Annotated in this window: 78 protein-coding genes, 4 pseudogenes and 2 riboswitches (1 of these 84 cut by a window edge); of the genes and pseudogenes, 36 read left to right on the forward strand and 46 right to left on the reverse strand. The window is 48.1% G+C overall.

Translation table 11 applies throughout. The features are described 5' to 3' along the window. On the forward strand, positions 1 to 924 hold the 3' portion of the coding sequence (locus tag AN477_RS10425) for a GerAB/ArcD/ProY family transporter (RefSeq protein WP_054969095.1). The gene continues 174 nt to the left of window position 1, outside the view; only the last 924 of its 1,098 coding nucleotides appear in the window; its start codon lies beyond the left edge, outside the window; its stop codon occupies positions 922 to 924. Between the two features lie 71 nt (positions 925 to 995). Here AN477_RS10425 and AN477_RS10430 read toward each other — a convergent pair whose 3' ends face one another. From AN477_RS10430 to AN477_RS10440, 3 genes are read right to left on the reverse strand one after another with little or no spacing between them, the layout of a single operon-like run. Continuing rightward, positions 996 to 2,618: an AMP-binding protein gene (locus tag AN477_RS10430; RefSeq protein ID WP_054969096.1), complete on the reverse strand. Its 1,623-nt coding sequence runs from the start codon at positions 2,616 to 2,618 to the stop codon at positions 996 to 998. A 17-nt stretch (positions 2,619 to 2,635) separates the two neighbouring features. Next, entirely contained in the window at positions 2,636 to 3,826 is a 1,191-nt protein-coding gene (locus AN477_RS10435) for an acyltransferase (RefSeq protein WP_054969097.1), read from the reverse strand. Between the two features lie 3 nt (positions 3,827 to 3,829). Continuing rightward, the gene (locus AN477_RS10440) at positions 3,830 to 5,275 is read right to left on the reverse strand and encodes an MFS transporter (RefSeq protein ID WP_054969098.1); all 1,446 of its coding nucleotides are present in this window, start codon (positions 5,273 to 5,275) and stop codon (positions 3,830 to 3,832) included. 401 nt (positions 5,276 to 5,676) lie between these two features. On the opposite strand from AN477_RS10440, the gene AN477_RS10445 reads away from it, so the two are divergent. From AN477_RS10445 to AN477_RS10455, 4 genes are all read left to right on the forward strand, one after another. Further along, positions 5,677 to 6,861, forward strand: coding sequence for a hypothetical protein (locus AN477_RS10445; protein WP_054969099.1), 1,185 nt, complete (start codon positions 5,677 to 5,679; stop codon positions 6,859 to 6,861). A 205-nt stretch (positions 6,862 to 7,066) separates the two neighbouring features. After that, positions 7,067 to 7,270, forward strand: coding sequence for a cold-shock protein (locus tag AN477_RS10450; protein WP_054969100.1), 204 nt, complete (start codon positions 7,067 to 7,069; stop codon positions 7,268 to 7,270). 59 nt (positions 7,271 to 7,329) lie between these two features. After that, positions 7,330 to 7,494, forward strand: a complete 165-nt coding sequence (locus AN477_RS23765) for a cold-inducible protein YdjO-related protein (RefSeq protein WP_083486158.1) — start codon at positions 7,330 to 7,332, stop codon at positions 7,492 to 7,494. A gap of 344 nt (positions 7,495 to 7,838) precedes the next feature. Next, positions 7,839 to 8,033, forward strand: a complete 195-nt coding sequence (locus AN477_RS10455) for a hypothetical protein (protein WP_054969101.1) — start codon at positions 7,839 to 7,841, stop codon at positions 8,031 to 8,033. Positions 8,034 to 8,409: 376 nt separating this feature from the next. On the opposite strand, the gene AN477_RS10460 is transcribed toward AN477_RS10455, so the two are convergent. Then, positions 8,410 to 9,303 carry a fumarylacetoacetate hydrolase family protein gene (locus AN477_RS10460; RefSeq protein WP_054969102.1) on the reverse strand — a complete coding sequence of 298 codons (894 nt, stop codon included), beginning with the start codon at positions 9,301 to 9,303 and terminating at the stop codon, positions 8,410 to 8,412. A gap of 132 nt (positions 9,304 to 9,435) precedes the next feature. Then, positions 9,436 to 10,758, reverse strand: a complete 1,323-nt coding sequence (locus AN477_RS10465) for an MFS transporter (RefSeq protein ID WP_054969103.1) — start codon at positions 10,756 to 10,758, stop codon at positions 9,436 to 9,438. A gap of 340 nt (positions 10,759 to 11,098) precedes the next feature. Between AN477_RS10465 and AN477_RS10470 the strand changes: the two genes are divergently transcribed. The 6 genes from AN477_RS10470 (at position 11,099) to AN477_RS10495 (ending at position 16,925) form a co-directional block, all read left to right on the forward strand. Beyond that, a complete protein-coding gene (locus AN477_RS10470; protein WP_054969104.1) occupies positions 11,099 to 11,809 on the forward strand; it encodes a FadR/GntR family transcriptional regulator in 711 nt (236 codons plus the stop codon). A gap of 20 nt (positions 11,810 to 11,829) precedes the next feature. Beyond that, complete coding sequence (locus AN477_RS10475; RefSeq protein WP_054969105.1) at positions 11,830 to 12,828, forward strand: dihydroxyacetone kinase subunit DhaK; 999 nt, start codon at positions 11,830 to 11,832, stop codon at positions 12,826 to 12,828. A gap of 37 nt (positions 12,829 to 12,865) precedes the next feature. Then, entirely contained in the window at positions 12,866 to 13,465 is a 600-nt protein-coding gene (locus tag AN477_RS10480; protein WP_054969106.1) for a dihydroxyacetone kinase subunit L, read from the forward strand. 26 nt (positions 13,466 to 13,491) lie between these two features. Further along, positions 13,492 to 14,400 carry a dihydrodipicolinate synthase family protein gene (locus AN477_RS10485; protein WP_054969107.1) on the forward strand — a complete coding sequence of 303 codons (909 nt, stop codon included), beginning with the start codon at positions 13,492 to 13,494 and terminating at the stop codon, positions 14,398 to 14,400. 89 nt (positions 14,401 to 14,489) lie between these two features. Continuing rightward, a complete protein-coding gene (locus AN477_RS10490; RefSeq protein WP_054969108.1) occupies positions 14,490 to 15,383 on the forward strand; it encodes a dihydrodipicolinate synthase family protein in 894 nt (297 codons plus the stop codon). Positions 15,384 to 15,488: 105 nt separating this feature from the next. Next, the gene (locus AN477_RS10495; protein ID WP_054969109.1) at positions 15,489 to 16,925 is read left to right on the forward strand and encodes an aldehyde dehydrogenase family protein; all 1,437 of its coding nucleotides are present in this window, start codon (positions 15,489 to 15,491) and stop codon (positions 16,923 to 16,925) included. A gap of 604 nt (positions 16,926 to 17,529) precedes the next feature. On the opposite strand, the gene AN477_RS10500 is transcribed toward AN477_RS10495, so the two are convergent. Next, positions 17,530 to 19,923, reverse strand: coding sequence for an EAL domain-containing protein (locus tag AN477_RS10500; RefSeq protein WP_054969110.1), 2,394 nt, complete (start codon positions 19,921 to 19,923; stop codon positions 17,530 to 17,532). A 139-nt stretch (positions 19,924 to 20,062) separates the two neighbouring features. Next, positions 20,063 to 20,147: riboswitch (cyclic di-GMP riboswitch) on the reverse strand. Between the two features lie 106 nt (positions 20,148 to 20,253). Between AN477_RS10500 and AN477_RS25875 the strand changes: the two are divergent. Beyond that, a pseudogene (locus AN477_RS25875) lies at positions 20,254 to 20,590 on the forward strand (IS3 family transposase); the annotation flags it as partial. 312 nt (positions 20,591 to 20,902) lie between these two features. Continuing rightward, positions 20,903 to 21,346 (forward strand): hypothetical protein, encoded by a 444-nt coding sequence (locus AN477_RS10505; protein ID WP_054969111.1) that lies wholly within the window; start codon positions 20,903 to 20,905, stop codon positions 21,344 to 21,346. 234 nt (positions 21,347 to 21,580) lie between these two features. On the opposite strand, the gene AN477_RS10510 is transcribed toward AN477_RS10505, so the two are convergent. Beyond that, positions 21,581 to 22,132: a DUF1003 domain-containing protein gene (locus AN477_RS10510; RefSeq protein ID WP_054969112.1), complete on the reverse strand. Its 552-nt coding sequence runs from the start codon at positions 22,130 to 22,132 to the stop codon at positions 21,581 to 21,583. A gap of 330 nt (positions 22,133 to 22,462) precedes the next feature. After that, positions 22,463 to 22,718, reverse strand: a pseudogene (locus tag AN477_RS25475) (transposase); the annotation flags it as partial. Between the two features lie 250 nt (positions 22,719 to 22,968). On the opposite strand from AN477_RS25475, the gene AN477_RS10520 reads away from it, so the two are divergent. The 5 genes and pseudogenes from AN477_RS10520 (at position 22,969) to cshA (ending at position 28,836) form a co-directional block, all read left to right on the forward strand. Further along, positions 22,969 to 24,732 (forward strand): putative bifunctional diguanylate cyclase/phosphodiesterase, encoded by a 1,764-nt coding sequence (locus tag AN477_RS10520; protein ID WP_054969114.1) that lies wholly within the window; start codon positions 22,969 to 22,971, stop codon positions 24,730 to 24,732. Positions 24,733 to 24,781: 49 nt separating this feature from the next. Then, positions 24,782 to 25,744, forward strand: coding sequence for a sensor domain-containing diguanylate cyclase (locus AN477_RS10525; RefSeq protein ID WP_054969115.1), 963 nt, complete (start codon positions 24,782 to 24,784; stop codon positions 25,742 to 25,744). A 57-nt stretch (positions 25,745 to 25,801) separates the two neighbouring features. Further along, positions 25,802 to 26,271: pseudogene (locus AN477_RS25880) on the forward strand (IS1634 family transposase); the annotation flags it as partial. 915 nt (positions 26,272 to 27,186) lie between these two features. Then, a pseudogene (locus AN477_RS23775) lies at positions 27,187 to 27,303 on the forward strand (cold shock domain-containing protein); the annotation flags it as partial. 123 nt (positions 27,304 to 27,426) lie between these two features. Next, the gene (gene cshA / locus AN477_RS10540; RefSeq protein WP_054969118.1) at positions 27,427 to 28,836 is read left to right on the forward strand and encodes a degradosome RNA helicase CshA; all 1,410 of its coding nucleotides are present in this window, start codon (positions 27,427 to 27,429) and stop codon (positions 28,834 to 28,836) included. 852 nt (positions 28,837 to 29,688) lie between these two features. Here the strand turns inward: cshA and AN477_RS10545 are convergent. From AN477_RS10545 to AN477_RS25885, 6 genes are all read right to left on the reverse strand, one after another. Beyond that, entirely contained in the window at positions 29,689 to 31,143 is a 1,455-nt protein-coding gene (locus AN477_RS10545) for a DEAD/DEAH box helicase (RefSeq protein WP_054969119.1), read from the reverse strand. A gap of 510 nt (positions 31,144 to 31,653) precedes the next feature. After that, positions 31,654 to 32,100, reverse strand: coding sequence for a hypothetical protein (locus AN477_RS10550; protein WP_054969120.1), 447 nt, complete (start codon positions 32,098 to 32,100; stop codon positions 31,654 to 31,656). Between the two features lie 1,327 nt (positions 32,101 to 33,427). Beyond that, positions 33,428 to 33,610, reverse strand: coding sequence for a cold-inducible protein YdjO-related protein (locus tag AN477_RS23780; RefSeq protein WP_083486164.1), 183 nt, complete (start codon positions 33,608 to 33,610; stop codon positions 33,428 to 33,430). Positions 33,611 to 33,735: 125 nt separating this feature from the next. Beyond that, entirely contained in the window at positions 33,736 to 33,930 is a 195-nt protein-coding gene (locus AN477_RS10555) for a cold-shock protein (protein WP_054969121.1), read from the reverse strand. 204 nt (positions 33,931 to 34,134) lie between these two features. Beyond that, entirely contained in the window at positions 34,135 to 34,689 is a 555-nt protein-coding gene (locus AN477_RS10560; protein ID WP_054969122.1) for a hypothetical protein, read from the reverse strand. 298 nt (positions 34,690 to 34,987) lie between these two features. After that, complete coding sequence (locus tag AN477_RS25885) at positions 34,988 to 35,494, reverse strand: CBO0543 family protein (RefSeq protein ID WP_054969123.1); 507 nt, start codon at positions 35,492 to 35,494, stop codon at positions 34,988 to 34,990. Between the two features lie 161 nt (positions 35,495 to 35,655). Between AN477_RS25885 and AN477_RS10570 the strand changes: the two genes are divergently transcribed. Then, positions 35,656 to 36,228: a CBO0543 family protein gene (locus AN477_RS10570; RefSeq protein WP_054969124.1), complete on the forward strand. Its 573-nt coding sequence runs from the start codon at positions 35,656 to 35,658 to the stop codon at positions 36,226 to 36,228. A 705-nt stretch (positions 36,229 to 36,933) separates the two neighbouring features. On the opposite strand, the gene arsC is transcribed toward AN477_RS10570, so the two are convergent. From arsC to AN477_RS10605, 7 genes are read right to left on the reverse strand one after another with little or no spacing between them, the layout of a single operon-like run. Next, positions 36,934 to 37,356 carry an arsenate reductase (thioredoxin) gene (arsC, locus tag AN477_RS10575; protein ID WP_054969125.1) on the reverse strand — a complete coding sequence of 141 codons (423 nt, stop codon included), beginning with the start codon at positions 37,354 to 37,356 and terminating at the stop codon, positions 36,934 to 36,936. Between the two features lie 27 nt (positions 37,357 to 37,383). Next, entirely contained in the window at positions 37,384 to 38,676 is a 1,293-nt protein-coding gene (locus AN477_RS10580; RefSeq protein WP_054969126.1) for an arsenic transporter, read from the reverse strand. Continuing rightward, entirely contained in the window at positions 38,673 to 39,017 is a 345-nt protein-coding gene (locus tag AN477_RS10585) for an ArsR/SmtB family transcription factor (protein WP_054969173.1), read from the reverse strand. The genes AN477_RS10580 and AN477_RS10585 overlap by 4 nt, the downstream gene beginning before the upstream one ends. Positions 39,018 to 39,032: 15 nt before the next feature. Beyond that, on the reverse strand, positions 39,033 to 39,962 hold the full coding sequence (locus tag AN477_RS10590; RefSeq protein ID WP_054969127.1) for an ArsA family ATPase: 930 nt from the start codon (positions 39,960 to 39,962) through the stop codon (positions 39,033 to 39,035). After that, positions 39,946 to 40,821: an ArsA family ATPase gene (locus tag AN477_RS10595; protein ID WP_054969128.1), complete on the reverse strand. Its 876-nt coding sequence runs from the start codon at positions 40,819 to 40,821 to the stop codon at positions 39,946 to 39,948. Before AN477_RS10595 ends, AN477_RS10590 begins: the two co-directional genes overlap by 17 nt. Positions 40,822 to 40,825: 4 nt before the next feature. Next, the gene (gene arsD / locus AN477_RS10600) at positions 40,826 to 41,122 is read right to left on the reverse strand and encodes an arsenite efflux transporter metallochaperone ArsD (protein WP_054969129.1); all 297 of its coding nucleotides are present in this window, start codon (positions 41,120 to 41,122) and stop codon (positions 40,826 to 40,828) included. Positions 41,123 to 41,137: 15 nt separating this feature from the next. Beyond that, positions 41,138 to 41,416, reverse strand: coding sequence for a carboxymuconolactone decarboxylase family protein (locus tag AN477_RS10605; RefSeq protein ID WP_054969130.1), 279 nt, complete (start codon positions 41,414 to 41,416; stop codon positions 41,138 to 41,140). Between the two features lie 282 nt (positions 41,417 to 41,698). Here AN477_RS10605 and AN477_RS10610 point away from each other — a divergent pair, with 282 nt between their 5' ends. The 3 genes from AN477_RS10610 (at position 41,699) to AN477_RS10620 (ending at position 43,550) form a co-directional block, all read left to right on the forward strand. Further along, a complete protein-coding gene (locus AN477_RS10610; RefSeq protein WP_054969131.1) occupies positions 41,699 to 42,070 on the forward strand; it encodes an ArsR/SmtB family transcription factor in 372 nt (123 codons plus the stop codon). A 76-nt stretch (positions 42,071 to 42,146) separates the two neighbouring features. After that, a complete protein-coding gene (locus AN477_RS10615; RefSeq protein WP_054969174.1) occupies positions 42,147 to 42,794 on the forward strand; it encodes an FmdE family protein in 648 nt (215 codons plus the stop codon). Between the two features lie 6 nt (positions 42,795 to 42,800). Then, positions 42,801 to 43,550, forward strand: a complete 750-nt coding sequence (locus tag AN477_RS10620; RefSeq protein WP_054969132.1) for a sulfite exporter TauE/SafE family protein — start codon at positions 42,801 to 42,803, stop codon at positions 43,548 to 43,550. Between the two features lie 60 nt (positions 43,551 to 43,610). On the opposite strand, the gene AN477_RS10625 is transcribed toward AN477_RS10620, so the two are convergent. From AN477_RS10625 to AN477_RS10675, 10 genes are all read right to left on the reverse strand, one after another. Further along, positions 43,611 to 43,943, reverse strand: a complete 333-nt coding sequence (locus AN477_RS10625) for an ArsR/SmtB family transcription factor (protein WP_054969133.1) — start codon at positions 43,941 to 43,943, stop codon at positions 43,611 to 43,613. A gap of 257 nt (positions 43,944 to 44,200) precedes the next feature. After that, on the reverse strand, positions 44,201 to 45,091 hold the full coding sequence (locus tag AN477_RS10630) for a permease (protein ID WP_054969134.1): 891 nt from the start codon (positions 45,089 to 45,091) through the stop codon (positions 44,201 to 44,203). A 477-nt stretch (positions 45,092 to 45,568) separates the two neighbouring features. Further along, positions 45,569 to 47,389 (reverse strand): DUF4209 domain-containing protein, encoded by a 1,821-nt coding sequence (locus AN477_RS10640; RefSeq protein ID WP_054969136.1) that lies wholly within the window; start codon positions 47,387 to 47,389, stop codon positions 45,569 to 45,571. A 381-nt stretch (positions 47,390 to 47,770) separates the two neighbouring features. Next, positions 47,771 to 48,715, reverse strand: coding sequence for a hypothetical protein (locus tag AN477_RS10645; RefSeq protein ID WP_054969137.1), 945 nt, complete (start codon positions 48,713 to 48,715; stop codon positions 47,771 to 47,773). Between the two features lie 133 nt (positions 48,716 to 48,848). Beyond that, on the reverse strand, positions 48,849 to 50,147 hold the full coding sequence (locus tag AN477_RS10650) for an ATP-dependent helicase (RefSeq protein WP_054969138.1): 1,299 nt from the start codon (positions 50,145 to 50,147) through the stop codon (positions 48,849 to 48,851). Then, positions 50,144 to 51,961 (reverse strand): ATP-dependent nuclease, encoded by a 1,818-nt coding sequence (locus tag AN477_RS10655; protein WP_054969139.1) that lies wholly within the window; start codon positions 51,959 to 51,961, stop codon positions 50,144 to 50,146. Before AN477_RS10655 ends, AN477_RS10650 begins: the two co-directional genes overlap by 4 nt. A gap of 266 nt (positions 51,962 to 52,227) precedes the next feature. Beyond that, positions 52,228 to 53,409 (reverse strand): TIGR02391 family protein, encoded by a 1,182-nt coding sequence (locus AN477_RS10660; protein ID WP_245631788.1) that lies wholly within the window; start codon positions 53,407 to 53,409, stop codon positions 52,228 to 52,230. 203 nt (positions 53,410 to 53,612) lie between these two features. Then, on the reverse strand, positions 53,613 to 56,654 hold the full coding sequence (locus AN477_RS10665) for a type I restriction endonuclease subunit R (RefSeq protein ID WP_054969141.1): 3,042 nt from the start codon (positions 56,652 to 56,654) through the stop codon (positions 53,613 to 53,615). Between the two features lie 14 nt (positions 56,655 to 56,668). Continuing rightward, entirely contained in the window at positions 56,669 to 57,895 is a 1,227-nt protein-coding gene (locus tag AN477_RS10670; RefSeq protein WP_054969142.1) for a restriction endonuclease subunit S, read from the reverse strand. Beyond that, positions 57,895 to 59,442, reverse strand: a complete 1,548-nt coding sequence (locus tag AN477_RS10675; protein WP_054969143.1) for a type I restriction-modification system subunit M — start codon at positions 59,440 to 59,442, stop codon at positions 57,895 to 57,897. Before AN477_RS10675 ends, AN477_RS10670 begins: the two co-directional genes overlap by 1 nt. Positions 59,443 to 59,949: 507 nt before the next feature. Between AN477_RS10675 and AN477_RS10680 the strand changes: the two genes are divergently transcribed. Further along, positions 59,950 to 61,716, forward strand: a complete 1,767-nt coding sequence (locus tag AN477_RS10680; RefSeq protein ID WP_054969144.1) for a TOTE conflict system archaeo-eukaryotic primase domain-containing protein — start codon at positions 59,950 to 59,952, stop codon at positions 61,714 to 61,716. 218 nt (positions 61,717 to 61,934) lie between these two features. Here AN477_RS10680 and AN477_RS10685 read toward each other — a convergent pair whose 3' ends face one another. The 4 genes from AN477_RS10685 to AN477_RS24465 are packed head-to-tail and all read right to left on the reverse strand — an operon-like array spanning position 61,935 to position 65,277. After that, positions 61,935 to 63,491, reverse strand: coding sequence for a recombinase family protein (locus AN477_RS10685; protein ID WP_054969145.1), 1,557 nt, complete (start codon positions 63,489 to 63,491; stop codon positions 61,935 to 61,937). Continuing rightward, a complete protein-coding gene (locus tag AN477_RS10690) occupies positions 63,475 to 64,881 on the reverse strand; it encodes a recombinase family protein (protein WP_054969146.1) in 1,407 nt (468 codons plus the stop codon). Before AN477_RS10690 ends, AN477_RS10685 begins: the two co-directional genes overlap by 17 nt. Positions 64,882 to 64,884: 3 nt before the next feature. Beyond that, positions 64,885 to 65,070: a hypothetical protein gene (locus AN477_RS10695; protein WP_054969147.1), complete on the reverse strand. Its 186-nt coding sequence runs from the start codon at positions 65,068 to 65,070 to the stop codon at positions 64,885 to 64,887. A 57-nt stretch (positions 65,071 to 65,127) separates the two neighbouring features. Next, positions 65,128 to 65,277: a hypothetical protein gene (locus AN477_RS24465; protein WP_157061905.1), complete on the reverse strand. Its 150-nt coding sequence runs from the start codon at positions 65,275 to 65,277 to the stop codon at positions 65,128 to 65,130. Between the two features lie 409 nt (positions 65,278 to 65,686). Here AN477_RS24465 and AN477_RS10700 point away from each other — a divergent pair, with 409 nt between their 5' ends. From AN477_RS10700 to AN477_RS10715, 5 genes are all read left to right on the forward strand, one after another. Next, positions 65,687 to 65,872: a hypothetical protein gene (locus tag AN477_RS10700; protein ID WP_054969148.1), complete on the forward strand. Its 186-nt coding sequence runs from the start codon at positions 65,687 to 65,689 to the stop codon at positions 65,870 to 65,872. Positions 65,873 to 65,950: 78 nt separating this feature from the next. Further along, positions 65,951 to 66,322 (forward strand): recombinase family protein, encoded by a 372-nt coding sequence (locus AN477_RS10705; RefSeq protein WP_054969149.1) that lies wholly within the window; start codon positions 65,951 to 65,953, stop codon positions 66,320 to 66,322. A gap of 73 nt (positions 66,323 to 66,395) precedes the next feature. After that, positions 66,396 to 66,647 carry a hypothetical protein gene (locus tag AN477_RS10710; protein WP_054969150.1) on the forward strand — a complete coding sequence of 84 codons (252 nt, stop codon included), beginning with the start codon at positions 66,396 to 66,398 and terminating at the stop codon, positions 66,645 to 66,647. Between the two features lie 175 nt (positions 66,648 to 66,822). Then, a complete protein-coding gene (locus tag AN477_RS24470) occupies positions 66,823 to 66,990 on the forward strand; it encodes a hypothetical protein (RefSeq protein WP_157061906.1) in 168 nt (55 codons plus the stop codon). Continuing rightward, positions 66,968 to 68,731: a recombinase family protein gene (locus tag AN477_RS10715; protein ID WP_054969151.1), complete on the forward strand. Its 1,764-nt coding sequence runs from the start codon at positions 66,968 to 66,970 to the stop codon at positions 68,729 to 68,731. Before AN477_RS24470 ends, AN477_RS10715 begins: the two co-directional genes overlap by 23 nt. Before the next feature lie 282 nt (positions 68,732 to 69,013). Here the strand turns inward: AN477_RS10715 and AN477_RS10720 are convergent, their stop codons facing one another. Further along, complete coding sequence (locus tag AN477_RS10720) at positions 69,014 to 69,454, reverse strand: hypothetical protein (protein WP_157061907.1); 441 nt, start codon at positions 69,452 to 69,454, stop codon at positions 69,014 to 69,016. Positions 69,455 to 69,640: 186 nt separating this feature from the next. On the opposite strand from AN477_RS10720, the gene AN477_RS10725 reads away from it, so the two are divergent. Genes AN477_RS10725 through AN477_RS10735 form a run of 3 tightly spaced genes read left to right on the forward strand, consistent with a single transcriptional unit; the run spans position 69,641 to position 73,375 of the window. Beyond that, on the forward strand, positions 69,641 to 71,089 hold the full coding sequence (locus AN477_RS10725; RefSeq protein ID WP_054969153.1) for a spore germination protein: 1,449 nt from the start codon (positions 69,641 to 69,643) through the stop codon (positions 71,087 to 71,089). 4 nt (positions 71,090 to 71,093) lie between these two features. Further along, positions 71,094 to 72,200 carry a GerAB/ArcD/ProY family transporter gene (locus AN477_RS10730; protein ID WP_054969154.1) on the forward strand — a complete coding sequence of 369 codons (1,107 nt, stop codon included), beginning with the start codon at positions 71,094 to 71,096 and terminating at the stop codon, positions 72,198 to 72,200. After that, on the forward strand, positions 72,197 to 73,375 hold the full coding sequence (locus AN477_RS10735; protein ID WP_054969155.1) for a Ger(x)C family spore germination protein: 1,179 nt from the start codon (positions 72,197 to 72,199) through the stop codon (positions 73,373 to 73,375). The genes AN477_RS10730 and AN477_RS10735 overlap by 4 nt, the downstream gene beginning before the upstream one ends. A gap of 366 nt (positions 73,376 to 73,741) precedes the next feature. On the opposite strand, the gene AN477_RS10740 is transcribed toward AN477_RS10735, so the two are convergent. The 8 genes from AN477_RS10740 to AN477_RS10775 form a co-directional block, all read right to left on the reverse strand. Then, on the reverse strand, positions 73,742 to 74,065 hold the full coding sequence (locus AN477_RS10740) for a hypothetical protein (protein WP_054969156.1): 324 nt from the start codon (positions 74,063 to 74,065) through the stop codon (positions 73,742 to 73,744). A 284-nt stretch (positions 74,066 to 74,349) separates the two neighbouring features. Continuing rightward, positions 74,350 to 75,387: a ribonucleotide-diphosphate reductase subunit beta gene (locus tag AN477_RS10745; protein WP_054969157.1), complete on the reverse strand. Its 1,038-nt coding sequence runs from the start codon at positions 75,385 to 75,387 to the stop codon at positions 74,350 to 74,352. Between the two features lie 45 nt (positions 75,388 to 75,432). Continuing rightward, positions 75,433 to 77,640, reverse strand: a complete 2,208-nt coding sequence (locus AN477_RS10750) for a ribonucleoside-diphosphate reductase subunit alpha (RefSeq protein WP_054969175.1) — start codon at positions 77,638 to 77,640, stop codon at positions 75,433 to 75,435. 208 nt (positions 77,641 to 77,848) lie between these two features. After that, positions 77,849 to 78,045, reverse strand: a riboswitch (cobalamin riboswitch). Between the two features lie 93 nt (positions 78,046 to 78,138). Continuing rightward, a complete protein-coding gene (merA, locus tag AN477_RS10755) occupies positions 78,139 to 79,806 on the reverse strand; it encodes a mercury(II) reductase (protein WP_054969158.1) in 1,668 nt (555 codons plus the stop codon). A gap of 14 nt (positions 79,807 to 79,820) precedes the next feature. Then, on the reverse strand, positions 79,821 to 80,492 hold the full coding sequence (locus tag AN477_RS10760; protein ID WP_054969159.1) for a cytochrome c biogenesis CcdA family protein: 672 nt from the start codon (positions 80,490 to 80,492) through the stop codon (positions 79,821 to 79,823). After that, a complete protein-coding gene (locus AN477_RS10765; RefSeq protein ID WP_054969160.1) occupies positions 80,489 to 81,028 on the reverse strand; it encodes a TlpA family protein disulfide reductase in 540 nt (179 codons plus the stop codon). Before AN477_RS10765 ends, AN477_RS10760 begins: the two co-directional genes overlap by 4 nt. A 28-nt stretch (positions 81,029 to 81,056) precedes the next feature. Next, entirely contained in the window at positions 81,057 to 81,395 is a 339-nt protein-coding gene (locus AN477_RS10770) for an ArsR/SmtB family transcription factor (protein ID WP_054969161.1), read from the reverse strand. Between the two features lie 5 nt (positions 81,396 to 81,400). Continuing rightward, positions 81,401 to 81,691, reverse strand: a complete 291-nt coding sequence (locus AN477_RS10775) for a hypothetical protein (RefSeq protein WP_054969162.1) — start codon at positions 81,689 to 81,691, stop codon at positions 81,401 to 81,403. A 378-nt stretch (positions 81,692 to 82,069) separates the two neighbouring features. Between AN477_RS10775 and AN477_RS25680 the strand changes: the two genes are divergently transcribed. Genes AN477_RS25680 through AN477_RS10795 form a run of 4 tightly spaced genes read left to right on the forward strand, consistent with a single transcriptional unit; the run spans position 82,070 to position 84,999 of the window. After that, positions 82,070 to 82,561, forward strand: a complete 492-nt coding sequence (locus AN477_RS25680) for a DUF6431 domain-containing protein (RefSeq protein ID WP_054969176.1) — start codon at positions 82,070 to 82,072, stop codon at positions 82,559 to 82,561. Positions 82,562 to 82,617: 56 nt separating this feature from the next. After that, positions 82,618 to 83,979, forward strand: coding sequence for a DDE-type integrase/transposase/recombinase (locus tag AN477_RS10785; protein WP_054969163.1), 1,362 nt, complete (start codon positions 82,618 to 82,620; stop codon positions 83,977 to 83,979). Next, positions 83,972 to 84,772 carry an ExeA family protein gene (locus tag AN477_RS10790; protein WP_054969164.1) on the forward strand — a complete coding sequence of 267 codons (801 nt, stop codon included), beginning with the start codon at positions 83,972 to 83,974 and terminating at the stop codon, positions 84,770 to 84,772. Before AN477_RS10785 ends, AN477_RS10790 begins: the two co-directional genes overlap by 8 nt. Then, a complete protein-coding gene (locus AN477_RS10795; protein ID WP_054969165.1) occupies positions 84,769 to 84,999 on the forward strand; it encodes a DUF5348 domain-containing protein in 231 nt (76 codons plus the stop codon). The genes AN477_RS10790 and AN477_RS10795 overlap by 4 nt, the downstream gene beginning before the upstream one ends. A gap of 94 nt (positions 85,000 to 85,093) precedes the next feature. Here AN477_RS10795 and AN477_RS10800 read toward each other — a convergent pair whose 3' ends face one another. Next, entirely contained in the window at positions 85,094 to 85,606 is a 513-nt protein-coding gene (locus AN477_RS10800; RefSeq protein WP_245631786.1) for a DUF1003 domain-containing protein, read from the reverse strand. Positions 85,607 to 86,047: 441 nt separating this feature from the next. Between AN477_RS10800 and AN477_RS10805 the strand changes: the two genes are divergently transcribed. Beyond that, positions 86,048 to 86,365, forward strand: coding sequence for a YnfA family protein (locus AN477_RS10805; protein ID WP_054969178.1), 318 nt, complete (start codon positions 86,048 to 86,050; stop codon positions 86,363 to 86,365). 194 nt (positions 86,366 to 86,559) lie between these two features. Here AN477_RS10805 and AN477_RS10810 read toward each other — a convergent pair whose 3' ends face one another. Further along, positions 86,560 to 88,182 (reverse strand): Nramp family divalent metal transporter, encoded by a 1,623-nt coding sequence (locus AN477_RS10810; RefSeq protein WP_054969179.1) that lies wholly within the window; start codon positions 88,180 to 88,182, stop codon positions 86,560 to 86,562. Between the last annotated feature and the right edge of the window lie 258 nt (positions 88,183 to 88,440).

The following is an 88,440-nucleotide window of genomic DNA, read 5'->3' on the forward strand; positions in this document are numbered from 1 at the left end:
ACACTCAACCTGAAAAAGGAAACCGGTGCCGAGATGCTCACAGTTGTGTTTGGAAAAGGCATCGGGAAAGGGATCGGACTTTTGTTTATCCCTGGATATCTGCTGTTCTTAGCGATCAGCTTATTCTCCTTTTCCATCACGATCAAAGGACTCTTGCCAAACACTCCCCGGCTCGCAACCGCGATCATCCTCGCAATGGTGGGGGTGATTGGTGCCATGTATGGTCTTGAAACGATATCCCGCGTGGCTTCGATCGCATTTCCTGTCGTAATGCTGATCCTTTTTTCATCTTTCTCTCTGGCTTTTTTCCAAGGTACCTGGACCGGTGTGATGGTTCACCCGGTCAGTATCTCACGCTCCATCTCCTCCGCTGCCGTCGTTTTTCCGATGTTTTTCGGGATCAACCTCTATTTGATGCTGAACCCCTATTTTGATCATCGAAAACGAAACCCGATTTGGCTGCCTCTGATTGCAACAGGACTGGGATGTCTCTATGTGATGTTTGTGTTTCTGGTCAGCATCCGTGTCGTCGGGTATGAAGGGCTTCGAGTGCTGGTGCATCCCGTCGATTTCATCTTACAGCTCATCCAGGTGCAGGGGTTTGTGATCCAGCGGTTTGGCGTTTCCCTGATTTTTGCCTCAACCATGTTTCAGGCTGTGTTTTATGCGAATCACTTGTGGGGGCTCTCTGAACTGACCAGGCGAACGTTTCAGCTCAAACAATCAAGCGACAAATGGCTCATCCTCTTTTATGCAGTTGCGGTCCTCATCGTTTTTACATTCATCCCAAACCAAGAAGCCTGGGATTTTGTCGTAGTCCATATTTTGGCGCCGCTCAGTTGGGTCTATCTCATCATCGAACCGACTTTGAAACTGATGGTTTTCTATCTGCGGAGAAAACATCTGCAGGCAGCCAGTGCATGAAACGATGGTTGACACCTTGTTCAGGAACGCGATGCCACGCCGCCCCCTCGTGCATCATAGGGACTACCGAATTACGAGATCATCGCTGACAGAACCTTCTTTTTCAAACTCGTACGCTGAATTTTACCAGTCGGCCCTACTGGAAGTTGTGAAACAACTTGAATCTTGGACGGCCACTTGTACCGCGATAGTGATTCTTGACAGAGCGTTAGAATTTCCACAGTCAATCCTTCCAGGGCCTGAGTCGATTCACGAACCACGACGTACGCCGCCACCTCTTCGCCGTACATCGGATCGGGCAATCCAATCACAGCGACTTGCTCGACGGCCGGGTGCTCCCGAATCACATCTTCAACCTCGTACGGGCTCACCTTTTCGCCGGCTCGGTTGATCAGTTCCTTTTTCCTTCCGGTTAAGTAAACGTAGCCGTCAGCGTCCACCCTGCCCATGTCCCCGGTATGGAACCAGCCACCTCGAAAGTCATTCTGGTTGTCCGCTTCCTCGTACCTTTCGATCACGCTTGAACCTCGAAGTAAAACCTCTCCTACGGTGCCAACTGACACATCGCAGTCGTCCTCATCGACAATCCGCAACTCGACCCCCATCGGCAAGCCGACAGAATCACTCCGGCGCTCCCCCGGGGGAAGTGGATTCACACAAATCTGGCTGGCAGCTTCCGTCATCCCGTACGATTGAATGATAGGGACACCAAAACGGCGCTCAAAACGACGGGCAACCAGTTGAGGAAGCTGGGCCGAAGCGGATCGAACAAAACGCAAGGACGCCGGCGTTTCCTCTGGACCATCCACGTTTTGCAATATGGCAATGACCGTCGGCACGGCTGACACCCAAGTCACCTGATGCTCGCAAATGGACGCCCAGAAGCGTGAAGCGCTGAACCTCGGGGCGATGACGATCCGTCCCCCAGACAAGAGCGTAGACAGTACTGCGACGACTTGCGCGTTGATGTGAAACAGTGGGAGAAAGCAATAACTCACGTCATCCGATGTGAGTTGATGAGACTCGATGATTTGCGAAGCGGTGGCCAAGAGATGGCGATGTCGAAGTACCACCGCTTTTGGACGCCCGGTCGTCCCCGAGGTATACATGAGTACCGCGGCATCCTCATCAGAAATCTGATCCGATGGAGTATGGTCATCGATTGCGAAAGTCTCGGCAGTAGAAGGGCTATCTCCACAATGGCCGTCCCCTACCGTAACCTGCGACAAAATGTCACTATGAGCCGTCCAAGCCATTTCTGGGACACCGAGTTCCAAGCGGTCGGTGATAAACGCCGACTCTAGTGTGATGCTGGTCGCTACATCGTTTGAAGATACACCACCTGTGCAAATTTCCCGAAGCATCACTTCCAGGTTCTTATGAAAAAAGCCGAAGCGAGCTTTGGTGCGGATGAGGAACATCGCCAGCTCATTCTTCTTTAAATCTGGGTTAAACGGGACCGCAATGGCCCCGGATTGCAAAATGGCAAAGTAAACGACAACAAATGCGTAGGAATTGGGGTAGCCAAGGAGCACTCTGTCACCGCGGCGAAGCCTGCTGTCGTCTAGCAGATGAACTACAGTTTCGATGTCCTTGCGAAGTGTACCCGATGAATACCACGCATCTCCATAGTGGATGCATGCTCTTGACGTTCTCGATAAAGACTCGGTCAAACGATTCAGCAGGTTCGACATGTGTCAAACACCTCTCTTTACGCTGTCCTCGTGGCGGATACTGGGTGCGGCTGACGCTTTGGGTAATTTACCTTTCTACCAACGATGTACGCGAGAATTGGGACTCTCCCAACGTAGTGAGCGACGACCATACCGGAAAAATAGACAAAGAGAATGCAAAACGGCAACAGACTGTAGTGAAGCCAAAGTGGAGCACCTAAGCTGTGTAACCATCCTATTGTTTCTTCCATATAATGAAGCGGAAAGGGCTGCAGGAGAAAGATTCCGAACGATGCGTTTGCCGCAAGTTGGACGAAGCGGCTGAAGGGAACCCACCCTTTCTGCTCCCGTCGCCTTGCCCATTGCACGCCTGCATACCACATATTCACCGTCGCAATCAGAGCATAAGGAATCATGATGGGTTGCAGGACAAGTTCGGATAGGACCTCCGATTCATGCAACACGAGTCTATCGAGAAGATAGTGGCCCCAAAGGACTGCCAGTCCGATGACGAGTGCCATTCGAAGAGCGCGAACGTGCTTATCCGCAAAGCTGAGGATCCGTTCATAATGAGCGGCCACGATGGCTCCCGCCACAAACCAGAACTGATACGTCAACACGAACGTGTCCCGGTACAGATCGAGCTGTTTGATGACAGGCGGCAGGTGAACCACGCTCACATGCATCAGGACAAACTTGTTGAAAGCCATAAGTGCCAACTGAAGCACAAAACTCCCGATAAAGATGTGTAGATGCCAGCGTTCGAACTTCCGCATTCCGCGCAACAACAATGGGAACACAAGGTACAGCTGCATGGAGACGAGGATGTAGTACAAGAAAAACTGGTCTCCCGTCACAAGTGATTGGACTAACTGGTGCCAGAGGTAATCTGGTGTCCAACTAAAGTTCCGTACATAGAAACCTTCAAATAAAATGTAGAGCATGTTGAATACGATGTACGGAATAACTATCAATAGGAACCTTTTCTTAAAAAAGCTTACGGTTCGAAATTCTTTACGGTAATACGTGACAAACAGAACTAAACCAGTCATGAACATGAACCCTTCACGCGTGTAGTGCAACGAAGTAATCAGTGCACCAAGGGTTAAGAACCCACCGGTCATGTCTGTATTCATGCTGTTAAAGAACGACGTCGTGTGGACGGATAACACGCTGAGCATAATAAACGCCCGCATCAAATCCACTTCATACAAATGCCTCTTTGCCATCACTCAGCCTCCTAAGCTCCTCTGCTCTGCTCGCAGTCCCAGCTCTTCAAGAGTCGCCCCCTTGGTTTCCAGTGAGAAGACAAGTTCTACGACCACTGCAACCAGGCCAAGGGTGCTGACAACGTAAAAGCCAACGGACATCCCGTACGCGGTTAACATCACGGGAATGGCGTAAGAACCGACAACGCCGCCAAAGAACCGCCCGATGGTCTCCACCGTGGCTGCACCAGTGGTCCGTATCGACGTCGGATACTGCTCAGCGTAGGACATCTTCAAGGCTGGAAAAGCCCCTGTACCGAACATGGACATCACGCAGGCATAAACAATCATGGAAAGTGGTGTGTTCGCCAACCCAAAGAACAATGCTGCGAGTCCTGCGATGCCCATAAACACCACGTACACCGCCTTGCGGCCAACGCGCTCCGCAAAAAACCCATTCAATAACTTGCCCGGAATCGCAGCTGCAGTGATGATCGCGGTAAACATCAGGGAATGGGCAAACGATAGACCCTTGGAACTGAAAATCATCGGCATGTACGTCATCACAATATAGAACATAAAGAACGTGGCGGTTGCAGCGACAGCGCGCGATACCGTCAGTCTCAAATAAGGCTGCGCCCATGGAGCCGCCATTGTATTACGCCGAGCAGCTATACCACTCTCGCGCACACTCGGATGCAAACCGTCTTTCTGCTTTGAAGCAAGCTCAGATTGCTTCGATGCTCCAGCAGACGAAGACGCCCATCTCGAAACCTGTGACTCGATCATCCTCATCACCGCGTCTGCTTCTTGCTGTCGGCCCTTGCCATCCAGCCAACGAGGCGACTCCGGTAACGCCATTTTGATAATGCCAGCGTATAAAATCGGTAAAGCAGAGACCGCAAAAAACACGCGCCAAGAGAGCGAAGCGGGTAAAGTTGGCAAGATCCACAGGCCGAGCAGAGGTGCAATGAAGTATCCAACCGAGAGAAATGCGTCCATCACTCCATTGAACAGCGTTCGCTGTCGACTCCGCACAAACTCACTCACAATCGCGTACGGAATCGGGAACACAGCACCCATGCCCAAGCCAGATAGAAAGCGAAATATCAGCAACACGAAATAGTTAGGTGCCATGGCACACAGCAAGGTGAACAGACTGTACTCAACAATGCCCAACACCAAGATCTGTTTACGACCAAAGCGATCGGCAAAAAATCCTGCCGGAATGAGCCCCAACACAATCCCAAACGTTGAAGCAGCCGTTAACACACCGACCTGTCCTGCTCCCAAGTGCATGAATTGCTTGAGTGGCCCAAGCGCGACACCAAGGGATCCGATGCTCAACGACTCGATAAACCACGCCAAACCAGCAAGGATCACAATCTTCCAGGTGAATCGCGTAACCGGTAACCTTTCGATGCGAGAGGGAATGCTTAACACACCGACTGAGGAAGCAGTTGACTCCATTTGTACAAGCCTCCTTGTCCCGTTCCACTGGGATGCTGATCTTGGTTAACTCTTCTTTATACAAACACCCGATGGTCGCAGCAGCCCCGGTTGGACTCATGTTTATGCACTATCAGGTTATCTCTCAGCCTTGTTCCTTTGGTTACCTTAGCTTGCTGTTTCGATGGCGCAGATGTGACGATCTTGTGGATGAGGTGCGAGGTGAATCTGCCGTAGCGATGACGCAATTGTTCATGTCTAGTACTATGTTTCTTTACTCAAAGCAAACTTCTGAAACGGTCATAGACAGAACCACTGAACGTTAAGTACACTCAAGCTTGTGACATTGAAAGAGTCATCAAGTGCACAATCCGAAAAACCAGACGTGAGAGGAATGCGAACAAACAGTGGAAGCCTCGTCAGTGATCGATAAATTGTCGGACGCAACGAACTCCGACCAACAAAACATGAAGGCAGCAAGACATCAAAGAGGCTCTAGCATCTACTTTCCCGCTCTGCTTTGGATAACACAGATTTTTCTAACCATAGCAGTCATCTTTCTGTTTTCGCACGTCGTATCTCCAGGAAAGTACATGTCACCCGATTGGCTCCATATGTTAGCGGGCTGGGATGGGAGTTGGTACACTCGTATCGCTCAGAACGGCTATACTTCGATCCAATCAACCGCTTTCTTTCCTGGCTTCCCCTTAGCCATTCACTTCGTTCACGCTTTCACCGGATTATCGTATAGAACCACGGCTGTGTGTTTAGCGAACGTGGCATATTTCTTGGCACTTATCGTGCTCTACAAACTATTCGTGGATTATTATGGGGTCAACATCGGTCGCAAAGCACTGTGGCTCATGCTTGTCTTTCCAGTTGGCTTCTTCTTTCAAGTGGCCTACACTGAGTCCTTCACTCTACTCGCATCAGCTCTATTTTTTTACTTCTTACACAAAAACCGCTGGTACAGTGCAATGGTTGTTGGCGCTTGCGCGGGAAGCATACATGACCTCGGTGTACTGTTGGTGCTTCCGGCCTTGATTCATTGGGGAAGAAAACGCAAGGGGATGCAAGCGTGGCGAGCCACAACTCGCCTGTTGTCGGTCGTTGTGATGCCATCAGGTCTCGTTGCCTATCTGGCGTTTTTATACGTGAAATTTGGCAATCCGTTAGAGTTTTTGAAGGGCGAGGCTTTTTGGCATAGACAACCCTCAATCCCGGTGTGGAACATTTTCGAGCAGTTCTATCGATTGGCAATCTCCCATGCGACGACTCAAAGTGAGTGGAACTTCACGGCCGTCATGCTGATGAATGGTCTCATTACGTTGCTTTTTTACGTTCTTGGGGTCCTCATGGTCATAGATAAGACGACGTCACTAGAGTGGAAAGTATTTTTTATTTTTACGCTCCTCACTTCTACCGTTTCAGTGGCCAATAACTCACTCGAGTCCTTTGCCCGCTTCACCATGGTCATCTTTCCTGGGTACGCGATATTCGGTAAAGTCTTAAAAAATGAGCACGCCTATCTTGTGACTCTAGTGATTTTGCTGATGCTGCGAGTATTCTTCACAGGACTCTTCGGAGATGGGTATGTTATCACCTGAAAACTAATGTGATGTGAGACCAGCCTTCTCCAAATCACGGTCCAATGTACGTTCGTCAGAACGACACAGGGCGTTACGCCGCGTTGGTGAACAGATAAAAATTAACTCGTAGGCGCATCTTCAGAGGATTTTCGAACTGAAATGTGTTAACATTAAGGTACGTAGCTAATGGCTGCCATAGTCGATGCAAAGGTGGAGTATGTTAATGACACAAGGAACAGTAAAATGGTTTAACAGCGACAAGGGTTTCGGATTCATCGAGGTTGAAGGTGGCAACGACGTATTTGTGCACTTCAGCGCAATTCAAAGCGACGGCTTCCGCACCTTGGAAGAAGGCCAACACGTAGAGTTTGAGGTCGTTGAAGGACAACGTGGTCCTCAAGCTGCAAACGTCGTCGTTGTTCGATAATCGTAAAGAATTCGGCCCATAATCATGGGCCGTTTTTTTAATTTGAGGAGGGTGCGAAAATGGCATGGAGTAAACCCGAGCCGGAATACGCTGACGAAGTTGTCTGGCAGTGTACAGAGTGTATCTGTTGGTCAAGACAAGAGTTTGTGTCTGAATTGAAGCCACACTGTTCTATTTGCGGTGCTAAGATGATTGAACAAACAAGGAACATCCGTATCAAATAGCGCGGTGCTGAGTGATTTTGTTCGCTTTTGTCCTTTACTGGGTTATTTTCCAATTTTTACAGCGAATGAACCTCTTCTCCCTTTCATCCAGAGCCGATGACGCATGATACCGTATCGGCGCCGCTACTCACAGGACATCCCTTCCAGCCCAACATCCAGAAAAGATTCCCCCGCAACTCATGCAATGTTCGTTCCGTCGGTATTCCATCGTTCTCTGTGACCTGTTTTCCTCTAGGACGCAACGCTAACACAAGTCGGCGAAGTTGCATTATCATGGGTTTGACAATGCGAGTCGTGAAAGTCATAGTTATCTAACAGTTATATTTGCCGAGGAGTCCTATAGAATGCCGAGAGCAGAGAACCGTAAACGTCCACCAAATTCACTTGGAAATGTACCAGGCAGCAGAAAACGCAATAGTTTTGAGGGCACCCACAATGGACCCGAACATCTCGCTGTAAAAGACAAAAAACAAGAATTACTCGAAAAGATGCGAAACATCCAAAGCAAGAAGACCGGTGACAACGAAGAAAAGCCATAAGTTTACATGTACAAAGCCTCCACCCGACAAGGAAGTGGGGGCTTTGTACTTGCGTCCGGTCCTGGTCTGCACTGTAGACAGACGCGATGTGCTGCTTGGACCTTCTCCATGAATTCCCCAGACTTCGAACTCTTTGATTGCCTGGACCATCATTGGCGTGGGTGAGCTTTGGACAGGTATATAATGTGATATAGGGCATATCATTCCCCCACCTGGCAAAGAGAGCCGGAGGAGGAGCGATGCTCTTCATCTCTGTGCCATGTTCAGGTTCCACGAGGCACACAACAACACATTCAAGATCAAGTGGATGTTGAGGAAGCCCAAAAACAGTGGCTTCCACGACAATCTGAGGGGACTCACAAGGGTCTCCTGCAAATTACACGCGTTTCATGCGGTTTACTAAACGTCCTAGCTTCTCGACTTCCACCACAACTTCATCCCCGTCGTGTAGCCATGGTCGTTGCCCCTTAGGATAGCCCATAGCTACGCCCTCCGGGGTACCGGTCAATATGATGTCACCGGGTTCCAATGTCATATAATGCGATGCAAAACTAATGATTTCGTCGCAGGGGAAGACGAGATCAGATGTGTTGGAATTCTGACGTAATTCCCCATTGACGTAACAGCGGATATACAAATTGTCGGGATTGGGGACTTCATCTTTCGTTACAAGGTAAGGACCGACTGGGCAAAACCCATCACAACTCTTGCCGAGCAGCCACTGACTGGTTCGGAATTGAAGATCTCGTGCGGATAGGTCATTGGCGTTGGTGTATCCGAGGACGTAATCCTTAGCGGATTCCTTGTCAATACACTTTGCCTGCTTGCCGATTACAATCGCAAGCTCTGCTTCGTAATCGCACTCAGACGAGTTTGTTGGCAACAATATCTCTTCATTATGCGCGGCAAGGCTATTCTGATATTTACTGAACAACAAGGGTACTTCGGGCAATGGGAGATTTGACTCAATTGCATGTCGGCGATAATTTAAACCAACGCAAATTATTTTGCCCGTCCTTGGCACGGACGGCCCCAATACGAGGGTAGATTCGTCCAAAAAGAGTGATTTGCCGGGAGCTTGCTTTGCCTTGTCGAGCAAATCTGTTAACACAGCCACACCATGTCCCATATCCGCACAGACGGTATCAAGTGTTGGGGTAGTTTCCGCATTGAACTCTTTTGAGGCACTCGCAACATCTAACACACCCAATTCCTCATCTACAACGCCCAGTTGCAGTCTATCAGCCGATTGGTACGTAATGAGTTTCATTCATCCTACACCTCTGCTTTCATTATGAACCATAGAACAGGATAAACAGAGTAAGAGTATCTACCCCATTTATCCTGTGCGAGTTGCTGAGATATAACAAACAATAAAATTTAATAGGAGGTTATGTTAGTTTTACACAGGGATAGTGCGTTTTAGGGCGAGGCCATACAATAGAGCGGAAACGAGTGCTAGCACAGCGGTCACGATGAGTGCCACGGTAAAACCACCCATTGAGGCGACCAAGATACCCGTAACGATAGGCGCGAACGCACCGCCTAAGAAGCCCCCAAAGTTTTGAATGCTCCCAATCGATGCCACGTAGGTCGGTGTTTCCACAACGTCGGTCGCCAGTGTCCAAATTGAGGCAGAACTCAGACTGTAAGTAAACATACCAAGTGTCAAGAGTGTAACAGCAACACCAGCGTTATGAACAAAAGCCAATATTAATAGCTCAATTCCCGTGAGGGCTGCTCCGAGAGCAATCGTGTACCGTCTAGCGTCAAGTCTGGAGAAACCACGTTTGATAAATTTATCGGAGATACCCCCGCCGATTAAAACACCGAGTGTACCTGCAATATATGGAAGCGCACCGTAAATTCCAGTTTTCGAAATTGAAAAATGTTGAGACTTTTCAAGGAATGTTGGTAACCATGAAATATAAAACCAGAACAAATATTGTAGAGCAAAATCGCCAATCACCATTGCCCATGTGGGGAAATAGCGGAATAGCTTCACCCATTGTGCGAACGTAACCTTCTGTTGCTTCCTTGCTTCCACTTGTTCAGTCACAGCAGAGCGAATATACTGAAATTCTTCTCGGCTCAACCATTTGTGCTTGGCCGGATCCTTATATAAAATCAGCCACCCAATTAGAACAATAAATCCAATGGAACCGATAATGACAAACATCGCAGGCCATCCGAAGGTTAACATGAGCGCTGTCGAGAGAGGTGCGGAAATTGCCAGTCCGACCTGCGTTCCTGCGATAAAGATACTGGTAGCAAATGCTTTTTCTCGTAAGGGGAACCACTCATTGGTTGCTTTAACCCCAGCCGGAAACATAGCCGATTCGCCAACCCCAAGGAACACACGCGCAGTAATAAATGTACCCATAGTCTTCATGAAACCAGTGGAAATGGAGACTATCGACCAAAATCCTACTGCGATGGACATCATGAGCTTCGTTCCGAATTTATCTATCGACCACCCAGCGGGTAAATTCATGATGGCATAGGGCCATGTGAATGATGATAGAATAACGCCCATTTCTGCAGGATTCATATGCAAGTCCTTCATAACAAGTGGAGCAGCGACAGACAAATTCCCTCGATCAAGATAATTAACAATAGAAAGCAGCGTCAGTACGGCAATAATAGCCCAACGTAAATTCTTTGCTTTGGGACGCGTTGCCAGTGCCATACCAGGCGCCTCAGCTTGCGTCGATAGGTTCTCCATTTTTTCCACTTCCTTTTTTGAGATAATAAGACTCGTAAATGTAATTGACGGGTGATTGGATTTTATCTACACGAGGAGTCACACCACCTCATTCCGTCGCTCGTCTGATTTCTTTGGTCTGACCATACTTCATTATGAAATCGTATTCACGGAACATGAAACCGGCGCAATGCGCCATATATTCTCGTTGTAGGCGTCTATGATGAATTATAACACCGTTGTTAACAAATTCGCACTATTTCTTTGATTATCGATGATTTTCATGAATTGACACAAAATCACAGCGGTTTATTATGGTCGTAGACCCTCGTTGGTCTGACCACGAATAGGGGAACGGAACATGAACACAGGAAAATCAGTGGTTGCAACGACAGTCAATCGCATTAAGGATCTCATTAAAAGCGGAGACATTGAGGCGGATGGAAAGCTGCCGAATGAACGCGAACTTGTACAAATGCTTCAGGTCAGTCGATCATCCGTTCGTGAAGCTCTGAGAATGCTTGCTGTCGAAGGCATCATCGAAATTCGCCCAACGAAAGGATCATATGTACTGTCACAGGAACAGTACGACGCATCGAACTTTGTTACGTGGTACCACCAGTACGAACCAGAAATTTTTCATTTGATTGAAACAAGGTTGGCCTTAGAACCAATGGCAGCCGAACTGGCTGCAGAGCGTGCCACGAAGGAACAAATTGATGCGCTTGAGGCATGCCATGAAGAGTTTATTGGTTACATCATGGAGAACAACGTACTAAAAATTGCCTTAGGGGATGAGCGATTTCATCAGTTGATTTTTGAGGCCGCCCAAAACCCACTACTCCAAAACCTATATCAAGTGATTCAGAAAATGCAAATTGATTATCGTAAAAAGGTGTTCTCTATTCCAAAGGAAGCCATGAAAGCAGTCAGCCAGCACGATGAGATTTTGCGCTTCATTCGAGAGCGTAACCCTGAGGCGGCACGACAGCACATGCTTGAACACCTGCTCATTTCAAAACGCGGTCTCCTAGACGCCGTGGAAAAAACACCCGCTCCCCAAGGCGACTAGACTGCAAGGAGACGATTCTTATGAAAAAAATTCTAAACCATCCAGATGACTTTGTGGATGAATCAATTTCTGGAATTCTACTTGCGCATTCCAATTTTCTGACGCCAGTTGAAGGAGAACCAAGAGCCATCATCCGTAAGGATGCTCCCGTTCAGGGAAAGGTGGCAATTGCGACTGGAGGCGGATATGGACATTTGCCCGTATTCCTGGGGTACGTCGGAGAGGGGATGGCGGATGGTGTTTCCGTAGGAAATGTATTTACTTCTCCAAGCGCCGACGCCATGTTCGAGGTAACAAAGGCCATCGACGGCGGCGCAGGTGTCTTGTATTTATATGGAAATTACTTCGGAGACAAAATGAATTTTGACTACGCCGCTGAACTTGCAGCAGATGAAGGCATTCGTGTGGAAACGGTTCGCGTATCCGATGACGTCGCCTCTGCCCCGTTTGAATCCAAGGATAAACGCCGTGGTGTGGCAGGACTCTTCTTTGTGTACAAAATTGCAGGGGCATGTGCCGAGGCCGGAGCATCGCTAGATGAGGTGAAACGAGTTGCTGAACAGGCGCTAGAAAGCGTTCGGACGATGGGAGTTGGTCTCGCACCCTGTATTATCCCGGCTTCGGGAAAGCCAACCTTCGAAATCGGTGCCGATGAAGTTGAGCTTGGGATTGGCATACACGGTGAACCTGGAATTCAAAAACAACAACTTGCCACAGCCAATGAGATTATCGCTCAACTGTTAGAACACCTGGTATCGGATCTAAATGTAAAAAGTGGCGATGAGGTATGCGTTCTTGTTAATGGCACGGGCAGTACACCGCTTGAGGAGCTATATATCGCATACAAAGAGGTTCATGAGTGGCTGGCGAAAAAGGGCATTCAAATCTACCGTCCTTTTGTTGGCGAATACGCAACATCGCTAGAAATGGCTGGACTCTCCCTCTCCTTGCTGAAGATGAATGATTCGCTGAAACCGTTTATGGATGCGCCAGCGAGAACACCGTTTATTAGACTATAGACGACATTGTCAAACAATATGTAAGGAGGTGATGCAATTGCTAGAGATTATCTCGGCGTTGCAGGAGATGTCTCAAACTCTCAAAGAGGAATTCAACCGACTGGACGGTACGCAGGGAGATGGAGATTTGGGAGTGACCGTCGAACTCGTCACCAAGGCGATACATGAAGCGGCTTCCGAGGCAAGCGATGTCCAGTCCTGGATGAAGCAGAGTGGCGTATTGGTTCGGAAGCAGGCTCCATCTACGATGGGGGTGCTCTTATCGTTTGCTTTATCTGCCGCGGCCAAGTCCCTCGTGGACAAAGATGTGACCTCCCTAAACACATGGATCGATGTGCAACTTGCAATGATTGAGGAGATAAAGAAACGAGGAGGCGCGAATCTAGGGGACCGAACGGTGTTAGACGCATTCATTCCTGCATCCGAGGCGTTTCGTGCGGCTGTCGGCGCCGGCAGTACGGTCCAAGCGGCTCTACAGAGAGCAACCAAGTCGGCTCTGAACGGAGCAGAAGCTACCAAGAATCTGGTGCCAAAAACGGGCCGGGCAAGCTGGGTTGGTGAACGCGCCATTGGTGAAATGGATGGCGGTGCGTGGCTTTGTTACAAAGTATACGACACCATTTATCGAATTTTCTAATACAACCTGACAGAGGAGGTATTACAATGGATCTTTCTTTTCTACGAGGAATCATCGCTACCACTGTCACACCGTTTAATGAACAAGAAGAGGTCGATGAAGTCGCTTTCGTAGACCAGGTCCGGTACATGCTCAGTGTTGGCGTGGACGGTATCAGCGTTGGAGGCTCGACCGGTGAGGGCGCAATATTGTCGGATGATGAGTTGACTCGCATGTGCGAGCTCGCTGTTCAGGAAGCACACGGAAAGGTTCCAGTGGTGGCGGGCATCATTCGCAACAGTACAAGAGATGCCGTTCGTGCTGCAAGGCGGGTTCGGGATACTGGCGTTCAAGCTCTTATGATAACACCGGTTCACTATCACGTTTTGGCTCCAGGTGAGGATGGGAATTTTGAATTTTACAAGCGCATTGCCGACGCAGTGGACCTTCCCATTATCGTATACAACGTTGTGCCCCACAACTTAGTAAATGCAAATCTCTTGAATCGCCTATCTGAAATACCGCAGGTTGCTGCAATCAAGCAGAGTGGTGGAGATATTCACCAACTGGCAGAGATGGTACAGAAATGCGGGGAGCGGATTGTCGTTATGAGTGCAGTTGACGACCTGCTGCTGTCAACGTATATCATCGGCGCCAAAGGTTCAATCGTTGCTCCATCTGCAATCATCCCGGAATTACTTGTCGCACAATGGCAGGCGTTTTTGAAGCAGGACTACGACACGTGCGCGGAACTTCACAACCGTATATTACCAGTTGTGCAAGCGATATCTGCTCCTAACTTCCCTGGGAAAATTAAGGAAGCGATTCGACAACTGGGGCGAAATCCTGGTATCACAAGAAGCCCGGGGCAGGTTCCTACCGATGGCGAGAAACAAGTGATTCGAGCCGCACTTCTTGCCGCCGGAGTATTAGATGAACAATCTCAGGCACTATAAAAATCCAGTTTCACCATGCCAGTAGGATAACACACAACTCCTAGTGCATGTATCATACAAAATTACTTTAATCTATGAGGTGGTTACGAATGAAACTCGACGTACATGGAATTATTCCGCCGATGGTTACAGCTTTTACAAAAGACACCGAAGAGTTAGACGTCAACGCGATTCGCGAAGAAACGGAGTATTTGATTCAAGCGGGTGTACACGGCATTTGTATCGGCGGCAGCACGGGGGAAGGAGCTGGATTCTCCGAGCAAGAGGTATACACTCTCTGCAAAACAGTGGTAGATCAAGTTCGCGACAGGGTGCCGGTTATCGGCGGCATCATTGCAGACACCACAGCGGAAGCTATTCGTAAGTCGAAAGCTGCCAAAGAGGGCGGCGTTACATCGCTTCAGGTCACTCCACCGCATTATTTGTGGACCCCGAATACCGCTGGACTTGTCCAGCACTTCCAGAGGATTGGTGAAGCAGCTAAACTCCCAATTCTGATATACAACGTCGTGCCCTGGGTTCCAATCGATGTTCATGCTATGAAAGAAATAATTGACAACGCTCCGTACGTTGCTGGTGTGAAGCAAAGTGGCGGCGACATGCACAAAATCGCAGATATGATGCACCAACTGCACGATAGAGTCACCATCGTGACCGGTATCGACGATCTCCTGTACCCCGCCTTTGCACTGGGTGTTGATGGTGCCATCACTTGTTTGTTGGCTGTTGTGCCAGAAATCACACTGGATCTTTGGAATAAAGTCCAAGCGGGCGACCACGAAGGTGCGAAAGCAATCCACAACCGACTCCTTCCGTTCTGGCGCGCGATTGAAGGACCTGATATGCCATATCTCGCGAAAACCGCCATTGAAATACTTGGTCGTAAGGTCGGTCCGGCACGCAGTCCGATTCTACCTCCGTCTGAGGCCAAGAAGGCCGAGATTCGTGACCGCCTGGTTGAAGCAGGTTTCGTAATGGCATAAAGCCTATATCGGTAACAACACTTTACCTACGAGACGGCGACTAGCTTCGAGAGTTGCCGTCTCGATTTCATCATTGAATCTTTAGGAATTGGAAGGAGACACCACATGAACACACAGAATCTGATTGGCGGAGAGTGGATAACACCAAACGGTGAACAGATGACGATTCAGAATCCATCAGATGTTACTCTGGATGTAGGCGTTGTCCATTTTTCCCGTGACACGGATGTTCTACAGGCCGGAGAAGCTGCAAAGCAAGCACTAGCCAATTGGGCCGCGATGACTCCGGGTGCACGGGGCAATATCTTGTATCGAATAGCAACGATGCTAGAAGAACAACTCGAAGATGTAGCTCACATTTCGAGTATGGAAATGGGCAAGCCGATTTCCGAAATGAAAGGCGAGGTTATGAGAGGCGTTCATCTTCTCAGGTATTATGCTGCTGAAGGAGTGCGTGCAACCGGTTCTGTAATTCCAGCCTCCCAAGAGCACGTCCTTCAGTACACAAAGCGTGTGCCGCTTGGGGTGGTTGGAATTATTACACCATGGAACTTTCCAATTGCCATTCCGATTTGGAAGATTGCACCTGCCCTGATTAATGGAAATACGATTGTTTGGAAGCCGGCAGAGATTGCATCCCTTTCGGCAACTCGGCTCACACGTATTTTTGTTGATGCCGGTCTCCCAGCTGGGGTACTCAACCTCGTCGTAGGACGAGGAAGCATAATTGGCAATGCACTTCTAGAGAAGGTGCACTTAGACGGTGTAAGCTTCACCGGATCGACCGCTACAGGCATGCACGTTGCCAGTCTTGCAGCGAAACGAAACATCAAGTACCAGACTGAGATGGGTGGAAAAAATGCTGCAGTTGTATTGAAGGATGCTGATTTGCAACTGACGGTACAAGCAGTACTCAGTGGGGCATTCCGTTCAGCGGGGCAAAAATGCACCGCGACTAGTCGGGTGATTGTGGAAAAGTCGATTTACAACCAGTTTATTGACGCGCTTCGTAAGGAAATGGCGCTCATGCACATATCTTCAGCTCTTGACCCGAAATCTTACTTAGGTCCCGTAGCTTCTGCGTTTCAACACGAGAAGGTAATGCATTATGTAGACATGGCCCGTACCAACACGGAAATTGTCACTGAGGGCAAGTTGCAGATTGAAGCTTCCAGTGGACACTATGTGACACCACTCGTTGTTTCCGGGGTCACCGTTGACGACCCACTTGTTCAGGAAGAGATATTTGGCCCTCTCATGGTGCTACTTCCAGCAGATAATTTTGATGAGGCACTCGAATTGTGTAATCGTACAGTGTACGGCTTGAGTGCGTCGATATTCACAAACGACATTCAAAAGGGTCTTAGATTTTTGGATGAGGCACAGGTTGGCATGGTCCGAGTCAACCAAGAAACTGCTGGAGTAGAATATCAATCCCCATTTGGTGGGATGAAAATGTCTAGCTCACATACTCGCGAACAGGGACAAGCAGCACTCGACTTTTACAGTCAGACGAAGACGTGCGCTGTTTATTACGGATGACACCATAATATTCACCTGTTAACGTCCACGAGGCCACGGGTGTCGTGGACGTTAAATGTTGGCAAGGAACTCTGCAGTCGCTCTGCTCCAAAGGAGGTACGTGATTGCTGCGGTTATTTTGGAGGCATGCCTTTCAAATAGATCCACAGCACAGTGCCGTTTGGTGGGCCGCCCGCGGTTTCTTCGGCCTCATCCCTTCCACCAGCATGCAAAAGGGCACCCTGTTCGGGTGCCCTTCTGCATGTTGGTGGAGGCGAATCGTACCCATATAGTTTGCCCGGGAACACATTTGGAAGTCATCTGTGTTCTCAATGCTAACACAATGTAACATGATTAGAGGGGAGCAGTACTCCCCTCAGTCAACTCAAACGTGGATCTCAAGATCATAAACCCAACCTTATCAACCGTTCTTTATTTGAACAGCACTGACGTAGTGATGACTGCGAGTAAATCCACTACAAACGCGAATAAAAAGTGACCAACATATGCTTTCCGATGACCGTTGTTGTTGCGCCGAAGCTCATCGCTTTTATTGCGGTCTCCATTAGTCAATTGAAAAGGACGCTGTGCTTAGAACCTATTCAAATCATACGTTTGCCGGATGTCATGCATCTACCATATGAAGTAGTACGCTATTAGCAATGAGTCGATACTTTTCTTCGCTCTCTCGCAACCTTCGCTCAGTGACCTTCCGGTTCGTAATATCCCTGGTACTTCCTACAACACTGATAACGTGGCCTTCCGCATCGTGAATCGGATAGAAAGACACTGAGACATCTAGTTGGATTCCATCTCGTCGTGAGACTAAAGCATCGTATGGCGGTATTAACTCGCCTGCAATCATACGATCGATTAAGTATAGGACAACTTGATGGCGCTCCTGTGAAACGATGGGGAGCTGTTTGCCAAGTACCTCGTTCTCCCGCCAACCATATAACGTCTCCCAGGCCGAATTAACTCGGGTAAGATTGCCATACAGGTCCATGATGCAAACTGCGTCCTGAGCATTGGCTAGCAATGAGTCAAGTTTCTGTTTTTCCTCAGTGATAAACCTTTCCGTCTTTTTCTGAAAGGTGATATCTCGAATGAAGAACTGCATAGCCTGTCTTGTGTCGTAAGAAACACGACCGCCTGCGACTTCAATCACAATCTCAGTACCGTCGAGGCGGATGCAACGTTGAACTGTGGTAGCGATCTCCTCCCGATTGAACTCTGCTTGGTTGCGATCATCTGGTCGAATAAAATCGAGCATGGAAAGTCCAATTAAAGCTTGGCGGTCAGCAGCCCCTAATATTTGGGCTGTCGCATCGTTTGTATATACAATTTTCCCATCGACCTGAACGACAATTCCGTTTGGTGTTTGTTCCGCCAACCGACGGTAGCGTTCTTCACTTTGACGAAGTCTTTCATCCTGAAGCTTACGTTCTGTAGTATCTCGCCCCATCACTAAAACGTGATCAATATCTCCGCTGGTGGTGAGAATCGGCGTTGCAATTCCCTCAACCCAGATCAATGACCCGTCGTCTTTCATGAATCTCCATTCTAAGTTCGTCGGGGTCTTTGTCGAAAACATTTTCTCCCAACATTCGTTAATCTGGGGGAGATCATCTGGATGCACTTTGGAAAATGCAATAGACCCGTGAAATTCCGTACTTGGTCTCCCAAACGTGATCTCATGGGATGGAGACGCGTACTGGATGATGCGGTTTTTGTTCATCAGCACGATTAGATCTCTGGAATTTTCTGTGATGAGACGATATCTGGCTTCTTGTTCGGCCAGGCGTTGCGCAAGTAGACGTGCTTCTTGTTCCTGGATGATACGGTCGGTGATATCAACGCACGATCCGATAACCTCTGATACCTGCCCACCGCGGCGAATAGGGCGTAACGAAGCCAGATACCAAATTCCGTTAAATTCCGCTTCGTAGGTAACCCTGTCTTCCCCATCCCACGCTCGGCGATAGAATTGGAGTTTCCGTTCGGCAAGATGATTTGGAAAGAACTCATGCAATTCTTTCCCCACGACCTGTTCAGAGGTCAATCCCATACGGTAGAGTAATTCTCCGTTGCATAAGGTATGAACGAATTTGTCTTCGTATTGCACAAACTTAAATGTCATCCCCTGCTGGAACCGCAAAGTATCCGCGAGCTCTTGTCTCGTTTTATGTACACTATCAACAATTCGATAATACTCCGTTACTTCTTGCGGAATTCCTTGGTTGGATACGACTTGCTCCAGTGTATCTAAGGCTTTCATAAATTCATGCGCAGGTAAAGGCTTGCTAAAGAGATACCCTTGTCCCTTGTCACAGAGGTTCTGTTGGAGAAAAATCAGGTGGTCTCTTAATTCAATCCCCTCGGCAATGACTTCCGTATTCAGCTCGTGCGCCATAGCTATAATGGTTTTTACGATTTTGGCATCCTTTAAATCAACAGTGCAATGTCTCACGAACGATTGGTCAATCTTGATTTTGTCGATAGGGAATTCTTTGAGGTATAACAGTGAGCTGTATCCGGTACCGAAATCATCTAAACTAATTTTTACACCGAGGCACTTTAACTTCCGCAAAATCGGCAGGATATGGTCTACATCCATCATGATGTTTTCCGTAATCTCTAATTCTAGATGAGTCGGTACAAGTCTCGTTTCATCAAGGATCCGTTTGACATTCTCTACGAAACTCGGCTGGTACAACTGCCTGATAGAAAGATTCACCGCCATGTCTAGCTCTCGTAGACCTGTCGCGTTCCAAGCTTGTAGCTGCTCACAGGCAGTACGCAATACCCAGTCTCCAATCGGCTGAATCAGGTCTGTCCGCTCCGCAAATGGGATAAATTCTACTGGAGATATGAAACCTCTTTCTGGATGAGCCCATCGAATTAACGCTTCCACACCAGTTACCTTACCAGAGGTCAAATCCACTTTTGGCTGATAGTACAGTTGGAACTCCTCACGTTCCAGCGCACCGAATAAATCGTTCTCTAACAGCTGTTCCATATTTTCACCCTTAGCCACCCCTTCTGCAACAAGATTTCATGCAGGGGCGAATCATTGTCGATTCAGTCTTTGAAGCCAGAACAAAACAGGCAGGTCCCACACCGGATGGATGGATGCACCGTCTGCTCAAGCCTCTCCTTATGGCAGCTCGGCTGGCATGGCATAAATGCTGTAGCCCCGCAGCTTTGTGTCCCGTTCTTTCGAACGGTTTACCTTTTTGTACAATGATCTTTAACCGAGGTGTAAAATCCCAGATGTCTTAAACAGTGGTTAAATTCGTCAAAATCCGACAAATTCCTGCAGTCATGTGGTTGCGAAATTGTTATGCACAATCATTCAGATCGTGATAGCCAATATGCCTCTCATGACTATCAAGAAAAGCTGCGAGAGTACGGAATGGTCGGTAGGATGAGCTGTAAGGGCCAATTGTTTTGATAATGCTTGTACCGAGTCATTTCACAGCCTGATCAAGCGAGAACTGATTTATCATGAGAAGTTCAAAACGGGAGAAGAGGCACTGCGGGGGATTTTCGCGTACATCGAGGTGTGGTACAACCGGGAGCGAGTTCGCTCATCCATCGATTATTTGTCTCCTGCTGAATCAAAAAGGAAATATTACCATGACGTAACAACAGACGAAGTAATAACAGAAATCATATCGGATTAAAACTTACATTTTTTCGTTCTGGGGTGTCCGTCTACTATCTCGACTTAGTACCCATGTCCCATATCATGGACTGAAAATTGACCGTGATGTAAACTTAAGAATTAAGACCTTGCAAAGTAACTTAGAAATGCTATGAGGAACAGTTTGATTTGAGGAATGAGCATGCGTGGACATGCCGAATTGAAGCTCGTGGATATTGTGTAAGACCTCTCACCGCAGGGGGGTCTTGGAAATACAAAGCTCCACGCCTCCCGCATCCGCAATTCCAGAGGCGCATGCAGAGTCATTCATTTAGCGAACGGAGGAAAAAATTTGTTAGAACTGAGGCACAAGGTATTTGAACTCGCAGAACGGTTTGTGCAAATCGTCGAAGTAATAGTGGCACTCGGACTCATCGTTGGTGTGGTTGGAGAAATGGCTTTTGGTGCCAAACATCTTTGGAACACCATTACAATATGGAGTGGGCAGTCCTTTCAAACATTTATAGACCAGTCAATGCTCTATATTATTGGACTCGAAATCGCTATGATGCTTATTAAACACAAGCCGAACATCGTATTGGATATCTTGATTATTGCCATTGCTCGTAAAATGATCGTCGCCACATCAGGGGGGCTTGACTTCTTTCTAGGAGCCCTCGCAATTTTTGTCCTTTATATAGTTCGACATTTCGATTTCGGAAAATTTTCTTGGCCTTGGGGAGGTCCACAAGGAACGGAAGCATCAGCAGAGGACGCCCGGGTTCTACATCATTAGGCGTTACAACATGTTTAACGAACCTCGCGCTTCATATAGCGACTCTAGGTTGTCTGCAATTTTCCGATGGATCGACATGAGTTTGGGCGGTAGCACACGACTGAGTAAGGCTTTGTGTGCCAGTGCATGATTGAACAGAAAGAACTTACGTCTGTGCGCTCAGGCGGAACTGGCGCAACCATCTGCGGTTTAGCATCGGTTGAAAAGCGAAAGTTCGGCAAGAAATGACTAGGCTTATTCCAACCTTGAACTTATCTTGGTCAGCACCTTCTCCAGTTCCAACAGTTTTCCCTCGATTCGATGCAGATGGCTTTGCATGTCATCGATTTCTTGTTCGGCTTTGTAATTGATGGCAAAGTCAATTACAGATTCATGTTTGTCCCTAGCCGTCTGGCGATTTTGACTCATCATGATAATGGGCGCTTGGAATGCTGCGATGAATGACAGACACAGGTTCAACAAAATAAACGGTGGCTCATCGAAATGAAGCGGTGCCGTGAGTCGCAACGTGTTCCACGTGATCCATAGCGCTAGTACAATTGCAAAAATCACAATAAAAGTCCAACTACCTCCAAACGCCGCTATTTTGTCAGCCAATCGATGGGACCATTTAGTCTGCTGTCTGTAATCCTCATCGATTTGTTGAATGATCCTGCTTTCATACTCGTTGACCAATCTGTCAATTCGCCTGACATCCGTCTCTGTCATTGGAATGTCGAAACCTTCAAACGTGGAACTCTCCTCATCCAATTCCTGGGGCTTCACATAGTAATTGCGCTTTACCACAAAATTCAACTCCTTTGGCTAGGGAATCTCACACAACGGATCCACTGTATATACCAAAGAGTGGTCGGACCCGAAGACAGAATCCGTTGCGAGATTTAGCGGCGTATCTCGAGATCGTATGTACGTTTATGGTATGGTCCCTAGCGTGGGAATGCAAATGCCCTTCAAGCGTGCCTGGTGCTACCGCTCGTGAAGGGCGATCCGCCTTCGCCAGAAGACGCACGGGTGATGGCGCAAGAGGCGGATGACGAACCCCACCATACTGGGCTTCCCCAGTTGCTGAAGGCCACACAGCCTGTTCAGTACCAGTTGCTCGATAAGGCGAAGGTTGCTGGCATTCTCCTTAATATGCGTGGAGTCCCGCATGAGAACTGTTCCTGAGATCATGCTGTGTTTCATACCTTGCAGCACCATCTCATCACAAATCTCTTGAAAGATGTTGAAGTCGTTAACCCGCTTGCATCGGTTCAGGCTGATCATGGAGTGGTCAGGAACTCGGTCTGTGAGTTTGAGTCCAAGAAACCAGCGACAACGCGACATTGGTTTACACTTCCTGCTCAAGCTGGCGTTCTGAGCGAATTACAAAATGGCAGAAAAATTGTATTAGGGAGATAGTATGACCATTTATTGAACAGCGCAAACACACAGCGTTTTCATGGGAAATGAATCCTTGCGTTGAAATTGAACGGCAGATAGTGTCAAACGTGGCCGTCCGTTTGGAAGGCTGAGGCGATGAATATATGGCGTTACACATGGCTTTCCCACCACCCAAGAGTTGCCAATTAGATACAAGCAATTTCATCGCTCACCAACTACAAAGGTGGGTAATGATAAATATGTCGGTTTACAGTGGCATAAGCCGCAAAATTACACCTCTAAATGAGTTAGCAGAACATGTTCTAAACAACCCGATCCAGTCAGATGAATTCCAGTTTCTGTTGCATATGGTTACCTCGAGACTCCCCCAGTCACATGTTCTCCTTACATGGTACGACAGTGAAACAAACCAAGGATCAACACTCCATCCAGATCAGCACTTCGACTCCGACGTCGTAGACGGAATTCAGAACTGGATCACGCGAAAACTGCAACAGATGGGTGCTATGAATCCTGTACACGAGTTTAAGGATGTGATTACGCAGGTGGTCGAAGACAGGCGAACTCTAAGAACAATACAATATGAGTTCAAGTCTGGCCGCCTGTTTGCATGTATCGTGATTGACTTCGGAGACAGCATACCGACAATTGAAAGACAGGTCATACGGGAGTTTGAAAATGCTCTTTCGATGTGCCTGGTACTACATCATTTTAGGTCCATAAGCAATCTCTTCACTGATCCTCTGACACTTCTGCCGAATCGTATGTCGTTTTTTACAGCGGTACAGTCTGAAATTCAAGACTTGCGTGAGCAGGAGGAGTCGTTTGCCGTTGCGGTCATTAACTTAGACAGATTTCTTCGGATCAATGACTCCCTGGGCGAACGATTCGCTGATGGAGTCTTGAAATGCATATCAAAACGTCTATCGAATTTGGTCTCACCGCACAGCATCGTTGCCCGATTGGGAGGGGACGAGTTTGGGATTCTGTTACGAGGAACTTGTGCTTCCGACGATTTGTATCAAATGGGCGAAGAATTAGCGGCGGAGATTCGTCAACCCATTTCAATCGCAGGGCATTCCGTGAAAATCACTGCAAGTATCGGAATCGCCAACTGGAACGATTGTGGTGACAACCTCCATCACTTGATGCGAAATGCATACACAGCTGTTTCAGAGGCAAAGAAACGTGGCAGGAATGTCGCATACGTTCATGATTCACACAGGGTTATTCCTAAGATTGCGGTTATCTATCTAGAGGATGAACTAGTGCTCGCCCTCGAACGAGATGAGTTTGTTCTCCATTACCAGCCGCGAATGTGTGCTCAAACAAACCAGATTGTGGGTGCAGAAGCCCTAATTCGTTGGCGGCACCCCACTAGAGGACTTCTTCCCCCTACGGAGTTCATCCCGGTAGCCGAACAGAGTTCACTAATAATAGATATTGGCGATTGGGTACTGCGGCGGGCTTTACAACAGGTGCAAGACTGGCTTGGATACTCTTCAAACATCCCCCGCGTCGCCATCAACATATCCCCCCAGCAATTGATAAGAGGCGGATTCGTCGACACGTTGCTCAAGTATCTTGATAAAACTTCAGTAAACCCAAATTTGCTTGAAATCGAAGTGACAGAAACAGCGGTCATTGAGTACGGAGAGGATATTATTGCTGCGGTAAAAAGAATTCGAAATGCGGGCGTGAGAATTTCTATTGATGACTTTGGAACCGGATACTCGTCACTCGAGATTCTAAAGAGGTTCACCGCTGATTATTTGAAGATAGACCAGTCGTTTGTACAGGATCTCGATTTTAAGAGCCGGGCCATTGTGTCCACCGTAACTCAACTGGCTCATCGTATTGATTTACAAGTCGTAGGTGAAGGGGTCGAGACGCATTCCCAGAGGGAGTTTCTTGTCGAGGTGGGCTGCGATGAACTGCAAGGGTTTTTGTTCAGTCGTCCGCTTCCAGCGGATAAGTTTACAAGGCTCCTCAAAATACATTAATACAATATAGAAAGCTAAATGCCTTACACAAAAAGGGCGGTAATTGGTAATGAATACACCGAACAGCATTAACATAAATAATTTGCAGGACACAGTCGAACAGGTACTGGAAATTTTGGGCGAATTCATTGGGGTGAACACACTCTTTGTCGCTGTCAATGACGAAAACACAAATTTTATTCTGAATGCCCTCAACCGCAACGAGATACTCATAGAGGAAGGTGAGGGTACATCCCTAGCCGAGACCTATTGCAATTTAGTAACCAAAAATGCAACTAGACCTGTTGTGATAGAAAGCACAAGAACGGACATTCGGACTAGAAACCTCGATGTGACCAGTCAATTGGGCGATACATCGTTTATTGGCGTTCCAATCCTGCTTAGCGACGACACGGTCTGCGGAACGATATGCGGGCTCGACAACCGCGGTTATGAATACTCCGCGCGGGATATACAATTGCTAAAGACCATGGCCACGCTTCTTGGATACGTCGTTGAACTAGAGCGGTTTGCGTTTCGAGATGCACTCACTCGTGCCTTTAATAGAAACTTTATATACATGTATTTAACCAAGGAATGGAAAAACAGGTTTAATACTGTTGCCTTCTTGTTTCTAGACGTGGATGATTTCAAGAGTGTGAACGATACATATGGACATGCTACGGGCGACCAACTCCTGACTGAGTTATCAAGAAGAATCCACCGATGCATTCGGAGGTCGGATATGGTCTGCCGCGTTGGCGGTGATGAGTTCGTCGTCGTGATCCCGAATTACGGCAGCATAGCGACGGTCACAAGAATAGTTCACAGTATGCTGACAGAGTTCGAAACTCCGATTTACATTCACGGGCAGTCTCTCACTCTGTCAGCAAGTATTGGTGTAAGTTTATATCCCGAAGACGGTTCAGACGTTGACGCTTTACTGGAACAGGCTGATGTAGCCATGTATCGTGCAAAGCGCGCTGGCAAAGCCAATTATCAAATTTATTCCAGCGATATGAATGAAGGATAGTTGCCAGCTTCCGTTTGACAACTACTTCAAACCACCTTCGGGTTCGTCCATTGAGGGACCAACACCAATTTACCTGCTGAGCAGGTGGTCACTTCATACAAAATGTTGATGAACGTGGAACGGACGTTCAGAGAGATTAAGAACTTCCTTGATGTCGGCCCGGTGTACCACTGGAACGAAAAGCGAGTTCGTGGCCACATCTTCATCTGTGTACTTGCGTATCTGTTCGAGCAGGCGATTCAAGTGATATACCGCCGCTGGTGGGAACAGCGTGAACACGAAGCGAAGCAGATGGACAACGCTACAGAGCGTGAGCAACGGCTCGAAGAACTGGGCGAGCACTGGTACACCGGCGAGGGAAATTGTAAAAGAGCTGGCACGTCATGAAGGCTGAGTTTCTCGGGAAAGAGTTCCTTAGCGTACCACCTCCGCCACAGAACCTGGTTCAGGTGCTCAAGGCACTGAACGTTCCGCTTCCTGCAAAGGCCATCCACCTGCGTCAGACCTCATCCGGCACCCTCGTTTAGTCCGAATTCAGACTTGAAGGCCCCAACTAGATTGGGGCTCTTTGCGTTGTAGGGCAAAATACCCCCTACAATCCCTTGCTGGGCCTAGGGGGCTGTCAAAGATGAGATTTAGGCTCGAAAAATTCTGGACGTGAATTCATGGTCATTCGAGTGAGGAATTGGTGAATGTGGTCAAATAACCTCAGAATCATCATTGTTTTTGAGTCGATAACCCAACCTGTTCGGTACGCTCCGCTCAACCGCCGTTATCTCAACATCCGCATTGCCGCACATACACCTCTTAAATCCCGTCTCTATGTCCCCTTCCTTATTTGGTACCCCGCGCATAATGAAACGTTGGCCACACGACTGGCACTTGACGAGAACTTTTACTCTTTCATGTTTTGCAGCTGTATTCTGTTCTGCTAACATGGCACCTACGCCCCTTTACATGTCTTGCAACTTAAATACATTCTATAAGTCGGTGTAGAATCCCTCCACGACAGTGTTTAACTTGACCCGCTTCACCGTCATGTCCCGATGGATCCGGTCGATCTCGTACAGTCGATATTACTTGTCCCTAGGCTGGGCGACTTGTCACCGACGCCGATTCAGCATCTATCTGCTTGTGGTGCCCGTTTCGCCTGCAGATGATCGCTGGCACCGCGTTCCGCAGCACCTTGGGATTCGTGACCGCCACTCGAAGCCTGTCTAACACCATTTGCTCTGCTGCATCTGCCTCGACACCATTGTAGCGGCGCTACGTTGCGAAGCATTAGCGTTGACTTTTTTCCAAAACTGTACTAATATATACATTTGTGTAATGGTAATTCGTATGCATGTATGAAATTATGAGCCGTCCTTGTTGAGCCTCATAGTGGGGCACTATAGGGATGGCTTTATTTACTTACACAAGCGAACGACGCCCATGAACAAGTATCGTACTCAGCGATCACTAGGAGAAAATTGTATGAAACCCTTGAAGAAGGCCAGCGCGTGAGGTTTGACATTGTTGATGGTCCAAGAGGTCCACAAGCCGCAAACGTTGCGTAAAGCTAGTTGTAGACAGCGGGCTATCTCTTCTGGCATCGTTTGATACCGGAAGAGATAGCCCGCTTTCCTTGCTGATGAAACATTCATGGAATAAAGAGGTGCACAAAGAAGGAGTTTTGACGCATGGCATTGTTTAGGGAACTAAATTTGAGTGACGAAGTACTAGATTCTTTAGAGGAAATGGGTTTCGAATCCGCCACAGCCATCCAAATGGAAGCTATACCCATTGCACTTTCTGGTCAAGATTTAATTGGTCAAGCACAAACCGGAACCGGGAAGACCGTGGCATTTTCAATTCCTGTAGTTGAGGCAGTCGATACGACTCAGCACAATGTCCAAGCCCTCATCCTCACCCCCACCCGAGAACTCTGCATTCAGGTGGCGGAAGAGATCGCGAAGGTGGGAGCCAAGAAGGGTGTACGAGTACTCGCTGTCTATGGCGGGCATGAGATTCAACGCCAAATTCGGGCGCTGAAAAATCAGCCGAGCGTAATCGTTGCTACGCCAGGACGATTAATGGACCACATGAATCGACGCACGGTTAACATGCAGCATGTCGGTATGGTTGTGTTGGATGAAGCCGATGAAATGCTCGATATGGGATTCATTGAGGATATCGAGACCATTTTGTCCGCCTGCCCACCGCAGCGACAGACATTGTTGTTCTCCGCTACCATCAAGCCGGGTGTGCAAAAACTGGCCAAAAAATTCATGCGTGACTTCACGGTCGTGTCGATAAAGGCACAGGACATTATGGTTCCAACCATCGAACAGGCTTACTATGAAGTGCACGAAAGCCACAAACTCGATGTGTTAACGAGACTATTGGACATTCAAAATCCGGAACTTGCTATCGTCTTCGGTCGGACCAGACGTCGAGTCGATGAGCTTTCAAATGCATTACAGACGCGTGGTTATTTAGCAGAGGGATTGCACGGCGACTTGAATCAAAGACAACGAGACAGTGTTATGAGCAAATTCCGCGACGGAAGTCTCGAGGTCTTAGTGGCGACCGACGTTGCGGCAAGAGGCATCGACATATCTGGAGTGACACATGTCTACAACTTTGACATCCCGCAAGATGTAGATAGTTACGTTCACCGGATCGGTAGAACAGGACGCGCAGGAAAAACTGGCATTGCATCCACCTTTGTTACGCCTCGCGAAATCGAACACCTGCGTCAAATTGAGCGCGCCACGAAGCGTCAAATTGAGCGTCGTCCAGTTCCAACCGTGATCGAGGCAAAATACAGTAAACAAAAAGTTGCCATGGAACGATTGTTGAACAATAGCAATTTGGACAATCTAGGGGGCTTCCGTGGCCTTGCTGAGGAACTGCTTGAGCAACAGGACTCGATTTCGCTGGTAGCTTCTGCGATTCAGTTGTTGACAGTGAATACGACAGAAGTGCCCATTGAACTGACTCCGGAGCAGCCAATTCGCGTCAAAAAGCCGACGTACCGAGATAACAAAGGTGACCGTCACCGGAAATCTCTTCGCCCCAACGGGGGAGGACGCGGCGCCCGACGGTAAAAGCACCACATTTGCATAAGCGTAGTGTAAGGACCATCCATCAGACTCGTTTCGAGGTGATGGAGTGAAACTTCCTTGCAACATCACGAATGGCAGTGAAACTTTGGCCTAGGCTTCATCTCTAAACACAAAGCTGTCTAGTTTGTGACGCCGTCTTTTGTACCCATGTTTGGGTATGCCATCCGTAAATGTGGATTCTCAGCGACAAAAGCTCACAATCGAACGTGAAGAGATCTGTCATTCGTTTGGTCACAGTGATATACCGGATACTCATCCATCCATGGCTACTATCGCAACCTCTACATCAACCGCAAATCCGGTATATAGCCTTCATGGTCTTTCGTTACAAGGTGTAGCAGTTTCGTCAACTACTCGCTTCTCTCGCATGAGTGGTCCATACGAAAAATGGGGCTTCGTATTCTGCAGGGGGCCATCCTGTACCCCAGAATGGTCCTCTAGGTCTGGCTGTCAGACAGAGAACAAGCCCGTCAGCAGACCAACAGGATGCCGAATGGAGCGAAGACCCGACCAGAACCAATAGTTGGCTCGCTTATTGCGGTTGGACGGTTCATAACAGGTTCCCCTTTCGTATCTCTGCCGAGTAAGTCCTAGCTGGATGACCACGAGTAAGTCAGCACGCTTTCGCGTCGGGGCATTGAGTTTCAGCACCAAGTGCTGCCCCTATCCATCCCATTACAGAATGGCGTTTGCTTATTACCCATTCCGTTACCTCCTGGGGCGTTATTGATCCGATGATCCGTGGTTTTACATAGTGGAGGCGAATCGTGTCAGGACATAACCACGACCTCCATTATTGATACAGTTCACCGGTTATACAGAGCTTTTCCGCGTTTACTGCTCGATTGCACGATGCACCTTTAATAGCTTCCCTTTAATGGTCGTGTTTTTCATGGCATTGAGAACAAGTGGCCCTTTACCGTTTAATATGTCAACATACGAAACATTGTCCTGTATCGTAATAATCCCAATATCTTCGGCTGTTACACCTTCGATTTTAGCAATGGTGCCGACAAAATCTACGGCTCTGATTTTCTTTTTCTTGCCACCATTAAAATATAGCTTCAAGATGTTGTAATTTAGTTGTTCATTCTTATTCCTTTTAATGGTTGGCCGAGCCTGCAGCTTTTCTTCAAAAGCCGCCCTCATAGATGCCACTTCTTCTTTTGAGGGAGCATCCGCCCTGAGGATTTCGAACCCAATGAAGCCTTCAATATCCGATAAGAATTTCCCTTCATAGGGCGTAACAAAGGTAATCGCCTTCCCAGTCTTGCCGGCCCGTCCCGTTCTACCGGTGCGATGCACATAGCTTTCCTTTTCCAAAGGAAGATCATAGTTAATCACATGCGTGACATTTTCAATATCAATTCCTCTCGCAGCGACATCCGTTGCAACCAGATATCGAAATTCCCCTCGTTTAAACTTGTTCATGACATTAAACCGTTGGTCCTGTTCCATACCTCCATGAATTTTGTCACAGGGATAAGCAAGGCGACTTAAATTTCTAAATGTGTTTTCCACACGTTCTTGAGTTCGACAAAAAATAATACAACTATCCGGATTCTCAACGACTGTTATATCCGTAAGAAGGTTGAATTTGTCTTCTTCTTTCACGATTAACAGAGTATGCTCAGTTTGCACTGCCATTGTTTCATTCTCTTCAATCCCGATCTCTACATCAATAGGATTTTTCATGTATCGATGACATAGGTTTTGAACATCTTCTGGAAGCGTAGCGGAAAATAACATGGTTACGCGGTCCTTGGGCAGCTCACGAATTATAGCTTCTACCTGTTTGATAAATCCCATGTTCAACATCTCATCAGCTTCATCAATCACAAGAAATGTCAGCCGTTTCAGGTCCAATGTCCTTCGTTCAATATGATCGAGTACACGGCCCGGTGTGCCCACAACAACATGGCTTTTTTGCTTTAATTCGGCCTGTTGTCTAGCAAAAGGTTCCTTCCCATAAACAGCAGTTGCTTTAATTCGCTTCAGTCTCCCGATATTCGTGATATCCTCTTTCACTTGTGCTGCGAGCTCGCGTGTGGGGGTTAATATGAGCGCTTGAGGTTTATTCTCTTCCCACTCCACCAATTCACAAATCGGAATTCCGAATGCTGCCGTTTTGCCACTTCCTGTTCCGGATTTCACAACAAGGTCCTTTTTCCCCAGGGCAATAGGTATCACTTCATTTTGGACGTCCGTGGGGTGTTTATAGCCCAAACTATCCAACGAGCGGACGATGTCCTCACTTAGCCGATAGCCTTTGAAACTTCCCTTACTCATATAAAATGCTCCTTTTCATGTAGCACAGTGGTCACCGTTCATTCTATGCAATTACACACAACGACCAGGGCAAGTGCCCACGATCTCGTTCGAGAGACCTACCATGCGCACGGTGCGTCTAAAACGGTTATTTGTGGAGTTTCACTGCATCACATCATTCGCCCTGACCGACGAGTTCATACCGCGCCTTACTCGATACGAATACCGTGCTCGGTGCATCGCTCTAACGAACCTGTCGGTTTCTCTTCGATTGTCTCTTCCAAAGGCAAAGGACCCCGCAGAGCCCTTCATTCGGTGAAGACTCGACTCTAACACATAGAAAGGGTAATGAGAACAATTACTCTTTACAAGGACTGTCAATCTATTGTTATTCTCGTCCCAGAATCGATAACGGGGGAGACCTAATCTAGAAGGCAGTCCAACACCCCATCACGTCGTTTAATATCCGTTGACTTCTCATACCCCAAAGTATGAAAAACTGCCTCTTCCCCTCTACAAGCCCCCAGAGTTTTACTTCTGGTTGCCAAACTTACGTATGACTCGTTCTACCGATTGAATAAAATCAGTTTCCTGTTTCACCTCAACGAAGGCTGGAAAACGACGCGCCAACGCCAAACGAAGAGATTCGAGTTCGACATCGTTTAGTCCATTTAGTTTGCGTAACAATACAGTAGCCTCTTTCGACAACACGCTCACTTTTTCATTTTCTTCGACAGCTGGAATGCATCCATCGCTTCGTGTCTCAAATTCACTTACAATGGTTTCCGGTACCTTCATTCCCCATTTAAAACGCAGATTCGTAATTTTCTTTTTCGTCACCCCGAATAATTTCGCAATGTCCCCGTCCGAGCAGTCTTCGTCCCACCATAGGTGGTGAAGGATCTCATATGTAAGCTGCTTGATATCGAGCTTCTCTCCATGTCGCTTTTGTTGTACTAACTTGTCATACGCATTCATTTTCCGTTCATGTCCCCATTCCCTCATGGTATTCTATTCTGTTCGATATCATGCCCTTGACGTTCGAATCCTCCATCCGATGCGGTAGTTGCTAGCCCATTTTGTCATGTCTCTTTGCGACAGAACGTTTACTCCTCTATGTTAACAAACCCCGACCATGCTGCTGGAAAGATCGTGTAGTCTTCATTAGAATCGTTGGTTATAAATAGCGGTATACTAGACATTGGGAAGGGGCGACGCATATCAGCGAACAAGCGGAACTTTTGAGGAAAGAAATTCACGATCGTTGGAACGGTAGGGTTTATCCCAATGAATGTTCGACTAAAGAATACGACATCAATCGAGGATTTAAAATATCCACTTCTTCAAGACGTGACGACTGCATATGGGCTACAGTGAACATCGATGTCTTGAAGGAAATTGATATTTTAATTTGGACAAGTGCAGAGACCAGTTACAAGCGAGCAAACGGTCATTGACACCAGCCTTCACGATGGAACCCAGTCCGCCTTCGATTCTGCCCTGACGCAACCCACGAGCCCAGGCATCCTTGACGGTAGGGATGTCCTTTTTGTTTTACACAACAAGGATTCCCGGCCATTAGGCCAGGGAAGGGAATGTTAGTCGGATCCTATCGAGCATGCCCGGGTAGAATTTCGGCGGAATCCAAAACATTGGCTTCTGTACTTTGAAGAAGGTCAATGCGTCGAGTTTTAATCGTTGAAGGACAACGCGGTCCCCAAGCGAAGAACGTAGTCGTAGTTAGCGAATCGACTGAGACATTAGCCCCTGTACAGGGGCTATTCTAATCTAAACGGAACTTCCCATGCGGTACAACAAACCTGAACGTTACTGGGTTAAACATTTTTTTGTATCTTTAAAATGCATCCCACAGTCGATGCCGAAACGAGCGAAGGCTGAACCAAAAAGCGCAATAGAGGGAATGCCCCAAAAGAAGCGTCAATACTTTCAGATATTTCTCGGAGGTTATAGTTGCGTCGCTGTCCACTGTTCCCTTGAACCCGATGAATTTCTTATTGTCTTCGTCCCACAGTCGGAAACGTAGCGAGCGCAAACTAGACAGCAAATTGACGGTCGAGACCCCCTGAAGATACGCTACTTTGTCATCTATAGGTTGGAAACCGTAATTTGGCACTCTGCGGCCAAGGTGGTGAATATGATAAACGTTCGTACCAGAAAGCCCGCTGCCGGTACTGTCAGAATCAGTGTCAAGCCAATTGACATCGAGTAGCTAAAATAGGCTCCAAACCGCAACTCCGAGCTAAAGTTGTCTTGTAAAAAGAATTGGTACGTGGACTGAAGCTTTTTATTCGATGCGGATATTTTTGGTTACTCTATTCATTGAGCCCTTACACATAGGACACACGGGATTTGCGACGTAGATGAATTCGTCTCTCGACCAGCAAACGCAGGTCGAGCACTGCCAAACAATTGAATCTGCGTACACATGTTCAGAAACAGGCTTCCTGCGGTTACCAAAGTTCCCCATCAAAATTACCCCTTCCTATTTGGTGGTAAGATGGACTGCTAATGCTAAACCAGTGATAAAAAAAGACTGCCCCACCAGGAATCAAAGTGACACCTTAGAGGGACAGTCCGGTTGTTCAGAATAGCTCATGCTACGTTTGCTGCTTGTGGACCTTTCGGACCTTGAACAATGTCAAATGTCACTCGTTGACCTTCTTCAAGACTCTTGTATCCGTCCCCTTGAATGGCGCTAAAATGGACAAAGACATCTTCTCCGTCTTCCACTTGAATAAAACCAAAACCCTTTTCCGAGTTAAACCACTTAACTGTACCTTGATTCAATTGAATTCCTCCTGCAGTGCTCACCGAGCACAATATTTGTTCAATTCACTCAAATATAAAACCGTTCTACTCTGCACCCACATGAGGCGCAAAAAGAACGGCTCAACATGTTTACACACATAGACGATCACGCTTGAACAGTCAAATCATACACCATTTTGACTGAAAAGTCAACCTTTATACAAGATTGAAACCGTCCACCAACTATCGCCCGCTTTTCAATGCTGGCCCCCAAGGTGCGTAACCAAGTTCTCCTGCAATGGCAGGCTGCTTCGTCAGGCCAATTTCCCTCGCATACTTGTTTACAATTTCAATCACATCCAGATGATGCAATTGCCCTAACGATGCATGCGCTTCGTTTCTCAACTTCGGCTTGATGGGATACAGCGTGATTGGTTGAACTGTTCCCTGCTTTACCGGTACTTCAAAAACCACATTCTCGTTGTGTCCATTAGCTACACAAATAGCGGTGACAACTCCCATGTTGTTAAATCGAGGGTCTGACGGTACGGTGAGTGAGGCAGACCAAATCCCCTTGGAGTCTGTCAAACCGGTTTTTAAGACGTGGCCATCTGAGGCTACGACAATCACACGAGCACCTGAAAGTGCCCGGAAATCTTCAGCAGATACAACTCGAAACTTCACAGTATCTGTAACATTTCTCTGCTGGGCGAATGCCTGATGAGATTGAATGGACCCCGACATCAATACTGCAAAGGACACCAATATGGAATAAACTATAAGCTTAACCTTTTGCAACCATGCACCCCCTCACGGTTCTCATATATCAACACATTAGGGATTGTTCCCTCAATGTGGCCATGTATGTCATAAATGAAACTAAAACGCAGGTTTGCTTACAAGATTTTAAGCATATGTTTGCCAACAAGACTCGTGCCATGTCAGAAACGAAGATGTAGCGCGAATGTGAGGAATTATTCACACCCTGTTAGATCCATAATAGTCCCAACTTATACAGCGACAGCCTGTTGATGAAGAGCCCCCGTTCAATCAAGATGTACTTGTGTATCGGGCATATGCACCACTATGAGCATTTCTACAATGCAAACAAAGGTACATCGAACCACCTTATGAAGAATGCAACAACGACCACGGTGAGTATCCATGTCAACCTCTTGCTCCGTTCGTGAAGTAACATAAACAAAAACATCAAGACATCAACTACGGTTGACCAGCCTAAATTCCACCCTTGTGTATATCTGATTTCTCCAAGTTGTATCATGATGTATTCCATAACGATATAGAGAGCGACGAAAAGGATAAAGTACAACATCGTGAAGCGTGAATGCCGAGGTAGGTACCTCAGGAAAAGTGCTGTCGTCGAAGGGAACAGTATGACGGCTTCCAGGAGAGCCACCGCTTGATTCGTAAAAATCCACCAAACACGAAAAGTCCACAGACCATAATTAGTACATATTAGAGTGTAAAAGACGGACATTAACGATATGTAAAGGATAGTCGAGTAGTACTGTTCAACACATCTGTACGATCTCGTTAGAAGCAATACTACAAGGAAGAGCAGGGAAAACAGGACAATAATCATTAGGACGTCTCCTTCTTAACCTTCTCACGCCCAAAATAATGCCCTTATTTTACATTTATATACAATTTTTGTATTGAGAATCTCAATACGTTCATCCTGAATGTAACTTAGCTTTCTTGGGAATCTTAAACCGTATATACGAGTATAGGAAGGTTCCCGCAATGCAACCAACACATCAACAACTACTTAAGTTATTCGACAATAATGTGAATGGAATTACTCTACTAATTCACACGAAAGTATATCTCTGGCAACATTACGTTCTCTTCTCATGGCAATGGTGGCTTGGCGTCACCTGTGCTGTTATCCCGTGGTTGCTGTGGTACCTAAGTTCAAGGAAGCGTTCAGACATGGACCGTCTGTTGTATGTAGGCTTTATTGTTATGGTGATAGCACTCTGCTTGGACATCATGGGCGACCAAATAGGGCTCTGGCATTATCGCTATAATGTTATCCCCAACGTTCCAACATTCTTCCCCTTTGATTTAACGCTGGTTCCAGTGAGTGTCCTCACCATGATCCAGATATTACCCAAATTGAACCCTGTTATCAAAGGAGTTGCTTACGCAGTTGCATCATCATACATTGGAGAACCGTTTTTTCATGCAATTGATATATACAACCTGATTCATTGGAAATACATTTACTCCGTACCAATACAAATTTGCATCTATCTTGTTGCTGATGTGATATACAAAAAACGACACAAATTCCAGCTCAACAAGCAACCCTAAACTGCTTTGTTATTAAACGCTCTTAGGATATTACCGCCCCGTTACTTACATTAAGAGTACCATGAACTGACTGTATAAATATGTATCCGTTTAAAATAAAGTCCCTAAAATGGAAAAAACCGCGGATCCGATGATCCGTGGTTTTACATGGTGGAGGCGACGGGAGCCATCCGTTTCTTTGATGGAAACCGCAAGGCAGCGTATTCGAAGATGTCCACGACTTAGAGGTTGAAACGAATTCCGTGCTCGGCCCCGCTTGGGCCTGCGCGCGGGCCGCACCCGTGGCGGTTTCTTCGGCCTCATCCCTTCCACCACATAGAAAAGGCCCACCTATTGGGTGGGCCTTTTCATGTGGTGGAGGCGAGGCGCCACGGTCCGAAATCCTCAAATACACCTTGTATGTGTGAGGGAGGATTGATGACCGTGAAGACCCTCTCGCAGCGCAGTATCTCAGACCTTGACCGGTTTATCAAGCATGAAGTGTTACGCCATCAGAATCAGCAGTCAGATACATGGTCGGAACTAAATCTCCTTCTGTGCAACGAGGAAACATTACACGCATACTGCGATTGTAGTGTTCAAGACGGATGCTTTCATGACAACATGAAAACCCGCACCTTCCCAAACCTGAAGATACGGGCGGTCTTGTTTAACAACAATTGCTACCTCCGACCAGCACTAACCCTGAGCCCGAAGCAGCAAACTTCATTCAGCCATATCGCTCAGGAATTCCTGAATTTTATCCCGAATCGCATTTCGAACGTCCCTAAACTTCGTTTGAACTTCTTCTTCGGTACCCGTCGCCCGAGCTGGATCCTCAAACCCCCAGTGTAGACGTGTGACATGCGGTGGGGTCATTGGGCAACGGTCATTTGCATCGCCACAAAGGGTAATTACATAGTCGGCTCGATTCAACAGATCTGGGTCGATCAATTTGGACGTGTGCTGCGAGATGTCCACGTTAGCTTCTTTCATGGTCGCAACGGCACGAGGATTCAATCCATGGGCCTCTACGCCAGCGCTGTAAACTTCAATTTTGTCCCCTCCGAGATGTCTTGCCCAGCCTTCGGCAATTTGACTACGGCATGAATTCCCGGTACATAGAAAGTATATAATTGGCTTCGTCATGCAAACCTTCCCTTCAGATCTCTGTATTTAACCCACGAGCAACATCCACAAGTACAATCCGGAAAGTGTCACGAACAGGGTTGGAATCGTAAGGACAATCCCCGTTTTGAAGTATCTGCCCCAGGTAATCGTGATCCCTTTTTTACCCAACACATGCAACCACAAAAGTGTGGCCAAAGAACCAATTGGGGTGATTTTCGGTCCCAAGTCGCTACCGATGACGTTTGCATAGACCAGTGCATCGTGCATCACCCCTGTGGCGGAGGTCGAATGGATAGCCAAGGCATCGATCATAACCGTCGGCATGTTGTTCATAATGCTGGAAAGAATCGCTGCAATAAATCCAGTTGCTAGTGTACCAAGGTATAAACCACCGTGTGTCGAGCCTTCAATGATACTCCCCAGCACGTTGGTCAGACCTACATTGCGCAAACCATACACGACCACGTACATGCCAATGGAGAAAACCACAATAGCCCACGGCGCCTCACGAATTATTCCCCAAGGCCGAATAACCTTGCTTCTCGAACCTGCAAGGAGAAAAACAATAGCAACTAAACCTGCCACAATGGACACCGGAATATGAAGGAGTTCCGTTAAGATATAACCGATTAACAGCACACTTAGAATAATCCACGACATCCGAAACATCCCTTGATGTGCAATGGCTTCTGATGGTTGAGACAAATCCTTCGGGTTATACGCTCTCGGAATATCCTTACGGAAAAACAAATACAGCACACCAATACTTGCTGCTAGTGAAAATAAGTCCGGCACAATCATATGGACAGCGTAGGTCAAAAAACCAACATGAAAGAAATCTGCCGACACGATGTTGACCAAGTTACTTACGATGAGTGGCAAGGATGTTGTATCTGCAATAAAACCGCTCGCCATGATAAACGGTAGCATTTTCTTCATATCAAACTTGAGCAGCTTGACCTTCTCAAGCACAATCGGAGTCAGGATTAAGGCTGCTCCGTCATTCGCAAAGAATGCGGAGACAACTGCCCCGAGAAGAGTGACGTAGAGGAAAACCTTCCGCCCGTCCCCTTTTGCAGCATGGGCCATCTTGAGAGCCGCCCATTCAAAGAAACCAATCTTGTCCAAGATGGTGGAAATGATGATGATGGCCACAAAAGCAAGTGTCGCATCCCAAACAATTTGGGTCACCGTCCACACGTCATGAAGCCTGACAACTCCAAAGATAAGCGCCAAGGCGGCGCCCCCAAGGGCTGACCACCCAATAGAGAGCCCTTTAGGCTGCCAAATCACAAAAATCAGAGTTAAAACAAAGATGCCGAAAGCAAGATACGTCATTTCTTTACTCCTCTTCGAGGACTATTCTCGCAAGAGACACGCAGTCCTTTTGCTTGTAACTGTTCAATTTCGCTGGATACATCCGGAAGCAAGGAAATACATTCATCAAAAAATGGAACACTGGATCCGTCCAACCCGTAATAGACCCACTGTGCCGTCTTCCGTTCTCGAACTAATCCTGCCTGCTTCAATTTCCGAAGGTGTTGAGAGATGGCAGGCTGAGTCATTGCAAGGACGTCGACCAGTTCACAGACGCACATCTCATCATGTTTCAGTAGCGCAAGGATATGCAATCTCGTTTTATCTGCCAGCGCTTTGTATATCTCAGCCCATTGTTCCATCGAGAACACGATGACTTACACCCCCCTAACTGTATGCTTTGCAAACATCTGTGCAGCAATCTGGCGCAGTGGCTCGCTACCTGTAACATCGTCATCAAATAACTCACATTCCGTTACAATTCGCAGGCTGTGTCGTCTTTCAAGTTCCACGAGATATTCCTGCTGTCGTTCCCGCCGTGCTCCGAACAATCGACTTCCAGCAGCCTCTTTAGGTAGAATTTGATTCACGATAATTGCCTGTGTTTCAATATCTGCTCTCTTCAGGTCCTCAATTGCCCTCTCCATTTCCGCAATGGGTGTAGATTCGGCCAGCGTCACAAACACCATCGCCGTCTCGTTCTTACTTTGAAGGACACGAATCGCTTCCCGCATCCTTAAAAGCTCAGCATTATCCAGCGCCGAGGTCTCGGCTGTGAATGACGACTTGTGACTCAGCTCCGTTTCGTAATCCCATGCAAGCTGCAGCAATCTCAACGTATGCCCAGTCGGCGCTGTATCGAATACCAGGACCTCATAGTCATCACTTAGTAAGTCATTCAGGAATTCCTGAAACACGGCGATTTCTTCTGTACAGGGTGAGTCTAGTTCTTCCCGTATGACAGCGAGACTTCCCTGCGCCCCGAAACTGTCCTTTGCAGCCATTAAGATGCGCTCTTTGTAACGTTCAAATGCCACTTTGGGGTCAATCCGTACCGCCCAGAGGTTGGCATTTAATACCTGTTTTGGACTCGATGACACTTCTTGTTCCAGTACGTTCGCAAGGTGAGCAGCCGGGTCCGTGGTCACTAACAATGTTTTGTACCCGCAATCTGCAGTATAGAGTGCCGTCGCACACGCCATGGTCGTCTTCCCAACGCCACCCTTACCGGCCAGAAAAATACGTTTGTTTTTACCCTCTGTAGGGAGGATCATCGACTCAGGTAAGGTATTAGACTGCAAGGACATGATCCAAATCCCTCCCGACTTCCTCGATTTTCCCGAGACCGATAACGTCATCTGGATAGAGAGGCATCTCGACAATGCGTCCAGTAAACATAGACTGGATTTGGGCGATGTATTTGGATTGAACGGTCCATCTTCTCGCTGCGTATGGATGGGCCCTGTCCTCTTCTGGAATCACTCCGTTGACAATGGTCATCTGCTTGTTCATGCCGAGCCGTTGTAACTCTTGTGACGAGCGCATCATTTCTTCAATAGCGATGCGGTCCGGTCGAGTGACAAACACAAACTGAGTGCATTCTCCGTCTCGCAGTGCCTGTACCGCTTGGTCATATTGCTCCTTGGAAGCTGTCAGCGCCTCAACGCCCCCAATGCAGGTCTGCCCTGTTCCCTCGGCGCTCATCTCAATGTGCGCACTCCAACTCCCAGGTAACTCAAGCAGGCGAAGCGTATGACCCGTCGGAGCGGTATCGAATATCACGTAGTCGTACTCCGGCCGATGCATGCAGTCGATAAACTGGTCGAATGTCGCAATTTCCTCTGTACAGGGACCACTCATTTTCTCCTCAATCGAACGTACAACGTCGTCCGGAAACAACTCCCGGAGCGGTGCAAGCGCCCGCTCCTTGTACAATCGAAGCGACTCAACCGAATCGATCTCTTGAATAAAGAGGTTATCTACACCCGCTACAGGAGTCGCAAGCAGTCCTACACTCTGATGAAACACGTCCCCAAGGTTAGAAGCAGGGTCTGTTGTCACAAGAAGTGTTTTCAGTCCCCGGTTTGCAAGCATTACCGCCGTTGCCGATGACAAAGAAGTTTTCCCGACTCCGCCCTTGCCGGAGAAGAACAGAAACTTTGTCATGATGTCATCTCTCTTCCACCATGAAATCATCCAACCTTGGGTAGTGCCCTTTGGCCACGACTTCTCCATCAACAACCACAATCGGCAAAGCACCGGCACCTTTGCCAATGAGTTCTTGGTACACTTGCTTGTTGGATGAAAACGCCATCGGGTTACGGCTCATCATGTAACGCACCGTTGTATGACCCTGTGCCTTCAACTGATCAATCATCTCATTGACACGGATAAGCTCTGGATCCGGTGATGGACCACAAACTCCGGTTGAGCAGCACATCTCGGGATCAAAAAACTCGATATTCATGAATGGCTTCCTCCTTTAGCAACAGCCTTCAGGTCCGCATCCGCAGGCGGAGTTAGAAATGGATAGGACTTTTAACTCGGTTTTCGGATTCCTCTTGATGCTCGCTTGTGCAAAGGTATCCATCTCGATGGAACCGGAAAGCTTCGTGGCACGTGCGATTGACAGTACCTCCTCAAGTTCCTCCTCAGTGGCACCATGCTCTTTGGCGGTTTTAACCTGTTCTTCAAAGCTTGAAATCGCACCGACTCCGAAAGCTACGCCCATTCCAATCAACGCACGCACTTTGTCTTGCATTCTTCCCACATCCATTCAGTAGAATATAACGATTTACTTATACAATGCCATGCAATGAACTGTTCGTCAAGTGAGAACCTGACTCTGACTTACGATGTCTCAGCAGCTAGTTGCTCATGTAAAGTGTTGTCCTGGAAGAGGACTATACCCGGACCGTGATGGCGCCCGGTAACCCCCACGCTGCAAGACGGACTAGTCAATCTGTGCGATTACATTTCCATAAAATTAGTTTTATCGTTATGTCGCAAAGAGGTTGAAACCCAATGAGGGAGGTGATGAGTCGTGGCAGTGGTGCGGGACTCCACCACCTGGACAATGATGGCTCCCGATGGCCTTTCCACGGTCCTCCAAAAATCCTCTCAGGCCTTTGAAATCGTCACTGACGTGCAGTCACTCACAAGTAAATCGTTGTATTACAAGGCCTTGGGCGACAACACCCGACTTCGGATTGTGGCTCTTTTGGCCATCTCCGAGCTTTGTTTGTGCCAGTTGGTCGAGCTGCTGAATGTACCTACATCAACAATGACACATCATCTACAGATGCTTGAAAATGGCGGAGTCATCGTACCCAGAAAAGAAGGGAAGTTCACCGTTTACTCGCTTCATCCAGACCGTAGAGAGTCTCTTGTTGAATGCCTGCAGTCGGACACGTAGCTCAGTTGCCTTCGAATCGTTCGCTGGTGAACAGAAGCTCCGTATGACGAGAATTCAAGTGAAGGGATGGTTGAAGATGGCCGTTCAATTGCAACACGAGACGCACGTTTCTGAAGAGGAGCTTAAAGCTGCGCAGTATTTTCACGGTCACAAATGCCCCGCCGTACCCCAAGGCTTGCGAGCAGCCCACCTGGCCATGGATATTTTAGGAGTGAACCGAGCACGAAGTGGGGGTGAGCTGAAGGCTATCGTTGAGCTTGGGGAGCACCATTTCTCTGGATGTTTTGCAGATGGCATACAGTTTGCCACGGGCTGCACATTTGGCAAGGGGAACATCGTCAAGAATCCTCTGGGCAAATTTGCTGTGACCTTAGTGGACCCCAGGACTCGACGTGCAGTTCGTGTGGCGGTCAAATATGACCGCATGATGATGTGCCTTGACATGCCATTTTTTGAGCAGCGAAAGAAAGGCATTCCGCCTTATGAAATAGACCCGAAAGATGTAGACCCACTTATCCAGGACGTGATATCCCACGACTGGCATGACATGTTTGACGTTACTACATTTGAGAACTATCCAGTGCAAAAGGCATCTGAATCGTTTGACGCTGTACAGTGCGTGGATTGCAAAGAGATGGTTGTGTCGAACTACGCCGTAGCGCTAAACGGTGAATTCCTGTGCAAGACTTGTTTTTCAACAAGGGTTCATCGCAAGGAGCTGTGATCTGCGATGCTTTGGGTAACAGCTCTGCTGATTCTACTCGTCTCAGCAGTATTTGCGATGCTAGGGTTAGGTGGGGGCATGCTGTACGTCCCCATCTTTCACTGGTTGGGGTTTGGCCTCAAAGATGTCGTCATCCCTCTAGGGCTGCTATTGAATGGATTGAACACACTGATTGCGCTCATCCCATTTGGCAGAAAGCACTTGGTGGACTGGAAGGGCGGGCTGCCAATGGCTATCAGTGCCCTCATCTTGGCACCGATTGGCGGCATGGTCGCTCCCTATGTTCCAAATCGCCTACTCCTCATTCTCTTCTCTGTCATGGTGTTGATTGCGGCAGTTCGCACACTTTGGGCGGTAAACCGTCCTGAGCCAGATGAAATGCTGCCCTTTGTCCGGCGTGCTGTCATTGGGGCCGTAGTGGCTGGACTGGCCGGCCTTATCGGTGGCATGATTGGGATTGGCGGCGGTTTTATTATCAGCCCGCTGCTGATGTGGATTGGCTACCGAACCAAACAGGCGGCAGCTACCACTGCATACATCGTGACATTCTCCAGCTTCTCGGGGTTTTTAGGACACGTATCTCACATGGCTATCAATCCATGGCTGATGGTGGCCACCGTGACTTCTGTCGTGGTCGCATCCCTACTCGGATCCGCTTTTATGGCGAATCGTGCCAAACCGAAATGGGTCAAGTGGTTCTATGGAATATTGTTGTTCCTGGTAGCGGGAAAGATGCTGTGGCCAATCATACTTTGAAATTGGCATCCACTGAATATAAGTACGTGGAAGTTATGGCAATGGATAATTTTGTATCTTCTATGAAGAACAGTTTGGTAATTGGCAAGTCGGAGATAACCAGTCTCCTATCTGCTTATGGAGTTCTTGGATGGTTTCTGGAGAGATGAGGTACACGCTCCACAGACCTCGTTTCTCCATGTTTACAATCCCTGCATCGAGGAGAATACCCAAGTGGTGCGAGATGGTGGATTGTGACATATCAAACTTGTCGGTGAGATCGGTTACGCAGCATCCTTGTTCATATGACCGCACTTCACCACAGCACGAGTGAATGCGACCCTCAAGCAAAGCCATAACAACCTCAAACCGAAACTCGTGCCCGAGGGCTTTGAACACTTTGACCATATCCATAACCATTCACCACCTTCCTATAATATACCTGAGGATCTTGGGGAGGGCCACGATGTGTGGCCCTCCTACCAAAGCTTAGCAACACGTATCAGGGTTATCGCAGCATGGGTTCGGTGATTCAGCCTTTCCCTTCTCGCTGTCAGCAGGTTTCCCTTCCAACGGAACGAGAGAACCCGTCCCACAGCATCCCCCTGCCTTTGAGAATCGACGCAACAAGGACTTCATGAGTATCACCTCCTTTCAAAAAGCATTCGGATTCACAGGACCTGAAACAGAATTCCGAAAACCAAGCTGACGAACAACGTTGACATCAGATAGAAGATGAACAGCGGGCACCGAACGAGTGTATGGAGCGTAGTCAACAGCCCAATGCTCGTTGCATGACCAGCAACGAGAAACGACATTCCAGCTCCCTTTGACATTCCGAGTCCCAGCAGGACTTTGATAATGGGTGCATCGCTGATTCCATAGGTCGTCATACCCACCAGACTGCCAAGAGGTATCCCGTACCAGTGATGGCCACCTAGCACCCTGGTAACCACAGAAGCAAGAATTAGCGTATTCAATAATGCTCCCAGGAAAATCGCCAATAGAAGAAACTTTCCACTGAACCAAAGGTCCTTCAGAAACTTCACAGACCTATCACCCAGTGTGAGTTCCTCAGTTGTGGCTGCTGTCTCACTCGCTACTCCATCATCCACACGCACTTTCACCTGGTTCAGCCATACTCCTCGACGGTTCTGGTAGAGAACCGTAAGTCCAACGAGCGTTCCCATCGCCAGTGCAGCAAACGTCTTTGTGACGGCCCATCTCAGGCCCAACATACCAGTCGTCACCGCAAAATCGGCGGGGTCCATAAGTGGAGATGCGGCCGTGAAGGCCATAGTCACTGCCAACGGGGCACCAATGCGTAGAAACGAAACCAAGAACGGAATGACACCACATGCACATAGAGGTAGAGCAGCCCCAGCTACGGTTGCAACCCCCACCGATTTGATGGTGCCGCCTTGAGACTTGGACTGCATTCTCTGTAGAGGCACAAAGCGGGTTACAAACGTAGCCAACAAGGTTCCGATAATTGCCCAATACCAAAGATCCTTAAACAAATACCAAGCTGCCGCTGCAAACCTCGAGAAAAACTCCGGCACAATCATCACCACCAAGTACATCGTTTTTTTTCGATACAATAAATGTATCGATATTTTTCGATGTAGTCAAGAGCGTACTTTCCTGCTTCTGCTGTACGAAAATTTAGTTGGGGAGTATGTGTGGGGTAAATAACAAGCAAAATGGGCCCGGAGAGTTCCTGGCCCATATCACATCTTGCTATGCAATTGCAAGTCGTTGATGGAGGCGAGGCGCCTCGGTCCGAAATCCTCAGATTTACGATGATGGTTTGAGTACGGGATGACACTGTTTCTGAATATTTGCCTCACCTCCTGTTTTCTCGGTTTGGAGGTTAGGACAGGTAGTCTTAAATATGCAAGCAAAACGCATTCATCCGGCGGATTCCACGCTGTCTTATTGCACATAAGCCCCAATTTTTCCAATAGAAAATGCCTCAAGTGAGGCGTTTTCGTGGCCATGGTCGGTGCCCACCACAGGATCCGGATATCCAATTAAAATCACTCGACCGGTGGGTCAGTATTCAACACTGGATCCGGTATATCTAAAGACCTTAACGCCAAGAACAAGAAGATGATTTGAGTGCAGTGACTCAGGTTACAATCTTCAATCAAGATAAGCCCATGACCCACGTTATTTCTAAGGTTGAAACCCAATTGGTCGACCATGAGCAAATTTATGAGCTCGTAGAAATCTGAACCAAGAGCTTGTTGAATGTCTGCACGTTCTAAAAAGGCGTTGAAGGTTTCTTCATGTTGCACTGCTCCCTTTTTTAACGAAGTCGTTGGGTAGCCTTTGAGCTGAAACGCTCTTCTGAGTGTCGATTCGAACTGCGGTGCCAATATATGCATGCATCCAACGTAATCGCCATTGAAATACTTTTCAACCCCATTTTGAACAAGTGGTGCGTTCTTACGATGAAGCAGTGGCCACGACTCAATCTTTCTTATGATATCCTCGGGGCCAAGTTTTTTTTCCGTAATGAGACGTTGAAACACAGGTACCAAAAGCGCACTCGTCCGTAATGACAAATCCAAAATATACTGTTGTACAAAGGCATGACGGCTCACATCATCCGAAGTATTCGTTTGATTAACCTTTCGTCCGTCGTCAATTGCACTGTGGTGAATAAAGGATAATAACGGAGTTGCCTCTTGATTCACCTGTGCTACTTCAGTTACGACATCAACCTTAGGATAAAAAAGTTGAGAATTTACGATGATCTTCTCCAATGCAATTTCAAGGTCATCAATGACAAACTCATCCTGTATTTCACGAAGCTGTTCACCCGGAATTTGGGTCTCCACTTTGAACGCTTTCATCTCATCACTCGTTTCCAGAGCTTCGTAGGCTTCTCGGATTTTGACTTTCATTAGGTCAATTCTTTCTGCGAATCCCTGTTGCTTGTAATGCTCCATGGCAGCCTCATAGAAATGCGCTTTACTGATAAATGAACCTTGTCGTTCAGCATGCCTTTCGTAAACCTCCCCAATTCTTCTTTGAAAATCTCGGATCTCGTCATCCGTAAAGAATTTCAAACGCCCCCATTCAATGAGTTCGGAATAAAATTGAGGAGCGATATCCGGGAAAGAATCATGTGAAAAATGTTCGGCTGCAGTCGCCAAGGCTGCAATACATTGCTCTCTGAGTTCAGTCGGATACTTAGAAGCAAACGGGCCCCTCTCAATCATTCGAAGAATCTTAGATATATAACGGAGCCACGGGTACTCCTGATTTTTCACATACTTGTTAAGCAAACCCGAAACGACAGTGAGCCCTTGTTTCAAAAGCTCTTCGTTGCGCATTAACAAACTAACTTCGATTGCACGATGTAAATCTATTAGGCCTTGGAAATCATGGTCATGTTCGGATTCGGTATGAGTCTGTGCCATAGTAACGAATGATGGCACAAGCTCCTTTGCATAAATGTATCGATTCGCTCCTGGAAGCTCCGCACCATATTCAAATAGGAAGTCGGAGTACCGGGCACGAAGAAATACACTCTTGGTCTTGCGCATTCTTGTTAGGAAGTAATTCAAAGCTTCGTCATCAAATCTATTTGGATCCGGCCAAAATTCGCCGGTGGTTAGTTGACATGAGAATGTAAATCTCTCTGACCTTTCACCCTCCGGCTGAATTAGTGGGTTTTTAATCTGTAAAGAAAACAAGCTGTATTCCAATCCGATTCTTTTAAGGGTTTCTGGATCACCTTGTTCTTTTATAACATTTATGATTTCCTCAAATTGCCCGGCGATTTCGTGTGGAAACTTAAAGTATGGCTGGTCCTCAACCTGTTGAATAAGTTCCTCGAGACTCTGCATCCATCCCCACTCCTACGAATGTATATGACTACCAATATTTTACCTTAGAATATCAAATGTAATAATACTGAACACATACATTAGCTAAATGAAACTAGAGAAGGAAGTTGAGAATGGAAAGGGAGGCGCCATGGTCTGAAATCCTCAAAATGACGTTGGACGTTTGACGTTAAAATGGGGACAATTTCTCAATCAGACAACCCCCGTTTCGACGTACAACTAGAGAACTTTATTGGTGAAATGCAAGTACAGGTCAAAAAGGTGCAGGATCAAGAATTATATATTCACGCCACCCGTGTGCCCAATGACTCTGTATCAGTGCTTTACATGATGATAATACCCCCCATACACAGAGCTCCGAAAACTCAAAACAGAATTCGATCACACCTCTTCATCCTGCTCCTCATCGTCATCCATGAACATTACACCGGGGCTGTTAAGAGCTTGCATTAGGCTAAGGCGATTTTTCATTTCCTCTTTATCTTCAAATTCTTCATATTGTGAGTCAACCGCATCCAATATATCGCATCGAACCGTCGGAGAGTGACGAGATATAATGTAGTCCTGAATGAGTTCTGCATCTAATTCCAGCGGTTCAACGCCCTTTAGAACATTCAGGAAAGCTGAGCGCTCATCTGTATTTAAGAGATAAATCAGCAGTTCGGTCCACGCCAGGTCTTCATCAATAAAATCGTATTCATGACGTGTGAAAATCTTATATGCCTTGGTGAAATAAGAAATTTCATAGGTATACATATTCAGACGAGTAGCAGTTTCATCAATTATTTCGTAAAGTTGATTGCAAACCTTGCCGATAATTCTTCCAACATAACGTTTAATCCGAGTATTGTTTCTGCTGACAAATGGAGACGCCGTGTCAACTTCTCCTTCCAAATAATTCGAGATGAACGAGACCAACATGTCCAATTCGAGGGCGTGCGAACGAATGGATTCTAAGCTGTACCTCCCATACCGGATTGAATCATAGAAAACTCTCAACATTTCAATGAACGCATGATGTTCTCTTGAGAGATGTAGCGGTTTATGGTCGGCGATTCTTTCGATAAGATGTGCGTGATTATGAGTACGTAACTCCTCCTCGAACTCTTGCTGGTCCGTGATATCGTTGTGCTCTAACAGGATTATTGTCACTTTTGCTATTCGTTCAACGCCCACGGCGATATTGTAGAAAAACTCAAAAACTTGAGCCTCATTTGAGAAGTTATTCATTTCATGAAATGTCCATAATCCGTTATAGATAAAGCTGCCCGCAACCTCTAATTCTGTTCCCAAGCTGAAGTTCTTCCAATAGGTTTCTCTGTCCACAAACATCACTCCTGACGGTCTTTGCTAGGATTTATGGCCAAATGAATGAGTATGTAACAATCACTGGGTAACTTAAACCTGCAGTTTCTGCACAATGAGAATGCACAATACGCATGAGACACATCGCCCTCAATTAGCTCTGCGTAAATGGTGGTTTCTGAACTCGAGTACGGTCTGGATCTTGAACAAGCACTTGGCACCACCTTCTAGCTCTTGTAACGGCGTTGTACAGCAATCTCCGATTCATCTCTTCGTTCGGACCAACTTCATAGGGCCACAGAACAATCACACCGTCAAATTCCTGATTTTTAGCCTGATGAATTGTCATGGCACGGATACTCGACTGTCTTGGCGAACGATACGCACGAATCCTTGTGCAGACATTGATGATCTGCCGGTTGATTTCACGGACCGTAAACTGTTCGCATCCATTCAGACGATGTTGGTACCGGATCCAACCAAGAAGCTCCCGATACCCAATGGTCCCATCATCATCACGGAAATCTTGAATGTGAACCGTGGCATTTAGATCGTCTGGAAGTCCGATGCACTTTCTCAATGTTGCCTCTATATCACGTGCCCCAGCTTCCCACTCTATTCGAAAAGGTCCTAATGGCTTTCCAACTCTTTTAGGGACAATAGGCTTTTCAGTGAGACGCATCAATACTCCCTGCACATATCGAGAACTAGATAGCCCCGTGGGTGTTAAAATCGCAACACTTGTCCATTTGTTCCAAGCCAGCGTTCTGGCAGCCACGGATGCTGCATCGTTAGGTCTGAATGTGGACGCAACTCGAAAAGTCGTTCCGTTCTTGAGTCCTAGCCGAGACCGAAGGCTTTGAGCCGCCGAAAGTAGTGCGATTTCGTGCGTACGATGAATGGTGTCTAGCTCCGTCGTCGCTCCCGCAGTCCGTAGCCATTCGACCGCCTGATTATGCTCCAGCTCGAAAAGGTCTTGAAAGTGGTCGGCCGCAGCAAAAACGAGAGATCTGCGTGCTAGTGCCTGCAAGATGACAAGTCTGCCGCCTCTGCAATCTTGCGACTCATCAACAACAATGATGGGATACGTCTGGGTTGCCCAATGTAGTACGTTGTCATGAGAAAGCAGGATAGCCGCCAGGCTACACGTCGACTCGTAATCCAGCTCACCCGGCAACGAGCCACCCTCCAAAGCCATCGTAGCCAAGCTGCGCCATCGCTTAACGATCTGCCACGCAAAACTGTCAAACGTAAGGCAATCGACTCTGGATTTCGCCTCAGGGATCCTGGTCAACCTGTCCAGCAGCCGGAGTCTAGCTCCATGCATTACTGACAGTCCCAAAATCCGTTCGTGGGCAGACAGAGGCTGTTGCTGTAATGCACGTCTCAGTTCTTCCACCATCGAATAAGTCTTGCCACTGCCAGCGGGACCTTCAAAGAACCGTACACTCATAGTTGCCAAACCTTCACAACGCAGTCATCGGTTGATCTTCCGTCAGATATAAATTGTCCAGTATCGTCTTGGGGATTGCGAATCACCCGTATCAGGTTCGAGAACAAGTAATTGGTCCTGTCGATACATTCGACATACGATAAGACTAAACTAGCGAGACTCTCGCACCGCTCATAGTCTCCTTTGATCCCTGGCCTCTTGGTCTTCAGCCGCTGCAGTATTGAGTCTAGCTCTGCGTCGCAATCGAGAAAGTTTGCAGCCGACGTTGTAGCCTCAGAACTTGTTGCAATGATGTCACCGATAACGTCCTCAATTGTCCATTTATACGCCCATTGTAAGACCAATTTAGGTGGGTTCTGTAGTCCAACCAATTCATCTACATATGTATCTCCAGCCTCATCTCCATCGACAAGAACCACCACGTCCGAGCGAACATTCGAGATAACTTGATATGTGTCAGACACAGCAGCATCATGCGTAGGAACTACGCCGACAAGGCAACCGAAATCCCCGTCTTGTTCAGAACCCATGGCCCACCCCTCCTGAATCTCTGCGAAGAACGCCAGGAGTTTGAACCATTCAAAATCAGTTCGACCTTCGGGAATGAGCACGAATTCATTCATGAGTGCTGCAACGAAGTCTTCACGATTATCACGAAGTAACTTACGAATACTGTTTTTGGCTGTCTGGTCAAGGGGTTTCTCGAGCAAGGGCCGAGCGTGTAATTGTCCATCTACGTTCTCTACAAATCGAATTTTGGTTGGCTGGTACGACGCCGCTACATGAGGCGAATGACTTGTGATTATACTTTGCTGTGTGACGGCCTGTGCTCTATAGACTAGGCGCCGTTGAACACCAGGGGAGAGATGAAGCTCCGGCTGTTCAATAGCGAGTGTGAAATTCTGACCTGAATTAGCACGCATTCTTCCGAATTCAAGTAACAACATAAAAATCTGTAGAGACAAAAGTCCGGTCCCTTGACGTGCAGCGGGTAGAACGGCCCCGGAATGTGTCTCATAGTGCGGTACTATGGCACTCAGCAACGATTCGCTATCAGTTCCGGTCAACCTCAATTTCAAATCTGGCGACCTTGGCAAAAGCCTTGCAAATTCGGCACGTATGTGCGAAAAAACTTCTGAAAAGGTCCCTTCCGCATCAAGGGGAGTGGACGGATTGCGAAGAATATCACGTTCGGCCATTATAGCGTTAGCCGGAATTCCACCTGATGAAGCGACGAGTCTTCGAAACAATTCTGATCCGAAGGAAATGACCCTATCCCACGTTCTCGAAACTGGAACAATGAACAAACCAAAATCCGAGAGCAAGCGAGCCGAAACTCGAGTAACCGCATCTTCGTCAAACGGGTCTGTCATTTCGTCATCATCATGGAAATATCGGATAAATTCTACCGACAAGCTGTCATGATCAAATCGTGCTGCAAAGCCAAGTTGGGCACATAATAACAGGTTGTCATCTGCCTCAGCCAATACTTCACCTGTATCGGAATTAAACCATTTTGGTACAGCCCGTCCCATACGAAACCATTCAGAGTGGTAGTTGGGGTCATTCCTGTCAAACCCTGTAACGGTAGCAATAATGCGTATTCGATCCGCCGGGGCGGGACTACTACCGAAAAAGTCATGTTCCGTCAATTGACGAACCATTCTATCCCGGCCGAGCACCATCGATAAGGCATCCAAGATCGTTGATTTTCCACTGTTGTTGGTTCCAATGATCACGTTGTGGTCATCAAACAATACAGTCCCGTTCAGAATGCCTCGGAAATTTTGGATTTGCAGCTTGGAAACTTGCAAAATATCTGCCCCATTTCCTATAGGACCAATCAATGGATGCAGTGGATATACTCGGGGATAGTATGTTGGTCCAGTTTTTTGTGTTGCATGCGCCGAGCAGCTAAAAGCCAACTTTGAAGATTACCAAATATGCCCACATATGCCCGCTTGAGGCTTCTGAACAAACGCTTCTGAAAGGTCGTGTGAACCGATATCAAACTCGTTTGGAGTAAGTTCAGACCCGATACCTGAGCCTGCAGTCTTGGGTGTTACGACTTTGTTGAAGGTTATGTGACCCTATCCAGAACTCTGAATAGTGCCGATGCAAGTCCCAGCCACTCCTTTGCTTCTTGTCTGTTCATTTCGTCAAGCCTATGAGCCATTGGATTTCTGACAGCCATCACCGAGCCACTATATAGAAACATGAATCCAGTCTGTTCACTCGGATCGTCTGAAACTCTGATCGTTGGATTTTGAGCTGAGAAAACAGTTTGCATCAGTTTACTGCCATCGAGAGCTTTCACTCTGGAATCTGTTTTAACTCGTTGAATCAGTTCGATAAATGTGTCTAAGACAGCTTGACGAAAGTGCCCATGACTAAACAGATCCCCAGCCCTATGTTGAACAGTAGGGTGCAGTTCGTCCAATTCTCCTTCTGATACGCCAGCAACCAACTCCGTATGATTGAGCACATTTCCCTCACTTGAGGCAGTGTCTTTATCTCGTTCAACAAACACCACGCCATCTGTGAGGTTGAACGGTGATGATTGATTAGAAATAAAACGTTCGTCAACAATCTCTGTATCCTGCATTAAAATGACACTCAAGTCACGTGGCAGTTCCTTGTACTCTATTCCGGCGCTTTTGGCCACTAAAGCAGGCACGCTTTCAACCCAATCAGGGCTTGTCCCATTAAGTTTGATATCACACGTATCGAGGGCATTGCCATCTAGCTCTACCGCAATCCGCTTATCATCTACGTCTACGTTAATTCCAACAAACCGTCCACGTGTGTCTTCTATGACTACTTCGATACTGGAATCAATCCGTTGCGTGGAGTCCGGGGCATTGTACCCTCGGAGATAATATATCTGCGCCTGTATTTTCGTTCGAAAATACGACAAGTTTTTTGCTCCAAGTGGCATGTGAAGCTCATTGCCATCTTGGTTCTTCATTGGAACTTGGTACAAATGATAGGGGAATGGCAACTTCCGATATGAGTACACCTGTCCACTGTTTATGTGGTTATAATCAATCTGCCTGCACTGTACCTTCGTTTGTTGAGTGTCTATTGGCTGGAGCTCTGGAAACTCGACCAAGGAAATGTCGGCTCCACGATTGATCAGGCTGAGCAGTGTTTGAAGTCTCTCAGCGTCCACCGCCACATGAATGAACAACACGCTGCCATAGTCGTACGTCTTCGGTTTGCCTAATTTGTCTTCCGTTATTGATCTAGCAAAGAAATGCACCAACTCGAAAACACCTGAGTCTGGCGTGCGGTTTACCTCCAGACAAAGTTTATACTGGGGGTACGTTCGGATTCGATCTATTAGGGTCGGAAAAGCTTCCTCGAAGGTCTTATACACTGCGGATCACTCTCTTCTTGGACGTGCTACCCAGACGTGCAAACCATGTAAACCTTGGTTTCGAGAGCGTAGTATGAATATACATCTCACGCATCCAGCGGCCAGTTCTTGTACTGCTCCTTGGCTTGTTCGACGATTGCTTTCGTCAAGAAGCTAAGTTGCTCTGCGCTGACCCTGGCGTCCAACAGCACTTTTTTCACAGACAAAGTAACCGAAGACATCACGTTCTGCCGATGTGGCGATGTCCAATCCGGCTGGAATTTCGTCTTCATGGCCCTTACGACCTTGTGTATCAGATCGGCGATGAACTCATTCGAGAAGGCATCAGACCTCATTTGTGAAATCACATTGTAAAATGCCACTTCCTCCTCCGACAGTCCTAAGTTCTCTCGTAGCTTTGTTTCCTCTTCCAACCGTTTCTTCAGCTCTATCATCGCCTGCAGCACGTCTGCAGCTTGGATGACACGAGTGTGGTAGTCTCGAATCGTTTTCTCCAGCAGCTCCTTGAGAGTCTGGGACATCGCATGGTTTTGCCGGAACACGACTGCTATCTTGTCTTCCAGTAGTTTTTGTAGGAGTTTGAGCCGCAGATCGACATGTTTCTTCTTCTCCAGTCCCGCAAGAAAGGCGTCATCCAAGATGCTCAAGTCTGGTCGTTCTAGGCCTGCCACTTTGAATAGATCAATGGCTTCCCGAGCAGCCAGGCTTTCATCAACAAGGCTCTTCAGTTGTTCCTCCAGAGGCTTCTTGCCTGTTCCAGGCCTCGGGCCTTCATTGCCGCCGGATAACTTTCGAATCTGGACTTTTAGAATCTCGTACAGTAGAACCTCATTAGCGAAGGGAATTACCTGGTCCAAATGTCGAACCAACTGATGGGCCTTTTCCAAACGTAGTTGTGCCTTGAGGAAGTCTTCCTGCTTCTCGCCAAACAGTTCATTCACCCGGTTGGCAATCCAGTCATCCCGCTCTACCTTCGGAAGCCCTCGCCAATCTGTAACATCCATACCCGTGGGGAAGAATGCTCTCACTTCTGTCAGAGCTGTCGTGAACAATTCCACCGCCCGATCAATTTCAAAAGCCGGCTTCCCTCGTCCGCCGCCTCCAGTGTATCGCTTGGTTGCTTCTTTCAACGCATCTGCAATTCCAATGAAGTCGACTACGATGCCACCCGCCTTGTTTGGAAACACACGGTTGACCCGAGCAATGGCTTGCATCAAGTTATGACCCTTCATCGGTTTATCCACATACAAAATTGATACCGGAGGGGCATCAAATCCCGTCAGCCACATATCCCGGACAATAACAAACTTGAGTGGGTGATCGGGATCCTTGAGATTTGCTTTGACCTCTTCCTTTTCCTCGTTGGTTTTGATGTGTGCGTATTGGCTCCCGGATTGGACCTCTCTCCACGCTTTCGGATCCTTCGACACATCACCTATCATGATGACCTCAACTTGTGGGCATCCCGATACTTTGCGCAGCTCATCGTACAGTGCAACGCAAATCTCTCGACTCATACAGACAATCATGGCCTTGTCCTGCGGTGACGCCTTCTCGGAAAAGTGCTCTATGATATCTTTGGCCAGTGTTTCGAGACGCCGCTGCGTCCCGACAACCCTCTCAAGGGCGGCCCACTTCGCACGATTGCGGTCGATCTCGCTCCCGGATTCCGCACTCTGTATGATTGCTTGATAGTCTTCGTCAATGTTGGTATTTTGGAGGTCAAGGGGAATGAGCCTGGGTTCATAGTAAATCGGGACCGTTGCGTGATCCTCAACGGATTGGAGCATGTCGTACGTGTGAATGATGTTTCCGAAGACCCCCTCGGTGTCCCGGTCCGCAAAGGAAATCGGAGTACCTGTGAAACCGATAAACGACGCATTCGGCAAGGCTGTTTTCAAATGTCCGGCAAAACCATCATCTTGGTACTGCGTGCGGTGCGCTTCGTCTGCGATCACGATGACGTTTCTTCGTTCAGACAGGACTGGATGCCTGGACTCCGATTCCTTCAATCGGAACTTCTCGATGGTGGAAAACACAATTTGTCCCGATTCATTCTTTAGAAACTGTCGCAGTTCTTCCGCTGAACTAGCCTGGTGAACATGGCCGACAAGCGATTTCCCAGCAACAAACGTCTTATAAAGCTGCTCGTCCAAATCAGCTCGATCTACTTGCACCACGATGGTGGGATTCCCCAGTTCGGGGTGGCGAGAAAGTATCCCGGAAAAGAACAACATGGATATGGATTTTCCGCTGCCCTGCGTATGCCAGATGACTCCGATTTTCCGGTCGCCATCAGGACGTGTTGCTCGAATTGCCTCTTGGACAGCAAATCGGACGCCGAAGAATTGATGGTACTTGGCACCGATTTTGATAGTTTTCCGGCCATCGTCCATGAACACGATAAAATCGTGGATGTAGGCCAGAAGCCGATCTTTTGGAAACAGGCCCTCAATCATCGTTCGCATCGAATTGGCGATGTTGTTGTCTACCGTGCGACCATCAATTGATTTCCAAGCTGCGAAGTATTCCAAAGATGCGCCAGGCATCCCATGATAAGTTTGGCCCCCGTCCGAAACCACACAGAAGGCTGTGTAATTGAACAACTGTGAGATGTCCGTCATGTAGTTCGTGATTTGAGTGTAGGCATCCTCAACCGTGGCCGCTTCCTTGTACGGGCTCTTCAGTTCGAAAATCACGAGTGGTATTCCGTTCACATACACAATCATATCTGGGCGGCGGGCCATTCGTCCTTGAATAGGAAGCTGATTCACAATCACAAAATCATTCGACTCAGGATGTTCCCAATCTACCGGCGTCACGTGGGTATATTCAGTGCTTCCATTCACTTCATGGGCGAAATCGATTCCTTTGACAAGCACCTCGTGAAAACGCTGATTCCGCTGGTAAAGCGTCAGTCCGTCCACAGTAGTCAGCTGAGAGGCTACATCGGATGTGGGGAGACCGGGATATCTCTGTGACAGGAACTTATGTAATCGATCCAAAAGAACAACCTCAGACAGGTCCGTTCGAGTGTATATTTCATGGGCAGGCAAGTGCTCATAGCCAAGGATCTTGAGACGTTCAATTGTCGTTTCCTCAAAATCAGACTCATACAGCTTAGCCATGAGCTACCATCCCCTTAAATTATTGCCTCATCGGTATTCAGATAAATTTCACCAGATAACAGACGAGGTAAGAGATTGCCTCGAATGTCATATAGATAACGATTCTCAATTGTATTACTGCGAATCTGCTGAAACCACTCCTTGGTAATCTCCGCAAACCGTATCATTGCCTCGTGGTCAGGTGCCGGGATTTCAAATTGCAGAAGGGCGCCGACTTGGGCTCGTTGTCTGCCTGAGGTGCCAACCATGCTTTTTATCGCATAGTCCTTGAAGTTCGGGAACCTTGCCGTGCAGTAAACGAATGCTGGGCAAGCGCTAGATTTGGCACGCAACACCAAAAACTCCGTCGAGCCAAAGGCAATCCCATCTTCCTCCAAAAAATCCACGTAGGCTGTCTTACCGTTTTCAAGACAGGGCGTAATCCTCGCAAACAGAGTATCACCATTTTGGAATTTTGAGCCTGATGTAAACTGTTTCATCACCACATCAGCGTCCTGCACACTGAGTGAATTTGTCGACACGGCCTTCATATCGACAAAGGGAATCTCGTATCCCTTTTTCATCGAGATCTTTGGGTTGATTTCAATTAACTCAGCCAGAGGGACTCGTTCGGGCGATTCTGTATCGATAAACCAGTGTTTGTACGCCGTCATTGCCATGTGTTCGAGCGTTTCATTCATACGGCGGTTGAGATCGATTTTGTCGTCAATAACTGCCAAAACAGACGATATCTGTTCTTGTATTTGTATTGGGGGAAGCACGACGGGAAGCTTTTGTTGGTCAGTGATACTTAAATAAGCCCGAGTCGAACCACTTCCAGCCCAAGCACTCAATACTGCCTGGAATTTTGATGACTGGAAGTAATACATGAGGTAACTCGGATTCAGTTGGTTCGTATCCTTCACTCTGTAGTACGTCACCTGCGGGGTTAGCACGGCATATGGAGTATCCAACCCCTGAAGTAAAGCAGTTCGTCCAAGCGTTCCTTTATGAGTGAGCAATACGTCTCCGTTTTTTGCAAAACCTTTTCTTAAAGCCATAGCCTGTTGTTCACTTATACGTGCGCAACTGTCTAAGTCCACCCTGTCGTGCTTGATGTCAGACGCCATTAAAAATGGTACTCCGAACTCAACAAAGTCACTGCTTTTTGGATGTATTTCTCCGTGATTTCCATCTAATGGTCGTTCAATTATGCCGCTCTCTACTAACTCTTCTACAGTCGCTACGTTCCATTTAGCCATCAGCGTAGGTTCTCCAAATTTCGAAGGAGTTGCTCTTGCAATTTGTTTGCCTGAGCATACTGTTCCTTCAGTCTCTGAGTTAATTCCGCCATTTTCACTTCGAATGGCTCGTCGTCCGCTTCCTTTAACTCTGTACCTACATAGATGCCCGGTGTCAGCTTGAAGTCGTTGGCTTTGACATCTTCAAAGATGGCTACCTTACAGAAGCCCAGTACATCCTCATATTTGTCACCCGAACTACGGTAGGCATGATAGACCCGAGCTATTTCATCAATTTCTTCCTGGGTCAGCACCTTCTGTTTCCGACTGACCATGGTTCCCTTTTGACGAGCATCGATGAATAAGAACTCATTCTTTCTCGGACGAAAACCCTTCTCCCCATTCCGATTCTTACTAAAGAAAATCAGCGCACAAGGAATTCCAGTTGTAAAGAAGAGTCGGTCTGGCATTTGGACGATGCAATCAACGTACCCATCCTCGACTAAACGCTGCCGCACTTCCTTTTCTCCAGTGGTGTTAGTCGTCATCGCACCATTCGCCATCACAAAGCCAGCGGTTCCTCCATCCTTCAGGTGAGACAGAAAGTGCTGCATCCACATATAATTGGCATTACTATCCGTTACTGGTCCAATCAAGCGTGGATCGTTGCGCTGGATTTTGTCCGCACCCCAGAGCTTCTGATTGAACGGCGGATTGGAGAGCACGTAGTCAGCTTGGAAGCCTTCAAACTGGTCGTTAAGCAGGGAATCTCCCATCCGAATCTCAGCATTGATTCCATGTAGCAGGACGTTCATCTTGCCGAGCCGGATTGTCGTCTCTATGTTCTCTTGGCCGTAGAATGACAGAGCCTGTTTTTGTGGGGTGTACTGCTCGCTCTGAATAAACATTCCGCCCGAACCGCATGCGGGATCGAATACCACCCCTGACATTGGCTCCAACATGGCCACGAGTAGTTTGACAATACTGGATGGTGTAAAGAACTCCCCACCTCGATTTCCCTCGGAACTTGCAAAGTTGCCAATGAAGTATTCGTAAACCCGTCCCAGTACGTCAACGCTGGAGGAGTATTCTAGGTTGAACACATCACGAGAAAAGATATGTATGAGTTCTCCAAGATTTTCTGCTGGGAGATTTGATGCCTGATAGATGCGTGGGAGCACGCCCTCCAAGTCCTTGTTTTCTTCCTCGATCCGCTTCATTGCATTGTCGAGAATCTCTTTGATGTTCGGCTGCCTCGCATGCTCCACGATGTAGCTCCAACTTGCCTCATCCGGTATAACGTACACCTGCTCAGAACGATACTGGTCCTCATCTGACATGATGATCTCCTGCATTGCTGAATCTTGCGTGTACCAGTCGCTCTTTGGATCACGAACCATCGACTCCAACTCTTTGCGCCGCTTCTCATATCGAAGCGAGAGGTAACGCAAAAAGATCAAAGGCAGAACGATATGTTTGTATTCTGCGGGTGCGATACTTCCTCGCATCCGATTGGCGGCTTCAAATAAGTCTTTGGTGTACTCAATGTCTGCTTGTACGTTTGCCATGATGATCCTCCACTCTTGCGCTTAACTCTTCATTCAGATGGAATATTCTCCAAGTTGGTGCAAAGATCCTGCACTTTGCTTCACGAGTGCTTGTTTGCGCCACAATTCACAGTACCGCAGATTTGATAACTTGTCTGCTAGGCTTGTATATCAGTTGTCTCTTGTGAGAGTCTCCCGACAGAGAGCTTCTTCGAAGTATCAGTGTGACATGGAGTTCTCATCAGGCATCTCCTCTGCACATCAGGGATTCGTAGCATACGGATATCTTCTTTCTTATCTCCCCTACTCCTTGCCATTCATCTCTTACAAAGCATACCGGAACGTGCAGTTTCAATGATCTATCGAACCTTGACCACAGCCCGGCAACTTGCAACCTATGAGACTTTTACGTTCTGTTCTTTATTACCCCTATTCCTTCACAGAGCTGTTCAAACTTTTTCGTGAAGCACTTGTATCTTGCCACAAAGACCCTGTACGCTCGCCCCCAATCAAAAAGGGGGTGTTGACATGTACAAAGAATCGATGACAGTTGAACAAGCGCAAGACAAGATGATTACTCTATTGAAGGGACACCCAGTCCAGTGTGCTCTCTGTGATCGTGAGTTCAATCGGATTACTCCAGGTCATATCAAAACGCATGGTGAATATCTGCGCTCAAAGAAGAAATTGAAGTGGTATCGACCAAAGAATAAGCCTACGGGAACAACGACGGGAACAACGAAGCCACTCACGGATGATGTTACTGACACGTGGCTAAGTCGGGACGAAACATTGATGGAAACTTATGAGCGCCTATACGGAGGAAAGGACCTGCTCAGTGCCTGTGTGACAAAATTGCTCGAATTGTATCAACCGCATAAAGGAAAGTGGCTAGTAATGGACAAACCACTCTTCCCCCGATATGCCTCATGGCACCAAGTCTCGTCGGATAATCCAGCCTTCGTACCGAACCGTCTTTGCGCAAGCGTCTTACGGGATCATCTGTTGCTGAAATGCACCGTAGGAGTCTTCGCTAGAAACCAGTACAAGACACATTTCGTCACATGGGATATTGACGCCAAGCCACTGGCGGACGATACAACCTGGGATCACGAAGAAGGAGCTCGGACAGCGACGGTCTCTGTCACCACACTTCTTCGACGATGGAACCTTCATCCGCACGTCATCCTAAGTGGACGGAAGGGCTACCACGTAACTGTCTTCTTTCAAACTAGGATCTCCATCAAAGCAGCGATGAATTTGTATCAAGCCATCTTGCAACATCCACTGGGTCCCCAAATGCGCCGAGGACTCAAAATTGAGTGCCTGCCGCTGCAGAGAGGAAATAAGCTACCCCTAAGCATCAACTGGCGCACAGAACGGTTCTGCGGCTTTCTCGATCCTTTCACCCTGGAAGCCCTTGAAAATCCGTATCAATATCTACTGGAAATCATCCCAGATGCGCCAGAGCTACTCTGGGAAATCGAAGACCAGGACTTGATGGACAGGAAACGAGAGAATACGATCCTGTCGAAATTGATATGGGGCAAAGATGCAACTGAGCAGGCATACAAAGTTGGCATCGTAGAACCAGGAACCAGACATGACACACTCGTTCGTGTGGCAGCGTATTTGCGCAATACTCCTGGATTGTGTCCAGACTCTCTGGACGAGCTAGTAGAGGCTTTGACGGAATGGTCCCGAGGGCAGTATGAAGAGCATCGGGAGAACATCGGCACATCTTGGATCGAACACCTTGCAGATGTAAAACGAGTGGCAAAATACGTTTGGACCCATCCCCTGACGGCTGGTACACCCCGAGTGATCAAGATTACGGCTGCAACCGTTCACTGGATAAGAGCCCAATCCCCAGTTCTAGCGGAACAGCAAGTTCTTGTGTATGCGTGGTTTCGTATGGCGTGTGTGGGAGAGCAATTCTTTCTAGGGTACGAGGAGACAAGGAAGAGAACAAAACTTGCCAAAAGCACTCTGGACAAGGCAATGAAAGCACTCAAGCAAAAAGGAGTTATTGTCGTCGTAAAAAACTACTATCATTCGGCCAGCGGGATTGTTCCATCCCGAACGACAATGTACCGGTTCGCAGATTCTCCTAAACCAAACAGTCTCCAGACTGCACTCGTCACTTTGAAAAAGGACGACGAATGGGATTCCTCATTATGGTTCAGATTGCTCTGCACAGTCTTCACAGTCGAGGAACTGAAGCGCTTTTACCCGCACAGCTACCACCGTATTCTGAGAGCTGAACCATTGCCTATTGGGCGGTCGGCGGCCTGAACAAACGGTGGATGTAGAAGAAACGCATTTTGCGTTTCTTCGGTACATTGCATTCCCTCTAAAACGTTCCTCGCCGTATTCGGTTTTTTACCCATCACTTGGTTTGTACCTTCGGCAAAGCACCCGTCTAGGGATCCCTCGACGTGTCAAAAACCGAATGAAATTCGGAAAAACGGCGCACTACTGCGGGATTTTATGGCTTTGCTGTGAAGACCATCTCAAGCTCCCTGTGGCTCTTTCGGTTTTTCACCCACTGTATCAGCGCTAAATTCGGTTAAGCGCCCAATACTCTCCTGAAGGGTCACAAACGGTGACAAACGGAAGCAAATTGACACTTTCGTCACAGCCGTGAATTCCACTTCAACACGTTGAATGATGAAGAAGCCAAAAGTTCGTCGCTCAGTGGAGCCTAACAGACTTACCCAGTCCGGCTCCAGCAACCTCTGAATCCAAGCGTCAAACGTGACAGGTTGCTCAAGTACCGCCACCTTCTCCAGAAGGGATATTGCGCTCTGGAGTTTCTCCGTTGCGACAGTCTCCCGTAGAGAGATAATCTTTTGCCATTGCTCAGCATGCGGGGCTGAGGGTGATAACGTAGCCCGCTGATATCGTGCTTCCTCTAGCTCAGCTTTCGCTTGCCGTTGAACGTCAACAAGCTCCTTCTTCCAGCGGAGGAGGGTGTTTCGTGCCTCGTTTTTGAATGCGTTGAAGTGTCCAGGCCATTCTCGGCCAATCTGGTCCAAAACCACCTCATCGAGCTTGGTAGTTTCGACTTTTTGTCCACATGATGGACAGACGTAGTGAACGTAGCGTTTTGGAGAGCGGGCGGGCGTACTGTCTTTGACTTGCAACCCATCTCCACACTTCTTGCAACACGCCAGTCCTTGAAGTAAATTTGGCGTGTTAAATTTCATCCCCGTTTCCTTCTTGACAGTACGAAGTTCGTGAACAATATCCCATAGCGGTCGAGGAACAATAGCATCAACCTGTCCCTGAAACAAATCGTATTGTCCTACCGACTTGCGAGAACTGTTCGAGTATCCTTTTCGCCGGTTCCATGCGATGTCACCGCAATACACAGGGTTGTTCAGCATGACATCAATTGTACTTGCCCCCCAGTCTCCCGATTTTGGGGAAGGGACGCCAGCTTGAGTCAGCATGCTGGCAATCTGAGCATCTGAATACCCCCACGAGGCGATGTGGAAAATGAATAGCGCCAAGCTAGCAGTTTCGCTAGGTACCAGAGCACCATCTGCCCATCGATACCCGTATGGCGCAGGTGCCCCCGGTCTTCGGGGACCTCGTGGATCACACAGCAACATCGTTTGTGCGTCAAGCGCACGTGTGGATTTCATGGCAGAGTCATTTTGTGCCATCAGGAGTTGTGCCTGAACAACCGGTTCCTTTGGATCCCACAGGGTTCCTGTTGTTGCGTTAAAGAATTCACATTGGGGCTTACGCTCCTTAATGGGATTGAATACCTCCAAAACAAAGTCAGACATTTGCCTGCTGATGCGACTTTCGTCGTAAAAGAAGACTCCGCATACCTCATCCTGATCCAACACGGTGGACAGAAGTGCCCGCATTGCATCCCGTTTCAGGGCTGGTTTACGATATGCACTCACAGCGTCATCGATAAACCAGTCGGTAATCTCGAATGCATTCCTATCAGCGCACCTTAGGATTTGAGAGCGCTGAATGTCCAGCGAATGATTCTGTAGCTGTCGATTACTCGACCGACGCAAATAACCAACACCCTTACGCCGTAGCTCCATGGTCTTCACCTCCGTTCAAAAATAGACTGTAGTATGCCAACAGTTCAATTCGATCTGGAAAGACGAGAACTTGACGAAATAACATTGAGGCGAGGGATCGAACTGCCCCCTTGTCCTGCATGCGAGTCGACAAAGCGTGTTGCACCAGGTCCATAAGGCCTGTGATGTCCAGAGAATAACCTGCTTGAAGCTGTTGGATTTTTTCGGACAGAGAGGCACTTTGCACTTCAAGGGACTCAATCTCTCGCAGTGCATGTTCAACCAACTTATTATCGAACCCTGGTGAGAATCTTCTTGCAAATGCCAAGGACTTTTCATGGCATTCCTCTATCACCCTGAATCTTTCGGATTCAAGCTTGCGAATATGCCTCCGAATAAACCCGCTGCAGGTCTGCCTCAGTGCGTCGACATTAAGTTCCGCAACTCGTGTTGATATTTGCTCCAGGACAACCTCATCGAGCCATGCAAGATCAATAATGTTCGCTCGGTGACCTCCCCTTCGGCATTCGTAGCGTGGCTCATGGCCCACGGATGATTTCTGCGCCATTGCTGATCCACACAAACCGCAAATTGGATGAATAATTCCTTCGACAACCTGGTCTAGCGCTCGACCTGTCCATTCTGCGAGGTCAGTCATCTTTTCCTGAACGGCGGTGAATGTCTCCAAGGATATGATGGGTTCAACGTGTGGAAGCGAGTGGTATGTCCCATAGCGTCGAACATGTCCGGCGTAAAATGGGTTCTGAAGCATCTTTAGCGCCTGTGCCTCAGTACGGCGGAGAATCCTGCGCAGACTTTCAAATCTCGCCATAAATTCTTCGAAGCTCCGTACAGATGAAATATCGCCAAACATCTCAGTTATCGCATCAGCATGCCTGGGGTCCCTAAAGTAACGAACATATCCGTCGTCCCCCCGGATTCGCTTATATCCAAAGAGCTGTGCTGGATATTCCTTTACTGCGTCCGATACTCGCCTTTGAATCGCCTGTGCCTCGGCTCCAGCGGCGATGGCAGAAATGCCTTCAACCAACAGATTTCCTTCAAACGCTCTAGCCGAGGCGGCTGTGAAGACTACTTCCACCTTTCGAGATATGAGCAGCTTCGCAATCTCCACATATTCATAGGGATCTCGGGCAAGTCGATCACGCTCATAACAGATCAATGTTCCGATCTGTCCGCTGCGAATGAGAGTAAGCATGCGCTGTAGCTCTGGCCGTTTGGACATCGGGACCTTCGCTGCGGAAACTCCGTGGTCGACAAAAACAAGCAGTCGGTCACGTGGTACTTGTCGCAAAATAGGCTCTGCGGCAGCATGTTGCATCCTTTCATCTTGCGCATCTGTACTCACCCTTACATAAAATGCGTAATACGTGCCACCGTCCAAATTCATGATTCACACCTCCTCACTCGATATTGGAGCGCCATCTTGAAGCCTGGTGCTCATGAGGAAGTGTGCAACATCTTTTGGGGCAAGCTCAAGTTTTACAGATAAGAGATGTTCTACGAGCCGCCGTATCCATTCATCGGCTGGAGCAAGATCATTTTCATACTCAATGCGTACTACACGAATTTCATTCACGATGTATCCCTCCAGGAAGTCTAGTATCTCTACTAGAATTCCCGGAACTTTACTTTACTAGACCTGTTTCTGGTCTTTTTCAAACACTTGGTCCTCTTCACACATGTCCAGATGAAGCGATAACTGCATGCATCCGTCATGTCGGGGCACGACGATTACATCAATGTCACTGCCTGGCATCTTGAGCTTCTCGAGAATCTGCATCATGTTTTATCACCTCCTCACCGTATGGATTAATCAATTGGAATTGGTTCAACACGAACTCAGACACTCCCAACCTCCGAGCAGCCTCATATAAATTCTCCCAATCGATTTCTGTTTGTTTGATGCTCATGCCCCCACCTCCCATTCACATTTGAGGTTATTTCAGCGGACCTTTCCTCGTAATTGCAAGTCCGATACCTTCATTTCAAATTCCCTCGCTGTAAATTTGGACTTATCTCGTAGCAACCTTGTACGGTATCCCCGTAAGCAACGCACTTGACGTCTGAGGTTCCCGTCGTTCACCGGCCAACTCCGAAACCCGAAATCGTAAATTTGGACAATAGGACATCAGGCCAGGTAAGGTGCTTCACAGAAGCAACAACATCCAAACCACGGAAGGGGGCAATGCCAAATGTCACAAGACACCGTTCAAAACCGCTACGACTTCGGCCAACAATTTGTCGAAACGGTCCTACAAAAAGCCTATGAGGGCCTTCAAGAGCTTGAACGAGCGAAGCGTTCCGCACGAGCAAAAGAAGCATGGATGCGCAGGAAGGAACGGCTTACCGCAATCGAGGCTATGGGACCGAAATCGTAAATCTGGACTTATCTTCACCAACTTGGATACAGTGCAGTTCAGGAGCAAGGACTCCACATCTGAAAGGGGAAATGCCAAATGTCAAACAGTACACAAACCAATCCAACTCTCAACAAAAATCTCCAGCCTCAAAACGAAGCATTCATCTATGTCCGCTCTGCACATGCGAACCAGCTTCAGCTCCAATCCCAAGTGAGATCGTTGCAAGAACAAGCCACAACGCTCGACTTCATCTGTGAACAAGCATTTGAAGACCGTTGTTCTGGAATGACAGAACCAACGATGCGGCCTGGATTCCTCAACCTCATCAAAGCCATTCAAGACACGCCCACAGTCTCAGCAATTCTGGTCTCAGACCATGCCCGCATTTCCCGGTCTCTAGCAGACCTCTCTGTAATTGAGAATCTTCTCAAAGATTTTGGTGTGGACATCATTTACGCCGAGGAATAAGCGGACTGACTTGTTCATGGCTCATCAGGAAATGCAGTCCGAAACTCATTTTAATTGAACAGGGGGAGTCACAATGATGAAGACAAATTCCAAATCAAAGGCGCTGCTATCCACGAAAAAGAGGCCGGCAAGACTTCGGGCTGCTATCTATCTCGGAAAGTATACAAAAACTTTCCTAGAGAGTGCAGCTAAATCTCCCGTCCTTTCCTATTGGCTCATCCAAGATGCCCATGTCCACTGGGTGATGACTGGACATGCAGAGGTTCCATTGGACTTCTCACTCCGGTTAATAGATTGGCGATTCGGATTCACTATTGCTGCGTAAGAAAGTGAAGCTTCTATCGGGTGAGCCGGGGCTTGGTAACCCCTCGACTCACCCGCCAACATATCCCGGTAACACATTACATTGCGAATTCAACTAAAAGACTTGCAGAGTCTTGGCAACATTGTTCAAGTTGAATCTCGCAAAAAATCAAGGAGGTTTGAGAGGAGGAGTTCCTGTGCAGACTACTCGTAAAGACGAAGTAATTAGCTACGAGTTCAAGACTACTGAGTGTAGTCCACCACGTTTGGTAGACAAACAAGTGAATGTGACTGCCACTCTGATTGAACGGTGGATGGTTGCGAATCGTGAGGTGAAGATAAGTGACACAAAACGAATTGCGTAGATTCAAGTACACTGCCAGGCGCCCAGCTTTTGCCTACAAGCGAAGAAGTAAAGAAGATGAGACGGGCAACTCGATGGCCGCCCAAGAGAAGGCCATTCGTGAACGTTTTGAACCTGAAGGGTTTGAAATTGTCCGATGGTTCTCTGACGAACACAGCGCTTTTCGGTACTCTAACGGTCGTGACGGTATTTCGCAGTTAATGCGTGAACTGGATAATCACCCTGAGGTAAAGGATGTATTGGTCGAACAATTTGACCGGTTAGGGCGGGACCCGGACCACGTAGGTTGGCTTCGACAAGAACTCAAAAACCGCAATGTGCGCATCCATTACGCAGTACAGAAATACGACGCTTCTAAGCCGGACGGAATGATCATGCAACAGGTGAATACGGGTCTGTCCGCAGCAGAATCCATGCGGATTGCTGAAAAGACGCACAGTCGCATGCTCGCCAACTTCCGTCAACGGGATGCCGAGACTGGATGGCAGTTAAAAAATGGTGGTCGCCCACAGTATGGGTACAAGATTGTTCATTTGAAATATTACCATGGCCCTAAGATAAAGTTCCGCAGCATCTGGGAAATAGACGAGAGTTCCGCAGCAATCCTTCGCCGAATTGTCGTCGACATGCGTATCGGGCGGAACATGAGCTATGAAGAGATTCGAGATGAATTGAACGCAGACGGCATCCCTAGTCCAGAGGGCGGACTGTGGACAAAATCAACCATGCACGAGCTTTTCCGCCGGGACCGACTTCTTGGTGCAGCCGGGGTCGCTATTTGGAACAGGGAGAACAAGAAGGATGACACCATTCGGGAAGAGAAGGGGAAATTTAAGCCCGAAGAAGAATGGGTCAAAGTTGAGAATGCTCACCCTCCCATCCTAACTATGGAGGAAGTAGAGCTGGCTACTGCTTTGGGAGCACAAAGGGGGCCTCGAACCTTCACGCCACGGACAGATGCAAGTCCTTACCTGTTCTCGGGGGTGAACGCCGAGGGAGAAATTATGTTTCGTTGTGCTCGCTGTGGTGGACACATGGTCAGCTACCAAAAGTCCAAAGGCAAGAGCTACTACGCCTGCAGTCATGCGACCAACCAAGGTAAAAATGGCATTTGCGGTCCGGTCGTCAAAGTCTCAAAAGAGACTCTTGAGAGTGACATCATCCAGCAAGTGATGGCAAGGTACTCGAGCCACGAATTTGTATCGCTGGTGCTAGAACGAGTCAACGACATTATCCAAGACCTGAACATGCACGGAGGAAACGAGCTAAAATCACTTGATAAGGCCATTGACCAAGTTCGGCGAAAGATGAACAACCTTCTCGGAACGCTTCAGATGACAGGGCCATCTGTCACACTGGCTGAAGCATTCAAAGCTGCTGAGACAGAGAAAGAACGACTTGAGCAAAAACGGAAGGCGCTACTCGTTGAGGTTCAGCCTATTGCCCCGATTACCGAAACAGAGTTGCAGGGGTTACTCGACAACTTCTCTGAGGTGATGCAAGCAGGTACCAACAAGCAGCGCCGTGAGATGATACGTGCTTTCGTTTCACACATGATTTTTGATCCGGATTCCCGCCAGATTGAAGTATTCTTCTGGCCGTCCCCTCCTCTGGGGCCGGATCCTTACATGCAAAAGGCGAAGCACATTTTTCTGTGCTTCGCCCGGATTTCGGATGGTGGAGGCGAAGCTTCACCCTTAAAAAACCTGTCAATCACGACTGAAATCAGGTACCGAAAATAAGGCTTTTCAAATCAAGCGATTTGACTCAGGGTACTCACAGTGAGCATATACTACCTCCCTGTGAGTACCTAACACCTCACGCGTGCTGTTGAAACCTCCTTGTTTCTACAGTATCCGCCCCATGTCTTCAAACGCTAGCCTACCGGCTGTGAAGACGGTATTCCTCATTGGCAACTGCCTCCCAGTTTGAACTGAGATCAGTTATTTCCTGTTCATCCTGTCGAGATACCAAATGCATCAGCTACACGACTCCCTCAGCACGTGACCTGTGGTATCAAGGAATTAGACAATTTGTATAGCCATAGTTGTAAAATGTTGGTGCCCACGTTGTTCAACAGACTTGATATCTCCCAAATCACGTAGGTCTCCTTGAATAATGTAAAACAATGGTCCGCCATTCAATAAATGGGTGATCTCCGACACCACAAAACATCCTGTCACAGCTCCCACGTAAGGATCCCCTACGGCCACTCTAGCTATGTCGACCAACCTACAATCGTCGAGTCCCGCATCACCGAGCGTTTGATAAGCAGACGGCAGCGAGTTTACATCAACACTCTTCTGTTGATTGTCTCCTCCAAGAGATGTCGGGTCGATGAGTCCCGGAAATGTATGAATACCTAACTGCATGCAGGTTTCATGGCTGTCGCCTAATCCGGCTTCGATGCTATACCTGAAGTGGTTGGACCCAAGCGCACGCCTCGCTGCCATGTTATCTGGCAAACACAAGCACATCTCAGGCTCATCGCCGTAAGGTGACGTTTCCTCCGAAAACAACCGTTCACAGATGGTGGTCTGAAAGCCTATGCGTCGGCTTGCACACCCCAAAGGTCACAGCCTGCCTGCATTATCATTGAGTTCTTGGGCAACCTACGGTTAAACGCTGGAGTGACAAAGGATGTAGGGATTTTGACTATATATCACAAGACGACCCACATGCTGTTACACCGTATTCATCCGTCGTTTGATGTCGTAGTGAGACCAGTACCGAATGCCAAATTGGACGTGGTGTTTATTTCAACGATTGTCGATTTGACCCGAGTTGAAGACCGATTATTAAAGCCACTTACTCATACCTCCATCAAGCGAATACGAAACTTATCGGTTTGGTTAAATGACACATTGAATTTGGCGAGCATCAAAAGAGCCTCAACTGTCGCTGAAGCCATACAGGCGCTTTTCGATAATAACGCAGTTTTGTGCTCTTCAAACGAGTATTTTGTTATCGGGGTTCAGGGATTAACTCGAAGAACGCCTGAAGAACCAGCAACTGAAGTTGCAATCCGAGGTCCCCGTGACGGTTTTACGGAGTCTATCGATACAAACATATCTCTACTTCGTACGAGGATGAAAAACCCTGATTTGACTTTCGACAAATTTGTTATCGGCGAGCGTTCAAAGACAACCGTATTGTTGACGTATATTCGTGACTTGGCAAATGCCGATCTTGTACAAGAATCCACAAATCGGCTCAGACAAGTCAAGATTGATGGTTTACTGGATGCTGGGATATTGGAACAATGGATAGAAGACAATCACTGGAGTCCGTATCCGCAAATCCAGGCGACTGAACGCCCTGACAAAGTAGCGGCGGCATTGTTAGAAGGAAGACTCGCCTTTTTTGTGGATGGAACTCCATTTGTATTGTTAGCACCTGCGGTATTCATATCGTTTTTCCAAACCTCAGATGACTATACCCAAAGATGGTGGTCTGGAACAGCACTTCGAACAATTAGACTCATTGCCCTCTTTGTGTCTATATTCATTCCTTCATTTTACATTGCACTCACAATGTTTAATCCTGAGTTAATGCCCCTAAACATGACTTTACAATTAGCTGCGACACGAGAAGGAATCCCTCTTCCTATTGTCATGGAAGCCATCACGATGGAAGTTATGGTGGAACTCGTTCGTGAAGCTGGAAACCGAATGCCTCAACAAATGGGACAATCATACACCATTGTAGGTGGACTGGTCATCGGGGATATCGCAGTTAAAGCCGGCATTGTCAGTCCTATCATGGTTGTTGCGGTGGGTTTGACAGCTCTCGGGGCATTTGCCATTCCCAATTACGAAGCGGCTTTGGTGACCCGTATGATCCGGTTCCCTATGCTGATTGCGACATCCCTATTCGGCATCATCGGGACTCTTGGCTTTGCACTTATCTTTGTGGCCCACTTGTCAACCTTAAAATCATTCGGCGTACCCTATCTGACGCCGTTCGGACAACTGTCGCTTCCAGACCTGAAGGATACTTTTGCTCGACCTCCTGTTCAGGTGACTACCTTACGACCAGCCACTTACTTGAGTCCTCGTAGTTGGCTGGGCAGAGCAAGATATCGTGTCAGGAAGGACTGATTAAATGATCAGGAATGCGAATGCAAATGTACTGACAGGTTTATTGTTTGAGTCATTACTGGGAACAGGGACAATGGAATGGATACCCCAGTGGACTGCTAAGTTCCATACAGCAGTCTGGCTAGTGCTCTCTCTGTATACAATTCTGTTATTCTCCACAGGGTTGATTATCCTGTACATTTCGAAGCATATTTCGAACAACGAATGTATTGGATGTACGTTGTTTGATGCGTTTTTCGGTCGTATATTGGGATGGGTTCTTAATTTCATTTTGGTTGGGTTTCTCATCCTGGGGGCGAGCAAAGCGTTCTTGACTGGTCTGGATTTGATTCATTATACCACGCTCCCTTACACACCGAAGATTGCATTGGTGTTATTCGCATTATCAGTGCCCCTTCAGCTTCTTTATGCAGGCTACGAATCACTATTCCGGTTTCAAACTGTGTTACTTGTTCCGGCTCTCTTTTTAGCTGTGGTGTTACTATTCATCAGCCTACGAAGTGCGGATTTTAGGAACTTACTGCCGATAACCGCCCCTCCGTCATTATGGACTGTCGATCCTCTGAAGGCAGTCATGGACTTGTTACAAGGGCTGATTCTTTTTATGGTCTATATCCCCTTGTTCATTCAACTCAGAGTGTCTTATCAGGGGACAATGCGGGCTGTTCTCTTTGCTGGTATCGGTATCGTGTTATTGAATGCATTGAATCTACTTGTCGTATTAACTGCATTTGGGTCGTTCGAGGCTTCTACACTGCATTACCCAGTATTAGAGGCGGTACGAATTCAAAAAATGACGGGGCCGCTGTTGGAACGTCTCGACTTAGTTTTTCTGATGCCCGTATCAGTTGCGGTTATGTCGGCAGTGAACCTCTATGCATATGGAGCTTATCATGTGTTGTCACGGTACATACCGTCAAGAAAACGGATTGCCCTAATCTTCGTGGTTGTGTCGATGCTGACATTTGTATTCATACCAAGCAACTTTGAATTTGTAAGTGACGTTTACGAATCTATGATGAGAACTTTGGAGGTAATCCTCGTTGGTTCCTTGCCCGTTATGCTCGTCAAACAACGATTGCAGATTGTAGAAAGGCATGTCAAAAAGTGAGCCGTCATCGCTTTATCAAATTGGTTCTTGCGGTTGCCCTGATCTTTTTGTTACCAGGTTGTTGGGATGGGGTTGAACTACAGAAGCGGGCCATTGTGCTCATGATTGGAGTCGACCCAAGTCAACAAGGCGATCATAACGTGACGGTGAGTTTACAAATAGCCCGTCCGCAAAAATTCGGTTCCTCGCCTGAAGCTTCAACGGGGTCAGGAGACGAAAATACTGTAGTCGTAAGCAGGAATGGTGTTGATGTCATTGATGCAATCCGCAAAATTCAACTCAGCATTGACCGCACACTCTTCTTTGGGCACGTACGTGGGCTTGTCGTCAATCAATGCGTGGCACAAGATGGCGTAATGGCTTACGTTACTCCACTGTTGCAAGCCCGTATGGCATCCAGAGAAACGTGGCTTTTTATATCGAAAAATCCGGCCGAAAATGTCTTGCACTATACGCCGTCCTTGGATTCTGTTCCATCCACATATCTCTCAAACTTCTTTGAAAATAGGCTGCTCCTAACTCGACCATATCAAGCGACCTTGGGGGGATTCCATCAAAGATTGGTGACTCCAGGAGTTGAACCCTTTGCGATATGGATCGGAGAAGGGGATAAGGCACTGTCTGCACCTGCAATTGAAGGCTTCGCCGTCTTCTCCGAAGACAAGTTTGTTGGGGGACTGAATCAGAAACAAGCGGTAGGGTGGCAATTTATCGAAAATCAGTTCCCTAAATCACCCCTGACTTTTCGTTGTTCAAAGGAGCAACCAGGGCAATTCATTGTTGACGTGAAGTCTGTGAAAAGTCGGATCCGTGCGTCCAAGGGGAAAGATGGCCAACCACGAGCTACAATCGTCATCCGGTTGAACGGTTGGATTGAAGGCGGTACTTGCGTGAAGACAACCAATCAAAAGGAGCTAAAAGCATTGATCCAGCAAGTCCAATCCGAAGTTGAGACGATGGTTCAATCCAGCATCAAACAGTGCCAGCAATTGAACTCAGACTCTTTGGGAGTGGGGCAACAGTTGTATCGTTTTTCGCCCAAAGTGTGGAAAGGTGATACATGGTGGAGCGAAACTTTCCCGCACATTCAGACCACGGTCCAGGTTCAAGTTCAACTTGATTTTTTGCAGACATACAAAGATATCCACTTTAACCCAAAGACATCCACACTATAATTGCATTTTCTACACCGGAACGTATCAAGACGCCGAAGCCAGAAAAACCGTCCACAGATCATCGCAACAGGGTGTGTATAGAGCTCCTGGGACGATTACCATTCGAATACAGCAGCGCAACGAGAGGGCGACCGAATCGTATATGAAAAATCAATCAATGGCAACGGAAGACTCAAGGGGCTCCCACCGCAGTTTGCATGCCTTCGACGCAAATGGATCACGAATTCACCGGCTTTCATCGCTGGTATATCAGAACCGGATCAACAGACTATCCAGCCCATTTTCACAAGAGGCAGAAAGTTGTCAACCGATATTTGTGGATATCCTGTGTATAAGTCCAGTGTTCATTATCGGAGAAGCGGCATATTACAAGGGAGTAATACTCTGAAGAACCCAAATTCCCTTCGATCCCTGTTTAACTGGTTGATACAACTCCAATATATACGTACATGAACCATGCTTCACCCGAACCGTTGCGTGTTGTAAACCCGATCCTGGATCGTAATACCTCTGTATCAGTGTATACTTATCCGTTTCCTCTAATCCAAAGAGCTTACCAACGACTTGCGCAGTACGAACGGGATCCAACCTCCAAAGATTTCGTCCTCGATCCACCGTTTCCTGGATTAAAATATAATCCTCCCCTGGAATCTCTACACTCCCCGTAACCACCTCTGGACACTTTGCCATGACTCGCACCCCTTCTGGAATTTTCAATGCATAGGATATGTCCGTTAGGGGTGCTTGCGTACCTGGATAAGAGTCCATTATTCATCGGATACACGAGCACACCCCACCGCCATGGAGGGCTGTATTGTTTGGCGGTGGGGGTCATACCCTATAATGGATCGGTCTATGTTGTGCTAAGTCGGTTCATAAAAGCCTTTCCGAAATCTGACATGAACAGAGAAACAACATGTGTGACAGCTTTCCTCTAAGGGTCATGACGCATGATTGGCAGACAGTATTCCAGATTATAGATCATCCCACTTCAAGTTAGCTGACTTGGTGTAGTTGGTCACCTTCTGTTCAAAGAAATCTGTTTTCATCGAGTTCATTGCCGCAAACTGGTCAACCCACGGTATTGGGTGTTCCGTAATATGCGGGAACAGTGGAGCCATGTCCAGCGACTTGAGCCGAAGATTTGCCAGATATTGAATGTATCTTGCGATGACTTCGTTGGTCAGTCCGGGAATCTGCCCATCTGTTACGTACTGGCCCCAAGTAATTTCGTGCTCCACCGCCTGAGCCATCATTTCCCGCAGTTCCTCAAGAAGTTTCGGCGTCATCAAGTGCGGGTTTTCTCTTGCTATCTCATGGAAGATTTGCCGAAAGAGCGCCAGATGAGTTAATTCATCTCGTTGGATGTATTTGATCTCGGATACCGTTCCCAGCATTTTTCCCTGTCGTCCAAGCGCAAAGAAGAAGCTGAAACCTGAGTAGAAGTACACGCCCTCCAGGATGAAATTCGCCATCACAGTCTTTACGAGGTTTTCGTCACTCGGATCGTTTATAAATTCCTCATATCGATCCGTAATGAATTGATTCCGTTTCAGTAGATGTTCATCCGTGCGCCATTCGTTGTAAATCGCATCTCTCACGTCGGCACTCACAACTGAATCTAAAATGTACCCATATGATTGAGAGTGAACTGCTTCTTGAAAGGCATGAACCGTCAGGCACAGATTCACTTCAGGCGCCGTAATGTATTCGTTGACGTTCGGCAAGTTGTGGGTCTGAATACTGTCCAAGAAGATCAGAAACGAGAGAATCTTGTTGAAGCTACGGCGCTCATACTCTGAGAGTGTTGCGTACTGCCGTGCATCGTCTGCGAGCGGGATTTCCTCCGGAATCCAGAAGTTGCCCATCATCGCACGATACATGCGATAAGCCCAGTCGTATTTCACGTTATTCAGTTCGATCAGGTTGGTTGTATTGCCTCCAATGATCCGCCGGTTCCCCCAATCCCGGTCACCAGTTTCGTTAAACAGCTTTGTTCTCTGCAGCTCCACTGAAATCCATCCTTTCGTATTGGTTCACTTCACCAATTTCGCCACTCACGAAGAACAAGCTACACATTCCTCAACTTCAAGTGACTTGTTCCGTACGTAGTAAACGGTTTTCAACCCGGATTTCCATGCTTCCATATACAGGTTTAAGAAATCCCGTACTGGAATATCTGGCGTAATATATAGATTGAATGATTGTGACTGGTCAATGTGCCGCTGTCTGACAGCCGCAGCTCGGATACTCCACGATTGATTGATGGTATGCGCCTCTTTGTAGTACCAAAATGTCTCCGAGTTGAGATTCGGTGCCGTCTGCGGAACGACCCCGTTCTTTTTCTCCTCCATGAAGAATCGAGCAAATACAGGATCGATGCCCGCCGTACTTCCGGCAATCAAGCTCGTACTACTTGTCGGAGCAATGGCAAACAGGTATGCATTCCGTAAGCCGTGCCTCTGTACCTCATGTCGAAGCCAGTCCCAATCCGGCCCTTTTGGGCGACTGTGGTAACCACGAAGTTCAAAGTATGCCCCTGTGTGCCAATCGGATCCTTCAAACAGTGAATAAGCGCCCTTCTCTTTGGCCAGTTCCATGGAAGCCTTGATAGCGAAGAAGTTGATCCATTCAAACAGCTCGTCTACGTGACTTAGATGCTCGTCGGACTCCCAGACAATCTTTTGTTGGGCCAAGTATTGATGATACCCACTGATGCCGAGTCCAATCGCACGATATTGCCGGTTGGTCACCTCAGCCTGTTTTACTGGGTAGTAGTTCAAGTCAATCACGTTGTCCATGCCTCGAATTTGAGTTCCCACGATCCGTTCAATATCCTCTCGAGACTCGCACCGACCAAGGTTGAGTGAGGAGAGGTTACACACGACGAATTCACCGGGTTTGTACCGAACCACAATGTTGCCATCCTCATCAGCTTCTTCGGCCATCTGCATGGACTTCATGTTCTGCATAATTTCGGTACAAAGGTTGCTGCAATAAATCATGCCTGCATGTTTGTTGGGATTCATCCGGTTCGCCGTATCACGGAAAAACACAAATGGAGTCCCAGTCTCAAAGGTGGACTGGAGGATTCTCTTCATGATTTCAATCGCTGGTATTTCGATTCGGTCAAGTTCAGAATTATCAACGCACGCTTGATAACGTCGTTCGAACTCTTCACCCCATGCATCTTCCAAGCGGAATCCCATGGCTTTCTCTACCTCATAAGGACAGAAAAGATACCAACTGCCACGTGACTCGACACGCCGCATAAACTCATCAGGAATACACACGCCTGGGAAGATATCGTGTGCCTTGAGTCGCTCATCTCCATTGTTCGTCTTGAGTTGTAGGAAATCTTGAATGTCCTTGTGCCAAACATCGAGATATACAGCGACGGCACCGCTGCGCACACCGAGTTGGTTGCAACTCACCGCTGTGTTGTTGTAATTCCGTACCCATGGAATGACTCCGCCACTGGCTCCCTTGTGGTTTCTGATAGCTGAACCTCGTGCTCGAATCTTCCCAACGTAGATCCCCATCCCTCCGCCGAACTTCGATACACGGGCAAAGGCCTTATCCGTTTCGTAGATACTGACGAGATCGTCCTCCGGCATATCGATAAAACAGGAACTCAACTGATGGAATGGTTTGCGAGCATTGCTTAGGGTTGGCGTAGCAACCGTTGCTTCGAGTTTTGAAAGCACATCATAGAACTGCTTTGCACGCTCAACCCTATCCGTTTCATTCATTGCCAGATGCATGGCGACACCCATGAACAACTCTTGGGGCAACTCAAGAACCTCTCCGTTCTCTCCTCGAATCACGTAGCGATCCATGAGTTGCTTTAATCCTACATAATTGAAGAGAAGGTCCCGCTCCGGCTTTATGTACTGCTCAAGTTCGTCAATTTCTTCCTTGGAGTACCGCTCTAAAATATATTTTCCATAGCGGCCAATCTGCTCGAGCCCATCGATCAATTTCTGAAATCCGGTATAAACAGAGTCTTTTTGTCCTCGATGACCACTTGCCTGTTGATAGACATCCATCAGCAAAAGTCGGGCCGCAGCATATTGCCAGTTAGGTTCTTCAACCGACGTTTGTTCCACTGTGGCTTGGGTGACCGTCCTCATAAGTTCCTCTGACGACATTCCTGCCCTCACCTGGGTATTCACGATGGTCAGCAATTTATTCGGGTTACAACCATCCAACCCGTCGCAGGCAAACTCAAGCACCCGCAATACATCACCTGATTCAAATGACAGCCACCAATCCCCATGACTTGTACCTACTTGACGTGACCTCTCCAAAACAGTGCTTTCTTTGATACTCACAGTAAAACCCCTCCCTATGCGTGACAGCAAAAAACACCCTGCCCATCGAGGGACAGAGTGCTCATAGTCACGAATACAGATTCTGAGGGAACCTAAACCATATCGTTTCCAAAGCCCTACCCATCTCCTCGTGGGTACACTTGCTTTTGCAAACATGGCAGGTCTCCGGACTTGGACTCATTTGCAAAGACTCACCTTCCCCGAATGCATCGAGTGGCCGGTGTTTGAACACCTGAGTCTTGCATCGTACCTTACCGTGGCGAGGACCGCTCCAGACTTTCACTGGATTCCCTTTTCACCCACAAAAGAGTGGGCACCATGTTCACTGATGAAGTTGTGTTGTTATTCTAGCACTACATATGGTGTCTATCAACTCTTTTAATAGGTGTTAGAACACTATAACCGTCGGATCGACATGTACATACAAAGTCATCCTGCACAACATGAAAGTTTTGAAACGTCTTTGTCAAACGTGAGCGTCGCTAGTTTCAAACCTTCGGTCATTGTCAAATATGGAGCCAACGTCGATCTGATGTCCTCTATGGTTAGGTCAAATTTGACGGCTAAGACAGCCGCATAGATCACGTCCCCAGCATTTTCAGCTACCACATGCGCCCCAAGTATCTTCCGGGTCTTTGCATCTGCTACGAGTTTGAATATGCCGGTTGTCTCTCGATTGACTAAAGCTCGAGGTACTGCTTCAAGCGGTAGCACGGAAGTCAAGACCTCGTATCCACTGGATTTCGCCTGCTCCTCTGTAAGACCGACCGTGGCAATTGCGGGGTTCGTAAAGGTCACACCAGGCACAACCGTCAAATCGACCTTTGCTTCGCTTCCAGCTAGAGCGTTCTTGGCTACAATTGCACCCTCATACGCTGCTACGTATACGAATTGTGGCCCCATGGTCACATCCCCTGCAGCATAGATGCGGTGGTTGCTTGTGCGGAGATAGTCATTCACCAGAACCTCCCCACGGTCACCCGTTTTTACACCTGCTGCATTCAGATTGAGCGCCGCAGTATTCGGTTTCCGACCTGTTGCAACGAGCAAGGCTTCCGCTTCGACAACTCGCTCCTGTCCATTCACCGTGAGATAAATCCGTTTGATGTCCCCGTCCTGCTCGACTCGATGGAATGTCGCACCGGTGATGATGCTCATCCCCTGCTCTGTCAACGCCGTGGTGACCGCTTCCGACACTTCCGGATCATACGATTTCAGTACACGAGCACTCCGTTGCATGAGGGTAACTTCCGCACCGAGATTGTGAAACATCTGGCCAAGCTCCATAGCGATATATCCAGAACCAATGACTGCTAAACGCTTAGGAAGATTCTTCAGCTCAAGTGCCGTTGTGCTGACCAGATAGTCAACATCCTTCAATCCTGGGATATTGGGAACAGCCGGTGATGCTCCGGTTGAAATCAGGAAGTTCCGAGCCGTAATCTTTTGTCCATCCACTTCGACGGTCTCCTCATCGACAAAACGAGCTTCACCTTGAATGAGGTCAAAACCGTATTCTTCAATCAGGTCAACATACTTATGTTGGCGGAGTTCTCCAACCAACTCATCTTTACGGTCGATAAGTTTCGCCAATTCCACTGGTCCGGCAGATGTATTGAGCCCCTGGAACGGATTGTGTGTTGCCAGATGATTGATTTCGCCCGCTCGAAGCATGTTCTTGGAGGGAACACAGCCAATGTTGACGCATGTTCCACCGATAGTACCTCGCTCCACCATGGCTACTTTGGCACCATATGACGTTGCTTCAATGGCGGCTGAGAACGCTGAACCGCCCGATCCGATAATAAGTAAGTCGTAGTCGAAGTTCCCATCCATTTCAGGTCGAACGCTGGGCTTAGAATCACTAAGGATGATAGCGTCGCCAGGCTTATACCCTGTATCCACAATCGCCTGTTTGGCGGCATCCAGTCGATTCAGGTCTCCGAGTTCGAACGTGGCCTCATTTCTGCGAAAACTGGCCGATATATTTTCAGCTCCTACACTTTGTAGCGCACGGGAAACGTGTCTTTCACAGTCATCACAAGTCATTCCGTTTACGACGAGCTGAATTTGTTTCTTGCTGCTTGGTTCAACCATTTGGAACACCTCCGTCAAAATCCCGCATACAAGCGAATATAGGGAAACCAATAAACTACCAAATATATACCCGTCCCGAGTGTGATAAGCGCACTGAAGCGCCCCATCCATCTAGCTCCCTTGCGGACCCACTGCCCAACCAATTGCTGTGATATCGTGGACGCTAGAGAGATGATGGTCACCACAAAACCCATGCCCAGTGCATAGAGTACAAAGTCAGTCACACCGCCTGCAAATCCTTGGCTGTGAAATGACGACAGCACCAGCACAGAGAACAACGGGAGCGTACACCCGAGCGAACCGAGCGCATACGCAATCCCATACAGAAAGACAGACCCCTTACTCCCTTGTTGAAGGTTCCAGTCACCCCCAACATGGAATGCGACCCCACGCTTGCCAAACAACATCAGTATCCCCAGAAGAATAAAGGCTACTCCGATGACTTCCGCAATCCATGCCACCGCTTTGCCCAGTACCGCTGCAAAGGTTGCAGCAATGACGCCCGCCACCATGAACACGAGCAAGAACCCGGCTGTCATCAGGAGTCCTGCCCACAAGCCGTCCCAGGCACGCCGTTCACGTCCTGCAATCAGATGAACAATATAGGACGGAAGCATCGCCACTCCGCACGGATTAAAAGCAGCCATCATACCTGCACCGAGAACCACTGCAAACCCTGCATTCATGCAAGCACCTTCTTGAGTTGAGCTGCCGATGGTACAACACCTTCATAAATCACCTTGTTGTGGTAGAGCACGACCACCGTATCCAGTTCCGTCACGTGAAACTTTTGGAGAAGGGATGAATTCGTCTCCAACACATAAGGCCAATGACTACCCGCTACCTTTGAAAACTGGGCAATCGTGCTGGCGTTGTCGGCCTGGGGTTCTACATCAATCGAGACGAGCTTTACTCCTTGTGTGTTCTGAAATTTGGCCAATGTCGTTTCCGTCGGCAAGCAGTCTGAACAGGAAGAGGTCATAAAATGCAGGACTGTCTTATCATTCGGATTCACAGAAATCACTTTTCCACTGACATCGGTAAAACTGAGATCGCTCAATCCAACCGCAGTCGCACTGCTCTGTTGGCTTGTCTGTTGTACAGCCGCCGATTGTGGTCCAGTTGACGCTGACGCCGTTGATACGTGTTCAAACCGAGTAAACCCGATTACCCCGGCTCCGAGTACGATCACCAGGGCGCCGCCAAGCCACATCTTGTTCATACTTATCCCTCCAATCCCCACATGCTTTTTACATCCGAGTGCAGGAACGAATGTGTTCGGCATTATCAGCAACAATCTCTTTGGCAAGTTGCAGGATACTGCGCACTCGCTGGTCCGATATGCGATACAGGATATATTTACCCTCTTGTCTGGAAGTCACATAGCCGCACCACTTTAAGCAAGCAAGTTGATTGGATACTTGGCTTTGAGAAGCCCCAATAAAATCCACGAGTTGGCTCACGTTTAACTCTTGCTCCAAAAGCGCCTCCACGATTTTGAACCGTGTCGGATTCGACAACCCATGAAAGAATTTTGCGTAAATCTCTGTCTGAGCCCCGATTTCAGGTGTCATATTCAAATCTTGCATAGGTGTCACTCCTTAGCGATTCCCTTGGATAGCCTGTCACTCGGTGGAACCGCACAGCAGGAATCCTTCCCTGATTTCCTACCTTTACGTGATACAATGAACATCACAATTCCCATCAGGATGACAAGACCTCCTAGAATCCAGTAGCGACTTGCAGCTAACACCGCTCCTACAGCCGTGAATCCCAGTGCTCCCATGAAAATCGGCAGGCCGCAACAAAGCACCGGAATCGCTGCCAACCCCAGCATTCCCCATGCTCCAGTGCCGGAACTGCGCTTTGGTTCATTGTTTTCCATAGCATTCATCTCCTTTTTACATATCATAATATCTAAATATATATGATGTCAAAGAAGTTAATAAGGGATGAGGTGACCGCCTCGTCAAGAAAGGTGTCAGTCCTGTGTTGAGCACATTTTCTCTAGCATTTTTTCCAAGTCCAAAAGCTTTCCCTCGATTCGATGCAGGTGGCTTTGCATGTGTTTCAGCCATCGCTAGATGGCCCAAAGCTGACGTAATTGCCTGTCCAAAAGTTGCTGGGTAAAATGACCGTATCCTGGGAAAGGAAAGACGCCCCCATTTACGTGGTGCTGCAGCAACAGCAACACAGGGGACGTCCCACTAATCAGATATGGTCATTTTAGCAGATTACGAGCTCGTTGAAAGCCCCACTGTCGGTGTTTTTTGTTCGGAGTGCGGAGATTGTCCCCTGTCCTTGCTGCCAAAATAGGCTCCGTGTCATAGGAAGTAGAAAGCGGACGTGGATTCAAGGCTCCGGTAGCAAGGCAAAAATCATCATTCGCCGTCTGCGCTGTCTGGATTGTCGTAAAATCCACCACGAGCTGCCCAACTTCCTGGTTCCCTACCGTCGTCACGAGGCGCAGGTCATTGAGGATGCTGTCATGGACAAAGCGGCACCTGCAGGTGTCGAGGAATCAACCATTCGTCGCTGGCGGCAGTGGTTCGAGGTTTTTGCTCCATATGCCGCTGGTTGTCTGGAGTCCATCGCACATCGTTTTCAGTGGACTGTGGAGAGTGCGTCCGCTCTTCCACAAACCGCACTCCATCGCATCGGACGCATCGTCGGAAGTGAGCGTGGTTGGCTGGAACGTATTGTCCGGCCCATTGCAAATCTGCATTTGTGGGTACATACCCGTTCGGCGTTTTGAGCCTCTTCTGTCCACGGTACGTTCATGCTAACCCTAGCAAAATGGAGGTGGTTGGCATGAAAGATCCGAGGAACGTGGAGGAAATCGCCGTGAATCGGGTGCAGTTGCTGTCCCAGTTACTGGCGGAGGGCTTGGATGCAGGTCGCGCCCGGCAGATTAGGGCCGAGATCTGCGCTCAGACAGGCATTTCGGAGCGAACTCTTCGCCGGTATCTGGCCAAGTATCGTCAGGAGGGATTCCAGGGACTAAAGCCAAGGCCCAAGATTCAGCAGAGGCCAGAGACAATTCCGCAGTCATTGTTGAATCAGGCTATCCTGCTGCGGAGAGAGGTTCCCACGCGGAGCATCTCGCAAATCATCCAGATCCTTGAGTGGGAAGGGCATGCACAGCCTGGCCAGATCAAGCGAAGCACCTTGCAGGAGAAGCTTGCAGAACGTGGCTACAGCTCCCGTCAGATGCGCATGTACGCTGCCACCGGTACAGCCGCTCGTCGTTTCCAGCGTCGGCACCGAAATGAGTTGTGGCAGTCGGACATCAAGTTTGGCCCGTACCTGCCCATTGGCCCTGGCGGCACAAAGAAGCAGGTCTATCTGGTTGTCTTCCTGGACGACGCCACACGGTACGTGTTGCATGCTGAGTTCTACCCCACATTGGACCAAGCCATTGTGGAAGATTGCTTCCGTCAGGCAATCCAGAAGTACGGAGTTCCAGACTCCGTGTACTTCGACAACGGAAAGCAATACCGCACCCGGTGGATGGCCAGAACCTGCTCAAAGCTCGGTATCCGGCTACTGTTCACGAAACCCTACGCCGCAGAGTCCAAGGGTAAGGTAGAGAAGTTTAACCGCACCATCGATTCGTTCCTGAGCGAAGCAGTGTTGGACAAACCCCAATCACTCGAGGACCTCAATCACAAGTTCGCTGTGTGGCTGTCCGAATGCTACCAGAACAAACCGCATAGAGCTCTGTCCACAGACATACAACTCACCAGCCCTGAGACTGCGTACCGAAGCGACCGGAAGGCACTTCGGTTTGTCGAACCAGAAATCGTCGCCAACGCCTTCCTCCATGCGGAGACACGCAAGGTGGACAAGTCAGGGTGTATCAGCTTCATGGACCGCAAGTACGAGGTGGGATTACCGTTCATCGGCTGCACCGTCGACGTCATCTACGACCCGGCGGACATCAGTCAGATCACCATTGAGCACGAAGGACATGAGCCATGGCAAGCCCGTCCCCTGGTCATTGGAGAACGGGCCGGGCAGCGGCCGAAGTTGCCGGGGCACCTGGGGCCAAAGCCAGCAGAATCATCCAGACTGCTGGAGGCAGCGGAGATACAACATGCAAAGCGCCAGCAGCGCCAGGCTCGGGCGATCTCTTACACCTTGGCATGGAACGAGGTGAAGGGAGATGTTTGAGTCGTACTACGAGTTCAATCGCACTCCGTTCTCCAGAGACGTTCCGGCAAGTGAATTCTACACCTCGCCGTCACTGGAGGATACGCTCGGACGACTCTCCTACGCGGCTGCACGCCAGCTGTTCTGTGTCATCACAGGAGATTGTGGCACTGGGAAGACCACGGCAATCCGTCGCTTTAGCGAGACCCTGGACGGCGCGAAGTATCAGGTGTTGTACCTGTCAGACTCCAAGCTCACACCGCGTCACTTCTACAAGGGCATGCTCGAGCAGCTTGGGTGCGAGTCGAAGTTCTACCGGGGAGACGCAAAGAGACAACTACATCGCGAAATCGAACTCATGCGCGGTATCCATCACGTACAGCCAGTGTGCGTTGTGGACGAAGCTCATCTTCTGGACAAAGAGATGCTTGAGGAAATACGGTTCTTGTTAAATTTCAGGATGGATTCACAAAGTCCCATGTCACTCATCCTGGTTGGGCAAAGCGAACTCTGGGATCGGCTAAATCTCCAGGCGTATGCTGCAATCCGGCAGCGCATCGACATCCAGTGCAAACTCCCGTACTACGACCGTTCCGAAGTGGCCGAGTACATCCGTCGGCACCTGGCCTACGCGGGAGAGGACCATGACATTTTCACCGACAAGGCCATCGATGAGATCTATCGGTTCTCGAGTGGTGCTGCCCGTTTGGTCAACAAAGTGTGCACCCACTGCCTCATGTACGGGGCACAGACCAAACATCGAATCATCGACGACCATATCGTCAACCTGGTGATTCAGGGGGAACTGTCATGAAACTCAAGGGTGCACAGCTGGAATACGACGGGGAACTGCAACGCTGGGTAGTAGCAGGAGATGGCGAATGGTATAGCCTGCACTGTGGAGACGCATTTCACTTGTGCATCGGTGACAAAAGCCAGTTTGTCAGACTAGAAATGGCCAGATCATGGTACGTCATTGCCGACGGTGTGGCTCTTGGTCTCATCGAGGGAAGAACATACAGAGTCAACATCGATGTCTAGCCTAAAAACTACTGACGCTAGGGGAAGGGGAAACTCTTCCCCCTTTACTTTTGTCTGAGGGAACGGACACTTACGCCGTCAATTCACGGACAACTTACACCGTCAAGCTTTGGTCACTATGCTCCGTCACTAACAGCATGTCATCGATTTCTTGTTCCGCTTTATAGTTGATAGCGAAATCAATCACCGATTCATGCTTATCCCGAGCCGCCTGGCGATTTTGACTCATCATAATGATTGGAGCTTGGAATGCTGCGATGAAAGACAGGCAAAGGTTTAGCAAGATAAATGGTGGCTTATCAAAATGTAAGGGTGCCGTAAGCCGCACGGTATTCCACGTGATCCAAAGCGAAAGGACAACAGCAAAAATCACGATGAACGTCCAACTGCCGCCAAACGCAGCGATTTTGTCGGCCAATCGATGCGCCCACTTGGTCTGCTGTCGATAATCTTCATCAATTTGCTGAATGATTCGACTTTCATACTCATTCACCAATCGGTCGATCCGCTTGGCATCCGTTTCTGTAATCGGAATATCGAAGCCTTCAAACGTCAATGGTTCTTCATCCAATACGTGAGGCTTGACATAATAATTTCGCTTTACCACGACAGAACCACTCCTTTGAGCAACGAATCGAGCACAACGAATCCACGATACTGTAGGCCCTACAATTGCATCCCCGTATACAGCCATCTCACATTCAGGATCCGTATTCTATGCGTTATTCATTGCGTTTTCGCAGTCAGGTTGTACTTTTATCGTATGGTCCATAGCCCCAGATTGCAAATCGAATGCATTCACAGCACGATGTCACACGGGTCTAAAAGGATGTGTCTTAGATTGTTCCGCTCGGGGTGATGCGGTATGGTTGGTATATCACGGAACATTGTGAGCCATTTGTTTGGCGACGAAGACTTTGACGACGTAAAAGGTATTACAGAGCTAAGAAGTGTTCTGTTGGAGTCAGTAAAACAACCGAGATATTTCCATACACGCCAACCGAGAAAGCGTGGTGACGAAGCGGAAGAAACGGGGGTAATAACAACGATAATCCGAGCCGTCTTTCTCTTCCTTGTAGCAGGTCTCGCCGAGATTGGTGGTGGCTATCTGATTTGGCAATGGCTCAAAAATGGAAAGTCCCTATGGGTCGGAATCATTGGCGCCATTGTGATGATTTTGTATGGCGTCGTCGCCACCCGCCAAGAATTCTCCTTCGGCAAAACATATGCCGCCTACGGTGGGATCTTCATCGCAATGGCTGTCCTGTGGGGCTGGTTCATTGACAAGCGGTTTCCCGACTGGAGCGAATGGGTCGGTGCCGGGATTTGTCTTGTGGGCGTTGCAGTGATGTTGCTGAAAAAATAGTCCCTCGTTCGGCAGAATGGGAGTCTAATACTCAACTGATTGCGCCGCTGCACCAGTGGTAAACCACAACGACCTGGAAGATCGAACAAAAAAGCTCACTCCCCATTCAAAAGAGGTGTGAGCTTGGTATAGGTCAATGGTCTGTACATAAGGCTTCGCATCATACTTTGAAAGATTGCCTCCGGTGACACGGTTTAAGCCCCAATGGAAAGCTGAACAATCTTTACGACAAGCATAACAACGGCGATGACGAGGTAACCCCGCAAGGTTGCCATCGCCAACTTTTGTGCAGGCGACCATACTGCTTTGGGCAATCTAGCAAGCGGTGGCATTCTCCAACTGTAGCGATCTTCTTCTGAAGAAACAGGTTTTGCAGATTGGCGTTTCCGATACGATGCAAGTCCGGCCGCCACGAGTCCAAGCAACAGCACGCCCGCCAGTGCGAGACTCAACAGTGTAACGTTCACATTGGGGAAGAATGTTACAACCGCTAGAATCAGTGACAGTACAACCAATACCCCGACGATAACGGCGCCGATAATGTTCACCCATGGACGATTGACCCATGGTCCTAAGACCGCCTTGTCATTACACAACAGCAACAGAAAAACGGTCGCACTTGGGAGAAGGATACCTGCTAAAGCCTGCACACCGGTTGTAATCAGCCCAAGCGGTGCATGTGGGATAACCACGATCCCCGCAGACACCAATATGACTGCACCGTACACCAGGTAGAAGCTGAGTCCATCCTTCATTGATCGATGGAGAGAGTGTTTGGTCCCGAAAACATCACCGAACGCATACGAGGTCGACAGTGTAACTGCAGCCGCCCCAATCAACGATGCATTCAGCAGAATGATGGCAAACAAGTCCCCTGCCAAGGCACTGACGTGCTGCGACAGTCCTGTTATCACAGTGCCAGCATTCACGAATTGCCCCGCCAAGCTGGTTCCTTGAAAGGCGAAAGCCGTCGTTGCGATGAGCGCCGTCGCCCCAATGACGACAACAACGGATCCAATGACCGTATCCGCCCGTTCGTACGACATCCACCGTGGCGTCAATCGCTTATCAATCACGTTTGACTGTTGGAAGAATAACTGCCAAGGTGCTACCGTGGTGCCGACCATGCCAATAATGAGCAACAGTGCGTTCGAGGTAAGCCCGCCACGGACTCCGGGTAGCAAGAATCCTGTAACCACAGGTTTAACAGCCGGATGACTCATGAAGACAAGTGGAATGACCAAGAAATTGGCCACGACCATGACATACATGAACCGCTCCCAACGGCGAAAACTCCCAGTCACCGTCATACCAATCAACAAAATTGATGCCAGGATAACGGAAACGAGCGGGTTCACTCCGAAATGGGCCATCGCCATTCTTATCCCGATAAATTCCGTCACGATAGTTAAAACGTTCAGTATGAATAAGTCCCCAACGGAAAAGGCTCCCCAGAACTTCCCGAACCGTTCGAAAATGAGTCTGGCATGGCCGACCCCTGTGACCAGCCCAAGCCGAACCACCATCTCCTGATTCACAATGAGCACAGGAACCAGAAGAAGGAGAACCCAGAGCAGACTCGTTCCGAAATCTTGCCCAGCCTGTGCATACGTCGCAACTCCGCCCGCATCATTATCACCAACCATCACAATGAGCCCCGGTCCCATGATGGCAAGCAGAGTCAGAACACGGTTTTTCCAGCTCCTACGAGTTCCGTTATCATCAACACGCACCGTGCCCAGTGCGCCTTGGATGTCACCAACGTGCTGGCTGTCCAGAACAGCCGTTTCTTCTTGAATCGCCAAATTTGTGCGCATGAACCTCATCCTCCTTGAAGACGTGATAGGAGGGACAGAAATCCCCTGTTTGTAATCCTGACCAACAAAAATCGCAACAGTGTCGCTCATGACTAGGGCCTGCGTCCACACCTACCACCTCCTTCAAAGAGCAATCGGGTAAGAGGGGGTAAGAAGCCCCCGTCTCCCCACACCACCGTACATGCGGGTCCGCATACGGCGGTTCGCCATGCTTGCCCAACCATGACCACATGGTTGATGGGATGATGTGTGATTCGT

This window comes from Paenalicyclobacillus ferrooxydans (assembly GCF_001399675.1).
GTDB classification, from domain to species: Bacteria; Bacillota; Bacilli; order Alicyclobacillales; family Alicyclobacillaceae; genus Alicyclobacillus_B; species Alicyclobacillus_B ferrooxydans.

Coding starts and splice junctions, on each gene's coding strand:
- AN477_RS10430 (WP_054969096.1), bottom strand. CDS start 2,618: ATGTCGAACCTGCTGAATCGTTTGACCGAGTCTTTATCGAGAACGTCA.
- AN477_RS10435 (WP_054969097.1), bottom strand. CDS start 3,826: ATGGCAAAGAGGCATTTGTATGAAGTGGATTTGATGCGGGCGTTTATT.
- AN477_RS10440 (WP_054969098.1), bottom strand. CDS start 5,275: ATGGAGTCAACTGCTTCCTCAGTCGGTGTGTTAAGCATTCCCTCTCGC.
- AN477_RS10450 (WP_054969100.1), top strand. CDS start 7,067: ATGACACAAGGAACAGTAAAATGGTTTAACAGCGACAAGGGTTTCGGA.
- AN477_RS23765 (WP_083486158.1), top strand. CDS start 7,330: ATGGCATGGAGTAAACCCGAGCCGGAATACGCTGACGAAGTTGTCTGG.
- AN477_RS10455 (WP_054969101.1), top strand. CDS start 7,839: ATGCCGAGAGCAGAGAACCGTAAACGTCCACCAAATTCACTTGGAAAT.
- AN477_RS10460 (WP_054969102.1), bottom strand. CDS start 9,303: ATGAAACTCATTACGTACCAATCGGCTGATAGACTGCAACTGGGCGTT.
- AN477_RS10465 (WP_054969103.1), bottom strand. CDS start 10,758: ATGGAGAACCTATCGACGCAAGCTGAGGCGCCTGGTATGGCACTGGCA.
- AN477_RS10470 (WP_054969104.1), top strand. CDS start 11,099: ATGAACACAGGAAAATCAGTGGTTGCAACGACAGTCAATCGCATTAAG.
- AN477_RS10475 (WP_054969105.1), top strand. CDS start 11,830: ATGAAAAAAATTCTAAACCATCCAGATGACTTTGTGGATGAATCAATT.
- AN477_RS10485 (WP_054969107.1), top strand. CDS start 13,492: ATGGATCTTTCTTTTCTACGAGGAATCATCGCTACCACTGTCACACCG.
- AN477_RS10490 (WP_054969108.1), top strand. CDS start 14,490: ATGAAACTCGACGTACATGGAATTATTCCGCCGATGGTTACAGCTTTT.
- AN477_RS10495 (WP_054969109.1), top strand. CDS start 15,489: ATGAACACACAGAATCTGATTGGCGGAGAGTGGATAACACCAAACGGT.
- AN477_RS10500 (WP_054969110.1), bottom strand. CDS start 19,923: ATGGAACAGCTGTTAGAGAACGATTTATTCGGTGCGCTGGAACGTGAG.
- AN477_RS10520 (WP_054969114.1), top strand. CDS start 22,969: ATGTCGGTTTACAGTGGCATAAGCCGCAAAATTACACCTCTAAATGAG.
- AN477_RS10525 (WP_054969115.1), top strand. CDS start 24,782: ATGAATACACCGAACAGCATTAACATAAATAATTTGCAGGACACAGTC.
- cshA (WP_054969118.1), top strand. CDS start 27,427: ATGGCATTGTTTAGGGAACTAAATTTGAGTGACGAAGTACTAGATTCT.
- AN477_RS10545 (WP_054969119.1), bottom strand. CDS start 31,143: ATGAGTAAGGGAAGTTTCAAAGGCTATCGGCTAAGTGAGGACATCGTC.
- AN477_RS10550 (WP_054969120.1), bottom strand. CDS start 32,100: ATGAATGCGTATGACAAGTTAGTACAACAAAAGCGACATGGAGAGAAG.
- AN477_RS23780 (WP_083486164.1), bottom strand. CDS start 33,610: ATGGGGAACTTTGGTAACCGCAGGAAGCCTGTTTCTGAACATGTGTAC.
- AN477_RS25885 (WP_054969123.1), bottom strand. CDS start 35,494: ATGATTATTGTCCTGTTTTCCCTGCTCTTCCTTGTAGTATTGCTTCTA.
- AN477_RS10570 (WP_054969124.1), top strand. CDS start 35,656: ATGCAACCAACACATCAACAACTACTTAAGTTATTCGACAATAATGTG.
- arsC (WP_054969125.1), bottom strand. CDS start 37,356: ATGACGAAGCCAATTATATACTTTCTATGTACCGGGAATTCATGCCGT.
- AN477_RS10580 (WP_054969126.1), bottom strand. CDS start 38,676: ATGACGTATCTTGCTTTCGGCATCTTTGTTTTAACTCTGATTTTTGTG.
- AN477_RS10585 (WP_054969173.1), bottom strand. CDS start 39,017: ATGGAACAATGGGCTGAGATATACAAAGCGCTGGCAGATAAAACGAGA.
- AN477_RS10590 (WP_054969127.1), bottom strand. CDS start 39,962: ATGTCCTTGCAGTCTAATACCTTACCTGAGTCGATGATCCTCCCTACA.
- AN477_RS10595 (WP_054969128.1), bottom strand. CDS start 40,821: ATGACAAAGTTTCTGTTCTTCTCCGGCAAGGGCGGAGTCGGGAAAACT.
- arsD (WP_054969129.1), bottom strand. CDS start 41,122: ATGAATATCGAGTTTTTTGATCCCGAGATGTGCTGCTCAACCGGAGTT.
- AN477_RS10605 (WP_054969130.1), bottom strand. CDS start 41,416: ATGCAAGACAAAGTGCGTGCGTTGATTGGAATGGGCGTAGCTTTCGGA.
- AN477_RS10615 (WP_054969174.1), top strand. CDS start 42,147: ATGGCCGTTCAATTGCAACACGAGACGCACGTTTCTGAAGAGGAGCTT.
- AN477_RS10620 (WP_054969132.1), top strand. CDS start 42,801: ATGCTTTGGGTAACAGCTCTGCTGATTCTACTCGTCTCAGCAGTATTT.
- AN477_RS10625 (WP_054969133.1), bottom strand. CDS start 43,943: ATGGATATGGTCAAAGTGTTCAAAGCCCTCGGGCACGAGTTTCGGTTT.
- AN477_RS10640 (WP_054969136.1), bottom strand. CDS start 47,389: ATGCAGAGTCTCGAGGAACTTATTCAACAGGTTGAGGACCAGCCATAC.
- AN477_RS10650 (WP_054969138.1), bottom strand. CDS start 50,147: ATGAGTGTACGGTTCTTTGAAGGTCCCGCTGGCAGTGGCAAGACTTAT.
- AN477_RS10665 (WP_054969141.1), bottom strand. CDS start 56,654: ATGGCTAAGCTGTATGAGTCTGATTTTGAGGAAACGACAATTGAACGT.
- AN477_RS10670 (WP_054969142.1), bottom strand. CDS start 57,895: ATGGCTAAATGGAACGTAGCGACTGTAGAAGAGTTAGTAGAGAGCGGC.
- AN477_RS10675 (WP_054969143.1), bottom strand. CDS start 59,442: ATGGCAAACGTACAAGCAGACATTGAGTACACCAAAGACTTATTTGAA.
- AN477_RS10680 (WP_054969144.1), top strand. CDS start 59,950: ATGTACAAAGAATCGATGACAGTTGAACAAGCGCAAGACAAGATGATT.
- AN477_RS10685 (WP_054969145.1), bottom strand. CDS start 63,491: ATGGAGCTACGGCGTAAGGGTGTTGGTTATTTGCGTCGGTCGAGTAAT.
- AN477_RS10690 (WP_054969146.1), bottom strand. CDS start 64,881: ATGAATTTGGACGGTGGCACGTATTACGCATTTTATGTAAGGGTGAGT.
- AN477_RS24465 (WP_157061905.1), bottom strand. CDS start 65,277: ATGATGCAGATTCTCGAGAAGCTCAAGATGCCAGGCAGTGACATTGAT.
- AN477_RS10700 (WP_054969148.1), top strand. CDS start 65,687: ATGTCACAAGACACCGTTCAAAACCGCTACGACTTCGGCCAACAATTT.
- AN477_RS10705 (WP_054969149.1), top strand. CDS start 65,951: ATGTCAAACAGTACACAAACCAATCCAACTCTCAACAAAAATCTCCAG.
- AN477_RS10710 (WP_054969150.1), top strand. CDS start 66,396: ATGATGAAGACAAATTCCAAATCAAAGGCGCTGCTATCCACGAAAAAG.
- AN477_RS10730 (WP_054969154.1), top strand. CDS start 71,094: ATGATCAGGAATGCGAATGCAAATGTACTGACAGGTTTATTGTTTGAG.
- AN477_RS10740 (WP_054969156.1), bottom strand. CDS start 74,065: ATGGCAAAGTGTCCAGAGGTGGTTACGGGGAGTGTAGAGATTCCAGGG.
- merA (WP_054969158.1), bottom strand. CDS start 79,806: ATGGTTGAACCAAGCAGCAAGAAACAAATTCAGCTCGTCGTAAACGGA.
- AN477_RS10760 (WP_054969159.1), bottom strand. CDS start 80,492: ATGAATGCAGGGTTTGCAGTGGTTCTCGGTGCAGGTATGATGGCTGCT.
- AN477_RS10765 (WP_054969160.1), bottom strand. CDS start 81,028: ATGAACAAGATGTGGCTTGGCGGCGCCCTGGTGATCGTACTCGGAGCC.
- AN477_RS10770 (WP_054969161.1), bottom strand. CDS start 81,395: ATGCAAGATTTGAATATGACACCTGAAATCGGGGCTCAGACAGAGATT.
- AN477_RS10775 (WP_054969162.1), bottom strand. CDS start 81,691: ATGGAAAACAATGAACCAAAGCGCAGTTCCGGCACTGGAGCATGGGGA.
- AN477_RS10785 (WP_054969163.1), top strand. CDS start 82,618: ATGAAAGATCCGAGGAACGTGGAGGAAATCGCCGTGAATCGGGTGCAG.
- AN477_RS10790 (WP_054969164.1), top strand. CDS start 83,972: ATGTTTGAGTCGTACTACGAGTTCAATCGCACTCCGTTCTCCAGAGAC.
- AN477_RS10795 (WP_054969165.1), top strand. CDS start 84,769: ATGAAACTCAAGGGTGCACAGCTGGAATACGACGGGGAACTGCAACGC.
- AN477_RS10810 (WP_054969179.1), bottom strand. CDS start 88,182: ATGCGCACAAATTTGGCGATTCAAGAAGAAACGGCTGTTCTGGACAGC.